Source organism: Peribacillus simplex (assembly GCF_030123325.1).
GTDB lineage: Bacteria > Bacillota > Bacilli > Bacillales > DSM-1321 > Peribacillus > Peribacillus simplex_D.
Window position 1 is genome coordinate 4,927,365 of sequence record NZ_CP126106.1, and the last position, 115,343, is coordinate 5,042,707.

The window sequence follows — 115,343 nt, forward strand, 5'->3', positions numbered from 1 at the left end:
TTTCCGTTGCTGTCATTCTGCTTATACGAAAATGGTTTGGAAGACAATTAACAGCAAAATGGCACTATCATTTGTGGATGTTTCTTTTCATGGCTTTAGCACTTCCATTCATACCCACTGATTTATATAATTTTAGTACTCTCTTTAGCGGTGGGGATGCATATCAGACTAATGCACCCAGCTCTAATATGAAAATAACTGGAACTGATATGATACAAGGCCTGCACCTAATACAAGACTTTTCTGTATCGGTCAATCGGCCGGACCTGTCCTTACTTAATATTGGAGTGATGGGTTTATGGATGTCAGGGATGCTTTTATTTACCTTTACTCTGGTTCGTGGATGGCTCACACTTAGAAGGATAAAGAATTATTCTTCTCCGTTTTCCAATCAAGAAGTTCTCGTGCTTTTCGAGGAATGCAAGAAAAGACTACAGATTAAAAAATCAATAAAGATTGTTATTTCGAAAAGAGTCCAATCTCCAATGATATTCGGACTTTTTCAAACATATATCGTCTTACCTTCCCAGCATGAAAACTGGCTTAGCTTGAAAAATTACGAGTATATCTTTCTTCATGAACTGAGTCACTATAAAAACAAGGATTTGCTGACGAATTACGTGATATTGTTCTATCAAATCATTTATTGGTTTAATCCCCTTGTATGGCTTGCTTTTAGGGAAATGAGATTGGATCGGGAAATCGCATGTGATACATCTGTTTTACAGTTACTAGATGATCATTCATATATTGAATATGGAAATACAATCATTAATTTTTTGGATCTTTCAAATCGGTCAAGTAAGCTACAGATCGTGACACATTTAAACGGTTCGAAGCTTCAAATCAAAAAACGGATTGAACGAATTTCTGCCTATAAACATTCCAGAAAAAAGTCAATAAGAAAAAGCGTCGTTATTTATGTGTTGGCCAGTATCATTTTGACAATCCAATTACCTTTCGTTTCCGCATTTGCGACGGAAAACGACCAATACTATTTTAATAATGATGGAGTCGTTTTTGAGGATTTACATCAATTCTTTAAAGGGTATGAAGGAAGCTTTGTTTTATATGATCATGACGCACAGCAATATCGCATTTATAATGAAGAGAAAAGTACATTGCGGGTATCACCTGATTCCACATATAAAATCTATAGTGCCTTATTTGCACTGGAATCGAATGTGATATCTCCCGAAGAATCCACCCTTTCATGGGATGGGACGGAGCAACCCTATGACGCTTGGAATATGGATCAGGATGTCTCATCTGCTTTACAAAATTCTGTAAACTGGTATTTCCAAGCATTAGATCGCAGAACAGGATTCGAAACAATACAATCCAATCTACAAGAGATAAACTATGGAAATTCCGATGTATCTGGGGGATTGGGTGAATTCTGGCTCGAATCCTCATTGAAAATTTCTCCAGTCGAGCAGGTCCAACTGCTGCAAGCCTTTTATTACAATCAATTGGGATATAAGGAATTGCATATCCAAGCTGTAAAGGACGCCCTACTCTTAGAAAAGAATGAGGAAGCTAGCCTTTCAGGGAAAACAGGTACAGGAACAGTGAATGGAAAAAACATCAATGGTTGGTTTATCGGGTATGTAGAGACGAAGAACAATACTTATTTCTTTGCTACCAATATACAAAATGAAGATGATTCATCTGGAAGCAAGGCGGGAGAAATTACTTTATCAATTTTAAAAGATTTAGGAATCTATAAAGAAAATGGAGGGGAGAAAAATGGAGAAAAACATTCCTAGCATATCAGAATCAGAATGGGAAATCATGAACGTGCTTTGGGATAAAGCCCCTCAAACAGCAAATGACATCATAGTTTCCTTACAGGAGAGTAGCCATTGGAAGCCGAAAACCATACGCACTCTTCTCGATCGATTGGTTCAAAAAGATGTAGTAGGTGTCAATAAAAATCTAAGAGTTTACACCTTTTACCCGCTCTATACACAGGAAGAGTGCCAGCGTGCCGAGACCGAATCATTCATCAACCGTATCTATGGAGGTACCTTGAAATCCATGCTTGTCCAATTCATTCAGGAAGATACCCTATCTGATGATGATATCAATGAACTACGCTTTATTTTAAATAAGAAGCCTAAAAAGTAATAATAAAAAAAAGCGATTTGGAATTTTTCCAAATCGCTTTTTTCGGTCGAAATCGAATAGCTGAGGACATATTTCTCATATCGCTTTATTTTCTGTAAATACTATGCCAGTTTGCCCTAAAAAACAAGTGCAGGCTATATGAAAGGGGCCATTAACTATGAAGGATGAATTTATTCAACTAAACTGCCCTGTTAGCTTAAGTAGAAATTTTCACAATCTCATATTAATTTAATATAAATACCTAATCCGAGTTTTTATATTTTCTATTTTTTAATCAACCTTTATCTTTAACATAACCAAATATAAAAAAGTGTAATACTTGAAGTTAATAATCTAGAAAAATTTTCCTTAAAGGAAAAGAAAAGGATTATCGAATACGATATAATAAGGATATTAGTAAGCTGATAAATCAAGAAGGAGCTCAGATAGACATAGTGTCAATGGGGTCATCTGTTTTCCCATTTACTATAGGAGGTACATTTTGAAAAAATCTAAATCGAATAAAGGATGGTTAAGTTTGGGGGCAATCGGGTTATTTTTCCTAGGAAAAATGAAATGGTTGTTTGCGCTATTGAAAATAGCAAAAGTAGGTTCTCTGATTTCTATTTTCGTTTCATTAGGAGCGTATGCCTTGGTTTACGGTTGGAAATTTGCCGTAGCCCTAGTCTATCTAATTTACATCCATGAAATGGGGCATTTACTAGCTGCTAAAAGAAAAGGCATCAAAACATCCAATGCCATTTTCATCCCTTTTGTCGGAGCGTTAATTGCCCTTAAGGAAGAACCCAAGAATGCTAATCAAGAAGCTTATCTTGCCTTCGGAGGTCCTTTATTAGGTACATTAGCATTTCTACCAGCCATCCCTCTATTTATGATGACGGAAAATCCATTTTGGCTTTTAGTTATTACACTTGGAGCCATGATTAACCTATTTAATCTAATGCCTGTACATCCTCTTGATGGAGGACGTATAGTGGGAGTCATATCCACAAAGCTTTGGATATTAGGGATTATCGGAATGGTTGTATATTTGTTTCTCCATCCAAATCCATTTTTAATTCTTTTCTTATTATTGGGTATTTCTAAGTGGTGGAAAGAATTCCGTAGCGAGACAACCAGAAATCAAAGAGACAACATCATTGAATTGAATCAATTTGGTTTAAGGCAACTAGAACAATATGAAGGTGCAACAGATGAAGAAAAAATTCGCCTGGTTAATATTTGGAATATGGAGTTAAGCCAACTACATGAAAAGTTTAACAACATGAAGAGTTGGCATATCCCGCTATTTGATGATAATAAGCTAAAAGAAAAACAGCTGACCGAGGTAAAATTAAATATTTATAGGTCCTTAATGGATGCTGCTAATTCGAATGAATACCAGTACGGACCGACCGATTTTAAAAATATAGGCACGTATGAACGAATAGTAGCAACCTTCTTTAAAGAAGTTCAAGAACAAACTGAAATTAGGGATAAAGAGAAATCCTATTACTCATCGAGTCTCCAAACAAAAGTCATCTGGTTCTCATTATACATTGGGCTTGCCATTTTCTTAATGATAACAAGCTTATATGCAGGTGATTTAATGGAACAATATAAAACGTTATTACCTTAATACATTATGAAAAAGGGACCTCGATTATGAAGGTCCCCTTTGACTGTCTATTTATTTAGGCTTGTGAAACATTAATGTTGTTTATGTATAAATAAAAGAGACTACTTCTTGTACTCTCTTTTATTACACCCAATTGTACTAAAGTACCCGTTAGCTTAAGCACAATAATTCACAATCTTACTTTTTTAGATAAAAACTATTACTAAAAGTTTTATATTGTATAAATATTTTAAATATGTAAAAAAGCTTACTCAAAGAGTAAGCTTAACCTCTATAAACACTATCACATGTTCCAGGTTTTGGTTCATAAAAACAATGGTCTTTAAATTGACCAGTATGAGGTTGATCATACCATGTTGGAGGACATGGCGCATAGGGATTGAAATACCAAAGGGCATATCTAGCCGGATGCTGTCTCCAGTGCTTCAAATTCTGTTCTGCTAATCTTCTTTCAATACCTCTCGCTCTTTGATAAAATACGTTCCCTTTTTGAACAGCTTCAAAAGAATAATTTCCTCCTTGCACTTGATAAATGACTTGTGGAATTGTTCTTAAACCTTTAAAGTCTAAACAATTAGCTACAAGACGATTCACAATTACATTCCCAACAAATAACATTCCTAGTTGTCCTTCACCTTCGGCTTCTGCTCTCATCATCCTTGCCATTAAGTCAACGTCTGAACTTCGGTAACTTGCTCTTGCCATTTTTCCACCCCAAAAATATTGTATGAAAGATAGCCTACAGTCATGTCATTTTTTATGTAATATAAATGCTTAGTTATAATAACTTACAGCTTTTAAGTAAAATGAAAACTATTACATTCTTTTTTCCCTTTATTCAACTAAACTGCCCAGTTAGCCATCCATGAATCGCAAAAATCGGCGATTCACCACAAAGAATGAAAATGGTTAGGAAGTGTCAATACTGATACTGACCTTAATCCAGTCAACCCTAATCCATAGACTAATTAATTAACGCTCTCCTTTTTTTTAAAACGATTGAGCAGGGTCTTCTTAATTATTGTCATTTTTCATTTTTAAAGAAACTTATTTTCATGGTAGTTGTATAAAGGGGTATCGCCAACATTTCGGAAATTTTGTACGCTAAGCAAATTCAAACATAAAAAAGTCGAATTCCCTGTACGTTAAGGAACCGACTTTTTTATTTGGCTTCTTCAAGTAAAGCAACCCGATAGTGAACATTAATTATAGACTCATTATATTCACAGTAACGATTATTGCTAATGAAGCCCATACAAGAAAAAGGATTGCAGTAAGATGCGGGGATACTTCCTCTTGGATAGCTTTTATTAATGTAAATATAAAACTATATCCAAAAATGAAAAATAAAATTGCATATATTAAAAACAAAATATACATTCCTTTCGTACATTTAAGCTATTGAACTTTGTACTCACTATCCAGAATATAGAAAAAACCTACCTTAAAGACAGCTCAGATCTTCAGCTAACGCATCCGTTAGCATTCCTGTAGATCGTTAAATATCAGGTTTGAAAAAAATAGAGCCCCTCAGTAAGATACGAGTATAGAGACCAATCTAACTCAAAATCTTAAGGAGGAAGCCCTACTATGAATTTTAAAATGCAAAACAAACAAAATCAACTAATTGAGAGAATTACGGATCAACATCTAGTTGTTGGTGTGGATATTGCCCAACACGTACACGTGGCCCGTGCTGTAAACTTTCGGGGCATTGTGGTCGGGAAACCCCTTTCTTTTGAAAATAACGAGGAGGGTTTTACTAGCTTACTAAACTGGATCCAGGAACTAAAACAAATGAAAAATCTAGACACAACGATAGTCGGAATGGAACCTACCGGCCATTATTGGATAAACCTTTCAAAGTGGCTAGTCAAACAAAACATGGATGTCGTCACCGTCAATCCTCACCATGTCAAAAGAAACAAAGAAAATCGTGATAATACGCAATCCAAAAGTGATAAAAAAGATGCCCTTGTCATCGCTGATATGGTGAAGAATGGCTACTATGCCTTCGTTCGTTCCACTTCAGAATCATTTGAAAAACTTCGTGTCCTTATGGCTAACCGAGATGTGATCGTTAAGCGTCTTGTTAGCTCCATCAACCAAATTAATCGCTGGGTGGATGTTGTCTTTCCCGAGCTCCGGCAAGTGTTTAAAGACGTATCATGTAAAGGGGCAATCGCAACCCTACGCCTCTTTCCTACCCCAGCTGAATTATGTTCCTTACAGCCTCAAGATATCGTAACCGGATGGAAATCATGTATGAAGCGACATTCCGGGCATAAAAAAGCCCGTTCCCTGCTTGTATTGGCCAAGCGTTCAATTGGTACGAAACAAGCCCTTGATGCGTATAAACTTCATTTGGGACAGTTATTAGAGGAATATGATCTCGCTTCATCCCAACTCGAAAGAGTGACGCAAGAAGTCACAAACGTCTTGGAACAGATTCCATTCGTTAAGCAAATACTTGCCATTAAAGGAATCAGCGAGATTTCACTAGCGGGAATCTTAGGAGAAGCTGGAGATTTGAGTGGGTTCGCTCACGGGAATGCGCTCCTTCGTCATGCAGGATTGCATCTCGCTGAAGCAAGCTCTGGGAAGTGGAAAGGCCAAATTGTTCTTTCCAAACGTGGAAGATCACGCCTGCGGCGTTACATCTTCCTTGCGACCATGAGTCTGGTGATGAATAACCCTGAGTTTAAAGCCCTACACTCGAATAATGTTAAAGTGAAGAAGATTAAGAAAATGAAATCCATCATGAAACTTTGTGGAAAACTCGCCCGTGTCCTAGTAGGGATAGCTCGTAATGGCTCTGCCTATAAACCGGAAATGATCTTCTCAATTGAACAACTAGCAGCGTAAATTTACATTCACATTGTTATATAACGAAAGTTGGCTTATCCGTAGGATTTCAAAGAAAGCACGAAGTACTGGATGTAATGAACAAAAGGGCAATGACCCGTTCTGTTAGCAAAACCGGCCTTCACCCCTTGGATAGGCATGACGAAGGAATGAAAGGGCATAGGATTATGACCCGTTGAGACATGGGAGGGAAAGCCTCCAGGGGCAGCGTGGAGAATACGTGCAGTATATGTAATAATATGGGATTTTTAACAGATCCCCTATTTCAATCTGCCCTCATCTTATCAAAACGGTCCTATCTCTTTCGTTCATCTAAAGCAACCTATACCATGTGGTTTGAAATCCTGCGAATAAGCGAGTATTCGTGAGCATTATCTATTAAACTGAGGGAGTTCATTAAGAAAAGGTTGCTTCAACAGCCTCCCTTATTGATGTAAAGCACGTATTCCCTGACTTTCTTTGAGTGTGGGGTGTTGAGAAAGTATCTTGCTGAAAAGATCGAGATTTATCTTTTTATTCAGCTATCTAAGCCAAGTGAGTATCCAAATGTTTTAAAAATTTCTGCTGGAGATTACTGGTGTATCCAAAATAACGGCTGTCTATTGATTCTGCTACTGAAATTTTTAGTGAGGAATGGATATCTGATGACGAATTTTTTGCCACCGAATCTGAAATTTATGGGAATATGCTCTATCATCAATTGAAAAAAGAACTTCGAATATGAAAAACATAGGGAGATTTTAGTCTTCCTATGTTTTCATTCATATTATTTATCTGTTTGTTTTTGCTTCTTTTTCAAATACTCCGCACGTATTTTTTCAAGTTGCTGCTTTTTATCAAATTTGGCAGGCTTATGTTTTTCATGAAACTTTGTCACAGCTAACTGACCTTTGGTATCCAATTGATATTTTCCCACTTTGTTCACCTACTTTTCTTGTCTTTAAAGAGAATCTATTCAACAAATATAATATACCTTATTTTACTGAATTAAACCTTATTACTTTATTAGTGTACTGCTAACTTTGCATATATCAGTAAAAACATAAAAAAATTAGTAAAATAATTGGTATTCATTTCATTGCTATAATCAAAATAAAATGCCTTGATACTCTGCATAAGCCTCAATAATTCTATTTCTTGTTTGTTCCAGCTCTCTTCTAAAGGTCCAATTGTTCGGTAAATAAGGTTTAAAATATTAAAACAATCTAAGTCTACTCCATCTTTTAAATGGTTCTTAATGCTAATAACCATTACGTTCTCGTGATTTCAAAAGCCTTGAATTAATAGAGTCCAAGGCTTTTTTGTATATGGGTTCAGTTAATATACCTTCTGGATGAAAAGAATAGAACAGGAATGACATCCAAAGTAAGACAAAGGGTTGCAATTCAAGATATATCCCTTTCGTCTTTTTGAACTTTACATTCAAATGGCAATATGTTAGATAAAACCATCTTGTTGAACTATCCTGCTCCTTTAGTATTAAAATCCGCTTAAATCTTCGGGATATACTGAGTGCCATTTGTGAATAATAAGTGTGTTAAACAATGGATTAAGGAGGACTTGCATGCAACAGGATCACCAAGCTAAAAAGAATTCGGGATCAATTATGAAACCAGGATTTTCCGGAACTGATCCACAAAAAGTAAAACAACAAATCCAAAAAGATGTAAGCGCAGGACAAGGTGCAATGACTTCCCGAGAGGCAGGATCAATGCGCGATTAAAAAACCACTCTGAGTGGTTTTTTATATGCTTGAACACAAGTTTCAAAAAGAATAAAAACAAGGTTAAATTAAGGTTTTTTGTAAATAAATACTTTCATTACTTCATGCATACTATTCTTTGAAACAGCACATTATAAATCATGTCGATTTATTACTTTCAAAAAAGAGCATTCATACATGTATCCATGGTTTGCTTCGATTTTATATATGATTGCCATGATACAAAAAAATATCAATGACCTTTTAATACCCGGAGATTCCGTCGGCCATGGCGCATTGTTGTTATTCGGTTCAATCCCGCTACCCCTGCTTATTATCTCAAGAGTAAAAGAGGAAAGTATGAAACAATCACAAATCAATATACGGCCCCTCTTCCTTTCACTCTCCATTCTCTTATTCTTATCTCTTACAGGATGTTGGAGCACTCGTGAAATTGAAGAGCAAAGTTTAGGTATAGGTTTGGCCTTCGATAAAGGCAAGGAGTCCATCATTGAGAAAGAGTTTAATGAACAAAAGGAAGGATATTATTCAAAAGAAGACCTGATTACTTCAACCTATCAATTTATCACTCCAGAAGTTGCGAGTTCAACAACTAAACAAGCCGGACCACAGCAAAAATCTTATATGAATGTTTCCGAAACTGGAGATTCCGTCCATCAGATGATTCGTGAACTCTCATTAAAAGTTGAAAATCCCATAACAAGTAATCATATGAAAGTGATTGTCATAGGTGAAGATCTTGCAAAATCGTTTAAATTGGAAAATTTACTTAATCAAGTTCTTCGTGATAATGAAATTAGACCAAGCTGTCTTGTGCTCATTAGTAAAGGAAAAGCAAGCAAGACACTGGAAACAAAGACAGCAGGAGAGATTCCATCGTTTCGCCTGGTTGATATTATAGAAAATGCCTATCGAACAACGAGGATTTTACCCCCTATGCCGCAAATTAAAGTACAGAGCATGCTCCATTCAGGATCTAGTTTTCTGTTGCAAAAAGTATTATCAGTGAATGGGCAAGTCAAACTTGCGGGAGCCGCCGTTATCGATGGAAAAACCCACAAAATGACCGGTGTTTTGAATGAGGAAGAACTGGATGGCGTAACGTGGATAACAGGCAAGGGTAAAGGCGGTGTAGTGAAAAGCTATGATAAAGAGACTGGTCAGCAGATTGTGTATGAGATAGAGTCCATGAAAAGCAGAATTAAACCTCAAGTTAACGGAAACAACATCTCTTTTGATGTAAACATTGAATCAGAGGGAAGGCTATCTGAAACCTGGGTGGTTCCGGGAGATACTTTTAAAAATGAATTTCTAAAAAAAGCAGAAAAATCCTCTGAAAAAGAAGTGAAACGCTTGGTGAAGAATGTAGTAGAAAAAATGCAAAAAGAATACCAAGTGGACGTTGCGGGCTTCGGAAATCAATTGAGAATTGAGAACCCCAAAGTATGGAAGAAGGTCAAAAAGGATTGGGACCAAACATTCAGTGAAACCCCGGTCAACTTTAATGTAAAATTAACGATTAACAATTATGGAACATCAGGATCTGCAAAGAAGTGAAAACGTATCTAGAAAATAAAGAAAAGATGAAATCACACGAAAAAGTAACCTTGATTGGACAATTGTACAGCCTCCAATATGAACAAATGGACCTGCTGAAAGGCAATCTAAACTCGGAGATTTTCCCCCTTCAATTTATGAGGGAATTTACGTTAAGTACGATTGAATAAGGCACGTATATAAAGCAATCTAAACATATGAAAAGGGAGCAATGCAAAGTTTTAAGGCATCGCTCCCTTTACTCTATTTGAATTTATTGACATTCACTTTTACTACTAACTTCTCTAGTCTATCACTTATTCTTCATAGATTAACTTCCCTTATAAAACTAACCTGACCCGTTATTTCTATAAGACTTATTGTTGAGTTGACAAGTGAAGGAGGGAGCAGGATGGGGAAGATCATTAGAAAAGATAGAAAAACGCCCCAAAAGAGGCGTTCAACTTAATCATTTTTATTTATTTTACCGTCGTTCCCCTTGTCGATACCAGTGGCATTATTAACTATTTGTGGAAACAAGTTTAACCCCTGATCCAAAGCATTCATTGAATCGGCTTTTTGGCCGAGATTTTTTGATTTTTCTTGCTTTTTCATTTTTACCGCCTCCTAAAATTAGGATTCGTAGTAAATCAAAAAATATTCCAAAGTAATTTTTAAATGATGATGTTGCACAGTTCGAATAAACTATGCTGTTTAAACTAACCTGCCCCGATCGTTCCTTAAAGAAAAAGACAGCTCTTATCTTCAGCTATCGCACCCGTTGGTTCTATAAGAAAGGCATCGTCTCCAATTTTATAAAATGCCCACCGTTAACTAAATAGGAATTCTTATAAACCTTGAGCACTGATCTCTTAAGCTAATTATTTATTTCGAACCCGTTCACAAAGTATCCAATTGTTTCAAGCTCTTCTTCATTTAGCTCTCGTTTTAGCTTGAGTTGATAAGATTTCTTTATATCTTCAAAGCGTCCCTCATATTGTTCTGTCAATGTGGCTACAGTCCTTAATAGTATTGCTTCTTTCTGATATTCATCCTTCGATATTGGCTTCCAGTGGGATAGGACATAGATTTCAGCATCAAATTGATCGATTGTGTCTAATAATTGAATCGTACTTTGAGTCGTATAATTCCTTTTGTTTGAATAGATATCTGCATAAATAGAGTCGCCAAGGAATAGTATTTTTTCTTCTTTGATATAGACAATGATAGAGTCTGGAGAATGATTGCCACCTACATGCTGCAAAAGACAAGATACTCCTCCTAGATCAAGCTCCATTCTCTGTTCAAAGGCTAAATCTGGTAATGAAATGATAATATTTCTTTCACTTCCAAATTCCTTTTTGATTGCATTGGCACAAAATTCAATTTCCAATCCCGATTTCACTCGTTCTTCTAGAGCAGAATCTGTCCATTCGTACGAAACAAGATTCTTAATTTTAGCTTTCGTTTGAATAGAAGCAACAGACAGCATATTCAAAGCAGACAAACCAAAAATATGATCCCAGTGCCAATGTGTAAGTACAACGATGCTTGGAAGTGGAATACCTTGTTCTTTAAGCTCTTTAAGAAAACAATTAGCATGTGCTTCTGAATTTCCTGCATCAATCATTAACGATCTGTTATCTCCAACCACTACTCCTAGAATAGGTCTATCCGTTTCTGAAACAGGTGTTTGATACCAACATCGATCGCTTATTTTTTCCAAAGTTTGCATATACTTTCCCCCTAAAGATACTATCCATCAGTAATTCCATAAGTATCTTAATAAACCCTTTGTCGCATTTTTAAAAGTTACCACGAATCTTTTAGCATTAAAAATCCCCCAAATATTAGATCGTTTGTTATCATACAATTCTTCAATTTATTTGAATTTCCCTTTGTAAAATGAAAAAGTTCTTATGGAACTATCCTGCCCCTAGTTCATTAAGCAAAAAGGTCACCAAATGGTAGCCCCGGAAAACTGCTGTAATAATATACGTGCAAAATAGCACTTAAAATAAGTGAAAATTATCACCCTAAAGTAACACAATTCCGTTAAGTTATGATACCTACTTAGTTAAAATAAAAACACCCCATTTCTGGGGGTGGACATCTCTTGGTCATATGTTCTTTAGTTCTTTAACGAGTTTCTTCTATTTTAATCATTCTCCTATTTTAAGGTAACTACCAGAACGGTCGTTTTACCGGCTACAGATTGTCCACTATAGTGATACTCTAAATGTGTCACAATGTCTCCATTGGTAATGATCATCGGTGTAATAGTACTTGATGCTTTTTCCTTTACCAGTTCAAGGCTGTAGGTGACCAATATGTCTCCTGCTTTAACCTGGTCACCTTCTGCCACACAAACGGAAAACCCTTCTCCTTTCATGTTAACCGTGTCCAATCCAATATGAATCAATATTTCCAGCCCTTCTGCCGTTTCCAATGCAATGGCATGCTTCGTCGGGAAGACATTGATGACTTTTGCATCAGCCGGCGCCACTACCTTCCCTTCGATAGGAAAAAAAGCAATACCATCTCCCATCATTTTCTGTGAAAAAACTGGATCCGGTACATCTTCAAGCTTTAAAATTTCTCCTTCAATTGGCGATACTAATTTTATTTCCGAAATTTTTGTTTTTTTTCCAAATAAGTTTTTTAACAAGGTAATACCTCCAATTATTTTTAATATTCTGGCTGAACAGCAAATTTCTTAAGCAATCACTTTTTTGATTTATTCTTTTAGCTAGTCTGATTTCGGTCCAAAAATTGCCTAGATGTTATTTCCTACCTCCAAAACGCCTGCAGCTCCAAGGCCCTTTAATAGGTCCTTATCAACTTAGCAAGCCAATCGGTCGGTACTTTTCCGTTTAGGGCAGGCGCCATTATTGATCGATTTGCTGAAGTTGATAAATCGCTTCTTTGGCCGGAATGGAAGAGATTGCTCCTTTTCCAGTCGTAGTAAGAGCGCCACTAGCATTTGCAAAGCTTAGGATTTCTTGGTGATGAAGTTCAAGAACTTCTTCCAGATTTCCTTGCCGAACGTCTTTTTCTAATAACTGATACAGCAAGCCTCCGATAAATGCATCCCCAGCCCCTGTTGTATCCTGTACGCCTACGCGATACCCGGTTGATTCGTATTTTTTACCTCTTACATATAATTCAGCACCTTGAGCTCCTTTTGTATAAATTACTGCTTTAACAGCACCAGTAAATAACGAAGAAACTGCTTTTTCTTTGTCAGTAATCCCGGTAATAAACTCAAGCTCTTCATCAGAAATTTTCACAATATGAACCATTGGAACAAACTCTAAAATCGTTTTCCGGCATTCTTCAGGATCAGTCCAAAGCGGAAGGCGGACATTTGGGTCAAAGCTGATGATTCCGCCTTTTGCTTTTACAGAAGTAATGGCTTTCACATGTGCATGCTTCATAGGACTTTCCACTAAATCGACTGAACAGAAGTGGAGGAGGTCGCCGTTTGCAAACCAGCTATCGTTAATTTCAGTCTCATGAAGCAGCAAATCTGCAGAAGGATTGCGGTAGAAAGAGAAATCACGTTCACCATTTTCAAGCAAAGATACAAAAGCAAGGCCTGTGTTGGCTTCATTCGTTCTCGTAATTTTATCTATTTTCACGCCGGCTTGCTGCAATTGTTCTAAAAGAAAGTCCCCAAATGAATCCATTCCGAGCTTAGTAATTATCGATGCATTGCCGCCATTTCTGGCAACTGATACAGCAACATTCGCTGGAGCGCCTCCTGGAGCACGCTCGAATTCCATTACATCTTTTAGTGCGATTCCTTTTTGAAGGGGGATAAAATCAATTAATACTTCACCGATTGCATATAAATTTCTCATACCTTACCTCTCGCTTTCATACATAACTCCATTTTTTTGCTTGAAAAGTGGTGCTTCCAGATAATGCAAAGAAACGAATTTCATTTCTGTTTTCACGAGGGAAGATCCGGCTCGTGAATACTTCTTCACCGTCATTGATGAAAATCTCAACAGAAGAGGTATCTACAAATAAATGAAACTTAATTTTTTTGGTATTCACAAAGCATTTTCGGATTGTTCCATAAGCTTCTCCAACGGTCTCACCTGAAGAAGAGCGGTCAAGAATGACTTTTTTCTCTACAGTATCATATTTAATGACCGTTTTTTCATCATCACCGGCCCTGAATTCAATACCAAATTCAACGGCATCGTTGTTTTCAAATTCACATACCATTTCATAGGATACTCCTTTGAAATCTTCATACATGTTCTTGGTGTTCTTCAAAACACCTTTTACTTCAGTTTCCTGCCTGCGTAGCGCTTGAAGTTCCTGCACTGGCCGCTGAATCAGTTTGCCGTTTCGAACAGATAATTCTCTAGGCAGTGTTAAACAATGCGCCCAGCCATTTTTGTCTGTGGGTAGGTCGATTTCAGGCAAGCCCATCCATCCGACAAGGATACGCCTTCCGTCAGGATTAACCATTGTTTGCGGCGCATAAAAATCAAAGCCTCTGTCAAGCTCCTGAAAAGAGCCATGTGATAGTGAGTGGGTTATTGTATCTAGCTTGCTGCCAATAACATAACCGGATTGATAAATATTGTGGTAAAGGTCTCCCTTGGGCTCCAAACCTTGTGGAGAAAACATCAGTACACCATAGTTTTGCAGTTCAAAATAATCTGGACATTCCCACATATATCCAAAAGTTCCAAGGTCAGTTTGTAACTCTCCTTCAAATGTCCAGTTTACTAGATTGGAGGAACGATAAAGGACGACACATCCTGTTTTGTCTTTCCGCTGTGCACCGATTACTGCATAAAAGGTATCATTTTCTCTCCAAACTTTCGGGTCGCGGAAATGATTAGTATATCCTTCTGGTACGTCCCGAATGAATGGATGGGTCAATTTTTCAATTTGTCCCGTTTTCTCCATGATGGCGATACATTGATAGGGATGTCTTTGCCAATTCTCATCACGGGTGTTGCCGGTATAAAATAAATATAGTTTTCCTTCATATTCAATAGCACTTCCCGAATAGGCTCCATGGCTGTCATAATAATCATCCGGTGCGATCCCGATGCCGGCATTTTCCCAAGAAACAAGATCTTTTGATTTCGTATGATACCAATACTTCAACCCATGTACAGGACCAAGTGGAAACCATTGGTAGAATAAATGGTACTCGCCATGATAAAAAGAGAAGCCATTAGGGTCATTAAGTAGGCCGGATAAAGGCTGTATATGAAAGGTTTGTCGCCATGTGCATTCATTTACTCTTGTTTGCAAATTTTGTAGCTCTACCTGATTAACATCTTCAACGCGGCGATAACGCTGTTCTTTTGTCCATCCCATGTGATCAGACTCCTTTAAAAAATCAGAGGGCTGTTCCTTGTTTCGAACAGCCCTTTTCATATTAATAAATTAGGCTGCTTCTTTTCGAGAAAGGGCAGCAACTTTTTTATCTGTCCGATTTGCTAAACTGAATGTTGCGATAAAGGCTACAGCAAAGGAAATGGCCATACCAATTATATAAAAGATAATTGTATCTGTTTTGATGGAAATAATCCCTGGTAAACCTGCAGCGCCAAGTGCAATCGCCTTTACTTTGAAGAAGGTGACGAAAGCAGAAGCCACTCCTGAACCTATAATTGCTCCAATAAATGGATACTTCAGTTTTAAGTTAACACCGAACATTGCAGGTTCTGAAATCCCTAAAAGAGCCGAAATACCCGCTGCAGATGCCGTACCTTTTGTTTTTTTATCTTTCGTAATGAAAGTAACTGCAAGGGTTGCTGCACCTTGAGCAATATTGGACATTGCTGCAATTGCGAAAATAAAAGAGCCCCCAGTTTTTGAAATATCAGAAAGTAATTGTGTTTCTACAGCAATAAAGCTATGATGCATACCTGTGATAACGATTGGTGCGTAAAGAAGTCCAAATATAGCTCCTCCGATAAAACCAGTTCCATCATATAAGAAGATGAGACCGTCTGTTAATAAGTTCCCTGTAGCACGAGTAATCGGTCCTACTACTGTGAACGTTAAGATACCAGTAATAAAAATTGTCAATAATGGTGTTAGAATATTGTCTAGTGCGGAAGGAATGACTTTTCGCAAATACGTTTCTATTTTTGCTAAAATAAAGGAAGCAACAAGTACCGGCAACACAGTGCCTTGATATCCGATTTTTTCAATTTCAAATCCGAGAATATTCCAGACCTGAATTTCACCGCTTACTAAGGCTCCTCCGTATCCCCAACCATTCAATAAGTCAGGGTGAACCATTAGCATTCCAAGTGTAGCACCCAGATAAGGATTTCCGCCAAACCGCTGTGTGGCAGAGAAACCGATTAAGATTGGAAGGAATACGAATGCTGCGTTGGCAAATGTATTAATTAGAGCTGCTAAATCTGCGAATCCCGGGTTAGCTTCGACAATAGATTGCCCTGCGATAAATAAGTCAGGTGCTGTGAGCAAGTTGTTAATCCCCATCAATAGACCGCCGGCAACAATTGCAGGAATAATAGGAACAAAAATATCAGAAAGCATTTTTACAAAGCGCTGAAGCGGATTCATTTTCTTCGAACCAGCATCTTTTACATCTTTCGTCGACATTTCAGTAAGTCCAGTTAGCTTTGAAAACTCTTTGTATACTTCATTAACAGTTCCCGCACCGATAATAATCTGGTATTGTCCTCCAGTTGAATATGTTCCCTTTACTGCATCCATCTCATCTAGTTTTGCTTGATCGACTTTATCTTCATCATGTAAAGCTAAGCGGAGCCGAGTCGCACAGTGTGCTGCAGCCGCCACATTTTCTTTCCCGCCGATTGCCTCCAATATTTCCTGGGATACTTCTTTATAATTCATAATGATCCTCCTTTTAAACGTTTATAAACGCTGAATTGGAACCGGTTCCGTTTAAATTCAAAAAAATATATGAATATATTAAGCAACGGAACCGGTTCCAGCATAAACCAAAAAAATATAATATCAACAAGTTGATTCACAGAAACCGGTTACATTTTAGAAGGGGAATATTTGGTAACCGATTTCATTTTGATTATAATCGGTGTAGTAAACGATTGTCAACGCTTTCTCTTTCAATAATTTTATATTTTGATAGAGATAATTTTGGTAATTCTTCCCCGTTAACAAGCTTTACGATACTTTTAGCTGCCATTTGTCCTGCTTCTTTGTAGTAAAATTTCGCTGTAGTTATGCCTGGGTGTATCATCTCTGTTACTTCATAACCTCCAAATCCAGTGATCGACAAGTCTTCTGGGATTTTTAAACCTCTTAAATAAGCTGCTTTCAAAGCACCAATCGCTATATTATCAGTTGCACATACGATAATAGAGGGAGTGAATTCCTCAATAATAGAGGGGACATTGATTAATGCATCTGTTATGCTGAAGCTTGTTTTATAATACCTTACTTCACAGTCTGATTTTTCATCTATCGCCCGCTGAAATCCTTTTTTTCGCATGACTCCTACAGCAATATCTTTTCCTGTTACGCCCAAAAAAGCAATCTTACGGTGACCTTTTTCCAGCACATGTTTTCCGAGATCATATGCTGCTTCATAATCATTGTGTATGATGCTGTGAATTGTTTCATGCTGCTGACCAACCAGTAAAACGGGCAAGTGCAGCTCTTTGAAGGCCTCTAAATGGGCGTCTGTAACTTGGGATGGAAGCAAAATCATTCCCGCAACCTTTTGCTTAGCCAGTGTGTAAATATTTTCAATTTCCCGATCTAAATCCTGACCGGTATTTGAGATCAGCATTTGATAATTTAGTTCTCTTAATTGTTCATCAATGCCAATTAACGTATGAGAAGAAGCATACGAATCAAGTCTCGGTACGATGGTACCGATTATATTAGTTTTCTTTGCTTTTAAACTTTGAGCGAAGGCATTAGGAGCATAGCTGGTTTCATTTATCACACGTTCGATTTTATTTTTCGTTGCCTCACTAACAGAACCATTATTTAGATAACGTGAAACTGTACTCTTAGCAACTCCGGCAAGCTTCGCGATATCAGTAATTGTAACCAAAGCATTCATCTCCGTCTTTATATGGATTTATTTATTATACACCAATATGTTTAGTAAATTAAGAGGTGAATATAGTTGATTATTTAAACAGGAAATTTTACAACGTTATCATTGCAAATTTAAATGTAAACGCATTCACCTCCAAATAGGAGGTGTAAAATATGGAAATTAGTAAAGAGGTTACATTTATACAATGATAAATAGAACTAACCATTAAGAGAGAAAAAACCCTTTCTTTTCTATTTAGCTCTCTTCCTAAATGGGTATAGCACTCCATTAACCCAATTACGAAACATTTTGAATACTTTCTGATTGGTTTTAACATTACCAAGAAATACACCCATAAGTTCATTATAATAGTATTCTTTATCACTAAATAACGCTTGAAACTCCTTATCTGCGAAATCATTAAAAAACAAGTCCATTGAACTGTCTTTTCTTACCCAAGCAATTGCTTCTATATATGGAGTGAACTCATATTTCCATTTATCTACATGAAGGTGATTACCAGTATAGTTTTCATCATTAAAATAATCATGATTATTCATTGACTTACCCCCGAAAACTCAACTATTAGCAGAATTATACCATAGGACTTATTGTTCTAATTTGCTCCGATAGTTTAATAAAATCGAGTAGTAGGAGGCGCCTAGCCTCCGACCTCTCACACCACTATACATACCGTTCGGTATACGGCGGTTCAGTTTAAGTCTGGCGTAGTTTTGTATATCGTTCATATAGATTTACTAACCCATGATGGAGCCAATAAACATTATTAAGGGTTTTGTCTAGAATAGGACTATACGCTATGCGCCAATAACCCTTTCTGCTATTTCCCCATTCATATGCTTTTCCAAATGGGACGCCTAATCCTTTGAGTTTCCTCACCCTCGTTCTTGGCAATTTCCATTGCTTCCATAAGCACAGCCTGAGTCTTCTTCGAATCCATGAATCTAAATTCTTCAATACGTTCGGAGTATCAATGAGGGCGAAATCCATAGCTATTCTCCGAAAAGGTTGAGTCATATTTCTTGGTCAATATTTGAGCAATGGCTTGTTGAATGAAACGGTCTAGAACGGTTGGAATACTCAATAGCCGAACTCCGCCGTTTGGTTTCGGGATTTCGATACGACGGACGGGCTGCGGTTGATAGGTACCCTGTAAAAGGGCAGTTTTCATGTTGTACCATTCGGTTACGAGGTGCGGTCTCAGGTTTTGAAGCGGCATTCCATCTACACCATGGCTTCCCTTATTTCTTTCTACACGCTTCAATGCCTGTATTAAGTTTTCCCTCTCTAGTATCTGTTCCATTAACATCGTTGATATCCTTTCTACGTGGATAAATGGTCTATTTGTGCCTTTATCTGCTCCGCCCTTTTGAAGTTCCCCGTGTATTCACCACTTCTTCCCTCAAATAAGTTCCGTTAGGAATTGTTTGCTTCTTCGCAGATAACGAACGCCCAGTATTCATCCTCCTTAATCTGTTCGGTCCTTCCTTATCTTCTCGAGTAGACAAGTACTATGACCTCTGCTGACTTCTGATGATTCAGCTGTCCATCACTGGACAGGTTACCAAGTGTACTTGGCTGTCATCAGACCTCCCCGGGTAAGAGTGCAATCTTTCCCTCCATCTATCTGCTTCATTTACTCTGTACCACCTTCGGCAGTAAGGACTTTGTTTTGTTTCGCAAACTCATCCAATGATACCTATCCTTATATGAAGTTCGTGTTCCTCAGACCGGAGGTTTGCCGCTTGCTTCCTTCAGATTCCACGTCACCGCGGACACCCTTGCATTAAGCTAACCACTACTACTGCCTTCATGGTTCGAGACTTTCACCCTATAGATTGCACCCATGCCGGGCGCACGAAAAAGAGCTGCCAAAGCAACTCTAAAGATAAAACCCTTTTTATAATTAACCAATCGTCTTCAGAACATTTTTTAATTGTACGATATTGTTCTGTTCGCCGTCGTTCATCTTATAAACGAAAACGGTATTAATGACATTGTTAAAGCTTAATTTGTAATAGTGAATGTTTGTATAGTTATATAAATCTATAAGCTTAGTATTCAATACTGCAATGGTATTGCTGATTTGCAAAAAATCTTGGATACTGCTGATTGATTTTATTTCCTTTAATTTATATGGTATTTGATTATTCATAAGCCATTCGGTCACAGCTCTTGTATACATACAACCTATACTCAATACGAGCAATGTAATAGGTGTTTCCCAATCAAAATTGATGATATGGTCCTTACTTGAAATGACCTCGAATGTTTCAGTTGCAACGATGTCATAAGTTAAGTCGGGATATTTCTTAATAGGTTCACTAATGAGTGCACAATCTAATTCGGAATTGTGCACTTTTTGGTTTATGGCATTACTGGAATCTACGGCGAAATCCACATCCATTTGAATGTCGTTCATATTCAAAGTATTCGCGATATGGGCACCATAGATTTTCAAGGTTGTATGTGATGTGCCAAAATCCACTTTAGAGTTAGTTTGAATGGCACCAATGTTTTGTAAAAATTCTTCGTACTCTTGTGAAATAAGTTGAAGATAGTTTTTATATTGTATTCCTACGCTAGTGATTTTCAATCCTTGGGGCGTGCGTTTAAAAACAAGTTTTCCAATTTCCGACTCTATTTTTTTCACTTTAGCCGTAAGGGCGGATTGAGTATAGTTCGTGATTTCTGCAGACTTACTTAAATTTTGACGGTTTAATATTTCAATTTTCAATGCTATTTCTTTGATGTTCATATAGTTGGCACACCCTATAAAAAAAATTTATGAACCCTATCATTTTCCTCCATTTTACGCTTCTGGGCAGTCAGAGTAAACTCTAGTTAGCTTAATAAGTAAGGGAGACTAGATAATGCTAGAAGCTAAAAATAAGAATTTATCCCAACGAATTATTATTGAACGATACATCAAGCATAGGGGGAGAATTTCTTAATGCATACATATTATAAATGGTTAATCGTATTGGTGGCCACGTTATCCCAAACTGCAGCAACCTTTGTGACATATGGCATGGGACCCATCGCTGCATTTTATCAAATTGAATGGAATTTAACACCACTTCAAACAGGCTTCATTGTTTCAGCGGTCAATATTGGTCCGATGTTTTCAATGCTGGCGTTCGGTTACTTGATGGATAAAAAAGGGGAAAAACACATTATCGGGTGGGGGAACATTTTATTGGGCCTCTCAGCTTTAACGCTAGTTTTTGTTAATGATTATATTGTATTGCTGCTTTTATTATTGTTGGTCGGTATATGGTACGGAAGCGCTCAAACCGGTGGAAGCACGGCCATCGTAAAATGGTTTCCAAACGAACATAGAGGTCTGGCTCTAGGGATAAGACAGACGGGAATACCGATTGGAGGATCTCTAGCCTCTATAGTTTTATCCTATACATATTATCATTTCAATTTGTCATCAGTACATGTAGTACAAGGGATCGTAGCAATAATGGGAGGGCTGATCTTCTTATTATTATATAACGAACCAGAAAGAACGAGTGGAACGAGATCAACCTCGGTCGGGTTCAAGGAGAAAATGAATGTCATCAAAAATAATAAGGAGTTATATCCGATTTATATAGTGGGTGTTGTGATGATGTCATTACAGATGATTATCATTGCGCATTTTATGAGTTATTTGCATAACGAAGGGAGCTATTCATTAGCAGAGGCAGGAAAATATTTAAGCGTCGTTTTAATAGGTGGTATGGTTGGACGGGTAGTCATCGCATGGGCGAGTGATCAATTCTTTGAAGGTATAAGGGAAAGATTATTGCTTATTGTGATGGCTGTTACCGTAATTCTTACAGTGATGCTGCCACTCATCATGACTGTTGAAATGGAAATATTGATGCTATTATTTTGTTTTCTTTTGGGTTTTGTAGCCATTGGTTGGTATTCCATTTTTATTGCTTGTATCACAGAACAATCGGATTCACGTTTTATAGGTTTAACGGTGAGTTCAGCATTGACATTAAATCAATTATTCATTGTCATAGCACCCTCTTTATTCGGATTAGTCGTTAATCTATTGAACAGTTATCAACAAGCCCTATATTGGGCCGGAATATCTGTAGCTTTAGGAGCGATTAATTTATACAGAGCAAAAATAAAAAAAAGAATGGATCATAGGATCACCACAAAATTTGATCAAATTAATACAAATAACCTTGATAAATGAGTAAATAGAAAGGGCATGTTTTGAAAAAAGATGAATCAACACACATGCCCTTATACTATTTAATGGATTATTCTTTTATAAAAAAGATCGATCATTTATTGTGTTCCTTAATCAACTAACGCACCAAGTTAGTTGATTAAGAAAAGCGATTCATATTAAAGAATAGCGCCCGATTGCTGAACAAAAAAATCCTGCACATCAACACAGGACCTTTGATAAAACTTTTTTATAAACGATCAGGCTTTATGTAGTAAACAATGTTCCATTTAGTGCTTTAACGTACCTAGTTGCAGATTTTTGAACTTGGTTATGGGCTTCTTCTTTAATTACTCGGTGAAAAGCGTCATATAACCGACCAAACTTAAATTCATTAACCCGATTTGCGATTCTTTCTACTGTTACACTGGGCATTGGGATGAAGTTTGGATAACTATACATAAAACTTACCCATTGGCGATCAGCAACGATCCGAATGATATCCCCAGTCAGTAATATTCCGTTCTGGCTGAATCCGTTTTTCCATTCTAAAACGGTGCCGCCTTTAAAATGTCCACCAATTCTCTGAAGTATGACACCATGCTGTAATTCAAGCGATTCTCCAGACCAGAAAATGATTTTTTCGCTTGGCCTCGTTACCCAGTCTCTTTCATCTTCATGAATATAAATCGGAGCGTCAAAAGCTTCGGCCCACTCCACTTGACTAGAGAAATAGTGAGGATGAGATAACGCTATAGCATCAATTCCACCTAAATCTTCAATTTGCGTAATCGTATCTTGATCAATATATGTAATACAGTCCCATAATAAATTAAAATTCTTATCTTTTATTAGATAAGCAGTTTGTCCGATTCCAAAATTCGGAATAGTATTTATGCTATATAACCCCTCTTCGTCAAGATTAATAGAATTTTTAAATATTCCATCTTTTTTCATCATTTCTAATGTTGTCCATGTTTGCCCTTTAGGACTAACATATTGTCTTTCTTCCCCGCAAATCAAACATTGATTAGGTACTTCTTTAGAACCTTCATATTGGACTCCACATGTCTCACAAATATAATTAACCATAACCTTTTTCCCCCATATCTACAAAAACTTAACATTAATTATTATATATAAATAAGGTAAAATTTTTAAATTTAATGCTCAATTCCACTTCCTTTATGTTTGGGTTATATATAAAAAAATACAAATTCTTTAGTGGTCATTTATCCGACAATCTTGCCCAATTGTTGAACAACTCCATATGCACTCTTGAACTATCCTGCCCCTATAGTTGGCATAAGAAAAGGAGTTGCTAATCAGCTCCTGGTAATGAAGTAAAGCACCCGTGCATAAAGAAAAAGCCAACACTATTAAAGTCTCGTCTCTTTCGCTTTAGCGTAAATAGTGGAACGTGGAACGCCTGTCATTTTAGCTATCTCATTTAAACTTAATCCGTTAGATTCTCTCTCCTGAAACAGCTTCAAAGCCTTTTTAACGTCCTTCTCGTCCTTTCCTTTACGTCCCATATGAGTTCCTTTAGCTTTTGCCCTTTCACGTCCCTCAGTGGTCCTATCTTTGATTAAATCACGTTCAAACTCAGCAATAGCCCCCAGCATAGTAAACATTAGCTTTCCAGATGGTGTACTAAAATCAATCTGTTCTTTGATGAATACTAAAGCTATTCCCCGTTCTCTAGTTCCTTAGCAATCTTTTGTAAATCAAATGTACTCCTAGCTAGTCTGTCTATTTTGTAAACAACCAGCTTGTCTCCTTCCCTTAAAAAGTCTAACGCCTTAATCAGTTCCTCACGATCACTTTTAGCACCACTTTGTTTCTCCATGAATATCTTCTCACAGCCATATTCTTTTAACTTCTCTTCCTGTAAATCTAATGATTGATCAATGGTGCTTACTCGTCCGTATTCATAATCACATCCGATGCGTGAAACAACTACCTTTTGGATTTATCTTTTATAGTTTTTGCTATTGCTAAAAAAATGATGATGTTAATATAGAAGTAGCTATTAGAAAAATAGAAAAAATTATAGGAGTGAAGGACAATGAGTGTACATAAAGCCCTTACGTTACATGCTCAAAAACAAAATCAACTTTTTACTAAATTTTCCCTATTAGACCAACAACGTGAAGATTATATTCAAGGAGCTATAGAATTATGTAAGGCTGAAAAGGATTTTACAACAGACCATATTAATCAAATCACTATGCAAATCAATGTTCTTGCAAACCAAAGGCTAATACCTACTCGTAAATTAGTTACCCCAGAAATGGTTCATTCATATGTGGAGTCATTAAAGTAAAATAATTTACTGATCTCTTAGTCGTAAGAAAAAGCACCGAATATCGGTGTTAACCCTCGACCTCCTGACACTCATTTTATAGATGAGTGTTTTTTTATGCTTAAATCTCCAAAAATACTCGTTAGTTCTACAAAAAGAAAAATATAGAAAGCTAGTTTACCTTTATCCTGCATATATTCAAATATGGACAAGATAAAGGGTGAATAATTGATGACTAAACAAACTCTTTTTAAAGGAACTATGATTTTAACAGTGGGAAGACTGGACAAGTATGCGTTTTCCTGAGAGTGGCAGATATGTTATTAAAGGAGCTTTACAGCCTATTCAAATTGATAGAGAAAACGATTTTGGTATTTATGATGACCCTAATTTATGGATGGAATATCATTTGACGGGTGAACAATAGCACTAATGAAAAGTATATTAAATTAAATGTATATGAGTGCCATTAAACATTTAATATAAAAGTCTTTATGGATAATTACTAAGTAATCATCGATAAAGACTTTTATATTCTTCTGCATCTAGATGAAAAAAGTTTCTTTTTCATAGACATAAAAATAGTAGTTATAAGGGTTTTTGTCATTCATAATCCCTTTTTCAACTGATATTTCTTTCCATTCATCGAAATTAACTTCTGGAAAAAAAGTATCTCCATCAAATTCATGATGAATCTTTGTAATGTACATTTTCTCAACATAAGGCAAAAACAAATTATAAATCTGTTCTCCCCCGAAAATAAAAATCTCTTCTTCATTTTTACATAACTCAAAAACTTCTTCTATTGAATGGACAATATCACAACCGGTAAAGGTAAAACTCTTATCTCTCGTCAAAATAATATTCCTTCGGTCAGATAAAGCCCTTCCGATTGACTCAAGGTTCTTTCTGCCTAATACGATTGGATGTCCCTTTGTAGTATTTTTAACATACTCCCAATCCTTCGGGATTCTCCAAGGGATGTCATTCTCCTTGCCAATGACTCTATTCTTATCCATCGCAGCAATTAAAGATACTTTCATATATAACACAGCCTTCTTTTTACTATTTTACCCCTCATAAATTCTTGAACTACTTCCCCAAGGATGGTAACCGTCACCTATATAAGTGAATCCATATTTTTCATAGTATCCAATATGGTCAGTACAAAGGAAAACTTTATTGAATCCTGCTTTTTCGGCATCTGCTTTAGCACGTAAAAGTAGCTCTTTACCTAAAGACCTACCACGATAGCTATTTTCAATATAAAGAGCACATATCCAAGGCCATAAATCCATACGACTAATAAAATCATTGCTAATTAGACCTGCGCAGCCAATAATTTCACCTGAATCCTCCATTAAATACCAAATAGGAAACGGACTATCCGTTGTTATGCTGTGTGTAATACAGTCCTCATATACCTTCATACTGTTTTCGTTTGCCCATTTGCATTGTAAATATTTAATTGCTTTTTCTTTATACTCTGGATGTTCTCTAACGCTAATAATTTGCATAAATGACTTTCCCTTCGTTACCTTATTTTATATAATTTTTTAGGCGCGATCCTTACTACTAAAGGATCGCGCTACACCCGTTCATTAAATTAAGTATTTAATTAGATGTTTATTATTTTATCTTCATCCCATATACGTTCCAAAATCAATTCATTATTAATACAGTTTATTTGAAAAACGTCAGGATTACTAAGATTTTTCCAACACTCGAAATCAAAGTCACTATTATAATTCTTTAAAAGTAAGGATATTATATTTCCGTGACTGACGATTACTGTGTTTTCAGTCCCACTTTTAAAGACTTCTTCTACAACATTTACGATTCGATTCTTCGCTTCTTGACTTGACTCTCCTCCTTCAAATTTTAATTCCATATCATTAAATGTTGCTTTTAGTTTTTCATACCAATCAGGTAAGTCCGTTGTGCTTAGTGTTCGTTCTGAGAGGCGTTCATCAATCTCTATTTTAATATTTGTTTTCTCACTTAATGGTTCCACTGATTGAATAGCACGCAAAAACGGACTAGATATTATTCGGTCAATTTTTGCATCACTGAAGAAATCAACTAAATATTTCGCTTGTTTCGATCCTTTTTCTGTTAATGTAGATTCCGAAGGTTGCCCCTGTGCTTCGCAATGTCTGACAATGTAAATCTTCTTTAGCATAAGACCCTCCCACCTCTATAGGTCGCTTGGTTTACTTGCTTCTTCTGATATATAAACTTCCCAGGTAACTATGGTAGTGCTATCCTTAACATTGTTTTCTTGAATTTCTTGGAACAATGATTTAATACCTTGGTCTATTTGACAATTAGCAAACACCTTAAATATTTCACTTGGATTTATAAAAGGTGCATTTGAACATTCTATTAAACCATCAGTAGTCAAAAATATATGATTTAACCCTTTTCTTAGCTCTCTTGTCCCACTGGTATAACAAGGCACTTTGTTATCAAATGTGTTGACCTGTCCTACCCATTCATAGAATTGTCTTTGATTGAGTTGATATTGTCCAAGTGCAACTAAATCTTGATGAAATAAATAAAGAATACAGTCTCCTACCGAAAACCACCAAAGATACTTATGTTTTCGTACTACGATTAAACAGGAGGTTTCACCTTTTACTTTACGACAAATAGAAAGAAATTTATCACTTTGAAAAAGCTTTAATACCTTCTCTTCTAGGTTTTTAAACATTTGATGATTTGTAGTAGAAAAGGATAATAGGTTTTCCATATCAGTTTTATTCTGTTTAAAAAGTTCAATCACTATCTCAGCACTCTCGGCAGTATAGTGTGCATCTAATATAATTACGAATTCCCAGTCCTCATTTTTATTTGACCAGACTAAGCAACCATCTTCATTCTTATTTTGACCTGCTTCTGAGTTTCCTCCATATCGTCCAACTATAATTTGGTTAAGCCTTTGAATATCTGGGTTATCAATAAAATCTTCCTGACTTCCAACCCAACTAAATTCTACACCCTTATAAGTCCCTGAAGTTTGCGTATCTTCAGTGTAGTTATTACAAAAACAACCTTCCACAATAACTATCCCCTTTTCCGATATCGATAAAATTATAAAACAAATATAACTAAATTTGTTATTTATCTAACTATTGTTAATGAATATTCCAAATGATTATATTTGTTCAGATAATTACTCTCTTAATGAACTCCCTCAGTTTAATAGATAATGCTCACGAATACTCGCTTATTCGCAGGATTTCAAACCACATGGTATAGGTTGCTTCAGATGAACGAAAGAGATAGGACCGTTTTGATAAGATGAGGGCAGATTGAAATAGGGGATCTGTTAAAAATCCCATATTATTACATATACTGCACGTATTCTCCACGCTGCCCCTGGAGGCTTTCCCTCCCATGTCTCAACGGGTCATAATCCTATGCCCTTTCATTCCTTCGTCATGCCTATCCAAGGGGTGAAGGCCGGTTTTGCTAACAGAACGGGTCATTGCCCTTTTGTTCATTACATCCAGTACTTCGTGCTTTCTTTGAAATCCTACGGATAAGCCAACTTTCGTTATATAACAATGTGAATGTAAATTTACGCTGCTAGTTGTTCAATTGAGAAGATCATTTCCGGTTTATAGGCAGAGCCATTACGAGCTATCCCTACTAGGACACGGGCGAGTTTTCCACAAAGTTTCATGATGGATTTCATTTTCTTAATCTTCTTCACTTTAACATTATTCGAGTGTAGGGCTTTAAACTCAGGGTTATTCATCACCAGACTCATGGTCGCAAGGAAGATGTAACGCCGCAGGCGTGATCTTCCACGTTTGGAAAGAACAATTTGGCCTTTCCACTTCCCAGAGCTTGCTTCAGCGAGATGCAATCCTGCATGACGAAGGAGCGCATTCCCGTGAGCGAACCCACTCAAATCTCCAGCTTCTCCTAAGATTCCCGCTAGTGAAATCTCGCTGATTCCTTTAATGGCAAGTATTTGCTTAACGAATGGAATCTGTTCCAAGACGTTTGTGACTTCTTGCGTCACTCTTTCGAGTTGGGATGAAGCGAGATCATATTCCTCTAATAACTGTCCCAAATGAAGTTTATACGCATCAAGGGCTTGTTTCGTACCAATTGAACGCTTGGCCAATACAAGCAGGGAACGGGCTTTTTTATGCCCGGAATGTCGCTTCATACATGATTTCCATCCGGTTACGATATCTTGAGGCTGTAAGGAACATAATTCAGCTGGGGTAGGAAAGAGGCGTAGGGTTGCGATTGCCCCTTTACATGATACGTCTTTAAACACTTGCCGGAGCTCGGGAAAGACAACATCCACCCAGCGATTAATTTGGTTGATGGAGCTAACAAGACGCTTAACGATCACATCTCGGTTAGCCATAAGGACACGAAGTTTTTCAAATGATTCTGAAGTGGAACGAACGAAGGCATAGTAGCCATTCTTCACCATATCAGCGATGACAAGGGCATCTTTTTTATCACTTTTGGATTGCGTATTATCACGATTTTCTTTGTTTCTTTTGACATGGTGAGGATTGACGGTGACGACATCCATGTTTTGTTTGACTAGCCACTTTGAAAGGTTTATCCAATAATGGCCGGTAGGTTCCATTCCGACTATCGTTGTGTCTAGATTTTTCATTTGTTTTAGTTCCTGGATCCAGTTTAGTAAGCTAGTAAAACCCTCCTCGTTATTTTCAAAAGAAAGGGGTTTCCCGACCACAATGCCCCGAAAGTTTACAGCACGGGCCACGTGTACGTGTTGGGCAATATCCACACCAACAACTAGATGTTGATCCGTAATTCTCTCAATTAGTTGATTTTGTTTGTTTTGCATTTTAAAATTCATAGTAGGGCTTCCTCCTTAAGATTTTGAGTTAGATTGGTCTCTATACTCGTATCTTACTGAGGGGCTCTATTTTTTTCAAACCTGATATTTAACGATCTACAGGAATGCTAACCTGCCCCGTTAGTCCAATAAGGCTTATTGTAGACCTGACACATATTTTGACGTAAAAAGAGTAATTTTACTATCTGGTTTTTTTCTGATTTTTATCCCGAAAATAAGAAATAAGTGCGTCACCTATAGTAACCAAAATATCAAAAAACTCTAGAAATAGATTTAACAATTATCCAGATGTGTTGCCTTTTGAGACACCAAGAGGGTCTTGGTGAAGTGAGGTCTATCAACTCCTTATCCTCCCTTCGGCCCGGTACCGTTGACAGACGCCATACGGGGATCTCTCGCCTTCGTGAGAGGTTGCCCCTAGGTTTTTTTCCCCCTAAAAAAGCAAAAAGGACGCTTAAAAGCGCCCTCAATGCGAAATAGAACTTTCTTGAACTTTGGTTAGATTTGAAAATTAATCGTATATCACATTTTTTCCTTCTTCACTTAATTTTTTTAAAGATGTAAGCATATGATTTATCTCTTCATCGGAGTGTCTTTCCCATGAAGCTAATTCAGCTATTATTTTTAGAGGCGATTTAGATCTATATGAGCGTGTTGGGTTTCCAGGAAATTTTTTATCAGTTAAGTTAGGATCATTTTCAAAATCTCCTAATGGTTCTACAATGTAGATTCTTTCTTTTGAATTAGATTTTGCTAATTCAGCACCCCATTTGGCAGCATTTAATGTTGCAGTAAAGTATATATGGTTAGATTTTTTTTCTTGGTAATTTGATAAGTATTGCGGTTCTAATAAATCACCAATTTCCAGTTCTGCTTTAGTACCATGAAAAAAAGGACCCTTATCTAAGACATCTTTTTTGTCATCCATACTGATACACCTCTTCTTTTTTTAGATTTGTATTTAGCAGTATAGTGTAGGAATTACAAAAAAAACAGTCTATAAAAAATATATAAATAACGGTATAATGTAAGTAGAGAGAATGATATTGAACGGAAATTACCTAGTATTACGTTTTAATTAGTAAGCAGGTACACTTTGGGAGGAAGAGCAGCGAAAGCTGCTCTTCCTTTTTTGTCTTTTCCCCCTTCGGCAGGCACAAAGGTTGATACTTGGGTGTTTAATTATGGCTAATTTTTAATAAATCTTTATAAACTATTTTATGGATTTGAGGTTGTTATTATGAAGATCTGCAGTAGGGAATTTTGGGTTTAATGAACAGCATGAATACACACGCTTGTTCAACTATCCTGCCCCTTTAGTGCCATAAGAAAAAGCTGCCTTAAAGACAACTTCGATTTTTCAGCTAACGCACCTAATAGCTTAATAAGACCTAATTTATTATTTAATTTTCTTTTTAAAAGAAGTTACAGCTAGACGTTCTGTCACATTTGTTTCTCCTGTAATTGAGAAACCATTTTTTTCATAGAAATTGATTGCTGGTGTATTTTTGGAACCAGTTGATACTATTATTGTTTCAATATCTTCCTCATTGTTTTCAATGAATTCTAATAACATTTTGGAAATTCCTTTTCTAAAATGTGTTGGATGAACCATTAGACGATGTATATCAATTACACCTTTTTCAACTTTTATAGAAATGACTCCACTTAACTCTTCATTCAAGTAATACCCATAGAAAGTTTCACCGGATTTTTGTAACGTATCAACTGTATCTTTTAATGGCGGTATTTCATAAAAATGAATTAATTTTGCCTCTGCCATATAGGAAGGTAATTGAATGTTTAATACTTCCTCAGCTAATTTAGGATTAGTTATATCGATTTTTTTTATCAAAGTTGTTCTCCTTTTAATTTCTTCTTAAACGAACCTGACACCGTTAACAAAATGAGTATTGTAATTCATTAGTTATTCTTTAACTTCGGATGTAAATCCTTCTTCAACGAACCTGCCCCGATAGTTCCATATAGAAAAAGCTGCCTTATAGACAGCTCTGATCTTCAGTCAATACACCCGTTGCACTTAAATCCACTCTTTTCCATGTACACGAATGAATTTAATATCGTTATGATAATGTTCAAGATGCCCTTCATCTATCATCATTTGAAAAGCAATGTCACCTTCACTGGCTTTTCTTGTTATGGTTTTACATAACCCCTCCAATCGCAGCACTACCATTTCCAAATAATCTTCTTTTACTCCTTCACCGTAAGATTCAAAAAACAATCTAACTCTTTCTTTTATACGGTTAGCGTGCTGAAATGTATTATAATTAACTTTCTCACCTGTTTCAGAAAGATAAAATCTACTTAAGGGGACGCAAGTGTAAAGAGTGTAAGCTATGTCCCAAAGTTTTGGGCCGGGTCCAGCGACATCGAAATCAATAATACCTATTGGTCTTTCATGTTTAAAAATAATGTTGTATATCGCAAAATCATTATGGCATAGTACCTCAAATTGTTGGGGGGTGTTATCTATCGATTGCCAGCTATCATCAAATGAAAAATCGCTGACAGAATCATGATAAAGACGGAGCATTTTCGCTATTTCCATTAAAACATCATCAGACCGCATGTATTCTTTTAAAGGATGATTACCAGCTTCTCCTTCAATAAATGATAATATCTCTCTTCCCTTTTCATCAATACCTAAAAACTTTGGGGCATAACTGAAACCTTTGCTCTCCAAATGCTCTAATAGCTTATGAACTCTAGGACTATCTGGCTTTAATTCTCGTCGCACAGTATCTCCCGAACGATAAACGTTAGAGACATTCCCTCCTGTTAGCATTTCTTCGTTTTCATGGTTTGACATCTAAATACCCCTCCCTATTTTTATCTTCACTCATTTGAACACCCCATTGAACAATCATTCCATTTGATGTTTCACCACAAATATCCATTAATTTTGTTGAACTATCCTGCCCCTTTAGTGCCATAAGAAAAAGAGCTGCCAAAGCAACTCTCTTATTGAAGTAAAGCACCTGTTATTGAAGAATTGTCATCGTATTATCTAAAACTTAAACACCAAATATCAATGTTCCTAAAATCATATATACAAAAGGAAAAAATATAGGCAATCCTTCTATCTTTTCGAGTGTAACTATATCAAACAGAAAATTCACAATGAAAATTAGAGGAACAAAGAATAACGAATAAGAAACAATAATAAATGTCTTTTGCATAAAAAGCCCCTTTGAAAAAGTATGTTCCTTAAATGCTAACATAAAACAAGTTATATTTGGGTCAATTTCCCATTATTTTATGCAACTAACCTGCCCCGTTAGCCATCCATGAATCGCAATAATCGGCGATTCACCACAAAGAATGAAAATGGTTAGCAAATGTCAATACTGATACTGACCTTAATCCAGTCACCCCTAATCCATACTAATTAATTTAACGCTCTCCTCTTTTTTTTAAACGATTGAGCAGGGTCTTTTTAATTATTGTTATTTTTCATTTTTAAAGAAACTTATTTTCATGGTAGTTGCATAAGAAAAGGAGCTGCTGATCAGCTCCTGGTAATGAAATGAAGGACTGTTAGCTGAAGAACAACAATTATAAATACCTTTCTTGAAGAAAAAGGCGAGCCTCGATACTGACACGACAGTATTAAGGGTAGGTTTTTGGGGGGCACCTCTATATTCTATTCCATCCACTTTTTGTAGAGGGCATCAAATTTCCCCTGCAGCCTCATTTCATCCATCCACATTTCCAAGTAGCTTGCATAAATGAAATCACCCCTCGGGATCATATAACCTTTTTCGCTGTTTGTGAAAGGCTTGTCAGTTCGAGCCGCATACAGCTTGGAATCAGCTTTTGCATACAGCATTGCTTCTACTGTGTCAGTGATCATGACATCATACGTACCTTCTGCAACAAGATGCGGGATATCAAGGTTGTTTTCAACAACCGTTACGTTAGCATGGCTTAGATACTGACGGACAAATTCTTCGTTTGTTCCGCCAGGATTTACACCGATGCGTACAGAAGGCTTGTTGATATCCTCAATGGTAAGATACTTGTCTTTATCTTCCTTCCGAATCAAAGGCACCTTACCGAATGAAAGGTAACCTTGTGATACATAAGCGCTTTTTTGTCTGGCTGTATTTCGGGTCACACCGCCCACAGCGATATCGAATTTGTCCGCTTCCAGGTCTTTCATCATCGCAGGCCATGTGGTGGCGACAAATTCCACCTTCACACCAAGGTCTTTGCCAAGTTCTTTGGCAGCGTCCACGTCAAAGCCTTCATACTCATTTGTTTCCGGATTCAAATAGGTAAAAGGTTTGTAATCCCCGGTCATTCCTACCCGAATGTATCCACGTTCGATTATTTCATCAAGCTGGGAAGCCTCTGCATTTTTCAAATGCCCTGGTGCATGTTCAGATGCGGGTTCAGCCGAGACATTTTGCGAGGAGATCAGGTCGTGACCGACGTACCCTGTACCTATCAAGGATAAGCTGATCACTCCAGCCATTAGTGTTTTTTTCCAATTGTTAAACATGTGATTTTACCTCCATTTTTTACTATATTTTTAATTAATCTACCAATTGTTAAAAATACAACAAAATAAATGAATCACCTTCAAAAAAACAAACACTTTTTATATTTAGGTTGAATTAGCGTAGCCGTTGATATGAAAAGGATTGAATATATTGGACATATCTAACATGTGCAATCCTCATTTAATTTCTTGCTGAACTGAACCACCTGTTAATTCTATAAGCAAAAAAGCAACCAATACGGCAGCCCTGGATCTTGACCCCATTAGTTGCAGTACATTCCTGCCGAAAAGCATATCTTCAACTGAGGAACTTATTACTTTGCACAAACAATGAAACTTTTTAATGAATTCTCATTTCTATTTGAAGTGTTCATCAATTCATAATAACTAGTTATCAACGGTTGTATCATGGAAGGAACTTTAATAAATTCTGCACGGATACTATTTGCATAATTTTTTTCCCATTGACCGTCTTGTAATAAGGTTGCATCGACTGTGAGTTGTTTCACCACTTCAAAATTTGCTTGCTGGAGCAGCTGGTGTATATGAGTTTTATGAAACAAGTTTTGGATATTTCCTTCATTCTTTACGAAGTTTGAATACAATCCCAGAATGGAAACTGCACAAAAGTGGGAACGTTGCGTAATGCAGGTAAAATCGAGGTCCCATTCTGCAAAACATATATGTTTTGCCAACCCACGAATTTTTTTAAAGTATTTCAATAAATCCTCTGGTTGCTTGAAATACCATGAACAATGGGATAATACCGCCACATCAAATGGCAAAGTTGATTCAAAAGAATCAAAATCCATTTCAAAATGGAAGTCAATACGTTCTCCTAATAGAGATTTCTTAATACGTTCAGTTGCTTGACCTAAAGTTAACGGTGCTCCGTAATCGGGACTGGCAATATCCATTGCGAAAACATATCCATTTTCTCCTACCGCGTCGGCTATTGCAACGGTTGTATCCCCCTGCCCGCAACCTATTTCTATTACACGCATTCCTTTTTGAATCCCGAATGCTTTTACTAATTCCAAACGGTGCTGCAACTGAACTTGTTGTATCAAATCATCCTCAAATAATTGATATTTCGATAAAAAGGATTTTGTTTTTTCGTTTAGTTGAAATGACTTCAAGTATCATTCACCCCACATTTATTGTGCATTGGTTCATCAACACTGAAAAAGGATGCCTAGCAATCTCCTAAGTAAAGCACCCGTTAGTTGAACAAAGTAACGAACATCTCAATTTTGGCCAAACCATTTAATCGTGGCTTCGTTACCATTTTCATATTCAACTTGTTGATTTATTGGTTCAAATCCCTCTTCAAGTTCCAATGGTATTACCTTGGATTTATACCAATATTACACTTTAAATAAACGATTTCTAGTTATGAACTAACCTGCCCTATTTGCTCCATAAGAAAAGGAGCTGCCAAAGCAACACCTGTTTAAAGTAATATTTTGTTTCACGATCTGGTGGAGGTAATTATCACCATTACCGGCGAGGTGGCTTGGCAGACAGTCGGTGAAATGGGAGCGGATTCGGAAATGACCTGGAACGTTTTTTTAATAAAATAAAATGCAGGCAAACTCCCTTTTAATTGGGTCATAAACGTTTCCTCCATTTTTTTATGGTTAGTAAAACCAAAAGAAGAGGTAAGTATAAAACAAGGAAGGCCACGCTGTATGGATTGATTACTTTATTTAATATAAATAAGGATTCCACATCGAAAAAAAGTATATTGACAAGCAGTATGATTATGGACATTACCCATAAGGGATACTTTTGCTGGACGTTGAATAAGCGTTTGACACCCCTGCTGGCAGCCCACAAAGGAATGATCATGTTGGGTATGATGACGATGGCCCACCAAGAAACAGTTATGTATTCGAAACGTTGAATAAAGGGGAATTCAATGACACTGGTCAATGAGAGTGTTAGCCATAGGGTAAGGACCAGCTGTTTCTGTGAATAAAAGACTGTCGAAACAAAATAAAGCAATAGGATCAATAACGTAGTGGTCAAGGCTCCTCCATGAGCATACTTTTGTGATGTTTCAGGATTTTTGATGAACGGATAAAACATCAGGATCATTTCAAAACCAAGCATTGATAATGAAGTAGTTCTGGTTCCTTTCATTATATCACTTAACGTATGATCGAATATAGGAAGAAAACCGGTGAAATCCGCGAATTTAAAGCCATATAGAGGTACAAATAAAAGCCAGTATGAAGCGATTACGGTTAAAAAGGCGATACCCGTTATGGTTCGGAACCCTCCCGTACATATATAATAAATCAGGATCAGGAAAACCAAAGCAAATGCCCAAGAAGGTATCTCTTCAAACATCCAAACATGAATGACATTTATATAGCCGATTATGACCGTCATTCCAAGAATAAAGAAATAAAGAATGAATAAGAAACTGAAGAAATTCCCAATCCATTTACCCCATGCCTGATTATTAGCAGAAATGATATCACCGGGAACAATACTGAAAATCTTATATATAAGCCAAATTAATATATGAACAATCAGTCCGGCTACGAGTATGGAGATCCAGCCATCGGTTCCCGTCGCCTTAGCTAAATCCCTTTGAAAATTTAATACGCCTAATCCAGTTTGCATGGAATGCAGTAAAAAAAACACATAGAATGGCGATACCTTATACTTTTCATTCACACCAGCTTGGTTCATAATGTACCCTCATTTATATCACGCGTATTCCTATGTTAATAATCTGGCTTTTACAGGACTAATTTATTCAAAGGAAACAAACGTTAAGTAGGTATGCTTACTCATTTTGAAGGTCTAAAAGTTTTCAATATCTATCTTTATATTAAGGCTGTTTTCGCATAATTTGTTGCTAATTACCAAGTAATGCGGTGTGGTTGATTTCCCCTCCAGATGCTCGCTTTCCGCGGGGCGGGCGGTGAGCCTCCTCGGCGTAAACGCCTGTCGGGTCTCACCTGTCCCGCTGCTCCCGCAGGAGTCTCGCACTTGCGCTCCAATCAACCTTAAATCGTTTCGTTTTAAAAACAACAATCTTTAGAAAAGAGCCTATATTAAAGAATAAAAAATTGGCTTTGGCTTAATTGGGATTAGCGGAATTATCCCCCCAATTGAAATCCGGGAGCCATGTAAGTTAACGTACAATCATTCACGATGCCTGCTCTATTTTCAAAAGTGTAATGCAGCCCTATACGATAATCATCACTTCCTGGGTGCAGGAAATAACGACCACTGTAAAGATGTTTAAAAAATGTGCCCATAGTACAATAATATAAGCAACGTATGTCTGTCTTTATTCCGCTAAAGGAGGAGTATCCATTTGAAGATCTCTTCAATATCATTCAAAGAACCTCCTGTTTATCATGAATTCCCTCCCCTCTATGAAGGTTTAGGGCTGCCTGAGGTATCTTCATTCATTCAGCAGCGATTTGAATTTGCATACACCTTGGGAAAAGTCGAAAAAACGGGGCTTGGCAGCATTCGCCTTTATAAACTTCGGGGGGATCTCGAAGTACATATATCTGATAAATTGCCAGGAGTGGGACCAATAAAGCTTCGGCAATTAAAGGGCTTGTTACTGGAGAAAGCCAAAACAGTTTTCATCGAAAATATTGAATCCGAACCAGAAAAGCGGAAGGTGTACTACGGCGAATTTCGTCGCACTGGAAAAGACGCTGAATAGATGTGCTGTTCACAAACTGGCGGCCTGTTTATGAAAGATCATTGTTTTCTTGGTGAATTTGTTTTAAAAAATGAGTTCAAAACTAACTAGCTACTGTTTTATATGTATTAAAAAAGGCTGCCTCAGCAACCTCCAATCCGTTTTATTTATCATTATCTAAATCATCATCAAGAAAAGACCTTTTATCTTCTATAACTCCATACTTTTTTTCAAGAATTTGACCGATATTTGAATTATTAATTCCTTTTCTTACTGCTTTTTCAATAACTATATAGAGAATGAATAACCCAACAACAAAAAATATAATTTCCTTCACTAAAAATCCCCCAAACAGCATGCCATTATTCCCCTTTATTTTACCATAAAATCCACAGTTCCTTGTTGAAGTAACCGTTTGTTGCATAAAAAAAGGAGCTGCTGAACAACTCCTTGAAATGAATAATAGCCCACCCACAGACAGGCTAACCGGTATAAACACTTTCACACGTACCAGGTTTTGGTTCATAATAACAATGATTTTTAAATTGACCAGCAAAAGGTTGATCGTACCATGTTGGAGGGCATGGAGCATATGGATTAAAATACCAAAGGGCATATTTCCCTGGGTGTTGTCTCCAATATTCCAGATTCTGTTTTGCTAATCTTTTTTCAGCATTTCTCGCTCTTTGGTAAAATACATTACCTTTTTGAACAGCTTCAAAAGAGTAATTTCCTCCTTGTACTTGATAAATGACTTGTGGAATGGTTCGTAAATCTTTAAAGTCCAAACAATTTGCTTTAAGACGATTAACAATTACATTTCCAACATATAACATTCCTTGTAATCCTTCACCTTCGGCTTCAGCTCTCATCATCCTTGCCATTAAGTCAACGTCTGAACTTCGGTAACTTACTCTTGCCATTTTTTCACCCCAAAAATATCGTATGAAAAAGAGCCTGCATTAATGCCATGGTTCATAAAATAAGAATGCTTAGCTTTTATAGCATCCAGTTTTTAAACAAACAAGACGAAAACTTAAGGACAGCTTAATCACAGGAAAATTGACCCTTCGGATAGGAACGAACGGCCAGCGGTACATTTTATAGTAATTTTGGGTGGATTGGCATTGTCATCATGATCGCTGTTCTTTCAACAATATCACTCTTGATTTCAATTAGTTTAGGAGCGATTTCTTCACGAAAAATAAAGTTCTTGAAAGTTCAATAAAGCAAATTTATTGTAATGTCCTAATAGTTGCTCCCAACAATGAGAAGATTTTTGTTTGGAGTTTTTTTGTATACATAAAATTTTTCAATTGACTTTTTGAAAAAAATAAAATAAAATTCAAAGTACTTGATTTGAACCACTCTAATTAGAGTACTCAAAATTAAGTAATATACTTAAATCAAAAGGATGGATTCAACATATGAAATTTACTGCATTCTTAAAAACAAGAGGTGCAACGGCAGCAATCTTTATGGGGATTTTCTATGCAGTTGCCATGCTAGGCATCTTCTTGCCTGGGTATACAGCCATACCAGGAAATGTCGATAAATTACCTATCGCCATCATCAATGATGATGCTGGTGAAAGTGGTGCGATGATTGCCGATCAGTTAGAAGAAAATTTACCCTTTAAAGAAATAGAGACGGATATAACCAATAAACAAGCCTTAAAAGATTTAGAGAAAAATGACTTAGCATTAGTCGTACACATCCCGAAAACGTTCTCTGAAAATATGCAAAAAGGTGAAGCGTCATCAAGCATTGACTTTACAATCAATGAGGCAGGGGCAACAGCCGTTTCTTCTACCATGAATTCTGTCGTAACTGAAATTAACAATCAGTTAAGCACGCAATTCTCACAACAAACGGCCCAGGGCGTATTGATGAACTTTAATGTACCAGAAAAGCAAGCCGCTGAATTAGCGGAAAAGATTGAGAAATCCTATGTAGGAAATGTAGTTACAATCAACGAAATACCAGATGGCATGAATCATAATATGCTGCCCATGTTCTTGACAATGGCTGGTTATGTCGGGGCGATGATCGGGGCGATGCAAATAGTAGGTGCATTTAGGGCCAGCCGGGGAAAAGCAAGTAAAACACGTTTATTCATTTATGTGCAAATGGCTGCGTTATTGATTGCAGTGGTTTCATCACTCATCGCTGTAGGTGTAGCGTATTTAATTGATAAGCCAAGCGGTGACCTATTCTTCGGTATAGTAGGTCAACAAATACTGAACTATATGGTTTGTTTTAACTTCACTGCGATTTTAATCTTCTTATTGGGTGAAGGCGGCATGATTTTAAACTTACCGATTTTATTAATGCAAACAATAGCGAATGGTGCCACCATCTCACGTGATATGATGCATTTACCATATGAATGGATGAGCCACATTTCCCCGATGTATTACTCGGTGCAAGCGTACTTTGCCAACCTGTATGGCAGCATCAGTCCAAGTCCGTATATTTGGTCAATGGCTGCGGTTGGTGCCGCTGCGATGGTAATTAATATGGCTATTGTCGCGTTTATACAAAAACCGATGCCAAAAGAGGTTTCTGAAACAGAAGTTGAAAAGAAAGCGGCTGAAATCACAGCTTAAGTTTTGCTACAATAAGGAGATGATACTTCTTAAAGGAGCGTAGAAAATGTCCATTCAAATTTTTATATTGAGCAAGCTGATGGAAGATAAAAATTATCCTTATAAATTAAAAAAGCAGCTTTCAGAACCCATTCCTTTGGATCGCCTAGGCGGGTTAACGGAAAGTAAACTGTACTACCATTTTGAATCATTGGTAAAACAAGGTTTAGTCGAACCAGTTGAAGTGATAAAAGAAGAACATCGGCCTGATAAACAAGTATTTGCGATTACGGATAAGGGTCGCGAAGAACTACCAAAGAAAATCTATAAATTATTTGAAAGTGCGGATGAAATTAAGGATATGATTGTTGGTTTAGCCAACATCAAGTATGTGGATCGGGATAAAGTAGTGGATATATTAGAAAAAAAAGTAAAGTCCATCAAGGCACTTTGGGAGCATCTTGGGAATTTCGAGCCAGAACCTAAAGGCAACGAGAATATTCGTGAATTTTTGGATGGTTATTTTTCGACCAGAACAGATCACACAATATATTGGTTTGAAGAGTTAATTAAAAGGATTAAGACCAAAGAATTGTAAGTCTACTTTTGGCAGGCGTTTGAAACTTAGATTAAAAACAAGATTTACGTGCAGATGGCGGTACTACGCCGAATGTAGCGAAATTAGCCCAATCGCTTAACCAAAAATAACAGCTATGTGAAAACACATAGCTGTTATTTTTCATATTTCCCAGTTTGTCGGCAAAAGGAGTTCCATCTAAATTTTAAAATAAAGTTGATTACGAGACTCCTGCTTAGAAAAGCTTGTCCAGGGGAGACCCCGCAGGCGCATAGGCGCCGAGGAGGCTCCCGGACCGCCCGCGGAATGCGAGTGCCTGGAGTGGAAATCAACGACAATTATTGTATAAACCCTCACATACTTAATCGGAATAAGTTAACGAATCATCCACTTAGTCCATACCAAAAATTTTCCCATATATTCTGAATTCTAGGTTCCATATTCTCTTTACCATAATAAGAAAATTCCATGAATATCCCATCAATCAAACAGAGATAAGACATGATTAAGTTCTCGATTTTCCCTTGGCGTATTTCTTTTTTGTCAATTCCTTCGACAAAGATGGCATGTAAGATAGCGGAAAATAATTCTTCAGATCTAAGAAATTTATCATTTAAGATGTGCTTCAAATGCTCCGGCGGAAAGATCATTGCCCTCTTTAAAAATGTTGCTTTATCTTCATGGTTTTTATAATAATTACAAGTATCAAGAAGGATGTGCTTTAACTTTTCTTCACAAGAGAGTGTATTTATTTCTTCGACAAATTGTTCGACCTGGTGTATATGCTCTTCCAGAATTTCTTCAAACAGACACAAGAAAAGGTCATCCTTACTCTTGAAATGGTTATAAATTGAAGGTTTTTGTATACCTACCCTCTTGGCAATTTCCGATAAAGCGGTTCCCTCGTATCCGTACTTAGTAAAAAGTGTTAAGGAAATATTTTTAATTTCATTTTTTGTCATAATGAGCCCCCAAACTATCTAACGTTAGTTAATATCATTATAAACTCATTTCCTTTTTTAAACTAAACATTTGCTACCTCTATTCCTCTATTGATAAGAGAATTAGAATATGCCGGATAAAGAAGTTTCTTCGCTTTTATACACAACTTTCCCATCATTTATTGTAAGTTCCACTTTAGTCTTGAGCAATTCATTTGCAGGAATATCAAAAAGATTTCTGTCTAAAACCACAAGATCGGCAAGTTTTCCCGCTTCTATCGTACCTAGCTCGTGCTCTCTAAAACTTCCATAGGCTGAGCCATATGTATATGCTTGCAATGCCTCTGCCAAAGTGAGCTTTTGTTCAGGATGCCATGTGTTTTTTGGATCTCCACTACTATCAACTCTTGTAATGGCCGTATATATTTGTCGCATGGGATTTAATGAGATAGAGACCGGAAAATCCGTTCCTAAAGCTAAAGATGCCCCTGAATTTAAAAGCGACTTCGTCAGAAAAACATTTTTTTCCCTTTCAGGACCTATAATTGAAGAATATACCTCTCTTGATGAAGCAGCCATGTGATCAGGTTGCATGGAGGCAATGACACCCAGTTTCGAAAAACGTTCAATGTCATCCGGATCGATTACTTCAATATGCTCTATTGTATGCCTTGGGTCCCTTTTTCCATTTTTACGTACAGCTTCTTCAAAAGCGTCTAAAGCTAAACGGATTGCCCCATCTCCAATAGCGTGAAACCTGATTCTGAATCCAAGTTCATCTGCTTTAACAACTCGATCAATCAATACTTCTGGATCTAGAGCTGGATAACCACAGATATCCAATTGATCGGAGTAAGGTTTGAGGAAGTAAGCTGTATGACCCGTGACTGTTCCATCAACAAACTGCTTTAATCCTGAGAATTGAAGTTTTTTTGATTCATATTTATTTCTCAGTATTTGAGCTCTCTCCAAATTGCCATCCAATTCAGGAGTGATATGAAATCTAGTCGTTAATTCTCCTCGACTATCCAATTTTTCATAAAGGTCATAGTCTTGAATGAAGTCATCTATCGGCGCATACAAATCGTTTACAGAGGTTATTCCATATTGGGATAACAATTGCAAAAACTTTTTTAAAATCGTTTCTTTTTTATTTTGTGTTAACCGTAATGCCTCTTTTAAAACGATTTGTTGAGCATCTTCATAGAAAATCCCAGTAAGTAAACCATCTTTATCTCTTTCATACCGACCAAAATCCGGATCACGTATATCCTCAGTAACACCTGCTAAATCCATGGCTTTACTGTTCACCCATGTATAATGACCTTCAGCATGAAAAAGAACGACAGGACGATCTGGAATAACAGAGTCGAGTATTTTATAATGGGGTTCTTGTTTATCATGCCAATAACCTGCGTCCCATTGCATACCTATAATCCATTCATCCTCAGAACAACCTTTAGAAAATTCCAGTACTTTTGCAGCTACATCTTGGGCTGACCTGGCATCAAATAAATTAATACTATTTAAACTTAGTGCACTAAACATAATGTGTAGATGAAAATCATGAAATCCAGGCATGATCAATTGATTTCCATAGTTAAAAACTTTTGTCGCACTTCCTATGAAAGGTTCAATCTCAGCCTTTGATCCCACACTCATGATTTTGTCACCCAATATAGCAATTGCACCAGACCTCGGCTCATGTGTAAGCCCCGTGAAAATAGCATCACTAGAAAGAACAATATCTGCTTTTTTAATAGCCATAGGAGTTACCTCTTTTCATTTAAAATAATAGGCTCTTTTCGTAAAGATTGTTGTTTTTAAAACGAAACGATTTAACGTTGATTGGAGCGGAAGTGCGAGACTCCTGCGGGAGCAGCGGGACAGGTGAGACCCCACAGGCGTTCACGCCGAGGAGGCTCACCGCCCGCCCCGCGGAAAGCGATCATCTAGAGGGGAAATCAACCACACCGCTTTACTCAGTAAATAGAAACAAAGTATGCAAAAACAGCCAAATAATAAAACAGTAACGGATCATTGCACTAGCTTTACATCGAACTCTTCTTTCTGCTCTTCAAAATTCAGTTCAGGAGGACGTTCCTTAAACATTTTTGTTAAGTACAATAAGTAAATGAAACCTACTGCCATCCAAGTGATACCTAATACTAAAGAATGGATATCTAACTTTGTCATAAACAATATAGTTATACCGGTGCCTATTAAGGGAAGAAGTAAATATAAAATGATGCTTTTAGGCGATCTCTGCTTCTGTCTCACAAAATAATGGATGAGCACAGAAAGATTAACGAATGTAAAAGCAAACAGGGCTCCAAAGTTAATGAAAGAAGTGGCTGTTTCAATATCCAAAAAAACAGCACTCATGGCAACACACGCAATCATCAAGATATTGAATATGGGCGTTTGAAATTTTGGAGAAACATATCCGAAAATCCTCTTAGGCAGAACCCTATCTCTCCCCATTGCATATAAAATCCTTGCTCCGCTTCCTCCTGAAGCAATAGCAGAAGCAGTAGCAGATGTAACCACTACTGAAATAAACAAACTATTCAGTAAATTACCGCCGGTATAAATCATGATATCCACTATAGCTGTATCAGGATTCTTAAAAGCATTAAAATTCGGGAAAATCGATTGTGCAAAATAGGTAGATGCAACAAATAATAACCCTCCAATTAATGTCGTAACATAAATAGCCTTAGGAAGTGTTTTTTTGGGATTTTTGGTTTCTTCAGCTAATGTAGTAACCGCATCAAACCCAAGAAAACTAAAACATAATAGAGGTACGATCGAGAGTAGATTATTAAAATTCACGTCAGGACTAAAAAAAGGCTCCTTAGAAAATAACTCCCCGGTACCCTTTCCTGCTAAAAGTCCATTTATGCAAAGCAGGCTGAAAATAATAATAAAAAGAAATTGAAATATTACCAAAAAGGTATTCACATTTGCAGCGACCTTAATCCCAAAAATATTAATGGTTGTCACAGCTATAATAAAAGAAATAATAACTGCAATGATAGGAATACCAGGGAAGTAAGCATTCACCATAATCCCAAAAAGTAAAGCACTGATCATAGGACTGAAAAGATAATCCAATAAAATGACCCATCCTACCAGAAAACCAAGGTGTGAATTAATTCCTTTCTGCACAAAGGTATAAGCTGAACCGGTAGTGGGAAATACCTGAACCATTTTTGCGTAACTGTATGAGGTGAATAGCATAACGATTAAAGCAATTATGTATGCCGTAGGCACCATCCCATGGGTACGATCAATAGCGATACCATATGTGCTAAAGACTGTCACAGGCGCCATAAAGGAAAGTCCAAATACAATTGCATATCTTGTATTCAGTGAACGCTTAAGCTCGGGTAATCCTTTCATCGCAAAGAGCTACCTCCTTTATTAAATATAATGGTTGTTTTTAAGTTAAAGTGATTATCAATTATCCTCTTTCTCACTTAATGCTGCAAGGCTGGCAAATTCATGTACAAGTGTTGCCGCTAAAAGTGAAGTGATTTGACTTGGATCATATGAAGGCAGCACTTCAACCACATCGTATCCTATAAAGTTAAATTCAGTTAGGGAACGTATCATTTTTAGTGTTTCAAAGCTGCTAAAACCACCTGCTTCAGGCGTACCTGTTCCCGGAGCAAAAGAAGGATCGACGAAATCTATATCAAATGTTAAGAAACAAGGTGTGTTGCCAATGGTTTTTCTGATTTCTTTCAAAACATCATCAAATCCACGATCGGATAGTTCACCAGTTGTAATCAAACGATAACCTAAATCAAGACTTGCCTGTAAATCTCCAGAGTGGTTTAGCGTGCCTCGAATACCTATTTGAAATACTTTATCCGTCTGCAGCAAACCTTCTTCGTGTGCACGTATGAAAGGAGATCCATGCCAATATTTTTCCTCATAATATGTATCCCAAGTATCTGTATGGGAATCAAAATGAATCATGGCTACAGGGCCATATACCTTTGCCACAGCGCGTAAACTAGCTAAAGTGACAGAATGATCTCCCCCTAATCCAATGGGTATGATTCCTTTAGACATCAATTCATACATGGATTCCTTCATTAAATCATAACTTCGGTGAATATTATGAGGAATGACAGGAATATCACCAATATCAATTGCTTTCATTTGTTCAAAAGGATATACCTCATGGACAGGATGATAAGGAAACAGGGTCATGGATGCTTGGCGAATGGCTTGAGGAGCAAACCTGGCCCCCACCCGAAAAGAAGCTGCTGTATCAAAAGGCATACCTACAATTGCCAGCTTTGCATCATGATTTTGGGAAGGTAAACGCATAAAAGTTCCTGTTGTACAAAACTCTGGCTTTACATCTGGTGTAAGTGGATATTTCATAAATATCATCTCCTGGTTTTAAATAAAAATCATTTCATACAAATTTTACAAACACAGGGTGTAATCGCTTACAACCCATGGTTCATTCGCTTACTTTTTATTTCTAACACCCACTTTTCGCACTTTATTAACTAACGGTAGTTAGTTAAACCAAATATAAACATAGTTGTAAAAAAAGTCAAACTATTTTTTATTATCTATCAAATCACCTTTTAATCAAAATAACCCTACCTTTCAAACCTCCCTCTATTAAAGTAAAGCCACCCATTCTTGTTAAAACTGACCTGCCCCTTTAGCTCTCCATAAGAAAAAGAGCTGCAAAAACAGCTCCCAGACTGTAGACAAACTCTATGAAAACTCCGTTTGGCTAAAGTTTTTCATTTAAAAAGTTCAGTCGATTTCAGAAATCCGCTCCCTTTCCGCCGACTGTCTGCCAAGCCTCCTCAGCGCAAGCGCCTGTGGTGTCTCGGCAAGCCAGTTATTCGGCAGGAGTGTCGCAAATTTCTTCAATCCTGAGGCTTAGAGTAAAGAACCATAAAGACAGGAGCACTATATTCGACGTTCACGAATTTTTTTGACCTTCATCTCACTATCAGGACTCCGAACACCATTTTGTCTCCGAACTGAAATCACGGAGTCCCCCTTCGTGGTTTCAGACTGTAGGCAGGCAAACTCTATGAAGACCAGTTTGCCTGCCGTTTTTATTTAAAAAGTTCAGTTGATTTCAGAAATCCGCTCCCTTTCCTCCCGCGGAAAGCGAGTGCCTGGAGTGGAAATCGACGATCAAGGTTTATAAAACCTTATAAAAACGGAGACAAAAAGTAAAAAATTGTGCCTTTTAATGGAACAACACCTGAGCTTAGAATTTTACACTAGTTACTTAACAAATAAGACCCGACCTTAGTTTGATCCATTAATTTTCTTAACTTTGGCGATTATTAGTAGGATCAATGGAAGCAGAAACCCGAATGTCATAGCATAAAACGGCCAGATGTCTGAAATGAATTTACTATAGTGGACGATGCTGGGCGACATAATCAATGTAAAGGCAATCAAAAGGATACCAATCGGAAAAACCAGAGGACGATAATCCTGCATTTTTAACGTTTGTGCCATACCTAGAATGGTCACATAAAAAAACAAACTAAATCTTATAAAAATTGTGATGAACCATATTATGGCTAGTATTGCTTCCAGACGCGTCATGAAATCAGCGATATTGATTTTCTTAGCCAACATATAGATTGGATAATTTTGTCTTGCTGTTAAATCTGGACCAAGTACAAGAATGGCTAACATGGTTATAATGATCAAAACACTTCCAGCCAACAATTGACCGATAAAAAGGCTTTTTCTTATTTTGTCTTTTTGACTCACGAACGGCAGGATCATTAGAATCGCAACCGGTTCAATAAACGGAAAAACAATAAATGGTATAGATCCCCGTATAACCTGTTTCAATCCTCCCTCCCCGACTGGCTGCAGGTTTTGAAATTTAATCTCAGGAATTAGAAGAATCATCAGTGATAATACAAGGATTACAACAAAAGGGAAAAATATTTCGGCGCTTCGGGCCAAGGGTTCCAAACCGAGACGCGCGGCCATGAGGACGACACTCATAAAAAGAATCATGATCACTTGAATGGGAGTATCAGGCATAATATGATTTATCATAAAATCCCCAATTTCACTCATGTAAGTCGCTGTGGTTATAAAAAAGTAGCTTATAAATAGAAGAGAAATTGCTATTCCCAGCCACTTACCCAGAATTTTTTGGCTGTATTCCACTAATGTTAAATCAGGATAGCTTTTCCTTAAAGCGTCATATAAAAAAACAACCAATAACGGTGCTATTGCCACGCTAATAATACCCGAAATCCAACCATCTTGTTCGGCTTCAGAAGCGACAATGGAGGGTATAACTAAAATAGAATCACCAAGCGTATATAATATCACTAATATCATTAGTTGACGGCTTCCGATTTTACCCTTCTCGAGCATTTTCATAAGTTCCTTTCACAACAAAACGGTAAGTTATATACAAACGAAATACCAAAGAAATGCTGAATTTGTTTCCTTTTTGCTGGCGTACCCAGCTCATTTGTGATTCCATACCATTATTGACAGAAGAAGAATATACAAACCCCTTTTGAGTATAAGTTATTTTTTTGTCATATAAGCCGCACTCGGCAGTTTGGAAAAGCAGAAAATAATGTATTTTATAAATACGAAAGAAGCTAGTCATGTTTTTTACATGACCCCCGCTGATAGGATAACTTAAAATTTCGATTTATTTTCTATATATCCACCTTATTCCACAACATGTTCAGAATAAGAAAAAAGGCGTCCCGGTTCAGCAGGAGCGCCTAATATTATAAATTCCTCTCTAACAAAATCCCCACTTGTTCTGCCAAGACTTGGGGCGGCTCGGGTATTCCGTTCGTGAAATACGATTCTACTATCCCTACAATAGCCACTCCAAAAAATTGAATGATAACATCTTTACTTAATCCTTGATTTTTCCCTTCGTTTACATCTACTTCATTCTTTACTTCTTCGATGACAAGCTCAAGAAAGCTACTGCGAAAAGAAGGTGCCCCTTTGTCTGCCAACATGGTTGAAAAGAAGGAATAATGACTTTCGAAGTATTCAAACCAAATGAGAAGAGCATCAGTAAAACTCAATTCTGTTGAGGATTCACAAAGTTTTCTTAGTTCGTTAATATGTTCTTCAATGAGCTTATCAAGCAGATCATATTTATCCAAGTAATGAGAGTAAATGGTTCTTCGGCCAACATTCGCTTTGTCGGCAATATCCTGTATCGTAATTTGATCAAAATTCTTTTCAGACTTCAGTTCAATAAAAGCTTTTTTTATTGCTTCTTGAGATTTGAGCATTCTTCTATCCACGATAGACATTGTGAGAGTCACCAAACTTTCTTGAAAAACCTTGTGCTATAAGGTTTGCCGTTTCCCTAAAATGACTGGGAAAACGGCTTTATTTTTAATGATACCAAACTTCTTTTTTACACTTCGGATGCTACTTTCTTATTTCTTAAAGATTCTTGCCAAAGAACTCTGTTAACTTAGTTACAGCTTGATCTACATATTCTAGGATATCATACATAGCAATATGCGTTGCACCCTCGACCCAGAACAATTCCTTTGGTCCATTCGACAATTCATTGAATTGTTCGCTGTAACCGCGTGTGTCAGCCTCGGTTCCTACAATCAGTAACATAGGTTGAGTCAGGTAGGTGCTAATTTGGCTTGATGCCGAGAAAGCCATGAGTTTGTCAACGCTTGTAAATAGGAACCGATTTGGAGAATTAGGGTGCTGTGCTCTTGGCGTTCTATAGTAGTCAAAAGCTTCACGCATAAGTACAGGTGTATTTTCATCAATTTCTTCAAGCGTATCAGGTGCATAAGTAAGGAAATTCGCTTCTGTTCCATTCGCTTCTGCAGTACGCTGCTTCGCAACCGCCTCAAGTGTTTGCAATTGTGTTTCAATGCTACCTTCTCCTCGGAACATAGCACCGATGTCCACCGCACTTACAGTCGCTACTGCTTTGATACGACGTTCAGTTGGAGCTGCAGCTGCGGCATAACCGCCACCTGCACAAATACCAAGTGCCCCAATCTTTTCTTGATCAATATACGGAAGAGTTGTCAAATAATCCACCGCACAGCGCACATCTTCTACTCTGGCATCCGGATCTTCAAGCAAACGTGGTTCTCCTTCGCTCTCTCCCTGATGAGATGCGTCAAATGCCAACGCAGCAAAACCATTGTCAGAAAGCTTTTGTGCATATACCCCTGCAGTCTGTTCTTTTACTCCACCACCAGGATGTACAACAACAATCCCAGAATATTTTTTACTTTCGTCAAATCCCTCTGGTAAATAAAGATTCCCTGCCATCTTTAAATGACCATTTTTAAACGTTACTGATTTTTTCATGTTTTTTCCCCTTTTTTGTAAAGAATTCGATGCACCAAGAAGAAGTTGCACTGATGTGCAATAAGGAGCATCTGTGTAACATTATAAATGGGAACAGGATATCTTCAATGACCAATGTAGTACGATTCGTGCGTTAGTGCACAATTCTATTGAAATTGTGCACTATACCTTCTTTTTCTTGATTTTTTTGGTTGTACTTTCTGACTTGCTCATCACCCATTACAAACAAAGTATGTGCATAATTAATCCTCGTTTGGTGTTTTCCCTTACTGCCATTCAAATATAGTCTCCTCTATCCGTAGTATTGTTTTATATACTCGATGGAGCCTTTCCTTAGATTTTTAGCTACATAATCCGGCTCCTGAAGGATTTCAAGTCAAAGAGGGATTCATTACCTTAACTTAATAAACATATACTGAATGATACTTGTGATCAGATAAGAAAGGAGAAATCAGCTTTGACAAAATATCGGATCATGTCATTTGATGGAGGCGGCACCTTAGGTGCTTTAAGTTTGCAACTATTGAACAGACTGGCTCGGCAAAAGCCAAAATTAATTAGTCGAACCAATGTTTTTTCGGGAAATTCAATCGGTTCATTCACTGCCCTTTCGTTAGCAAGCGGAAGATCACCGAAGGAGACACTCCAGTTTTTTAAGGATGAAATCCTGCCGGCATTCAGCGTTTCCCGACCAGGTGGGCCTGTTTTCAACCAACAATTACCGTATTCTGGTTTCATTAAAGCGGTACAAACATTTTTTCCACCAGATCTTCTCCTCAAAGATTTAAAAAGACGAATTGTTGTCCCTGCATTTCATTTATTCTCACCGGAGCTGAATCGATGGAGCCCTGTGTTATTCCACAACTTTCCAGACTCTCCCTATTTAAATGAGAAAGCAAGTGATGTCATACTGCGGAGCAGTGGTGCTCCCGCGACGCAACGAGCCTATCAAAACTACGTGGATGGGTATACAGTAGCAACTAACCCCAGTACAGCCAGTATCGCGTTTGCAGTGGGGAAAGCCAAACAGCCGTTGGATCAAATTGCGGTTTTATCCATTGGAACAGGTGAAGAGCAGACTCGATTAAGAAGAGATACGAAGGGGTGGGGGATGGTGAGTGCAGATAACATACGCCCCGAAAATATGAAGAACCTTCCCCCAAATTGGGGAGTTCTTTTGGACCGATCTCCCAATGAACCCTTACTCCCATTTCTTCAGATTATCGCTAGTGGATCCGGCTACTATGAATCCATGGTCAGTTCTGAGCTTCTAGGAAATCGTTTTTTTCGGTTAAATCCACGCATTCCTAATTTTTCTAAAACCGACCCTTCTGTGGTTCCCGCACTCATTTCAATTGCAAACAAAACAAATTTACAACCTGCAGTTCAATTTATAGAGAAAAACTGGAATTAATAAAATTTCCCATAAATCTAATTGTGTTTTTGTTTTTTATTGCAAACCAGCCAAAACCTGGTTGGTTTTATTTGTTTATCTATTCAGTTCTTCTTCAACTATACCGCCCCGATGGTTGCATAAAGAACAAGCTGCCTTAAAGAGCGTTCCGCTTTTAAGCTAAACCAGCAAATAGGTTGTCAATTCCTTTCTAGGGGGTACAGCGAACATTTCGGAAATTTTTGTACTCTAAGCAAAAATACAAACACAAACAGCCGAATCCCTGTGCATTAAGGAATCGACTATTTGTGTGAAAACCGCAAATTCCTCTCTAACCTGGATTTTTTTCCTTCGTTTGCATCTACTTTATTATTTACTTCTTCGGTCCTAACTTTTGAAAGCCTCTTCATCGCTATAAACCCATTTAGTTGGAATAAAGAAAAAGCCTGCATTATGGATTTTATATATCGTTATTATCATGATCCCTGTTTCTTTTTCCTTCAAAATATATGAATGCAGAAAGAACAATGATTGCAATTAACACAATGTTAGTTAACCAAAATAAATACTTATCCGTGAAATACTCAACCATAGTTGTTATAGAAAGCGCGAATAAGAAAATTAGTAAGAAAACATCTTTTTACTTTGTTTCCGTTTTTCAAAGAACAAACCCAGTATTTTTTCAAAAACTGATCCCAATTATAAAACACCACCTTAATTTTTCCACTCTAAAGTCCGCCGTCTAAACCGTCAATCTTTATCCCCCTGCTCCAATCACGGGTGACTTTTAATTCATTATTAATGATGGTTATCGTGAGTTCTCCTTCTTTCTTATAAATCTTGGATGAATCCTCGTCATAAACCTTAAATACCGTTGTGTAAGTGTAATCCACTGTGCCATCTTCATTTATACTTTGTTCTTCAAGCTTCACACTCTGCACTTCGATGCTTTTCTTGGTTTCTTTGGCTACCAGTGCAGGCATAGAATAAAAACGGTTAAGAATTTGGGCATTATATTCATCTTCTGATAAATATCCTTTAATTATATCTGCAATTTCATCAAAGGTAGGAGGATTGGCCGGGTCTTTTATGGTGTATCGTGCAGTACAATAGCCTTTGAATAACTTTTCTGCCTCTCCCAATTTGACCGCATCGCCCTCTTTAACAGGGCTCCTCCCTATAATTTCACCGTTTTCCTTGACCACTTCCTTGTTACATGCACCTGCACCGAAAAATACTGCGATTAACAACAAAAAGCTAAGAATACTTTTAATGTCAGCTCCCTCATTTCCTTTTACATTTCATTTGTTCAAAAATGAATTTCATTAGTATGAGCAGCCTTTAAATGTTCAAAATAAGGTAAGGGCGGACCACTGATCATCAGGAGAAATAATAAAAAACAAAAAATATATTGAAATATTAATTTAATTTAGATATAATACGATACGGTCTTGAAATTAGTCTGTGTATAATTTTTAGAAAATTTAATAATTTTCTAAAATAGCAAATTTTGGTTTTTTCGGAGGGTTTATTTTGTCTAATAAGGTACCATCATCATTTATAGTTGTGATTGGGTTCATGTTATTTGCCCTTTTCTTCGGGGCAGGGAATTTAATTTTCCCGCCAATGCTTGGTCAATCAGCAGGTACGAATATCTGGTCAGCTAATGCAGGGTTTTTGGTCACAGGAGTGGGATTACCATTACTTGGTGTGCTGGCACTCGGTTTTTCTGGAAAAGATGACTTACAATCATTAGCGAGCCGTGTCCATCCAGTCTTTGGTATTGTATTCACAACCGTTCTTTATTTAGCCATTGGTCCATTATTCGCAATGCCTAGAACAGGAAACGTTTCTTTTGAGATCGGTGTAAAACCTTTTTTACCTGAAGATTCAGGTCCACTGCCTTTACTTATTTTCACCATCATCTTTTTTACGGTTTCGTGCCTTCTTTCGCTCAATCCTGCGAAAATTGTCGAAATTGTGGGGAAAGTTTTGACACCCATCAAGTTGACATTCATAGGAATCCTTGTGGTAGTCGCTTTCGTTAATCCAATTGGAGATTTTCAAGCACCTGCCGAGCACTATATGGTGCAACCATTTTTCAATGGGTTCAGAGAAGGGTATTTAACGATGGACACTCTTGCATCTTTTGTTTTTGGCATCATCATCATTAATGCCATCAAAGAAAAGGGTGCTAAAACAAAAAAACAAATAATGATCGTTTGTGGAAAAGCGACTGCGATTGCGGCCGTTATCCTTGCTACCATTTATACAGCTCTCTCTTATATGGGTGCTTCAAGCGTTGGAGAACTTGGACGCTTGGATAATGGGGGCGTTGTCTTGGCAAAAGTCTCGGATTATTACTTTGGAGCATATGGCGGGCTATTATTAGGATTAATGATCACAGTAGCTTGTATAACGACAAGTGTAGGACTCATTACATCTTGCTCGACGTACTTCCATAAGCTATTTCCAAACCTGCCTTACAAAACAATTGCCATAAGTTTATCCATATTCAGTGCAATAATTGCCAATATTGGACTAACCCAGTTAATTGCCATATCTGTACCGGTAATGACAGCCATTTATCCATTAGCCATTGTTTTGATCTTCTTAACATTTCTTCATCCTTTATTTAAAGGCAGATCTGAAGTTTATCAAGGCAGCTTACTTTTAACATTCATCGTCAGTTTATTCGAAGGATTAAATGGAGCAGGTGTACACATTTCATTCATCAATGATTTCTTCACCACAATACTTCCTATGTATGAGGCAGGACTAGGATGGATCATCCCTGCCATTGTTGGAGGATTTATTGGGTATGCCAGCAGCGTCTTACGGTCCAAATTCGGTCATAATCACCAAATAGACTAAATAATATAAATCAGTCCAGAAATATTTGACTGTAGGCAAATTCGAAGAAAAGCGAGTTTGCCTACAGTTTTTTTCTTTGTAAAACGTTTCAGTTGATTTCCCCATTCCGACGACTGTCTGCCAACCCTTCTCTAAGCAAGCCAGTTATTCGGCAGGAGTCATTCATTCCGTAATTTCTTCAGCAATTGAAAAATCTGGCCCCTATGATGTGCTTCATGTTCAATCAAATGGTAAACGACCCATTCAGGTGTGACGTCATATTGTTCAAGTACCCTCGGTTTACGCCAATCCGTTAGGTCCATTGTGCGAAAGTTTGAAAGAAATACTTCACGCACCTTATTGAGGCGGTAGAAATGTTCTTCTAATGTTTGTCCTTCAATGTGGCTTAGGGAGCCATTTTCAGCACGGCATCCAAATGGAAACAACGCGCGTATTTCCGAATCCCATTCCGTAACAAGGACCTCCTCGTATAACCAATCTGCCTCTATCAACGCTATGTGATATAACAGCGAGCCAATCGTTTGCCTTTCATCGATTTTCGAATCGAGTAAATTTTGGCTGATTCCAGTCAATCCCGCTATAAGCGTACGGCGAACATCTTCTAAACACCATAACCACCGCCCAATTTCCTCTTCATATCCCGGTAATGCAGATACCAGTAATGCTCTTCTCTCCACCAAGATCATCCTCCTCTTCATGAACGTACATTCTATTTAAACGTGTTGTTTCCTTCTTTTAAATGGAAAAATTACCTTTGAGAGCAGGGCAAAAAGAGCAATCTTTTTAGATTGCCCTTTCGCTTGTTCCTGATTGTTTCGTTTATGTCATCGATATCGTAGATCGAAATTAACTCCCCAAAAAGAGATTGGCTCTCATCTCCTCTGTTATACGCCTGCTTTGTAGATAATCCTGTTCCCGTTCTTGTTCAACCATCATGCGTTGCTCCAGTTTTTGAGCATATAGTGCATAGCCGATTCCATGAGCCTGAAACATCGCTTTTTCCATTGCCGACGTGTACGTTAATTCGAGAAAATTAATGAAGAATCAATCCTTCCCATAGTAAATTTCGTACTCATCTTATCATTGTTAGTGATAACTCACAAAGTTGCTATGACTCCATATTCACTGATAATTCAGATTTTTCAACAGCTGTTTCCATCTCCGTGTCCATAAACGCCAAATCCCTCCATCTTCCTCTAATTTCCTTTTTTCATTTACAAAATGAGCAGGTTGAAGAAAAATTAAAAGTCCCATTAACAAACCTGTTGTTAATGGGACTGAGTGTTTATTTATATGAACCAAAAATTTCCTTTGCCAATCTGCGTCCGGTAGGAGTCGCAGCCAGCCCGCCCTCTGCCGTTTCGCGAAGTGCAACTGGCATGGTCAAGCCAATTTTATACATGGCATCGATAACTTCGTCACATGGAATGCGGCTCGTAATGCCTGCAAGCGCCATATCAGCTGCCGTTATCGCGTTGGAAGCACCCATTGCATTACGTTTCACGCAAGGAACTTCAACCAATCCAGCCACTGGATCACAGACCAGTCCAAGCATATTTTTCAATGTGATCGCCATCGCTTCTGCGGCTTGGCTTGGTGTACCGCCGGCCATTTCTACTATCGCAGCTGCGGCCATGCCACTTGCCGAGCCCACTTCTGCTTGGCAGCCACCTGCCGCTCCAGAAATGGAAGCATTATTTGCAACCACGAATCCGAATGCAGCGGAAGTGAAAAGAAATTCAATCATCTCTGCCCGGGTCGGGTTTAATTTTTCTTTCACGGCAAATAATGTACCAGGAACAACGCCTGCCGAACCTGCAGTCGGAGTGGCACAAATCATTCCCATTGCTGCATTCACTTCGTTCGTTGCAACAGCTTTACTGACGGCATCCAATAATAAATCGCCTGCGAGCGCCTTGCCCGACTTGATATAATTTTGTAAAAGGACGGCATCCCCGCCCGTTAGGCCTGTAACGGATTGCACACCTTTCAGGCCTCTTTCCACCGCTTGCTCCATCACTGTCAAATTCCTGTCCATCTTTTCAATGATCTGTTCTCTCGACAGGCTTGAGAACTCCATTTCTTGTAAAATCATGATTTCCGCGATTTTTACATTTTTACTTTCAGCAAGTTCAACCAACTCTGCTACATTTCGGAACATGTTTTTACCTCCATATCTATGCCAACACTTTTAATGATTATCATTCAACCATCCTTATGACTTGCGACACGTTTTCCAATCCTTCAATTTCCTTCATGACATCGCTCTTGATTTTCTGATCGACTTCAATCACCATGAGAGCCATTTGCCCTTTTTCTTTTCGTGAAACTTCCATATGTCCAATGTTAATTTCATGGTTCGCCAATACTGTCGAAACGGAAGATATGATTCCGAATACATCGTTATGCACGACTAAAATGGCTGGGTTTTCGCCCGACAATTTAAGCTTGAACGTATTCAATTCCGTTATTTCTATCGTTCCGCCGCCAATCGAGATCCCAACTAGTTCCAATTCTTTATCTTCGTCGAACAGTCTGATCTTGACTGTATTAGGATGATCCATCACAGTATCCTCGATTGTAAAGGAAACTTCCATGCCGGCTTCTTCCGCTATCGTTAAAGAGGCAGGGATTCGTTCATCATCCGTATCGAAATCCAATATCCCGCCTACGACAGCGACATCCGTACCGTGGCCCCTGTATGTTTTTGCAAAAGAACCATATAAAGAAATAATGGCTTTCTTCGGTTGCTTTCCGAATAATGTCCTTGCTACTCTGCCAATTCTGGCAGCTCCTGCTGTATGTGAGCTTGAAGGTCCAATCATGACGGGACCGATTATATCGAATGCAGATCTGTATTTCATCGTGTAATGCCCCATTTCTGGCAATATATTTTTTAACCGTCTTTTAAAGGAGAATGAAGATCAAAAAGCGGCATAATTACTATATTAAAATATTTTTATCATTCCTGCAATGAAAACCCTTTCATTGCATACCCCATATTAACATATATTACATAACATACCTACCAAAATCTTTATTATTTAACGTAAATTAAATGATTGATTTTTCAGTATATTGAGATAATTAACATTCAATCATTAAATTGGTAGAAAAGCATGAAAAAAGCAGCCATCCGGCTGCTTTCCCTTCTATCTCCGCTTTAACTCGCCTTTTTCTCATCGATGGATTTGGCGGCACCCCAAATTTCGGATGCCCATTCAGGATGGTCGATGAATGGATTGCGGTTATTTTGCCAGTCTTGAATGACATCATTGCGATGGCTCTCGAAATCGTCGACTGGATCGAGTTCATTCCATTTCAAGAGTGTCGATAGCTTTCCATGAAGCGGCTTCGGATACGTATTGACTGTATCGGATAATTCAAGATCCAGCTCGCCGTTTCCTTCATACCGGACCGCCATGTAAAATAACATCCTTGCTATATCGCCTTTAACATGATCTGGCGGCTCCCATGAATCTGAATCAAACTTACATTCACATCCACTATATGTTTGACCGCCCTCGTCGAAATCAAGGTGGCCCCGTTTACCATTCACTGTCACATCAGCGGGACGGAGGTGATGAAGGTCTGTCCCGGGACCTTTGCTTGTCCCAAAGTCACCGTGGGACTTTGCCCAAACATGTTCACGGTTCCATTGTCCGGCATTGCCCCCATTCGCGTTCATCGAGATGGATTTTCCGGAGTAAAGCAAGATGACATTCTGTTTGTTCACCGGGTCTTCATCCGTTTCTTTAAGGGCATTCCACACTTGATCATAAGATAGCATCGTATGACCCTTAATTATCGAGTGCAGAACCGATTTCAATTCCGTTCCCGTTTTTCCTGCCGCCGTTTCGTAATAAGCTTCAAGCGGCTTATCATCCGATACGGTCAACGTGAAACGGGCTACCGTTTCCGCTTGCTGGTCCTCGGCCTTGACTGCGACAAGGTATGTTCCAGCTTCATTCGCAGGAAGAGTTAATATCCGGCCGGTGACTGTACCGATAATGGATGAAAAGGTAAGTTCATCTCCATCTGGGTCTGAGAAGTGCTCACTCAAATCGATGGTGACCTTGGAACCGGCTTTCACTTCAAGATTTTCCAGGTTTTTCGTTAAGACTGGTGCATGATTTTCTTTAGGGGCGAAAGGGGAAGCAATCGCTTCCCCCTTCGAATCGACAAACTTGATATTCGATGTGTCGACACCCTCTGTTACCGACCATTTCTGAACGTTTTCAGCGCCCCTGATTTCTTTTACATTAGCGTTATCGATGATGACTTCCTTCACCGCCATGCCCCCAAAATCAATGATTGCGCCTTCCTTATCCGGTTTTATCGTCACAGCAGCATTCTTCAGCCCAAGGCCTTTGAGTACAGCATATGAACCTTTTAACCAGATACCTTCTTCGATGTTGGATGTTTCGTCAAGATCGATCAAAACACTAGGCGAAGCAATCGTAAGTCTTTTAGTTTTAACGTTTGTTAAATTATACGTTTTTTCTGGAGCAGGAGTTTCGACTCCGCCTGATCCAGATAATGAAGTTGAGATCAGTACAGGGTCATGATCGCTGGCACTTCCATGAGCTTCCATGAAGGATGAGTTAATATGGACAATATCGACTTTTGTCACCGCGGCCATATTATTCGATACAAGGATATGGTCCAGTACTTGTGAATTGCCTTGATATGTGTAAGAATAACGTTTTTCAAAAGGGACTTTCTCGATCATATTGGTTAGATCATTGCCCTTTAATGTTTTAAGCGGTGCCGAAAATTCAAAATCATTAAAGTCTCCAAGCAAGACGACATTCGCTTTGGCATCCTGTGACTTAATATCACTGACAAACCGATTGACGATGGAGGCAATTTGGAGCCTTTGCGTTTCACTTGAAAGGACAGGAGGCTGGTTTTTGCCGAATAAAGGCTGGTCACCGCCCTTTGAATTAAAATGATTGGCCACCACCACTACGCTTTCGCCTTTAAATTCGAATTGAGCGGCTAAAGGCTTCCTGCTTGAAGTGAAGGCGGGATCGGTAGGCTCGATTCGACCAGGGTTCAAGGTAAGTTTTCCATCTTTGAAGGCAACGGACTGTGTTGCCGTTCCTTTCGTTCCTTCAGTCAATTTGACACGGTCGGCATTATATAAAAAGCCTACACGGATATTCCCGCCGGGTGCCCCGCCATCAAGTTTATCTTCTGGAGCGATATCGATATATTGATATTGCGGTCCGCCCAGCTCTTTTATTTTGTCGGTTAACTTCTTGGCACTTTGAGCAGAATCCGTTGTCCCGCTATCCGTTGCCCCATCATTATCTTGCATTTCCGTTACGCCGATGATATCGGGTTGTTTAAGATTGGTAATGATGGATGTTGCGATCGTTTCGACTTTAGAATTAGCTGTTTGAGTGGAAAAATTCTCTATATTATAGGAAGCGATCGATAGCTTATCAGCATCCTTCTCTAAGGATGTCACTTCCCGGGCCGTACCGCCATCCTTTAACGCAGGAAGCTGGGCTTTATCCGTCACTACCCTATAGTTGCTATAACCATAGCTGATCACACCCGTGACCGAGCCTTCAAAGAAATCACCCGTTTTCGCTGCAAATGATTCATCATTTATATCCAGGGTAATTCTTTCAGGATTGAAATCCGTTTCCGTTATTTTGACGCCCCCAACTGCAGTTGTCGTTTCCATATTCCCTGGAATCACGACCAATTCACCATAGTCTTGAGGAGCGACCACTTTCGGGTTATATACTTGCACGAGCATTCCTTCCAGACTCTCGTAGAAATCAATGCCGTCTTCGCTCGGATTAAAATCTGTCAATCTATCATCATCGATGTTCTCGGAAGGAGGAATGACATCTTTTCCAATGACGATCGGTTCTGGCATCGCTGCAGTGCCAAGCTTTTCAATCGTCGTATTGGTCAATTCAGTTGTTGGCAGATCCGTCGTTTTCATTTCAGCGTATCCTTCGATATACCACTCAGCGACTTTACCTGCCACTTTGACATGATCTCCCGCTTTCAGACCATGTGCTTTGTTGTACACAAGTATTCCCTCGGAAGTCGTTAAGTCCTTATCCGGGTTGGGATCTTGCATATAAAAATTATTCGCATCCTTTACATAAGTGACGACACCTTCCACGCCTGAGACGAGTTGATTTTCATATGATGAAAAATGATTCATCCCCTGAATGTCACGAATCTTCACTTCATTGGTTTTGGTAACGGTATAGGCAAAAGTGAAAACTTCCGATGTCTTATCGTTGACAGCGATTGCCTTGATGACAGTATCTTTCGTTAAAATGATAGGCTCCGTGTACAAGGCACTTGAAGACGTCGGTGCGGATCCATCCAGCGTATAATGGATTTTCGCTTCTTCCCAGCCAGATTCAAGTGATACTTTTGTATTTTCACTAACCGTACCAGGGAAAATATCCGTGTAAACGGCTGGTTTGTTCACAAGTTCATAATCTTCAATGCCACGCGGCTTCAACTGATACGTGTCATTGAACCTCGACCCGATCCCGGTTACGGAAATGACATCCCCTGCTTTATAGTTCCTCACGAAATCTTCATAACTCGAACCGGTCCGGTTATCATGGCGAACGATAACAGATTTCCCTTCAGTATCTTCCGCCTTGAATTCGAATGTTCCGTATGTTCCCGATGCCGCTAATTCTGTAATGGTCGCTTTTTCAATGGTGACCAGCTCACCTTGTGTTTCTTCATTGACGCCAGATGCATCAATTTTTTGGATTTCAGGAAGTTCATTCCCGGAAGAAACCACTTCAAGGGAGGTTGGCTGGATTTGCAATTCCTTATTATAAGCGGATACTTTTCCGATTAAAGTAACCTTATCTCCTTGCTTTACATCTGCAGGCCACGAAGAACCATAAACATATAGCCCAGCCGTTTCATCTTGGATATAAAAGCCTTTTCCTCCCCAATAACCAAGCCCGGTGGTGACCACTCCATCGACCTGCACTACATCTTCAGTATTCGTGCGCGCCTCGGCAATGGAGTCAAGAACCTTCACATCAGGCTGTTCAGGAGTTGTTCCCCCATCAGTGATGATCGTGTAATCCGTTGCGGATTTCAGCCCGGGTACTGAAAAGTACCTTTCCAGCTTCCCCGTAATCGTCACCTGCGCTTTAAGTAAATCCGGATGTTCGACCAAATTCAATGCCGTTCTGATATTTCCGGCTGGAAGCTGGACAGGCATGATTTTCTTAACATCCGTTTCATCCGGACTATCCGCAATACCTATGTTCGTACTTTCAGTAAAAGGCGATGTTTGCTGATAGCTTGTACCGCTTTTAGCTGTACCGACGATATATCCCTTCACCGTCGCCGTTCCGCTGTTATTATTAATCGCTTCCATTACCGATATCGTACCTTCCGCTTTTGCAGCGGCCGCATTTGGCAAAACCGTTGACAGCACGATCAGTATGGCAAAGAAAAGCTTGCTTATCCCGTTCTTCTTCAAGATCTCAACCCCTCCAACTTTTTTTCGCAGACTCAGGAATCATTTGAATGCCGCTTAAAAAATGGTTTCGCTATTCACCGTGACACCGCTCATGCTCACGGTCTTACCGTTAAGTCCCGATAAATCCAAATTACCCTCGACTGTAACCTGTGAAAAAGTAAAGTTATCCGGAGGTGTTCCTGTTAATGTAAGATTCCCTTTAACGACTGCATTTTCCAATGAAGCAATATCCGTGATGTCCACAACTACATGACCTTCATGTGTTTTTGGGGCATCAGCCGTTCCGCCAAAGTCTTTGGCCAATACGACAGTCGGGTCTGTATTGCTCCCGGCAACATTTTTGATGCGTCCTTCGATGCTTGGATCGACTGTTTTCAGCCCACTTACGTAATCCCGTAAATTCTCCCAATCAGCTAGTCCGATATCCGTCACCCTTCCTTCTTCATAAGCCTTCTTGAAAACGGTGAATCCATCTCCGCCCTTGGCTGTGAAAGCATTGGTCGCCACGACATATTCCTTCACTGCATCCAATTCGGAATATGTTCCATCTTGTCCAAGGACTTCAACCTTTGTGACACGATTGCCCGCTTCCTTCGAACTGTCGTAGCTGAATTTCATTCCGGAAACATGCAAGAAGCCGCCATTTTCCTTAGGAGCGAGGCTTACACTATGCTCTAATGCTTCATTGATTTCTGCACCCGTAAGCTTCATCGTCGCTAACGTATTCCCAAACGGTAAAACGGTCAGGATTTCCCCTAAAGTGATCTCACCTTGATCGATGCCAGCGCGGATGCCACCCCCATTTTGGAAGGCTATGACCGTATCCTTATTGAATTCTTTCGCTTTGCTTAGCATTCCATCCGTAATTAAATTGCCCAGTTCCGTTTCATTTTTACGAACGCTCGGCTTCGTTTCATCCCCTGCATCACGCGGCGTTTCCAAGGCTTTCACAGCTGTTGCACCAGTCTTCGTTTCCTTCAGCTCCTTAATCTTAGAGGAGTATGTTTCGAGCACTTTTGCCGCTTCTGCATCATCCTGTTTTTCAGAAAGCTTAATCAGCTTACCGGCTTGTCCGACAATCTTGCCATGCTTATCGAATTCCACATCGATCGTTCCTAAATAGTCGCTATACTGATATCCTTGAACGATGACAGTCGGCTCTTTCGTTTTCCCTTTATCATCTTTGTCAACAACAACGGGGGCGTCTAACTGCGTATGGCTATGTCCGCCCACGATCACGTCGATGCCCTTGACCTTGGCAGCCAATGTTAAATCATTGTCATAAGCCGCATTGTCATCGTAACCAATATGGGATACGGCAACTATCTTATTGACTCCCATGCCTTTGAACGCCTTGACCGCTTTTTCGGCTTCTTCAAGATAGTTCTCGAATTCTATACTTCCAGGACTTGAAATATCTTTCGTCTCTTCAGTTGTAAGCCCGAAGAACCCTACCTTTTGGCCATCCACTTGTTTTACGATTCCATTGTATATCTTCCCTTGCTCTGGCTTACTTGAAATCAAATCCGAGAATAGCCCCTTGAACTTATCATCTTTGGAGAAGTCCACATTCGAACTGACAAATGGGAACTGTGCCCCTTTAATGAAGTCAGCCAAAGCTTGATGCCCTTCGGCGCTTGATCCCAAATCAAACTCATGATTCCCGAATGTCATGACGTCATATTTCATTAAATTCATGAAGCGAAGATCGGCTTGCCCTTTGAATTCATTAAAATAGAGAGTTCCCGAGAATACGTCACCAGCATCCACCAAAAGAGCTTGAGGCTTACTCTTACGCACTTCCTTAACAGCCGTCACCCTTTTTGCCACATTGTCCAAGTGGGCATGCGTATCATTCGTATGCATCAAGGAAAGGGTGATAGCCTTCGCTGGATTTTTCAAGGCCTCTTCGGCTGCAGCGACTTTCTTATCCGCCAATGCCATTTTCGAAAGGAACTCCTTTCGGTCCGACTCCTTGATTCCATTTAAATTAATGGCTGCCTTCGCCTTTTTAGCCGCATTTATCTGTTCTTTCGTTTTAAGTTCGCCATTGGCAAGAGCTACATAGGCATTGACCCGTTTTGCCACTTCTTTTTTCTTTTCTGCATATACCGCATCATCATACTTACCTTTCACTTCTTTAACATAGGCGTGTATGGCTTTTCCGAGCTTGGATGTTTTGCTGACCTTTTTCAACTGCGAAGAAACGGTTTGCATCCGCTTGTCCGCAGTCTTTAAATCACCCTTCTTCACCCAGTAAGCAGCTTTTTCATAGTAATACGGAACTTTCAGGTTACCGTTCAAAGCTGTTTTGGTCGATTTGGTGAATTTATCGTATAAAAGCTTTTCGATTTTCGCACCGTAAACGGTATCTTTAATATCTTTATCTGCCTTTTTCACGGCTTTATCCAGTGCCTCGTATTGATTCCTGATATCAACTGATTTCTTGGCAACGATTGCATTCGTAAGGGCGCTAATCGATTTGCCATGTGCAGCTTTTGCTTTCTCAGCCGCTTTATACCCTTTCACATAGCCTTCTGAACGAGTGATGTACTTATCATAAGCTTCGATTTCTTTATATTTGGCATCTTTTTCTTTTTTGCTTAACATTGATTTTTTAATGGTAGAGTTGATGTCCTGTTTTGCTTGTTTTGCAGATTTGATTTGTTTTTCAACAGTGGACACTGAAGCGAGTTTAGAAGTGTAGAAATAGGTATCGAATGGTTTTTTGATGGCGGCCTTGGCCGTTTTGATTTTACTATTCAGGCTAGTGGCAGCATCAGAAGGTGCCGGCGCTACCGCTACGATCGTTGCCGCAGCCATTATGGTAGCTGATGCAATTTTTACGATTTTCTTTTTCCCCATTATAGTTAGTCCCCCCATTAGTTATATACTGACATAACATTCTGCTAACTTATCCATAGAATTGACACGCTTTTCCAAAAATTGAATCCCGACAAATTTACTTACCCATACACAAATCCACCCTACTTTTTTCCTCTAAAGATCCGTGTATCTCCTATATTACAACAAAATAATCCAATTTTAAAACAAATTTACAATACAACATGGAATATTAACAGAATATTATCATTATATTCACCCCAAAATACCCACTATTCGATAGATGATATATCGATAAAATGATTTAATGGTAAATTAGTTCTACTTACCTAGTGATCGCTCATGGTCTTTATACCCATTTGTCGAAAAGCAAAAAAAAGAGAGAGATTTACATCTCTCCCAGACTGTAGGGGCCTCGGCCAGCCAGTAATTCGGCAGGAGTGTCGCAAATTTCTTCCATCCTATGATGATTATAGTAAAAAACATTAATGATATTTTAGTCTTGTTTTAAAATAATGGTCGGGTGAGAGCATTCCGAACCTCCTTTATTATCTATTTGTAGACAAAAGGAGTTCTATCTTTTAAAACAAATTTGATTGGAACGGAAGGCGCGAGACTCCTGCGGGAAAAGCGAGTCCAGGGGAGACCCTACAGGCGCAAAAGCGCCGTGGAGGCTCCCGGACCGCCCGCGGAAAGCGAGGGAAATCAACGTTCCCATTTTGCAAACCTTCATAACAACTGTTGGCAAACAATGATTTTCTAGTTTGTAGACAAAAGGAGTTCTACCTTTTAAAACCAATTTTGATTGGAACGGAAGGCGCGAGACTCCTGCGGGAAAAGCGAGTCCAGGGGAGACCCCACAGGCGTAAAAGCGCCGAGGAGGCTCCCGGACCGCCCGCGGAAAGCGAGTGCCTGGAGTGGAAATCAACGTTCCCATTTTGCAAACCTTCATAAAAACTGTTGGCAAACAATGATTATCTATTTGTAGACAAAAGGAGTTCTATCTTTTAAAACAAATTTGATTGGAACGGAAGGCGCGAGACTCCTGCGGGAAAAGCGAGTCCAGGGGAGACCCCACAGGCGTAAAAGCGCCGAGGAGGCTCCCGGACCGCCCGCGGAAAGCGAGTGCCTGGAGTGGAAATCAACGTTCCCATTTTGCAAACCTTCATAAAAACTGTTGGCAAACAATGATTATCTATTTGTAGACAAAAGGAGTTCTATTTTAAAACAAATTTGATTGGAACGGAAGGCGCGAGACTCCTGCGGGAAAAGCAAGTGCCTGGAGTGGAAGTCAACGTAATTTTGCAAACCCTCAAAAAAAACAAAAAAAGAGCATCAGTTACGATGCCCTTGTTAAAAATCCCGCGTTAATGCTTGAGGAAAGTGCCTTGCCGATACTCAAATTATGCTTGATCGAATAGAGGATCAACCTTAATATACAGGCTTTTAAGTTGGATAATAGAGGATCATGCTTAATCGGGTTATTGTTTCCCCTGAATTATGGTAGGCATGCGGTCTGTCAGCCTTGAATCTGATAGAATCGCCATTCCTTACTGTATATTCTTCGTTATTAACACGTACAGTCAGTTCCCCTTCGAAAACAGTTATGTACTCTTCCGTTCCTTCCCTATGCGAATCGGAACTTAGGAATCCACCTTTTTCTATCTCGACTGAATATACTTCAAATCGCTTCTCATCTTCAAAGGGAAAGTGGGGATAAACTCGATATTTGCCGTTATCTTCAGATAAAGATTGAATTTCACTTTTTAATACGATTTTTGTATCCGGCTGCGGGCTATTTATTAATGTAGAAAATGAAATCTTCAATCCATTGGCTATTTTCCAGATTGTTGTAATCGTTGGGCTCGATCCCCCTCTTTCTATTTGTCCGATCATCGTTTTACTTACTCCAGTTAATTCAGCAACCTTTTCAAGACTTAATTTCTTACTTTCCCTGATGGCTTTTAAATTGTTAGCAATAATAAAATTTATTTCTTCCATAAAAATGCTCCTTATTTACAATATAACGTCGGCATTGTACAATAAAAAGGAAATCGTTATAATGTCACTTTTGGTCATTATAGCATACAAAGGAGAGTCAACCATGCATTTACTATCTTTTTTGCTATTTGTTTTCGTTACAAGTTTCACCCCAGGTCCAAATAACATCATGGCCATGTTATTTGCGAACAAATACGGGTTAAAAAAGACGATTAAATTTTGTTTCGGGGTAGGTGCCGGTTTTTTTGTAATCATGTTATTGTGTAGTTATTTTAATGTTTTGCTTGAAAATTTCATACCGAAGATCGAATTTATCATGACTATCCTAGGTGCAATCTATATGCTATATCTGGCCGTAAAAATCATTTCAAGTTCAAATAAAGCTAAGGACGATAATGATGACAGGAACAACAGTTTTATAGCGGGCATGCTTTTACAATTCATAAACCCAAAAGGTATCCTTTATGGCATCACGGCATTATCGACCTTCATCCTTCCTTATCACTCTTCAAATTTCAGCTTACTATTCTTTTCATTATTTCTGGCTTTTGTCGGTTTTATGAGTACGTTCTGTTGGAGTATGTTCGGTTCGGTTTTTCAAACGTTTTTATCAAAATATAGGAGTCAATTTAATGTAGTCATGGCTTTGTTATTAGTGTATAGTGCCATTTCGATTCTTGTACACTAAAAGGGTAACGGGTTGCGAGACTTCGGCAGGAGTCTCGCATATTTCTTCAATCCATATGGCGGCCTTTTGGATTCTTTTTTTTCATTCAAAGTTTCAATATGGCGTCCTCGATTAAGGCCGTTTATCGACTCAGATTCCAAACGGTTTTTAACGTTGTTATTAAAACCCTGTAAATCTTGAAGTGCATTTCGAAATCACTAAAATGGACAGCTTTATAAAAAAAGCTGCCCATCACTATATCAATTATGTGATCCACCTTGCCGTAACAAAACACCCTACAGTTTCCGTACAATAAATGTATCCCCAAGCAGTTCCCAATTCTGGGGGAAAGGATAACCAAGTACCCAATAACTGAGACCCCTTGACCTGTAAATCTTCACCAGGTCGAATTTGGCTTTAGCACTGCGTGCGTCCTCAAACCAAACTTCATGTGTGCGTCCCTGATTATCTTTGTACCTATAATAAGGTGATTGGGCTGTCTCGTCATATTTTATTTCAGCATTATATTGGACGGCGCGTCTGATGGCTTCCTGCATGTCGAAAGTCTCTGCTTCCTGCCCCTCTTCATGAGGAATAAGCCAGTCCCGTGCATAAATTTGAAATCCTATGAAGATTTTATTTGTTGGTATCACCGTTACGGCATAGTCAAGGACACGCTTTATTTCATTAATGGGGGAGATTGCCTGCGGCGGCCCTTTTCGGTAACCCCATTCATATGTCATCAGCACCACGAAGTCGAGAAGCCGTCCGTGAACTGGATAATCATGTGCCTCAACCAATGCTCCCTTTTGATTGCCGCTAGTTTTTGGGGCAAGGGAGGATGACACAAAGTAGCCCTCAGGATGCAATCGATCCACTGCTCTTTGGAGAAAGCGATTATAGAACTCACGGTCCTCTGGTGCTACACTTTCAAAATCGATATTCAACCCACGATACCCTTTATCTTTCATCGTTTTTATGACGTTGGTTAATAATGTTTCCACTAAATTTAAATCGGAAAGTATCGTATGTGCAAGCTGAGTTCCCGCTTCCGTCGCGGAAAAATTCGTTATGCACATCATGGGTAGGACGCCAGTCGACTGTGCCGCCCGTATCGTCGGGGTGTCATCTATGACCTCTAAGCTGCCATCTTTCCTCATTCTATAACCAAATGGACTTACGTAAGTCAAATGGTGGGCTACTTCACGTACCTGCTCCGCACCGGCTTGCCCGTAAACGTTTGTAAAACCATTTACTTCAATGATCGGTTTTGGTTTCTGGGGAATCCTTATGATCCGTCCGATATGGATATTGGACGGATCTGTAATCCGATTCATCTGCATAATGGCTTGAACTGTCGTTCCATAACGTCTTGCTATATCATAAAGGGTATCCCGTTCCCTTACGGTATGATAAATAACCGGGATGGTTAGTCTCTGCCCTGGATAGATGGCGGAAGGATTTGTGATGCGATTCAATTGCATGATTTCCTGTACCGTAATTCCAAACTGATTTGCGATATTATTTAGAGTATCCCCTTGCTGAACCCTGTACTGAAGATAAGGTTCAGGAATCAAAAGAGCTAGGCCAATCACCAGCTTATCTGGATTTTCAAGTCCATTGATCCGAACAATCCGGTTGATACTGACACCATATTGCTGGGAAATTCCCCACAAAGAATCCCCCCTATTCACCACATGGATTTTCACATGCACTGCCCCGCTTTCCTTCAAAATATTCCCTTCATTTTATTCCCCAGGTAGCACTAATATGTTTTTTGCGTTCAACATTCCAGTATTCTTAGTTTTTTCGCTCTTATTGCGTATCATTTTTGTTCCTCATTGTGGCCCGGATTCTTAAACAAGGGAGTGATTACAGTAGAGGAAAAGAGGTGAACAAATCCCCCAATGACAAGGACATTGCATCAGTCCGACCAAGAGATGTTACATGCAAAGCTGGTGATCATTGACTAAGGATAATCTAGTCTTGTTTTTAAAGAGCTCTCTTTATCTCATTAAAATGAAAAAGACCACCATATGTGAACTGCACCCCAATTGTTAGACACCATCTAACAATTGGAGGTGCTTTTTTTATGACAAAATATTCATTAGAGTTGAAATTAAAAGCTGTCCTTGCTTATTTAGAAGGAATGGACTCATTCAGAACTGTAGCCAATCAATTTAATATCAGTTTGACTCCTTTAAAGCAATGGGTGGCGCATTATAAAGAACATGGGATAGAAGGGCTAATGTCCACCTATACAAATTATGATATTAGCTTTAAGATGGATGTACTAAACTATATGAACGATTTTGGAGTGTCTAGTACCCAAGCAGCTGCTGTGTATAACATTGCTTCTCCTTCTACTATTACTAATTGGCTAAAGCAATTGGAGGAGTACGGAGTTTACGCTCTTGAAACGAAGAAAAAGGGGCGTCCATCCTTGAAAAAAGAAACGAAGAAAAAACCAGTAGAAGGGTCATTAGAGGCATTACAGGCTGAAAATGAAAGATTACGTGCAGAGAATGCATATTTAAAAAAGTTGAGAGCCTTAGTTCAAGAAAGCGAAGCGTCCGAACGCAAAAAGCAAAAGTAGTACATGAACTAAGGGGAGATTTTAATTTAAAGCTACTTCTGTCAGTCGCAAATCTCTCAAGGAGTACCTATTATTATTGGATAAACGCCTTCGGGCGTCAGGATAAATACGAAGAAATAAAGCCAGTTATCCAGGAGATATTTCATACGAATAAAGGGAGATACGGGTATCGTCGCATTACATTGGAATTACGTAATAGAGGGATTTCATTGAACCATAAAACGGTCCTTCGATTGATGAAGGAGTTGGGACTAAAGTGTCTGGTCCGTATGAAGAAATACCGTTCATACAAAGGCAAGATTGGAAAGGTTGCGCCTAATATCCTCAATCGTAATTTTAAGGCAACAAAGCCAAATCAAAAATGGGTTACGGACGTAACTGAATTTCATTTACACGGTGAGAAGTTGTATTTATCGCCCATTCTAGATTTATTTAATGGAGAGATCATTGCTTACAATATCGAATCACGTCCTGTTTATCCCTTAGTCTCCAAGATGCTAGACCAAGCCTTTATGCGATTGGAATCGAAAGATTCCCCCGTTCTCCATTCAGATCAGGGCTGGCATTACCAGATGAAACAATACTCACATGATTTGAAAAGACATAATATTATACAAAGCATGTCCCGCAAGGGAAATTGTCTTGATAATGCGGTCATTGAAAACTTCTTTGGCTTATTAAAATCCGAATTACTCTATCTTCATGAATTTGAAAGCATGGAGCATTTCAAACAAGAACTAGAAGAATATATCCATTACTACAATCATCAACGAATCAAGGTAAAATTAAAAGGCATGAGCCCAGTAGATTACCGGGTTCATGCCCTCAAGGCTGCCTAAGTAAATAAAGTGTCTAACTTTTTGGGTTCACTTCATATGGCAGTCTTTCGTATTTCAGTGTTTTACCATTCACCCAAAGTTCCATACTAACTCCTCGATCAAGACCAAAAATTCCTTGTCCATATTTATTTCTTTATGAACTCTGATTCCAAACGATTGTTTACGTTTTTATAAAAGTCCGGCAATTCTTGTAGTGCATTCCGAAAAGTTAATAGGATCTTATCAATTCCGATCGCTTGAAGTTCCTGGATTTTGATCGCAACCGATTCGTAACTGCCGATTAGCCCTGTCCTGAATCCCTCATTATTGGCTACAAAATCACTAATTGAAGAGGCATTTTTCCACATTCCTTTTGTATCTTTACGGTTTTTGAACTGTGCTATTGCCGTATCGTCTGCGCGTTCGATAATATACTGATATTCGCTTTTTGCCTCCTCTTCCGTTTTTCTGGCAATGACAAAGGCATTAACGGCAAACTTCACTTCACGACCATGCTTTCGTGCTACAGCCTTCACATATTCCATTTGCTCTTGCAACTCCACTATGGAAGCCCCATTCATAAAGTAATAGTCGGATAATTCCCCTGCCATCTCTTGGGAATCCTTTGAATTCCCGCCTTGATAGATTGGTGGATATGGTTTTTGAATAGGTTTCGGTGCCAATATAGCATTACTGATTTGATAATAGTCTCCTTGATAAGAAAAATGATCGGTCGTCCACAATCCCTTTAAAACCTCCAGGTATTCCCTTGAACGTTTATATCGCTCTTCGTGCTTAATCCATTCTATCCCAAACATTTCTTGTTCTTCTTTAAACCAGCCGCTGACCAAATTAATGTGAAATCTCCCTTTTGAGATAATATCGATGCTCGAACCTACTTTAGCGAGGGTTGCAGGATGAATGAAACCCGGTAAAACCGCAGCAATGAAATGAACGTTTTCGGTATCCCCTGCCAAAGCAGTAATAACCGATAAAGGATCAAGTTGCCCCTTATCCGCCGAGCTACCTCCAATACTGCCAACATAGCGAATGGCATAAAGGATGGAGTCAACTTGTAGCTGGTCTGCCATTTTTGCAAGTTTACGATTGTATTCCATACTTCCATCCGTATTTTGTTCTACGTTTGCCCGTAAGAAACCACCGGATAAATTAGCTCCCCAGATTGAAAATTTCATATCCTTCCCTCCTTAGTTTTCAGGATCATCCTGCTCATAAAACCTTTTCTCCAAATAATGGCCGCACCGTCCTCCCAAATCTTTCTGCCTCTTCCAAGTGTGGAAAGCCCGATAGGATAAAATGCTTGACGCCAATATCGATATATTCCTGCAGGCCTTCCCTCACTTGTTCAGGGGTGCCTACAATGGCTGTACCTGCTCCTTTTCTGATTTTCCCGATTCCCGACCATCCATATCTTCCAAAACGTTCCTTGTTCTTCGTTAATTCATTCATCCGCTTTTGAGCCACCGAATCCGTCGTTTCATAGTAATGATTCATATTTTCCAAAGATCCCCTGCCTGCTCTGCTTATTATTTTCCTCGCTGCTTCCCATGCCTCATTTTCCTCGTCCCGAACGATCACATGAATCCTGACACCATATTCCAATTGCCTTCCATACTTCCTGGCTCTCTGTTTGACATCATTGATTTGTTGTTCAATTTGCTCCGCTGGTTCTCCCCATTGCAAATAAACATCGGCAGATTTAGCGGCAATTTCCTTTGCTGCATCGGATGAACCGCCAAAATAAATCGGAATATTCGGACTTTGGTGGATACTTGGATTCAGCACTCCGTCGCTGACCGTGAAATAGTCTCCTATATGATTCACTTTTTCTTCCGTCCATGATTTTTGTACCACATCAAGGAATTCACCTGTTCTGGCATATCGCTCATTATGCTCAACGAAGTCACCATCCTGCCCCAATTCTTTTGCCGAACCTCCAGTAACTACATTGACAAGCATTCGCCCTTCCGAGAATTGGTCAAGGGTCGCGGCCATTTTTGCGGCAACCGTAGGAGCAATGAATCCTGGGCGAAAGGCGATCAATGGCTTGATCGTTCTTGTATGATGAATGATGGCAGAGCCCACTACCCATGAATCTAGGTAAGGAATGCCTGTTGGAATCAAAATCCCTTCAAAACCTGCCTCTTCTGCCGCTTTAGCAACATTTACTATATAATCCAAAGTGGGTTTCCTCTGTGGCTCGTCTAGTCCTAAGTATTCTCCATCGCCATTTGTAGGCACATACCAGTAAAAATGCACAGACATTATAAAACCTCCTTATTTTAAAATCCCATAAGCATAATCCACGAGATTCTGCTTTTTTTTATAATTTGTGTACTGTGCAGCGTATGTTCTGACAGGATCACCGGAATAAAATCGTTCATATAACTCATGACGTGATGCAAGCGGACTCCCTAATAAATCCCACGACAGTTTAATTAATCGGGTCCTATCCACGGCAGATGTTTCTGTACCCTGGTAATACTCTTTTAACAAAGGACCTATGGGACCTTCCAATTCTTTCAAGCTGGATGGGACCTGTAACAATCCTCCTGCACCAATTTGCTGGATGATTTCCAATGCCCTTGGGTAGAATCTCGTTCCCAGATTTCTGGCTGTCGTTAAAAAATCTTGATCAGGAAGCATTATGCCATTATGCATTTTCGCTTTATATTCCGAAGCGAGCAGTAATGCCTTAATGGTTTCAAGCTGGATGATCAATTCTGCAAGCTTCTCTTTCACATGTAAAAATTGTGTAGCACCAGCCGTTTCCGCCAATTCATTTCCGATTGCTGCGACACTTTCCAGTTTGCTGACAAGCCTCACTACAGTTTGATGCTGGCTAAGCAGTGATGAAGGGGCATCACAACGAAGCTTCCAGGCAAATTCAGGATCCTCTTGAACAAGCACCCGCTCCCAAGGGATGAATACGTCATCAAAAATCAAGACGGCATCCATTTCGTCAAAACGTGCACTTAGCGGATGATCCTCCTCTCGTTCATCAGCAAACGACTCCCTGCAAACGATATGCAATCCTTTGGCATTGACAGGAACAAAGAAAACATTTGCGAATTCACGTTCATTTTCCCCTCTCCTGTGATAGGAAAAGATTAAAATTTCATCAACATACGGAGCAGCTGTCGCAATCATTTTCGCACCGCGAACATAGATTCCTTCACGATTTTTACGGCTGATATGTAAAATTCCCGGTTTCTTTTCCACTAATGTCTTTGAACGATCCTTTTGTGGATCATGCCCTGCAACTGTTGACAATAAATCAAGATTACGGGATTGATAGTAATAGCTTTCTATTTTTTCTGAAAAACCTGGATGTGCATCTTCATACTCTGAACGGTTCGCGAACCAACCAGTAATTATGGAACGGGAGTATTCAGATAGACGGCTCATGACTCCAAAAGTCTGATCGGCCCAATGCTGATACGCCAAACGTTTTTTTTCCAGATCCTTATGTGTCCTTGGAACGAAGAATGACAGGTTCGCATCAAACCCTTCCTCCGTCTTGTATGTCAGCAAGGATTTACTGCCTGTTTTTGTTTGTAAGTCCAGCAATGACTGAATCGTATGGACCGTTCCTTTAAAGGCAGGATGTTCCGCTACGTTCTTGATGATATCCCCATCTAACCAGATATTTCTCCCATCATTAAGTCGTTGAAGATACCGATTGTTTTCGATCATCACGATTCCCCTTTCCATTTACCTCCTCCAAAAAATGGTGGAGTCTTCGTTTTAATGGCTCCTTATCATAGGTTTCATACTGCATGGCGAAGGTTCGAATGGGATCCCCGGTATACAACCTTTCATACAGATCATGCCTCGATCCCAATGTGCTTCCTATCAGTTCCCATCCTATTTGAAATAAAGACGTTTTAGTGACGGCATCGACATTCGCTCCTCTAAAATACTTTTCTAATAATGGAATGAGTTCGTTGCTTTCCTCTATCGTTGTAGAAGGGAGCTGAATAAAACCGCCTGCCCCGATTTGTTTTAAAATCTCGATCGCTCTTGGATAATGGCGGGTTCCAAGATTTCGTGCCGTTTGCAAGGGTACGAGAGCAGGTAGATAAACACCCTTTTCGTTTAGTGATCCTTGGATCTCCGAGGCAATGAGCAACGCCTCTATACTATCGATTTGGGTATAAAGTTCACCAAGCTTCTCCTTCACTTGCAAGAATTGATCGACACCGATCGATTGAGCGATGGCCGTAGCCACCCCTGCAACGAATTGAAGTTTCGTCAGCAGCCGGACAACCGTTTGATGATGGGCGAGACAGTTTAATTGCTGGTGCCGCTGCGCTTCAAACACCCCTTCTGCGGATCCCCTTATAAGTACACGTTCCCAAGGAATCAACACATCATCAAATAATAAAACAGCGTCCATTTCATCAAATTGTGCACTTATTGGATGTTTCTTTTGATCTCTTGAGGCGAATGATTCACGACAGACAATTTGCAGGCCAGGAAGATTCAAAGGGATAATGCACATATTTGCTTGCTTCTTTTTATCAGGAGTCAGTTTCTGATGCGGCATGATGATGACATCGTGTGCATACGGGGAAGCGGTAGCAATCATTTTCGCACCTCTAACGACGATTCCTTCCTCCGTTTCCTTTATCACTTTCAATAAAGCATCTTCCTGTTCATCACCTGGCTTTGACCTATCGATCTGAGGATCAAGTATGGCCTGGATCACAATACGTCGTTCATCCCTGGCCTGTTCATAGTATTCCGTGATTTTCTTGGAAAATCCTGAATCATATTGGTTAAAGAAATCCCTATCAATGTAGTAGCCTGTAACCATCGAATTCGCATAGTCAGATAATCGGCTCATCACTCCATAAGTTTTCCGCGACCATAATTCAAAAGCCTTTCTTCTTGAAATCAGCTCTTCCATGTCTTTGGGGATAAGAAAAGATTTGTGAACAAATTCCTTTGTTTTTGGACTTTCATACCCGACAATCTTTTGTTCCTCAGGTGAATCCAGCATATCTAACAAATGTGTTAATGTGTCCAAGGTGCCTCTGAAAGCATGATGGGCATATAAATCGTCTATTTTCTTTCCATCAAGCCAAACATTTCTTCCATCTTTCAAACTTTCGGCAAGCCGGCTTCTTTTATTGATCTTCATTAAGCAATAACCCCTCCTTGGATAAAACAAAAGCCCTTGAAGGAGTAGGGAACTGACTCCTAACAAGGGCTCTCGGTTGTCCGATAAGCTATTTTTTTATGTTTACTATCATAATCCGATAAAATTAATTGGTCAAGTATGATTTAACTAATTACCCAAAAATAACCAGGAAAAATAATACTTGATAAATAATCAACAATCTTGTTATAGTTTAATTATTCCAATTGGAAAACTATACTATGAAAGCCTACCGGATAACCGGCGGCATGAACAAACCTTGTTCATGCTTTTTTTTATTCCCAAAAAAAGCATGGACCCATAAAAAAGAAAAGAGGAATTCCAGATGAGAAATTCATTTTTGTTTATCATCATGTCCCTATCATTCGTCATGCTGCTTTCAGCTTGCAGCGGCAGCGGCAGTGAAAAAACCGCGAGTGAAGATAAGAAAGAAATTATTTTCGGCTTCACTCCAGGCCCTTATAGTGACCAAGTGAAAAAAGGAATAGAACCCTACCTGAAAAATAAAGGATATACCGTTAAGTATGTGGAAATCAGCGACCCGAACCAACCAAATTTCGCCTTAGCGGAAGGCTCGATCGATGTTAATGTATTTCAGCATACAGCATTTTTCAAGAATTTCATCAATGAAAACAAACTGAATCTTACCGAAACCATTAAAGTCCCTACAGCACCTATGGGGTTATATACAGACATACATGGAAGCAAGGATGAACTGAGGGAGGGGCAAAAAGTGGCAATCCCCAACGATCCCGCTAACGTGGCACGAGCATTAAGAATGCTTGAACAAATTGGCTGGCTTCAATTAAAAAAGGGATACGATCCCCTGACTGTATCCAAAAAAGATATTGTGGATCAAAAGGTGAAATTTTCATTTGTTGAGGTGGAACAGGCTCAAGTTCCGCGAATCTTGCCTGATGTAGATTATGCGGTAGCCAATGGGTATACCATCTTGGTATCCGACCGGAAATTATCTTCTGCCATCTATTTAGAAGACCCCCCATTTGAATACCAAAATTTTGTGGCGGTAAGATCCGAAGATAAAGACAAGCGATTCGTGAAGGAAATCATTGACGCCTACCAATCCCCTGACTTTCAAAAAGCGATTGAAAGCAATAAAGAGTTTGAAGGCTTTCACCGGCCTGATTATTTTAAATGAAAGATATATAACGCATGCAGATCGGAGGTTCAGGATGATAAAGTTTAATAATGTTTGTAAAACCTTTTCTGTCAAAAACAAATTATTCACTGCGGTTTCCCATGTAAATCTTGATATTAAGGAAAATGAAATATATGGGATCATCGGTTTTAGCGGGGCAGGTAAATCTACTTTACTGCGCATGGGCAACCTGCTGGAAAAGCCTACGGAAGGTACGATTGCGATAAATGATTTGATCCTTAGTGATTTATCCGGCAAACAACTTCGGGAAGCACGCAACAAAATCGGGATGGTTTTCCAGCATTTCAACCTCTTGGCAAACCGAACGGTGCAAGGAAATGTCAGCCTCGCATTGGAACTTGCCAATGTACCAAAACATGAGCGCGCCAAAATCATTGCCGAGTCCCTGCAAATCGTAGATCTATCTGATAAGGCAAATCATTATCCAGCCCAGCTCTCTGGCGGACAAAAGCAAAGAGTCGCGATTGCCCGTGCCATAAGCACAAGACCAAATGTATTGCTTTGTGATGAGCCCACCTCTTCACTTGATCCACAAACCACTCAATCCATCCTGGCCTATCTAAAAAAAATAAACGAAACCTATGGTGTGACCATCCTGATCGTGACTCATGAAATGGATGTAATTCGAAGATTAGCAAATAGGGTGGCGGTCATGGAAAATGGGAAAATCATCGAGGAATTGAACTTAGCGGATAATAGAACCATACCCACAACAAAAATCGGTAAAATTCTATTAAAACATGAATCTGAAGAGGTGAAGGTAAGTGTTTGATAATATCATCTCCTTACTCCCTGAAATTTACTTAGGTGTGGGCCAAACATTTTTAATGGTGGGAATAGCGATATTGGCAGCTATCTTATTAGGCCTCCCGCTTGGTTTCCTTACATTTTTGACTTCAAAGGAACAATTACTCGAACAGACTATCTTAAATAACGTTTTAAATGCCATGATCAACACGGTCCGTTCATTCCCATTCATCATTTTACTGATTGCTCTCATCCCATTTACACGAACATTATTGGGAACATCCGTAGGTCCGCTGGCCGCCTCCATCCCACTATCGATAGCTGCCATTCCGTTTTTAGCCCGGCTTGTTGAACAATCTTTGCGTGAGGTGCCAAAAGGAACAATTGAGGCAGCCGTTGCGATGGGCGGATCCCCCTTCCAGATCATTAGCAAAGTCTTATTATTAGAAGCGCGTTCCGGTCTCCTGTTAGGCCTCACTGTTACTGCCGTTTCTTTCATATCCTATTCAGCCATTGCCGGGGTCGTAGGAGGCGGGGGAATTGGCGACTTGGCCATTCGTTATGGATACTACCGTTTTCAAACCGACATCATGATAACAACCGTATTCCTTCTTATCATCATTGTTCAATCCGTCCAATTCGCCGGAAATTATCTATCTGCTAAACTTGATAAAAGGTGAACGCGATCATAGCCTTTCTTGGTTCGAATCCAATGAAAGGCTATGACTTTTTCTTTAAATTAAAAAGGCTTCCCTAAAAAGTATTGCCAGTTAACAAACAATCCTTCGTTACCTCTATTAATCTGTTAGAAAACCCTCACATCAAAATAAATCAACACTTCAAAATACACCCCCGCTTTTTCAGCCTCATTCCTGACTCCTAAGCAACGAAAACAAGTGGTGTGTACCTCTCCATTAAAATACATATCAAACGCGCCAGAAAGAGGTATAAAAGCCCGAAATAACCCGTTTCAAATCAAAGTTCCAACAAACCGAAACGCGATTGGTATGGTATAATTACAGAAGATGAATTTTTGCTTCAGGAGGTTAAATAATGACGATCAGCAGCATCATATTGGTGGTAGGTGCAGTCTTCATCGGCGCCTTGATGCGGACGATGTTCGGGTTCGGTGAAGCGATAGTCAGCATGCCCCTGCTTGCCTTACTTCACATTCCGCTTAATACTTCGGTTTCCCTGATTGGGTTGGCAGGTCTTACCGTTGCCTCACTAACCGTCGTTAGCGGATGGCGTCATATCGAACGTTCGGTATTAATCAAGCTCGCGCTTACGACGGTCATCGGCATACCAGCCGGCCTCGCTTTGCTCCATTACGCACCTTCGATGATCATTACTTCTGCACTCGGTGTTTTTTTGATGGCATATGGAGGATACTCCCTTCTTAAGCAAAAACTTTTCCAGGCAGTGGATAAACCGTTACTCACCTCGAAGGGCTGGGTATGGCCGTTCGGTTTTGCGTCAGGAGTCCTTGGCAGCGCCTATAACTTTAATGGAGTCCCGGTCGTCGTCTATGGAACTTTAAGAAGATGGAATCCCGATCGATTCCGCGGAACATTGCAAGCCCATTTTCTTATATCCGGAATCCTTGTCGTGATGGGGCATGCGCTAGGCGGACTGTGGACAGCCGATTCATTAATTCTCTACGTCTATTCCATCCCAGCCATATTACTGGCCACAAGTCTCGGAATCTTCATGAATAAGCGGATTCCTGCGAAGAAATTCGAAAGCTATTTATTCTTTATCATCATTGCGCTAGGTGTACTATTATTGCTACCCCATGGCTGAAAACCAACAAAAGCCTGATTTCTCATTGAAACATCGAGAAATCAGGCTTTTTGCAGGATTAATAGAATCATGGTTGAATCGTCAACCCCGGATATCCCGCTTGTTATATCCGATAAAGCCAACAGTCAGCAATACGATGGCCATGATGATAAGTATGGATACTTTCATGAAGTCCATATCTTCAATAGGAAGTTTCGGAATATGGCCAAATGGTGTTAGTTTACCCATCCATTCCGGAAATTGAAGCATTCCCCCTAAATAAACGACTAAGATTGAGTATGTCAAGTAAAGCCAAGTCAAGCCAGATAATTTCGGTGCAAAGCCAACAAACAGCACAGCGAGACCAATCATGATCCACATTGCAGGCAGGTAGACCATTGCTGCGCTATATAAAGTGCCGAAAGCAATCCCTTCATCCATCACCGAATTCCCGACTGCCCAAAGACCGATTGCAGCAAGCGTAATCATGAGAAAACCGGCCATGACGGAGATGATAAGATAGCTGCCCATAAGCCTTGTACGTGATACAGCGCGGCTCAGTAAATGTTCAGTGTGATTCTTTTTTTCTTCCCCTTTAAGCTTTAACATCGCCATTAAAGGCGGAATGGTGCAAATCATGGAGATGACTGACATCAACATCGTCAAAAATTGTTCTGTCAGCGAATAGCCATCAACAGGGGTCAATAGTTCGGCCATCATTTCATTTTTTGCAAAAAAGGATTCCAAATCACCTAAAACGGAACCGTAAGATGCTCCCAAAACGAACATCCCGGCTGCCCACGCAATCAATCCTATACGCTGAAGCCTTAGCGCAAGGCCAAGCGGACTTTTTAAAAACGATGAAGCATATTTCCTGCCTGGCTTAGCCGGTATGAATCCAGCTTCCAAATCCCTGATGGCATTCAAATATAGAGATAGGACAACCAAAGTGATTGCCGCACCGATCGTAAGGATGATGGGCCACCAATAATTTTTCACATATACTTCTGAACCTAAAACCCAACCCAATGGAGAAAACCAGGAAAGGGTTTCATTGCTAACGTCCCCAATCGCCCGAATAAGATAAGATAGAAGCAATACAGTGATGGAATAACCAATCGTACCTCGCGCACTCTCCGTAAGCTGGGCAAATAATGCCGTTATCGCCGAGAAGAAAATACCTGTTGCCCCTAAAGCTGCTCCATACATAAGGGAACCTTCCAAATCCATGCTTTCAATTCCCAGAGCATACAATCCGAAACCCGTTATTATCGCGATCAATGCATTCGTTCCAAACGATACGGAAATGGTTGCAAATAAATTAGCCAACCGGCCAGCCGGCAAAGAACGGATCATTTCGATGCGGCCGTCCTCTTCATCTGCGCGTGTATGGCGCGTAACAAGTAAAATGCTCATTATCCCCACGGCCATAGCGGTTAAGAGTAACATTTGATGCGCCATCATCGCTCCGTTTGTATAGTCATCCAGACCGTAACCTTTCCCCACCATCGCTGTCATTGCAGGGTTCCTCATCGTTTCTGCAATGGTTTGCCTTTCTAGCCCAGTCGGATACAGATCGGTGAATGCCATTGCAACCATAAATGAAAGGACCGATAGGGAAATTATCCAAACAGGGATCCTAATCCGATCTTGCCGTACGATGAATCGGGAGAGCCTTCCTGTATTATGGTAGGACTGGTTCGCCATTATAACGCACCTCCCGCCCCAGTATCTGAAGTCTTCCTTTCGCCTTCATAATGGCTCATGAATAAATCTTCCAATGTAGGCGGCGCACTTTCCAATTTCACGATTCCAAACTGGCTTATATACTTCATGACATTATCCAATTCATTTGTATCCACTTGGAATGAAAGTGCTTGATCTTTCTTCACGATATCACGAACACCGTTTACTTTCGCTAAAGCAGGGATAGGTTGCTTCGTTTCCACAAGCAAGCTTGTTCTCGTTAAATGACGTAACTCATCCAATGTTCCCGTTTCAATTATTTGTCCTTGCCGAATGATACCCACTTTATCGCATAATCTTTCCACTTCAGAAAGAATGTGACTGGAAAGTAATATGCTTTTCCCTTCCTTTTTCGCATCCATCACACATTCCTGGAAAACTCTTTCCATCAATGGATCTAAACCTGATGTTGGTTCATCCAATATATAAAGGTCGGCATCAGATGAGAAAGCAGCAATCAAAGCAACCTTTTGCCGGTTCCCTTTTGAATATGTCCCGCATTTCTTGGAAGGATCCAAATCGAATTTTTTTATAAGTTCTTCACGTCTGCTTTTATTGTTTGCCCCGCGTAATTCAACAAATAGGTCAATAACTTCCCCGCCTGTTAAGTTGGGCCACAGGTTCACATCTCCTGGAACATACGCGATCCGCTTGTGAATTTCAACGGCCTCTTTCCATGCATCCATGCCAAAAATCTTCACTTCCCCATCCGTCGCTTTTAAAATCCCGAGCAACACACGGATCGTTGTTGATTTTCCAGCACCATTAGGACCGATGAATCCAAACACCTCACCTTTATTCACCTCAATGTTCACCCCATTTAAAGCGGTAAACTTTCCAAACTTTTTCGTTAAATCCGTTGTTTTCAATACTGACATTCCTCATCCACCTCTTCCTCATTGTATTAAATACGAAAGAAATTATGAAATATTTTAATTGATTTAGTTCATAATATATAAAATAATAATTCCTGACAATAGTTTATGAACTTATTTTATTGTTCTATTACATATTTTTAATTAAACTAAAGTTGAGGTGAAATAAATGGACGGATTTCAACGCCGCAGGGAACAAAAAAAACTGAATATACTAGAGGCTGCCTTAGCTTTATTCATGGAGTATGGTGTCCAAAAGATTTCTATTGGAGAAATAGCTAAAAAGGCAAATGTATCTCAAGTAACGATATATAATTACTTCGAAAGTAAGCATAACTTGATTCATGAGGTTTTTATTCATTATACAAATAAGGCCTTGGATGAATTTGAACAAATACTTACCAGCAACATTGCTTTCCCTGAAAAAATAAAGCAGCTGATGTTCACGAAGAATGAAACCGCGAAGCACATTCATGAAGATTTTTATCAATATTTAATGAGGGAATACACTTCCGGAGTCAATTATATGGAAAAAATATATACAGAAAAGGCTCTGCCACGCTTTATTGATCTGTTTAACCAAGGGAAGGAACAAGGATATGTTGATCCAAATTTATCCAATGAAGCGATTTTATTTTATATAAAAGCGATGAATGAATACATCCAACGGGAAGAGGTTTATCAAAGCATCCTGCCTTTGACTGAAGATATCATGAAGATTTTGTTTTATGGGATAGTTGGGAAAAATGAGAAATGAACCGTAACCCCGGAATTAAAAAAACGGTGTGAATCGATAACTCCAATTCACACCGTAACAATCTTATTTAAGCTCATTCAATTCCTTTGCCAAAATGGATTTCCTTAAACCTCTTTGGCGAAGGAATTCTCTCATTTCCTCCGGACTTTGATAGGAAAGCCTGAAGTGGTAATAATTAATATGCTCGATGATGGCGTAAACATAAAGAAACGAATACCAATAAATTCCTGATGTAAATACAGAAAAGGCCTCCCACTAGTTCAGTGAACTGATGAAAGACCCTCTCTTATAAGTTACTATTCACCCTTAATGAGCAAAAGTATGAGTATTTAGTTTTCACTACCATATAAACCCCTGTATATCAAGGTTTTATTGAGTTTATTGCATCATTCCGCCCATAAGGTTTCAAACTGTAATATGTTTAGCCAAGCCATAGTAGAAACAAAAAGCTAAAAATCAACGTTTTGCTATTATTAAGTGTAACAACTTTAACCTTGATTTAAGGTATTTATTATATTTCGTGAGCAAACTGTTAGTTACAATTATATTAAATTCTAATTGGAATAGGTTCCCTATTGGATTCGGCAACCTTAATGATTGCCGAGAAGTTACTCTATGTAAATTCTTACATATTAACACTTTTCTCATTTTAGTATCAACGCTAATCATAATGTAACATTACAAGATAATGCTTCTTTTATTATCAACTCAATCTCTTTTTTGATTCTACTCTTTTAAACTCTGCTCTTTTTTAAGTTTGAAATGCTTACACTTATAAATTAAGATAAAATTATACAAGTTTTTCAAGAAACGAAACATGATATTACTTAAGGTATTCATAATAATAAGATGTAAACCAAAAAAACGTATAAAGTTAGGATACATAAGGAATAAGGAAAAGCTACATATTGCTTTCTTAGATGTTAAAAGAAAAATGAGCTTTCTAACTCCTAATAAAGCAAAAACTGAAAAAATCTAGTTTTGTAAATAAAGGGAGAAATTCAAAATGGAAATTTACGCAGTTAACATTGAGGGGTTTAATGAATTTAATTTTGAATACACAACATACAATCACATTTTATCAAAACAAACCCTAGGGAAAGCAAAAAATTATAAACACTATAAAGATAGTATTAGAACTATAGTCGGTGAATTATTAGTTCACTATATCTATCTCCAGAACCAGAAAGAGGTTTCCACCCCCCTAGTGATACTACGAAATGAATATGGCAAACCATATTGTAATGAAACAGCTTTCCATTTTAACGTCTCACATTCTGGTAGTTGGGTTGTTTGCATTGTCGATACTAAACGAGTGGGTATAGATATTGAACTAATGACAGATATAGACTACGAAGCTTTAATTTCACTTTTTCACTCTTTTGAAATCCAAGAAATGAAGGAAACAACTAGTGAAAAGGATTATTTTTACAAACTCTGGACGATAAAAGAAAGTATCATAAAAAATATTGGAAAAGGTTTAAGTATTCCATTAAACAGCTTTTACGCCAGTCTAAACCAACAAGTAACGACTATCCATTTTGAAGAAAGCACATTGAATGACACTAAATTTCATGTGAAAATGTTTTATTTTCAAGAAAATTATAAGCTAGCAGCTTGTGCCCTTCATGATAAATTTCCTGAATCTATTAGTTTCTTAGATGCATCTAAAATTTTATCTTTTCTCATGAACGACAGTAGACTTCCAAAATAATTAAATATCTTATAATGTGAGCCGACTAAATAACGAGCCTGCATTGTTTGTCCATTCAAAATTAACAATAAAAAACACATGACTGATGAGTTAGTCAGCTCAGTCATGTGTTCACGTGAAAATTTTTGATTTTTAAACTCCTGTACTTACTTCCACTTTACTATGTTTTTCGAGATTTTTTGTTATTACCATAAATGGAATGTGGACAGCTAATTTCAATAAGAAGCCGATCGCTAAAAATATTACAGGGTAAATCAACGAGTCCATGGCGAACAACATCCCCACAACTTTAAATCCTGCAACTTTCCCAATACCATTCATAACAATTACACTAGCAATAAATCTACCATAAGATTCACGAGGTACTTTAGACTGATAATATGAAGCAAAATAAACCACATAGAAGCTAAAGGAAAGAAATAATATGAAATTGATAATACTAAAATAACCAACAATATAAAATGAATTGCCTGCTAATAACTCAATAAAGTTACGATTACCAAGGAAAATTAAAAATCCGACCGGTACAAGCATTCCTAATAATCCCAAACCAATATTATTGGCAACTCCTAGATGTTTCGTTAGTGGAACCACAAAAATAGCCATAATTGAACCAACGGTAGTAACCGATTCAACAATACCATAATCTGTATTTTTTCCACCCATAATATTTACTATGATATAAGGTATACCAACAAATAAAAATGGGTATAGGAATGTATGCGTCAAAAAGGCATTGGATACTACTGACATCAAGCGTTTATCTGCATATATAACTCTAAAACCCTCCGAAATATCCTTTATAAAGGTAAGTTTCTTTCCAGTTGATGGAGCTTTTTTTGGAAGTTTCATTATATATATTGTTATAGCGGAGATAAAAAAACTAAGTCCATTTACTAAAAATACGGTACCTAAACCAACCATCGTATAAACTAGAGTTCCTAGTAGTGGAGCTAGTATCTTCATAGTCTCATTAAGCGTTCGACTAATTGAATTTGCATCAACTAATTTTTCTTCAGGGACTATCGTTGGTAAAATAGACATAAACATAGGCGCGAACAAAATATCGCAGCTTGCTATGAAAAGCACCGTAAAGTAAATTAGTGGCATACTTATTGTTCCATTTAAGCTATATAAGAATAAACCTAGGCATAGAACCCCTCTGAGAATATCAAATGTAATTACCCAGACCTTTTTATTAAACTTATCAGCAAAAATTCCAGAGACAGATCCCAATATGATGTGTGGAAAAATCCCTAATGCCAAGACAGAGGCAAATTTTTCAGGAGATCCTGTCATCTTTAAAACATACAAAGATAATGCAACATTAAGGAACAGCGTTCCAAACAAAGAAGTAGATTCAGATGTAATTAAAAGCGAAAAGTTTTTATTTTTGAGAATTCCAAAACTTGATAGCATATTATCACTCCCATCTTATATGAAATTTACTTTCTCACAATGATCCAACATACTATGAATTTGATCTTTAGAAGGTTTTTTCCACTCTAACCCTAGCTCATTCAATAACAGCTCTGTTTTATCAGATACAATAGAATAATGAGTTGTATCTTGGCGTCCAAAATAATCAAAGATACCAAAATGTAATAAGAGATGATTAATGTATGAAGAATATGAGCTGTCGTTATAATGATCTTTGATAAATTTAATAAATAGGTTATAATCAGTGACTTCCAACTCTCCTACCCTCTGCTTAACTACTTGTGAAATTTCAAATAAGCTACTCCTACGTGGGTTGAATATATGATGTATTTCATTACTTAATTCTGTACGGTTAAACAATAAAACTATACTTTTACTAACATAATCAATAAAAGAAAAATCCAGCTCTTCTCTTTTTACATTCGGGAAGATGTTCATCTTTATCATTGCACGAATAATCGTGTAAAGACCATTCGATTCAATATTTGACTGAAATTGCCCGGTTTTAGAATCAAACATGATATTGCCTACTCTAAAAAGGTTTGCTTTAATACCTTCTTTACGAGATTCAAGTACAATCTTTTCAGCTTCAAATTTACTTACGCCGTAAGGATTATTAATATTTTGTCCGATGTTTGTATCAAATTCACTAAATAAAACATATTCTTTGTCTTTCACTTTTCCTCTGGCAACAGCGGTAGAGGAGACAAGGTTGAAATCTTTTTTCATACCAACCTTCGCAAAATCAACCAAGCGCTTCGTACCATTAACATTGACGTTCTCAAATGAAGAATATTCACCAAAGTGTTTTACTAAACCAGCTGAGTGAATGATACAATCAACTTTTTTAGCTAAATCTGTATACTGATTTTCATTTAAACCAAAATCATTCGTACTCAAATCTCCCAATACTACATGTAACCTTTTATTGAATAGGTTAGTAATATCCTTTGCAGGGAAATAGTTTCTCCAATTAATAAGTAATTTTTCTTCTGCATGTTGTTGATTATCTGCTCTAATTAGAAGATGGATATTGGCATTCGTATGATCTAATAAATCTCCTAATAAATAGATACCAAGATATCCAGTTGATCCAGTCAAAAGAATGTTTTGATAATTATTTTTTTGGTGTAGATTCTTGCCTTTATAACCTTCTAATTGTTCCATATATTTAAACTTCTCAGTGTCTAAGTAATCCTTATGAGCATCTTCCAAGTCGTCTACTTCATTCGAGACCTGCACTAACTTGTCTAGTTTTTCATAGACATTATCATTATTCTTTTCAGTAATTTTATTAGCTAACTGCTTTATTGTACGTTGAGTAAAAATATCATTTAATGCTACTTGGTATTTGTTATTTAGTTCAGAAATCAACTGTACTGCAATGAAAGAATCTCCTCCTAGTTCGAAGAAATCTTCATTTATATCTACTACTTTTACTCCTAAGGCTGAATACCATGCTTCCGCAATTTCAACCTCCGCACTTGAATATTCCTCGATTGAGTCTCTACCTTTTAATGTATATTTCTTTGCCTTTTGTTGATCTTTCATTTCGTGAAGGCTTTCATTCGTTAAGACTTTTTTCCACTTTTTAAATTGATCACTGTCATTTTGAGTGTCTAAAAATGCTATGATTTCTTGGTGTACTTCCTCAACCTCTGGAGATAGAGATTTACCTATTTGAAGAGTAGACTCAGGAATATCAACCCAACACTTTTCTTTGTCGAATTGATATGTTGGTAAGCTAACCTTGTAAACACTCTTTTTACAATAAAGTTTACTAAAATCAACATTTGCTCCATTTACGTATTCTTCTGCTAGATCTTTAAGCATATCAGACGATAAATCCATTGATACATCATACTCTTTGTTTTGACCTTTTTTATCTATATAAGAGTAAGAAATTCCATTCCCTTGATTTTTAATTTCAGATATATGATCTACAGAATTTATATTCTCCAACTTCTCTTTTAAATCATCCACTGAATCTGTTAGTATAGCTAGACGATAGTGATAATGACCTCTTCCTACACTTGCTGTGTAGCAAATATCTTGTATAGTGCTTTCTACATTCCCCTTCAAGTAGGAATCGTATTCACTAATTAAGTGTTTTAAGCTGCTTTCACTTTTGGCAGATAAGGTAAAGATATATTTTCCTGCATTGTCTTCCTTGTTCTTTTTGTTTCTTAATGGTCCTTCTTCCAGTACTAAATGACAAATTGTTCCACTCATACCAAATGAACTCACACCACACAACCGAGCATTTCGGCCAGCTTCCCAGTGATTTAAGCGATCGTTCACGAAAACTGGTGAATTTTCAAAATCAATTTTTTGATTCGGCTTGTCAAAGTAAAGGGAAGAAGGTAATTGTTTATTTTTTAGACTCATAACACATTTTAACAACCCTGTCATTCCCGCAAGATTATCTGTATGAGCATAATTACTTTTTACAGAACCAATTCCACAAAATTGTTTTTTAGTAGTAAACTGTTGAAATGCATTGGATATACCATCGACTTCAATGGGATCTCCTAGGTTGGTACCCGTACCGTGTGTTTCAATATAAGATATGTCTTCTGGGTTAATGCCCGCTTCTTTCCAAGCACTCACTAAAAGCTGCTCCTGAGCTCGAGCGTTAGGCGCCGTTACTCCTATTGCTCGCCCATCATGCTTCATTGAACTTCCTTTAATAACAGCGTGAATATTATCATTATCTCTTAGAGCTTTAGATAGAGGTTTAAGTATAAATGCTACTACCCCTTCACCAATAGTTGTTCCTGTGGAATGATCCGAAAATGCTTGAGTTCTTCCATCTGAAGACTCGATACCTACTCGAAGACCCCCATCAAGCGGTAAGAAATTAAGCTTCACGCCACCTGCAATCGCTAGGTCAATTTCACCCTTTCTTAACATGTTTGCAGCAAGGTGGATGGCTGCAAGTCCAGATGAACAAGCACTGTCTACTACCATAGCTGGACCATGCAAATCTAGTAAATAAGAAATTCGTCCAGGCATCATAGATACTGAATTTCCTGGAAGTGAAGATGCTACAGACTCTGGATCCACATCTTGAATTAACTGCTGATAACTTAACCCTTTCCTACTTTCTGCTGTCACAAATACACCTGTATTCGACCCGTAAATCTTATTTCCTCCATAACCGGAATCTTCTAAAGCTTTCCAAACCGATTGAAGAAGGAGCCTCTGATTGGGATCCATAAGGTTTGCTTCCTTCGGGGTAAGTTGAAAGTATTTATAATCAAATTTATCTACTTCATCAAGATAGGAGCCGAAGAAATAATCAGTGTTTTTTTTGTACTGATCTTTATATTTTAAATACTTTTCTGTATCACTTCTTCTTGAATATGGAAAAACACCTGAACTATCCTTATTATTTGCAAGAGCATTCCAAAATTCATTGTAAGAAGATGCATTAGGGTAGTAAGCATCCATTCCAATAATAGCTATATCTTTATTGTCTACTTCCTTTATAAGGGATGAATCTTTTTTAACGTTTCCTAAATCAAGTAAAGACATGATATCTACTCCTCCTAGTTAGTCTAATTTTCAGCTAATATACGCTTTCAAGAGATGCTCAGTTTTGGTGACCTTCAATAATTCATCAATTCGCTCAGTTTGCTCTTTATCTTGGACTTTTTTGGTTCGAAAAACTGATTGAAGCATTTCGATTGCCAAGAACATTTCTTCAACTGTAGGATTCCTGTCTTCTTTTTCGATTGTTTGAGCTAGCTTTTTCACCTTTTGATAAGGTAGCACAACTCCTGAATGGTACTCATCTTCATCCCAGTTTTGATTTTTTGTAGCTACTGCAATAGCCAAACTTTTATCTAAAAATGCAGGTGGTAGATATCTAGTAATCACACCTTTAACCTTTAATAAATCATCTGGTTTTTCAAAAGATATACAACTAATATCTTTTGTGATGCTTGCCATTAAGTTAGTTAAAACAGTCTTAGATCCAAGCTCAATAGCATTGTTTACTCCTTTTTGATGAAGGAATTTAATTGATTTCTCCCACATTACAGGTTCAACCATTTGTCTTTTTAACAGCTTAATATATTCATTTGGCTCATCAATATGAGGTTGACCCGTAACGTTTGAAATAATAGGTCCCTCTGAACGGGAAAAGTTAAAATTTAAAAGAAATTCCTCTAACTTGTCTGATGCATCTTTCATTAAAGGACTATGAAAAGAAGCGCTAACTTTTAGAGGGGTAAGAATGGCACCTTCTTGAGATAACATTTCTTCTACTTGCTTAACAGAATGTTGATGACCAGAAATCACCACCTGATTAGGTCCATTAAAGCAGCCAATTGATACAGGATGATCTAAAGTAGATACTTCCTTACATACTTCCTCTACTCTCGAGCTTGCGATATTCGCAACAGCAGTCATAATACCTAATCCGTTCTTTACTGCGTCCTGCATTAAAAGGCCTCGTTTTCTTACGATTAATAGAGCATCTTCAAATTTTAAAACCCCACCAGAACATAGAGCCGAATACTCTCCAAGACTGTGCCCTAACAAATAATCCGGAACTACATTAAACTCTTTTTGAAGAACTCTAGAAATAGACATACTAAGCGTCAATAATGCTGGCTGAGCATTTTCAGTCTGTGTTAATTGTGACATTTCACCTTCTAACATTAGAGAGCTAAGATCAAAACCTAAGACCTCGTTTGCTTGATCAAATGTTTCTTTAGCAATGCTGTATTTATCGATGAGAGAACTACCCATGCCCACATATTGTGAACCTTGACCTGGAAAAATATATGCGATCATTTTTAAATTGCCTCCTATATACAATATTTAAGTAACTAGCTTCATTTAAAGTCGTATTTTTCTGTCTTTTCATTCAACGCTTTTAAAGTGAAGCAGTAGGTATGGAGTGGAAATGAAGACTAGCTTTTGTGTATTAATAAGATTCATTTCCACGAGTTCTTTGTCCACCCTAGCTCGCCTATATAAGAATCGAACGATTATTATTCGTTAAATATATATGATCTTATTAGACTCTAACTGCCTGTTCACAAAATGCTTGGATAACACGATTATAATTTTGTAAAACTTCTAGCATCATATTTTTATCCAACTTAGAATTGAGATCAAACAAGATGTTGATTTGGTTCTCTTGTTTTTGAATATTGACTTGAATATCAAAATTGGGCATTCTCGGTTTATCCTTCGTAAATAAGCAGCTAATCTGTTCATCTAAACCTTTATTATAAAAAATGAGGCTTTCCACAAGAATATCATTTGAATTTTCAAAGCTTTCTTTAGCAAGAGAAATGAGTTGATGAATAGAGCTACATTTATCAACTTCAATGGAAATTGTTCTTAACAATTCGTCCGTTCCTAAACACACTAATCCCTCAATAGTTTGATCAGGAGCAATTTCAGATAGCAGGTAATACCAAAGAATGCTTAACAAAGTTCCCTCTGCAAGGTCGTACTCTAGGCAAGTTTGACTAAATTTTTCAAGGTAGTCTTCTGAAAGGTTAAATTCAAAAGAATAGATATCTGTATTGGAATTGCCTTTCATAAAATAGTTACTTGGTAAGGTTATTTTGTTTACTTTCCTAGCCATAGACATTTGCTTCATGGTTATATAATGACCAAGTGTCTTTATTGTTGGATATGAGAACAGGTCTGCCACCTTTATGACATCCGGATATAAAGGGTCTATCTTACTGAATACCTCCAAGAGACTTAAGGAATCGCCACCTGATTCAAAGAAATTTAGATCCATACTTAAACTTTCCACTTTTAAGACATCTTTCCAAACAGACATGATTTGATGCTCAATTTCATTCATCTCATAATCTGAGGAGTGTTCTTCTAACAAAATTTTAACTTCTGGCAGCGCATGGCGATCCACTTTCCCATTAGAATTCATAGGGATTTTGTCCATAACGTGATAGTAAGCAGGAATCATATAATCTGGTAACACTAAAGCAACCTTATTCTTTATCTCATCAAGAATAGACTGTTCACGAGTTGCTATTTCTACATATGCTATAATTTGTTGCCCTTGGATTTTGACTGCAACACTATGGATAAGATTATGTTGGGCTATTACTCTCTCAATTTCTTCTAACTCTACTCGATAGCCTCTGATTTTGATTTGGTTATCTTTTCTACCTAAAAATTCAATTCTACCGTCGTCCATTAATCTTCCCATATCACCAGTTTTGTATAAAAGCTCATCTTCTTGATATGGATTATTAATAAAACTTACTTTTGTTAGGTCATGATTAAGGTAATATCCCCTTGCAAGCCCTCTGCCTGAAACAAAGATTTGACCTGGTATTCCACCAGGAACCATCTGTAAAGAATCATCAAGAATATATATATAATTATTTGTAATTGGATTTCCCAGTGGAACAGATGATCTCCTTAAATCGCCCTTTTCAATGTAGCCTGCTATCGTTCCAATACATGTTTCTGTTGGACCGTAGTGGTTCATTAGTTGAATGCTGGGGTAATCTCTAAAAAGATCTTTGATTTGGTTTGTTTTTAGTTGTTCTCCTCCAATGATAATTAGCCTCAAAAAAGTAAGTGTGCTGTCCCAATATTTCTTATCAGCGTAGCTTAATACTTTTAACAAAGAAGGAGTCACTTTTAAATACGTGATTTTATGATTTGAGATGTATGACATGACTTGGTTAGGGTCTTGATATAAATTTTTTGGTACAAAATGAACTTCCCCACCATTTAATAAAGCTGAGAATAACCCAGTATAACCTAAGTCAAAAGAATATGATGAGAGTAAAAGAAAACGATCATTATGACTAAGATTTGCATAAGGAGAGAACCAACTAAAATAGTTTGAAAGACTTCTGTGCTCAATCATAACTCCCTTAGGATTACCTGTACTTCCTGATGTAAAAATGATATATGCCAGATCTTCCATTTGAACCCTTACCTGGGGCCTACTGCTTCTTTCACTATCAAACAAGGAACTGTCTAACTGTATCGTATTGAAATCCTCATCTTTTTTCCAAAGCTCATTATCCGTAATCACCATACATGGTGAACACTCATTTAGTATGTGGTTAATTCTTTTTTCAGGAAAACTTGGGTCGATTGGAATAAATGTAAAACCAGCTTTCAGAGTCCCAAGGATTGAAACAGCAATTTCTATGGTATTTTCAAATATGATAGCTACGTTCTTATTCCCATTAGTTTGTGTTCTCAGTAAGTAATTGGCTAATTTATTAGCTTGTTCATCTAATTCTTGATACGTCAGACTCTTAGACAAGTCCGTTACTGCTATTTTATTAGGGTGTAATAATACTTGTTTTTCGAAAAGCTGATGTATAGGCTCTTGATTTTCTATATCTAAGGAGCTTTTAGAAAGATGATTCTCTAAGATACCCTCTATTTCTGCCTCCTTGAATAAAGATACTTTACCTATATTCATATCCTTACTTCCTAAGCAGTTCTCTATTAAGGATATGAAATGATCTGCCATCCTTTTAATCGTTTCTTTTTTAAATAACTGTGTAGAATACTCAAAAGAGAACGCAATGTTATCTTCGGATTCATGGGCAAACAACGTTAAATCAAATTTTGAAAATTGATACGGAAATTCAATCGTATTCAACGTAAGAGAATCACTCTCGTAACTAGGGATTCCCATGTTTTGCATAGAAAACATGACATTGAACAGTGGATTTCGCCCCGTATCTCGACTTAGGTTGAGTTTATTGACCAATTCTTCGAATGGATAGTCTTGATTATCTAATGCTTCTACTAATGTGTCTTTTACTTCGCCTACATAATCGAATAGAGATTTAGTTGGCTTAGGCTTAGTACGAATAGCTAATGTATTCACAAACATACCTAACATTTCTTGAGCTTGTGGAATTGTTCTAGCCGAGACTGGAATGCCTATAACTACGTCTTTCTCTGTAGAATATTTTGAAATGAGCATACTGAAAAAGGCGTGTAGTATCATATTTAAGGTTGCTTTTGAATCCTTAGCATATTCATTCATGCGCTTTTTAAGCGTACTCTCTATTTTGAAATGGTAAAGGTCTCCTCTATAATTCTTTTCCTTAGGTCTTTGATAATCAGTTGGAAGTTCTAATGTTGGAACACTATCATTAAAAACGTTCAACCAATAGTTTTCTTGTTTTTTCATATTCTCTGTAGATAAACTTTTCTGTTGCCAATCAGCGAATTCTTTATAATGTACCTCAAGAGGTTGAAGTTCTCCTCCATGGTAAATCTCTAAAAATTCCTTCATGATAACAGATAGAGAAACGCCATCTAGGATAATATGATGAATATTTAACAAAAGCACATGAAGAGTTTCATTTATACAAAGGATGTGCACATTTAACAAGGGAGCTTCGCTTAAATCGAATGGAATAAAGAGTTTGCTCATAGTACTATTTAGCACTTCTTGTTTTATGTACAAAACATCCAACTTAAAATTCTCGACCGTTTGATGGACTCGTTGTACTGGTTTACCATCAACCATTTCATAAGTGGTTCGCAGTATTTCATGTCTTTCTATGACTTTTTTAAAGGAGTCTTCAACTCTCTTTAAATCAATTTCACCAATTATCTCCATAGGTACAGGAATGTTATAGCTGCCCTTATTCGAACTTATACGCTCTAACATATAAATCCTTTTTTGAGCAGAGGACAAGTTATAGTATGGTTGAGAAGGAAGAGGTAATAGTTCTTTTATTACGTTCACTTTTTCTTTTTCCATAATAAATTTTGCCTGTTCACGAATAGTCGTTAGACGGAATAAGTCCTTCATAGAAATTTTCGTACTAAATTCCTTCCTTAAATACGTGGCTAAATTTGCCAGTAGCAGAGAGTTACCACCTAAATCAAAGAATGATAAGTTGACACCAACAAGATCAATCTTGAGTACTTTTTTCCATATAGATGAAACCTTTTCTTCCCAAATATTTTCTGGGTGTTCGACATTTTCAGTAAGTGAATGCTTGTCAGGCTCTGGTAATTTCCTTCTGTCAACCTTTCCATTTATTGAAAGAGGAAACTGTTCTAACTCCATGATCACTGAAGGAATCATATACTCTGGTAATTTTGTCTTAAGATCATTTCTGATCTCTTGCTCTATATTCTTTTGCTCTCCAATGATGTAGGCACAAAGGAATTTTTGCTGATAATCATCTAATTTTGTCATGACCACTGCATCTTTAATAATGGGTGACGATAATATAGCTTTTTCAATTTCTTGAATTTCGATTCTGTATCCTCTTACTTTCACTTGATTATCTTTTCTGCCTAAATAATCAATGTTTCCATCTGGTAGCCATACGCCAATATCACCTGTTTTGTAAAGACGCTCTCCAGATTTAAATGGTGACTCTACAAATTTTTCACTAGTTAGCGCGTCTTTGTTAATATATCCTGCTGCAACCCCTAGCCCTCCCACATATATTTCACCTGGCATTCCAACAGGTTGTAGATTTCCATATAAATCGACAATATATGCTGTGGAGTTATGAAGTGGCTTACCAATAGGTATCCTTCCTGAAAATTCCTTTTCAACAAGATAACTCGTTGAAAAAGTAGTATTTTCCGTAGGACCATATCCATTTATGATGTTTATAGTTGGGTTATGCTTTCTAACAATGTTAACCGCCTTATAAGGCAATATGTCTCCACCAACCACTAAGTTTCTAACCCCTGAAAACAATTTCTCATTTTGACTTACTAGTTGTGAAAATAAAGCGGGCGTTAAAAATAAACTCGTTATCTGTCTATTCGTTAGTACTTCTTCAAATGAGTTTGCCTCTAACAACTCGTCTTCTTCAACAAAGTGTAATGTCCCACCAAGTAACAATGCTCCCCATAACTCAAACGTAAACGCATCGAAAGTAATAGAACCCGTTTGAAGGATATTTTCCTCGTCACTTAGTGAAATAAAGTTTGTATTCATAATTAACCTACAAACATTGATATGACTAATGATGGCACCTTTTGGGTTCCCAGTAGTACCGGATGTATACATGATATACAGAGGGGCCTCAGGTGTTGTATTTGTCGTTAGCTCTTTTTGTTCATATTGATAGATTGAGTCGTCTTTTAAATTTACATGCTTTCTACCCAAGCCTACATTACTCACATCAGTTGTAAGAAGAATACCTATTTGACAGTCATCTAGGATATACTCGATTCTCTCTACTCCCATACTAGTGTTTAATGGTACATAGACAGCTCCAGCTTTAATAATTCCTAGTATCCCAATAATTGTCTCGATTGAACGTGTTGCTATTAGACCAACTGATTCTCCAGGCTGTACACCACTATCAATTAAATAAGAAGCAAGTTGTTGAGATTTTTGACTAAGATCACTATAAGTAATAGCATTGCTATTTGATACAACAACGTTTTTATAGGGATTCTTTCTTACTTGCTCTTCAAACAACTGAACAAGCGTCTTGTCTCTGGGAATCTCAAACTCTGTGTCATTATATTGATTTAACAAAAGATCTTTTTCTGAATCTGTGATAAAGTTCAGTTCGGATACAGGAACTGAAGGGTTGTTAGTAAGTAGTTTTAAGGCGCGTTCAAAATGTTCAAATATAACGTCTACTTTTTCTTCACTATATTCCAATGTTGAATAGCTTATTTTGCATGATAGACGTCTTTCATCATCTATCGAGAAACCAAAGCTTGTTCCTTCATTCGTTAATTCTATATGGTTTGCATGCAGGCAATCCATTGATGTTGTTGTTCTAAAATAGTCATTTTCAGGATCTATATGAAGCTGCTCCGCTAAAACTTCAAACGGGATATTACAATATGTTTCGATACTTGTTAAATCTGTTTTTATATTATTTAAAAGACTTTTAAATGTCGTTTCTTGAACAATATTCGTTCTAATGGGGAAAATATTGTATTTTGTTTTATTTTCCTTAGATAAATTTGGAGTCCCGATAATAATATCTTCTTCCAATGTGTACTTTTGAAGTAACCAAGTTAACGCCGAGACAAGTATCATATAGCATCCATATTCGGAGTTTCCTACGATCTTCATCATATTCTCGCTAGTTGTCTTATCAATTAAGAACGTTTTGTCTCTTCTTACATTACTTCCCTCTCTCTGTTCTTCCACGCTTGTGGGGAAGCCCGATAGAGATAATTCCCCTTTCAATTTGTTTAACCAATAGTTTCTTTCCTCTTCTAATTTATGACTGGTAAGATAAATATTCTTTTTCCTTTTATCTATCATCGTAAGAACCACCTTAATTAAAAATTAAAATCGGGTACAAGTTGAGCAAGCGTTTCAGTTGGATTAGAACCTAAGTTTATATCCTCTGCTAAAATGATATCTTTAATTCTGCCATCTTCGCTTTGAACAAAAGATGTTAAGATGGATACATAATCCTTTTCAAATGCTTGAATCGTTTCCTCTTTAAAAAGCTCCGTACTATACTGAAAACAGAATTCTAGCTTTTCCTCTAACTCATCCATTCCACCGAACAAGTTAAGGTCAAATTTTGAAGAATTCCATTTGAGATCATAGAAAGGAATAGCTTTAATTTTGACTTCATTTACGTCCATAACTTTAAAATCAAAATTTTGATATGAAAATGCCACATCGTATAAAGGATTACGGTTCGTTTTATACGGAATATTAAACTTTTGAATCAATCGTTCAATTTGGTAGTCTTGGTTTTCAAAAGCATTTAAAGAATCTTGCATCGTTTTATTTAAGAAATTTTTAATGGGCTCCTCATTATTTATCAATTGTCGTAACGGCAACATATTTACAAACATTCCAACTGTCCCTTGAATATCTTCCCTTTGTCTTCCTGCTACAGGGCAGCCAATTACAATGTCATTTTGATTTGAGTATCTGTACAGTAGTATCTGATATGCCCCTAATAAGATTGTGAACATATTAGCTTTATATCGCTTAGCTATTCGTTTCAATTCGGCTGTTAACTCTTCGGTTACAGCGAAACTATAATGATCCCCCTCCAAACTTCTATATATCGGTCGTTCGAAGTCTGTCGGCAAATTTAATTCTTCTATAGGCAAGCTATATTGGTTATACCAAAACTGTTCTTGATTTTTATATACATCCTTTTCATATTGCTGATTTTGCCAATTTGCAAAATCTTTATATTGAATAATTTCAGTCTGCAAGTCCTTATCCTGATACAAATCTAATAGCTCTTTAGTAAGAATACTAATTGAAACACCGTCTGAAATAATATGATGAATATCAAAAAACAAGATGTACTCATTCGGAGCTGTTTGTAGTAATTTCAACTTAACTAACGGCAGCTTGCTGATATCAAATGACGTAATTAACTCGCTCATTTTTTCATATAAGTTTTCTTCTTCAACTTGAATAACTTCTATCTGATACTTATATGATTGATGAATTTTCTGTTTTCCATCTCCATCTACTTCTATAAAGGTCGTTCTTAGCGATTCATGTCTCTCAATTAGAGCATTCCAACAGTTATTCAACTTTTCTAAATTTAAGTTTCCTGATAAGCTCAATGCAAAAGGCATGTTATAGGACAAATCATCTGAATCTGAAATTTGGTCCACTCTATATAAACGACTCTGAGCTGGTGATAAATCATAATAATCACGCTTATGTAACTTAACAATTTTACTTTCATGATAGCTACTTGATTGATGTACCAGTTCAACCATTTTTTCGATAGTTGAATTTGTGAAGATATTACTAACTGAAACATTAACTTGTAATTTACTTCGAATCTTTGAAGCTAAGATATTTGCATGAAGAGAATTTCCACCGAGTTCAAAAAAGTCATCGGAATAAACGTTAAATTGATTTATTCCTAGAGTTTGCGACCATACTTCACCGATTGCGACCTCTGTATCACTATAATCGCCCTGTGCTTTTCCTAACAATTTAACTTCATTAGAGGTTGTATTGACCCAACAACGACTTTTCTCGAAAGGATAGGCTGGTAAACTAATCTTTTTAATTTTTTTAGAGTAAACCTCCTCCCACTGGATCTCCAGTCCTTGAATAAAGGCTTGGGCAGTCTTAATAAGAGGGTCAGAACTGTTTAACTGATTATTTTCCTGGTCATGACTATAAAAATTTCCGTTATGGATAGAAGTAGTTAGGCCTTCTTTTCCTAGATGATCGAGTTTGTTAACGAGATCTTGTATATTCGTAACAATTAGTGCAATACGATGGTTACAATGCTCTTTTCCGACACTCGCTGTATAACAAATCCGCTCTAGTGAGAGTTCCTCTGTGTGAATTTTGTTTAAAAATTTTGTATATTCATCAATATATTCTTTCAGGGCATCTTCGCTCTTTGCAGAAATGACAAATATGTTTTTAGTAGAATGAGATTCTACCTTATATTCATCTGTAGCCTCTTCTAATACGATATGACAGTTTGATCCACTCATTCCAAAGGCACTCACTCCACACCTTCTTGGTGAAAAATGACTTTCCCACTTTTTCAATGTGTCATTTACGTATACAGGCGAAGAAATGAAATCTATTTCCCTGTTAGGAGAATTAAAGTGAATCGATGCCGGCATTTGCTTATTCTTCAACGCGAGGGCACACTTAATCAGACCAGCAAGACCCGCCAAGCTGTCTGTATGTCCTAAATTTGTTTTTATAGATCCAACTCCACAAAATTGTTTTTTGGACGTAAAACGAGAAAATGCCCTATTAATTCCTTCTATTTCAATTGGATCACCTAGCTTAGTTCCCGTGCCATGCGCTTCAATATAACTGATTGTTTCTGGATCAACACCGGAATTTTTCCAAGCTTTCACAATGACGTCCTCTTGAGCTCTTACACTAGGAGCCGTTAACCCTATTGATTTGCCATCTTGGTTAATAGCAGAACCTTTTATTACTGCATATATTTGATCTTTATCTTTTTTGGCCTTAGAATATGGTTTTAGTACAATTGCAACCACACCTTCTCCAATTCCTGTACCATTTGTTGAATTATCAAATGTTCTTGTTATCCCATCTAAGGATTCGATCCCAATCTTTTCTTTAGGCTCAACTGGACATAAGTGAGTTTTTACTCCACCTACTATCACTTGATCTGCTTCGTCGTTTCTAATCATGTTACATGCTACATGAACAGCAGTAAGAGCAGATGAACAAGCTGTGTCTATAGTTAGGTTTGGGCCTTTTAAATCCAATAAATATGAAACTCTCCCTGAAAGAATGGGTGGTAAATTCCCTTCGACTGACATTGATAATGAATCTGGCTCTAACTTTTCAACCAGCCCTTTATACAGATGATCATGAGGACTTAAACCTACACAAACTCCTGTCTTGGTTCCTTTTAATTGCTTACCGCCATAGCCAGCATCCTCAATTGCATGAATAACAGCTTCTAGAAACAAACGATGATTCGGATCCATAAGACTTGCTTCTTTCGGATTTAACCCGAAGTATTTATAGTCAAACTTATCTATTTCATCAAAATATGTTCCTTTTAAAAAAGAACTTTTACTATCAGAAAGCAGATGTGAAACATCTGCTTTCCTGTTTTCTGGAAACGAGGAGATAGTATCTTTTTCAGTTAAAAGTAAATCCCAAAGCTCTTCTGTATTCGCAGCTTGTGGAAATTTCGCATGGATTCCTATAATTGCTATATCATCTTGCATGATCATATCTTTTTTTATCAATTTAGCTAAATTCGAACCTATTTTTCTATCTATTCTTCCCTCAACAGTTTCCCTTATTAAATATTCAAGGACGTCTCTCACTTCTTACCTCCTGGTATGTTTTTATTCAAGTAACTCTTCAAGAGCTTGGTCTAAACCTATGCTCCCACTTTCCAGCTTCTCAAAAACATCATCAATATCAAGAGGAGTATCACCGTTATTCGTATTTGACTCTACATCGACTAATATAGAGGCAATCTCCGACACTGTAGGATAAGTAAATAAATCAACTACATTTACTTTCCCAGGGAAAATACTCTCTATCCGTTGGTGCATCTGAACGAGTAAAAGAGAGTTACCACCGATTTCAAAGAATTTATCGTCTACTCCTATATCATCCAATTTCAACAGTTCTTTCCAAATATCTAAAATTAAATGTTCCGTGTTTGTCTTAGGTGCTCGATAGTTATCTAGAGATAGTATTCTCTTTGGTTCAGGTAAGGCACCACGATCTAACTTTCCATTACTTGTAACAGGAATTTCATCAAGTAAATAGAGGATAGACGGGACCATATACTCTGGAATTTTTGAACTTAAATATTTTTTCAAATCACTTTCAGAGACGTTTTTACTGGATGTGTAATACGTACAAAGATAAGCATTTTTTAAATCATCTTGCTTTATCACTGTTATTGCTTCATTAATATCCGGATGGTTTAATAAGTGATATTCTATTTCTCCCAGTTCAATTCGGTATCCTCTAATTTTCACCTGATGGTCAATCCTACCTAAAAACTCCATGTTTCCATCCCTTAGCCATCTTGCTAAGTCTCCCGTTTTATACATCACATTATAGTCTCCTTCTACAAAAGGATTTGTAATGAACCGTGATGAAGTTAATTCTGGAGCATTAGCGTAACCAGAAGCTAAACATTCACCACCAATGTATAATTCACCAGGAACTCCTATAGGACAAGGAGATAACTCACTATCAAGAATATAGTACTTGGCATTTTTTATTGGCTTTCCGTAAGGTATGCTTTTCCAATCTTTCTTTACTTCTTTAATAGGATAATAATTGGACCATATCGTAGCTTCAGTAGCACCACCCAAGCTAATGACCTCAATACCTTTAAAAACCTCTTTGAGCTTTGTAGGTAATGTAATAGGAATCCAATCTCCACTTAAGAACACCAGTCTAAGACTCGTTTTAATCTTATGATCTGGAAAATAGGATGTTAATTGCTGTAAAGCAGCAGGTGCTGAATCCCAGAATGTGATATTTTCTTCAAACACAATCTTCACTAATTGCTGTGGATCTCTAACTTCACTATCACCTGCAATTCGAATAGATCCTCCTGCAGCTAAAATACCTAAAATGTCATACACAGATAAATCGAAACACAGGGAGGTGACAAACAGTAATTTATCACTCGTTCCAACTGAGAAAGTCGAGTTCACCCATTCGATTAGATTAACAACTGGCTTGTGTTTTACTGTTACTCCCTTAGGTTGACCAGTAGATCCAGAAGTAAATATGACATAAGCGATTGAATTTGAATTGTTTAACGGCATGAGATTTGTCGTAGGAAGCTGTTCTATTTCATTAAGATATGCAACCCCTTCAACCACGCTAGCAGAATCTGAAACAGACAACACAATGGTTGTGTTTAATCCCAGTTCTTGTATGGAATCTACGTAATGGGACTCCGTTATCATTTCTTTAACACCTAAAGAACGAACGATGTGTTTAATTCGCTCCATTGGCCAGCTCGGATCAATTGGCACATAGGCAAGCCCCGCCTTTAATATGGCTAATACGCTCGTAACCATATTTGGGCTTCTATCCAGCATGATTGCGACATACTCATTGGAGCTAGTAGTTCCATTTCCTCTAAGAAAATGAGCAAGTTGATTTGCTCGCTTATTTAACTCTTGATACGTTACTACATAAGATGGTCCTTCAAGAGACACCGCATCTGGTAGTTCTTTTACTTTTTCCTCAAAAAGTTGATGAATCAATTTTTCTCTTGAATAGTCTCTTTCCGTATTATTAAACTCTACAAGTAACTTCTCTTCTTCAGCTGGCGTAGTTATTTTAAGATCCTTAAGTTGAAAGGAATCTAACTGCATAATACTTTCTACAATGTGAATGTAGTGACTGCCTAACTGCCTAATTGTTTCTTCATTAAAGAGAGAAGTGGAATACTCGATTGAGAAAGAAAGATTATCATCACTTTCATTCATAAACATCGTTAAATCAATTTTAGAAAACGGATAAGAAGACTTAAGTGGTTCCAAAGATAAACCATCAACTTTATATTTCTTCGAAGCAATATTGTTCATCGAGAACATGACATTATATAAAGGATTACGATCTAAGTTACGGTTAATTTCTAATTTTTCAATTAGCTCTTCAAATGGGTAATCCTGATTTACATAGCTTTTCATTAAAAGGTCATGTGTTTCTTTAAGGAATTGATCAAAGGTCTTCTCCTTTTTAGGAAAACTTCTGATAGCTAACGTGTTAACAAACATTCCTAACATGTTATCAACGTCAGGATGATTTCTTCCTGAAACTGTAGTGCCTACTATAATATCTTCTTGTCTAGTATATTTTGATAGTAAGATATTAAAGGCAGCAAACATCACTGTGAAAAGCGTAGTTTTAGAACCGTTTGCAAGCTCACGTAATCTTTTCTCTATCGAACGATGAATATCAAAAGTGATTGTATTCCCCTCAAATATTGGGACAACAGGTCTTTGTTTGTCCGTGGACAAGTCTAATAGTGTTGGCTCATCTTCAAATTGTTTCAACCAGTATTCAGATTGTTTGTTTATGGACTCTTTTACATGTTCCGTTGATAACCATGAAGAATAGTCTTTGTATTGAATACTAAGAGTTGGTACATCCTTACCAACATACATGTTAAGTAACTCATTAAGGTAATAGTCAATTGAAATTCCATCAATAATAATATGGTGGAAGTCAATTAAGAGATAATACTCGCTCTCATCAACCTCTATATACTCAACTCGGAATAAAGGTAATTTTGTTATATCGAATTCTTGAATGAAATTTGCGAAGTAATCATCCTTTTGTTTACTGCTTAATAATTTACTTTCTACAGTAATCTTTGCATCTTTATGGACCATCTGCACAGGCTCATTATTCTCCAATGCAAAGGTCGTTCGTAGCACTTCATTACGTTTCATCAGCTCGTTCACACAATGTTCCAACAATTCTACATTTAGGGGCTGATTCAACTTATAATAAACCGGTATATTATATACTTTTTTATTTGGGTATATCTCATTTAGTATGAACAACCTTTTTTGAGCTGGACTAACAGGATAATATGCTCGTTCTGCACTCGGCATGATCGTATGATATTTTTCGTTTTCACTAATTCTTTCTATTCCACAAGAGAAGTCTTCAACAGTTTGCATTCTAAAAATCTCTTTCATTGAAAAATTGACATTGAACTCTTTATTTATCTTTGCTAACAAAGTAATAGCTTTTAAAGAGTGACCACCTATTTCAAAGAAAGAGTCCTTAATCCCAAACTCGACAGTATCGGATAGAACCGATTTCCAAATTCCCACCAACTTTGTTTGAGTCTCCGTTAATTCTTGAAGTTGATTGGGCTTAACCTTTTTCATAAATGGACTAGGTAATCTACCCTTATCAATTTTTCCATTCTTATTTAATGGCATCACATCGATACGGACTACGTATTTCGGCACCATATAATTTGGTAAACGTTTAGCTAGATACTCCCTAATTCGTTCTTCTTCAAGTTTCATGTCACTAACGTAATAAGCGCAAAGTGCATATTCGTTATCATCACTAATGCGATTTAAAACCACTTCGTTCACCTGATCATGCTTTCGAATAGTTGACTCAATTTCACCTAACTCTATACGATAGCCCCGAATCTTAACCTGATTATCTATCCTGCCATAGAATTCTAACGTGCCATCATCATTCCAACGCGCTAAATCTCCTGTTTTATATACCTTACCTTCTGCTGAAAAAGGATTGTCTATAAATTTCTCGTTAGTGAGACCATCTTGGTTAAGATAACCACGCGCAACCCCAGTCCCACCAACCCAAAGTTCACCAATTTGCCCAATTGGTAATAGTTCATTTGTGTGGAGATCCACTACATAGGCAGTAGAGTTACTAATTGGTTTTCCAATAGAAATGTTCGATGAAATCTCTTCTTTAATTGTATAAGTAGTTGAAAATGTAGTATTTTCTGTAGGTCCATAACCATTAATTATTTGCAGGTTAGGACTGTTTTTCATAGCAATACAAATGTGCTGAGAACTTAGCACATCTCCCCCTACAATTAGCGTCTTAACATGACTAAATAAAGATGTATTTTCATTTATCAATTGATTGAAGAGAGGTGAAGTAAGCCACATAATATCAATTTGATAATCCTCTATCACTCTTGCAAATTCTTTCGCATCAAGCAGTTTTTCTTTATCTAGTAGGGTTAGTGTTAAACCATTTAACAAGCTCCCCCATATTTCAAAAGTTGAAGCATCAAATGAGAAACTACCTGTCATCAAAAGATTTTGATGATTAGAAAAATCAATATATTCGACGCCTTTAACTAGCCTAATAATATTTTGATCCTCTATTAATACTCCTTTTGGTTGACCAGTGGATCCAGAAGTATAAATAATGTACGCTAAAGAGTTCGTTTTTCGAATAGGCAAGTCATATTTCTTTATATCGGCAAGCCTAATTTCATCATACCTAATAAGTTCAGATACGATATCTGTGTTAACACCTGAAATATTCGTGAGAATATACGCTAACTTGCAATCCTGAACGATAAAGTTTATACGTTGTAAAGGAGCGTCCTGATCAATTGGCACATACGCTGCTCCTGCTTTTAGAATTCCTAAAGCAGTCACTATCATTTCGAATGATTTTTCCATCATGATTCCAACAGGCTGTTCTTCTTTAACGCCTCTTGAGAGTAAGTATTGGGCTACAGAATCAGAATGCTCATCCAGCTCTTTTGCTGTCATTCCGATGCCATCTTTCATTAAGATGGTTTTATTTGGCTTTTCTTTCCATAGCTCAGCAAATAACTCAACGATATTTGAATGTGCAGGATAATCTGTTTCTGTATTATTAAAATGGTTTAAAATTATCTCTTTATCTTCAGAAGTTAGAAAGCTTAAAGTAGAGATGTTCTCATTTACATGGCTACTTATATTCGTCAGTAGTTGTGTAAATTGAGTTATATATCTCTTGATTGTGCTCTCTTTAAATAAATCGGTTGAGTATTCCCATTCGAATCGCACATCATTCTCTTCTTCGTACGCATATAAAAGCATGTCAAAATGCGAACAATCTGTGTATAGAGGCTGTTTGATTCCCTCTAATGAATTATTTTTAAAGCTTCTTACTTCAAAGTTCTGCATAGCAAACATCGTGGTAAAAATAGGGTTGTAGCCAGCATTTCGATCAATCTCTAAGTCTTGTACCATCTGTTCAAACTGATAGTCTGAATGCTCTATGCTAGAAAAGATGAACGATTTTATTTCCAATAAATAGTCCTTGAACAGTTTATGACCACTTGGCTGGGATCTTACAGGTAATGTATTTACAAACATACCTGCTATATCGTTACTGTCAGGGTTTTCCCTCCCAGTAAATGGAGTACCTACCACTAAATCGTCCTCATTTGCATGTCTAGCTAAGAACACATTAAACGCAGCAAGTAAAACCATAAACATGGTTGTTCCAGTTTCAGTTGCAATTGCTTTTATTTCCCCTGCCAACTTTGAAGAAATTGTAAATGGAATTGTATCCCCCGTAAATGTCGGGTACATCGGTCTAGTGAAATCCGTTTTTAAATTTAATTTTGGAATGCCATCCCTAAAAAGTTCCGAATAGTACTCTTTATGTAATTTTAATTGATTGGCATTTAACCTTGTATTTTGCCACTCTGAATAATCTCGATATTGCAGTAACTTCGTTTCTAAATGCTTTCCTTCTAACAAAGCAAATAAGTCTTCCATCAAAATATTTACTGTTACACCGTCACAGATAATATGATGGAGATCTAAAAACAGATATTGTTTTTGATTTTCATCGTCGTATATTAGTCTTCCCCTGAAAAGAGGACCATCTTTTAATGAAAATACCTTAATGTTCTCTTTTGCAACTTCAAATACAGGTCTACGTATATTCAATGTTTCAAAGTCAAGATTAACGGTTTCATGAATTACTTGCCTTACACTCTCACCCTTTAACTCAAACGTTGTTCTAAGAGCTTCATGTCTCCCAACTAGTTTCTCGAAAGCATTATAAAGCCGGTCTTCATTGACGATACCCTTCAATTCGTAAAGTAAAGGGATATTGTAATGCGTTCCCTCCACTATATTGCACAGAGTATACATATTTTGCTGTGATGGAGATGCCTCATAGAAACCTTTGTCTGCAGCTTTTTTTATAGAATGGCTACCGAGTTCATTCATTTTCTTGGTCGTTAGTAAGTTTGCTAAATCTTTAATGGTTGGATTGGCTAAAATATCTTTAATGGAAATAGCTATATTTAAGCTTTTCTTTAATATTCCGGATAGCCTTGCTGCTCTTAATGAATCTCCACCAAAGTTATAGAAGTTATCATTAACTCCTATCGTTTGAGAGTTAAAAAGTTGCTCGAATGCTTCTACCAATTTAACTTCTAAACTAGTAGAAGGTTTCTCGTACGGAGTCTCATTTTTATATTGCTCCAAAGGGTTGGGCAGCCTTTTAGAATCAATTTTCCCATTAGAGGTTAATGGGATTTTATCGACTTTTACGATAAAGTGGGGAACCATGTAACTAGGAAAGAACTTAACTAGTTCACTTCTTAGTTCCTCCGTGTCAAGATCTCCTTCTACATAGGCACACAAGTATGTCACATTCATATCATCTTCTTTTGGAACGACTGTAACATTTATCACTTCTTCTCTTTGTGTAAACCAATATTCGATTTCTTTAAGTTCTACTCGGTGTCCTCGTATTTTAACTTGAAAGTCTTTCCTTCCAATATATTCAAACTCTCCACTATCTAATAAACGAACTAAATCACCTGATTTATATAATCGTTCATTTTCGTGTTGTGGGCTTTCAATAAACCTTTCACGAGTAAGTTCATTTCTATGTATATAGCCTCTAGCAACGCCGACTCCAGCAATATATAGCTCACCTATCTCCCCTTGTGTTACTTCCTCAAGTTGTTCATTCAGTACATACATAGATAGAGTGGGGATAGGAGCACCTATGTTACTGATACTGCTTTCCATATCGCTTGATGTGATTTCTTTGTAGGTTCCATGTACAGTAATTTCTGTAATACCGTACATATTGATAAGCTTCGTATCGGGATATCTATTATTCCATTGTGTTAACATAGAAGGTTTTAAGGCTTCGCCTCCAAATACTATATACCTAAGAGCTAAATCTGAAGAATTTCTTTCCATTGCTTCATTCATTACATTATAGAAAGCACCTGGAGTTTGATTTAACACCGTAATTTTTTCTTTTTCTAATAAATTCAGGAATTGATGAGGATCTTGTGTTGTTTGCTTCGAAACGATTACTACTGTTCCTCCGTATAGTAGAGCTCCGTACATTTCCCAGACTGAGAAGTCAAAGCAATAAGAATGAAACATTGTCCATTTGTCTTGGTGAGAGAAATGAAATGGATTTTTACTATTTATTAAAAGTCTGACTACACTTTCATGCTCAATCATTACACCCTTAGGCTTGCCTGTGGATCCGGAGGTATAAATGACGTATGCTAAATCTCTAGGTTGATTAATAGGAGGTAAATTAGATTTGCTTTTACTCCAAATATCTTCTTTCTCCATGTCAAAAACATAAACAGAATATCTAGATTCAAAATTCAAATTACTTCCATTCTCATTCTGTGTGAGAACAAAGGCAGCTTTACTATCAATAATAGTATTTTGGATTCTGTCTAAAGGATAGTCAGGATCAATTGGCAAATATGCTCCCCCAGCTTTTAGAACACCCAAAATAGCAACTATCATATCAATGGATCTGTCGAAAAGTAAACAAACGATTGATTCACGACCAACACCCTTTGATTGTAGGAAGTGGGCAACCTGATTCGCCTTTTCATTCAATGTCTTATAATTCATGGTTACTTGATTTAATTTAAGCGCTACTGAGTCTGAAAACTTCTCTGCTGTTTCTTCAAAAATGCTTACCAATGTCTTTTCGGGATATATCACATCTTCTTTTTCTTGCTGAATTGAGAACGACCTAGTTGACATTGTCTAAACCTCCTTCAGTATAAAATTATTAAAATGTTAGCAATTAACTAAATATTTAGTGCATACGTCGTTAACATAATCAATTACGTCTTTTGAATTGGAATCAATAAAGAAATGATCCCCTTCAATTTCCTTGTAAAAACAACTCGAGGATGTATGATTATCCCACTCCATAAGGCTAGATCCACTCGTAATCATATCCTTCGATCCATACATGATATAAATATCATTAGCAAAAGGAGTACCAGGAACATGTTCATATGTTTCTACTAATTTAAAATCTGATCTTATGATTGGTAGAAATAAGGATAAAAGTTCTTGGTACTTTGAAAACTCTGGCTTAATTCCACCTAGCTTCTGAAGCTCTTGCAACATTTCATCATTTGGTAGCGTATGAATATTGGTGCCCAATTTCGCATGAGGGGGATTTTTTCCTGAAAAGATTAGGAACTCTGGCACCTTATTATCTTCTTCAATTAGTTTCTTTGCTAGTTCGTATGCTAGTATACTGCCCATGCTATGGCCCACAATCGCAAATGGGGATTCCGCTACAGATTCGTAACTCTTTAAATAAATATCTTCCAGAGCTTCATTGAGGTTATTATATAAGGGATCCTGCATCCGTTTACCTCTCCCTGAAAGCTCAATAGGTACAATATTCACTCCACCTATCACTTCATTCTTCCACTTCGTATAGATATTTTCTGATCCACCCGCATAAGGAAGACATAAAAGGTTTAATGATTTGTTATTCAATTGATATACCTCCTTTTATTTCTTTTGTTCTCTATGAATCCATACCTTCTAAAGATTCGACTGGCTAGAACTAGTTCTTTTTATAAAATCCAACTTCTACTTCTCTAGTGTCATATTAAATCTCACCGTTTTTGCAAAAAAAAAGAATCGAGGTTTGTGAAAACTTTGATTCTTTTTTTAAAAAACAACTTTCGTTTCTTCAAAACCCTAGAAAATTAGAATTACTTAAGGTGTATGTATGTTTATCTACACGCTTCTAATTCCTTAATATGTTTTAACCTTATGTTTGACTTTCCCTTTTATCGGGAAGTGTTTAATGCCACCTATAAAATTCGAGCTAAGATGTTCTACCTCTCCACACAGTTCAAAACCAGAAAATGTTTCAAATAGTTCATTAAATAAGATCTCCAGTGTTTGTCTTGCTGCTAAATGTCCCATGCAATAATGAACACCGCTTCCAAAAGAGATATGGGGGTTATGCTTTCTTCTATAATCAAATTTATAAGGATTCTCAAATATCTCTTCGTCTCTATTAGCAGATGCAATCCATGATACTACTGCTTCACCTTTTTTAATTTTTTGTTCTCGAATTTCAGTATCTTCAACCGCATATCTCATAATATGGCTAGCAGGTGATGACCACCTTAAACTCTCCTCAATACCAGTCTTTAAGAACTCTGGATGTCTAGACCATTCTTCAAAGCCACCTTGCTCCATCATCGTATAAATTGTCGCACTAGGAACGTGAGGAGTTGTTACAGTTGCTCCAAGCAAAAGCGTATAACAGTTGGCTAAAATGGCACCGAAATCTAAAGGGTCATCATCAATCATTTGATTTAACAGTATGCCTAATACTTCATCCTCTTCCCAATCATCCTTTTCCATGATTAGATCTCCAAAATAGCTAAATATCTCCTGATGGGCATATTGTAACGTAGCTTGAGGTCCTTCTTCTAATTGATACTTTGGATCATCTGGAGCTATTGACATTGCCGTTAGTTGCGTGATTAAAGACCAATCTTTGGCTGGCAACCCAAGAATGGCACCTGCCACAGCAGTAGACAGCGCAAACATTCCCTGGGCGAAGTCAATTACCTCACCCTCTACAGCAGGCAATAACAATTTACGTACCTCTCCTTTGATAACATCGACATGCTTTGTTAAAGACTTGTGAGTAAATCCTTTTTGCATAGGACGTCGCAACTTTGAGTGGCGCGGCGGGTCCGTCACAGTGACTTGCTTCCCACCTGCTGGATCGTCTGTTCCCAACAGATTTAAGAGCGTGCCTCTTTCTGACGTGAAATCTTTGTGATTACTTAAAACACTTTTAACGTCACTATATTTAGTAACAGACCAAAAACCTAAGCCACTTTCAGTTTCTGTCCAGTGTATAGGTGCTCTTTCTCTCATTGCATGCCAAATAAGATGGACATCCTCATTACTATGTAATTTCGGGTCTGCTAAGTTGTACTCCCCAATATTAATATGGGATGAGTCTTTTGGATAAGTTAACTTCATACCGCTCCTCCATTTATTCATTTTGAAAATACATTCCTGCTGCTTGCACTAAATATGAATACTTTTCACTTCAATTGGGAATAGCAAAATTTTTATTCCATGATTGAAAGAATGAATGATAAACATCAAGAAATTAGTTGAATTTAGAATTGAAAAAGTTTATTTCTAGGAACGAAACTATTTATTCTTAAGTTGTTGGCTCCTTACTCTGGTCATCATCCGTTTCGACTAGTACAGTAACACTTGTTTTTCGTGATCACCATTGTTTTTATTTTTCGGAAAATAATAGTACTACTCTTCAGAGACTCCAATTCTGTAAGATGTAATCACCCTTCTGAAAATCCCATCTCATACCCTTATATATTGATATTTTTAAATATCAATATATTTAAATAAAATACAACTAATTGTCTATTCTTTATTGGATAAGAGTTTTTTAAATTATTACTTTAGAAAAGCACTTGCACCATTATTATCGTTAAACTTATCTTTCCATCTTCCAGAAACGTATATTTTGAATATTTATATATTAAATAAATGAATGCGATTAAATTAATTAACATAAAAAATGTAAAATATTTGCTCTTTTAGATTATAACACCATTTTTCTTTATTTGAATAAAAAATACAAAAAAATATAAAAATGTTTTTATTTAACAGTTTTTATATCACTATAATTATTTAGTTAAATTATGAACAAATCTATTTTTATTCACATTTTTTCATAAATAAATATTATAAAAAGTAAATATGTTTTTAAAAAAATAAATCATCGTATCTTTTTCTCATCTAGATCATCAATATGTTTAATTTATCCTTCATCCTCAACCGCTGATTTCGTTCATTACTTTCCTTTATTTAAATTGACAATTCATAAAAGTAAAAGTTTTAAAGTTAGAATTCACAATTATGTAGAAAGTAATAGTCTATATATAATGAAAAAACACATGACCGAGGTATTTTAAATCCTCAGTCATGTGTTCATGCATTAACCTTCTCATGATAATGACGTGTCTACTTACATAATTATTTAGGAAGAAAAGAATAAACATATGTATCATATACTTCACCATTTTGGTACATATAGTTTTTTAGGACTCCTTCTTGTTGAAATCCCATTTTTTTAAGTAAATTGTTTGACGATACATTTTCAATAAAAACTACAGCACCAATTCTCGTTAAACCTAGAGTTTCCGATCCGTATAAAAGAATTTTCGAGACTGCTTCAGTCATATATCCCTTTCTCCAATGGTCAGGGTGAATTTCGTAACCTATTTCAGCACGTTTATGTTTAGGAGACCAAGCATTAAATCCAATTGTTCCTATCAACCCTTTTTCTCCTTTTCTTTCAATCCCCCACCTTATTCCTCTTTTTTCCTTTAAACTTTTAGAAAAAAATTCTACAAATCCGTTGGCTTGTTCGATGCTCTCTAATTTGTCTTGACCATAAAAACGTAAGACGTTAGCGTTAGAAAAACAAGAGAAAAGGGCATCTGCATCCTTATGAGTTATTTCTCTCAAAATGAGTCTGTCTGTTTCTAAATTAGGAAACATTTAATATTCCTCCTATGAATTTATATATGGCAAATCAATAGATAATTATTTTAATTTGGTTCTTAATTTTTACTTTATCTGCGATAAGTGTAACCGTTTTTTTATATAAAAGTTAGGGGGGCTATCTTCTTATCTATGTTACTCCATCATTATTTATTGCCTCTCTCACTCTTACCCTAAGTTTTATGGTAGGAGCCTATAAAATAAAATTAAAGACTACCTATTGGATATAAATGGAACAATCCATACTGTCACAATATCAAGTTTTCAAAAATTTTACAAGGATTTTATCGTCAGAGAAACTGTTATTTTTATCTGTCACTTTGCCATTTAATAATTTTACCCCCAAGTAACGGATGGAATTTATAAATATCACAAATTGAATGACACCCGCCACCATTGTTCCATGACCATCTTCATCAAAAGCAGAGTTCGGCCCACCAAATAATTCTGAGGCAATAATCGATCATTTTAGAAGAGAATTAGTAGGAATGATGCCACTATCAATTCCCCCCTATAACAGGTGAATCGACCTCAGGTTGGATTGTCAACACTAAATCAAACCAACTTTTTAAGGGATAACTGCTAACGCAGCCTAAAGGTCCAACGATTTCGATTTCACAGCTTATTAAACCAGTTCACAAAGTCTCCGAATTCAAGTGGATGCTGAGCTGAGCTTGCGAATGTTGTTTGATTAGCGAACTCAGCCTTAATGATTTTAAATGTCGCCTCCTCGAAAGCTTTATCACAAGGGAAACCTTTCATACTTAGTGAACGACCATTCTCAATTATGGTTAACGTTTCGACAATCAGCTTGTTTTTAAACTCATTCCATCTATCATTGTGGAAGAGCTGATATAACGGAATTTCCCTTTAATAGATGCAAATGCTCTTGCCACAAGCTTGGCGTCCTTGTTAGGTTCTCTGCTAAATCCAATAATTTTCACGATTAAAGAGATGACAAAGATACATATGTAATGCCATTTATTTTTGACTTTGACATATGTTAAATCACTAACCACTACTTTTTAATCTTCATGACCGATTTAATTCGTTAGCCTGGACTGATTCGTTACATGAGGTCTTTTGCGGTTTGTACTAAGCGACTGTACAAGAAGAAACAAGCCCATGTTCTTTCATAATCCGCCAATTCACCTTTTGAAGATCGTAAGGCCTCTTTTCGAAATAAAGAGCGACTGCTAACTAAATGACAGTCACTCTTTATTTTGTATGTTTCTGTTATCGTATTGTCAGTCTGAATAATAAATAAAACCTCCCTAATTCTTCCATGAAATCACCCACCATTTAGATAGAATTTCCTGCCCTCTTTAAGTCAATGTTAACAGTTTGGCCGAAGTATAATTATACTTCTCGATTGATAAATCAAAAACGGTTCCCGCTTTTAAAAAGACCGTACTTTCAACGATTAAAGTCGGATCTCCTGGCTGCAAGTCCAAAAGCTTGGCATCATCGTCATTTAGTTTTTCACACGAAATGATTTTATCTGCAAACCCGATATTCAACTTCAAATCCTCGACTATATATTCATAAATGGAACCATTTGCAATTTCTTTATTTAAGATGGGGATGATGTCTTTATTGAAATAGGACTCTTCTATTACAATGGGTTCACCATTTAAGTATCTAACCCGTTTGAGGTTATAGATTTTGGTTTTCACCTGGCATTTCATTTGTTTGGCCAATTTTTCATCAGCTTCTATTAATTCTAATTTCAACACTTTACTTTTCATTTCATCATTCGGAAAAACTTTGGTTAAGCCACTCATATCCCTCATCGAAATGCATCCCGGTCTGGAAAACTCCCTTAGGAATATGCCGCTTCCTTGCACTTGATAGATATAACCCTGCTCAACCATTATATTGATTGCTTTTCTAATGGTATTCCTGCTGACATCGAACCTCTTCATCAACTCTTCTTCAGTAGGTAACTTAGTATTTAATGTATATTTTCCTTCTACTATTTCTTTCTCCATTTGTTCTACGACCATTCTATACTTTACATCCATATTTCCATATACCTTCCTCTATGCATAATGATTAGAACAATACTTTAGACTGAATGATAGGTTTTCTTTACAATAGTTTATTTTATAACGATTGTAAAGAAACCTCTGTTTCTTTCAAATCCGAAGAAAAGCGAGTTTGCCTACAGTTTTTTCAAGAAAACATTCCCGCTGATTTTCAGAAATCCGCTCCCTTTCCGCCGACTGTCTGCCAAGCCTCCTCGACGCGAGCGCCTGTGGGGTCTCGGCTAGCCAGTTATTCGGCAGGAGTGTCGCAAATTTCTTCCATCCAATAAGGATTACAGTAAAAAAACATGAAGGATATACTAGTCTTAAACATAATTCGGGATGAGACCAGCCTACAGTTTTTTCAAGAAAACATTCCCGCTGATTTTCAGAAATCCGCTCCCTTTCCGCCGACTGTCTGCCAAGCCTCCTCGGCGCGAGCGCCT

At 37.6% G+C, this 115,343-nt stretch carries 82 protein-coding genes and 2 pseudogenes (2 of these 84 cut by a window edge); 21 read left to right on the top strand and 63 right to left on the bottom strand.

The window, feature by feature from the left end; all coding sequences use genetic code 11:
• The 3 genes from QNH43_RS23510 to QNH43_RS23520 form a co-directional block, all read left to right on the top strand.
• Positions 1 to 1,769, top strand: partial view of a BlaR1 family beta-lactam sensor/signal transducer gene (locus tag QNH43_RS23510; RefSeq protein ID WP_283915923.1) — the 3' portion only. The gene continues 43 nt to the left of window position 1, outside the view; only the last 1,769 of its 1,812 coding nucleotides appear in the window; its start codon lies beyond the left edge, outside the window; its stop codon occupies positions 1,767 to 1,769.
• Positions 1,750 to 2,130, top strand: coding sequence for a penicillinase repressor BlaI (gene blaI / locus QNH43_RS23515; RefSeq protein WP_076370322.1), 381 nt, complete (start codon positions 1,750 to 1,752; stop codon positions 2,128 to 2,130). The genes QNH43_RS23510 and blaI overlap by 20 nt, the downstream gene beginning before the upstream one ends.
• Positions 2,131 to 2,611: 481 nt before the next feature.
• Entirely contained in the window at positions 2,612 to 3,748 is a 1,137-nt protein-coding gene (locus tag QNH43_RS23520) for a site-2 protease family protein (protein ID WP_283915924.1), read from the top strand.
• Positions 3,749 to 4,012: 264 nt separating this feature from the next.
• On the opposite strand, the gene QNH43_RS23525 is transcribed toward QNH43_RS23520, so the two are convergent.
• On the bottom strand, positions 4,013 to 4,453 hold the full coding sequence (locus QNH43_RS23525) for a cell wall hydrolase (protein ID WP_283915925.1): 441 nt from the start codon (positions 4,451 to 4,453) through the stop codon (positions 4,013 to 4,015).
• 885 nt (positions 4,454 to 5,338) lie between these two features.
• Between QNH43_RS23525 and QNH43_RS23530 the strand changes: the two genes are divergently transcribed.
• A complete protein-coding gene (locus tag QNH43_RS23530; protein WP_283915879.1) occupies positions 5,339 to 6,613 on the top strand; it encodes an IS110 family RNA-guided transposase in 1,275 nt (424 codons plus the stop codon).
• A 766-nt stretch (positions 6,614 to 7,379) separates the two neighbouring features.
• On the opposite strand, the gene QNH43_RS23535 is transcribed toward QNH43_RS23530, so the two are convergent.
• On the bottom strand, positions 7,380 to 7,529 hold the full coding sequence (locus QNH43_RS23535; protein WP_283915926.1) for a hypothetical protein: 150 nt from the start codon (positions 7,527 to 7,529) through the stop codon (positions 7,380 to 7,382).
• A gap of 648 nt (positions 7,530 to 8,177) precedes the next feature.
• Here QNH43_RS23535 and QNH43_RS23540 point away from each other — a divergent pair.
• Positions 8,178 to 8,336, top strand: coding sequence for a hypothetical protein (locus QNH43_RS23540; RefSeq protein WP_283915927.1), 159 nt, complete (start codon positions 8,178 to 8,180; stop codon positions 8,334 to 8,336).
• A 339-nt stretch (positions 8,337 to 8,675) separates the two neighbouring features.
• Positions 8,676 to 9,893, top strand: a complete 1,218-nt coding sequence (locus QNH43_RS23545; protein WP_283918438.1) for a Ger(x)C family spore germination protein — start codon at positions 8,676 to 8,678, stop codon at positions 9,891 to 9,893.
• Positions 9,894 to 10,337: 444 nt separating this feature from the next.
• On the opposite strand, the gene QNH43_RS23550 is transcribed toward QNH43_RS23545, so the two are convergent.
• The 10 genes and pseudogenes from QNH43_RS23550 to QNH43_RS23595 form a co-directional block, all read right to left on the bottom strand.
• Complete coding sequence (locus tag QNH43_RS23550) at positions 10,338 to 10,487, bottom strand: hypothetical protein (RefSeq protein ID WP_167555960.1); 150 nt, start codon at positions 10,485 to 10,487, stop codon at positions 10,338 to 10,340.
• Positions 10,488 to 10,749: 262 nt separating this feature from the next.
• The gene (locus tag QNH43_RS23555) at positions 10,750 to 11,607 is read right to left on the bottom strand and encodes an MBL fold metallo-hydrolase (protein WP_283915928.1); all 858 of its coding nucleotides are present in this window, start codon (positions 11,605 to 11,607) and stop codon (positions 10,750 to 10,752) included.
• A 435-nt stretch (positions 11,608 to 12,042) separates the two neighbouring features.
• Positions 12,043 to 12,540, bottom strand: a complete 498-nt coding sequence (locus tag QNH43_RS23560; protein WP_054397421.1) for a PTS sugar transporter subunit IIA — start codon at positions 12,538 to 12,540, stop codon at positions 12,043 to 12,045.
• Positions 12,541 to 12,760: 220 nt separating this feature from the next.
• Complete coding sequence (locus tag QNH43_RS23565) at positions 12,761 to 13,735, bottom strand: carbohydrate kinase family protein (protein ID WP_057277268.1); 975 nt, start codon at positions 13,733 to 13,735, stop codon at positions 12,761 to 12,763.
• Positions 13,736 to 13,751: 16 nt separating this feature from the next.
• Positions 13,752 to 15,224 (bottom strand): sucrose-6-phosphate hydrolase, encoded by a 1,473-nt coding sequence (locus tag QNH43_RS23570; protein ID WP_283915929.1) that lies wholly within the window; start codon positions 15,222 to 15,224, stop codon positions 13,752 to 13,754.
• 69 nt (positions 15,225 to 15,293) lie between these two features.
• The gene (locus QNH43_RS23575) at positions 15,294 to 16,742 is read right to left on the bottom strand and encodes a sucrose-specific PTS transporter subunit IIBC (protein ID WP_230162691.1); all 1,449 of its coding nucleotides are present in this window, start codon (positions 16,740 to 16,742) and stop codon (positions 15,294 to 15,296) included.
• A 193-nt stretch (positions 16,743 to 16,935) separates the two neighbouring features.
• A complete protein-coding gene (locus tag QNH43_RS23580; protein ID WP_278089712.1) occupies positions 16,936 to 17,931 on the bottom strand; it encodes a LacI family DNA-binding transcriptional regulator in 996 nt (331 codons plus the stop codon).
• Positions 17,932 to 18,170: 239 nt separating this feature from the next.
• Positions 18,171 to 18,479: a hypothetical protein gene (locus QNH43_RS23585; protein ID WP_283915930.1), complete on the bottom strand. Its 309-nt coding sequence runs from the start codon at positions 18,477 to 18,479 to the stop codon at positions 18,171 to 18,173.
• A 157-nt stretch (positions 18,480 to 18,636) separates the two neighbouring features.
• Positions 18,637 to 19,249 (bottom strand): annotated as a pseudogene (locus QNH43_RS23590) (group II intron maturase-specific domain-containing protein).
• A 597-nt stretch (positions 19,250 to 19,846) separates the two neighbouring features.
• A complete protein-coding gene (locus tag QNH43_RS23595) occupies positions 19,847 to 20,698 on the bottom strand; it encodes a LysR family transcriptional regulator (protein ID WP_096340395.1) in 852 nt (283 codons plus the stop codon).
• A 195-nt stretch (positions 20,699 to 20,893) separates the two neighbouring features.
• Here QNH43_RS23595 and QNH43_RS23600 point away from each other — a divergent pair, with 195 nt between their 5' ends.
• Entirely contained in the window at positions 20,894 to 22,144 is a 1,251-nt protein-coding gene (locus QNH43_RS23600; protein WP_283915931.1) for an MFS transporter, read from the top strand.
• A 243-nt stretch (positions 22,145 to 22,387) separates the two neighbouring features.
• On the opposite strand, the gene QNH43_RS23605 is transcribed toward QNH43_RS23600, so the two are convergent.
• The gene (locus QNH43_RS23605; protein WP_283915932.1) at positions 22,388 to 23,212 is read right to left on the bottom strand and encodes an MBL fold metallo-hydrolase; all 825 of its coding nucleotides are present in this window, start codon (positions 23,210 to 23,212) and stop codon (positions 22,388 to 22,390) included.
• Between the two features lie 287 nt (positions 23,213 to 23,499).
• A pseudogene (locus tag QNH43_RS23610) lies at positions 23,500 to 24,068 on the bottom strand (recombinase family protein).
• Positions 24,069 to 24,188: 120 nt separating this feature from the next.
• On the opposite strand from QNH43_RS23610, the gene QNH43_RS23615 reads away from it, so the two are divergent.
• Positions 24,189 to 24,446 carry a DUF2533 family protein gene (locus QNH43_RS23615; protein WP_057277283.1) on the top strand — a complete coding sequence of 86 codons (258 nt, stop codon included), beginning with the start codon at positions 24,189 to 24,191 and terminating at the stop codon, positions 24,444 to 24,446.
• A gap of 524 nt (positions 24,447 to 24,970) precedes the next feature.
• On the opposite strand, the gene dfr is transcribed toward QNH43_RS23615, so the two are convergent.
• The 13 genes from dfr to QNH43_RS23680 all read right to left on the bottom strand — a co-directional run bounded on the left by dfr (position 24,971) and on the right by QNH43_RS23680 (position 36,514).
• Positions 24,971 to 25,468, bottom strand: coding sequence for a DfrD/DfrG/DfrK family trimethoprim-resistant dihydrofolate reductase (dfr, locus tag QNH43_RS23620; RefSeq protein WP_283915933.1), 498 nt, complete (start codon positions 25,466 to 25,468; stop codon positions 24,971 to 24,973).
• 27 nt (positions 25,469 to 25,495) lie between these two features.
• Positions 25,496 to 25,942: a GNAT family N-acetyltransferase gene (locus QNH43_RS23625; protein WP_283915934.1), complete on the bottom strand. Its 447-nt coding sequence runs from the start codon at positions 25,940 to 25,942 to the stop codon at positions 25,496 to 25,498.
• Between the two features lie 101 nt (positions 25,943 to 26,043).
• On the bottom strand, positions 26,044 to 26,607 hold the full coding sequence (locus tag QNH43_RS23630; RefSeq protein WP_283915935.1) for a histidine phosphatase family protein: 564 nt from the start codon (positions 26,605 to 26,607) through the stop codon (positions 26,044 to 26,046).
• A gap of 15 nt (positions 26,608 to 26,622) precedes the next feature.
• On the bottom strand, positions 26,623 to 27,486 hold the full coding sequence (locus QNH43_RS23635; RefSeq protein ID WP_283915936.1) for a PP2C family serine/threonine-protein phosphatase: 864 nt from the start codon (positions 27,484 to 27,486) through the stop codon (positions 26,623 to 26,625).
• A 522-nt stretch (positions 27,487 to 28,008) separates the two neighbouring features.
• Positions 28,009 to 29,283: an IS110 family RNA-guided transposase gene (locus QNH43_RS23640; protein ID WP_283915879.1), complete on the bottom strand. Its 1,275-nt coding sequence runs from the start codon at positions 29,281 to 29,283 to the stop codon at positions 28,009 to 28,011.
• Between the two features lie 511 nt (positions 29,284 to 29,794).
• Positions 29,795 to 30,211 carry an NAD(+)--rifampin ADP-ribosyltransferase gene (arr, locus tag QNH43_RS23645; RefSeq protein ID WP_214796395.1) on the bottom strand — a complete coding sequence of 139 codons (417 nt, stop codon included), beginning with the start codon at positions 30,209 to 30,211 and terminating at the stop codon, positions 29,795 to 29,797.
• 471 nt (positions 30,212 to 30,682) lie between these two features.
• A complete protein-coding gene (locus QNH43_RS23650) occupies positions 30,683 to 31,138 on the bottom strand; it encodes a GNAT family N-acetyltransferase (protein WP_283915937.1) in 456 nt (151 codons plus the stop codon).
• A gap of 186 nt (positions 31,139 to 31,324) precedes the next feature.
• Complete coding sequence (locus QNH43_RS23655; protein WP_283915938.1) at positions 31,325 to 32,116, bottom strand: phosphotransferase; 792 nt, start codon at positions 32,114 to 32,116, stop codon at positions 31,325 to 31,327.
• Positions 32,103 to 32,258 (bottom strand): hypothetical protein, encoded by a 156-nt coding sequence (locus QNH43_RS23660; protein WP_283915939.1) that lies wholly within the window; start codon positions 32,256 to 32,258, stop codon positions 32,103 to 32,105. The genes QNH43_RS23655 and QNH43_RS23660 overlap by 14 nt, the downstream gene beginning before the upstream one ends.
• 692 nt (positions 32,259 to 32,950) lie before the next feature.
• Positions 32,951 to 33,811 (bottom strand): transporter substrate-binding domain-containing protein, encoded by an 861-nt coding sequence (locus QNH43_RS23665; RefSeq protein WP_283915940.1) that lies wholly within the window; start codon positions 33,809 to 33,811, stop codon positions 32,951 to 32,953.
• A 314-nt stretch (positions 33,812 to 34,125) separates the two neighbouring features.
• On the bottom strand, positions 34,126 to 34,950 hold the full coding sequence (locus QNH43_RS23670) for an SAM-dependent methyltransferase (RefSeq protein ID WP_283915941.1): 825 nt from the start codon (positions 34,948 to 34,950) through the stop codon (positions 34,126 to 34,128).
• Between the two features lie 332 nt (positions 34,951 to 35,282).
• A complete protein-coding gene (locus QNH43_RS23675) occupies positions 35,283 to 35,426 on the bottom strand; it encodes a hypothetical protein (RefSeq protein ID WP_283915942.1) in 144 nt (47 codons plus the stop codon).
• Positions 35,423 to 36,514, bottom strand: a complete 1,092-nt coding sequence (locus QNH43_RS23680) for a GerAB/ArcD/ProY family transporter (protein WP_283915943.1) — start codon at positions 36,512 to 36,514, stop codon at positions 35,423 to 35,425. The genes QNH43_RS23675 and QNH43_RS23680 overlap by 4 nt, the downstream gene beginning before the upstream one ends.
• A 634-nt stretch (positions 36,515 to 37,148) precedes the next feature.
• Between QNH43_RS23680 and QNH43_RS23685 the strand changes: the two genes are divergently transcribed.
• Positions 37,149 to 37,511: a hypothetical protein gene (locus QNH43_RS23685; protein WP_283915944.1), complete on the top strand. Its 363-nt coding sequence runs from the start codon at positions 37,149 to 37,151 to the stop codon at positions 37,509 to 37,511.
• A gap of 142 nt (positions 37,512 to 37,653) precedes the next feature.
• On the opposite strand, the gene QNH43_RS23690 is transcribed toward QNH43_RS23685, so the two are convergent.
• Together QNH43_RS23690 and QNH43_RS23695 are read right to left on the bottom strand one after the other, a co-directional pair.
• Positions 37,654 to 37,914 (bottom strand): hypothetical protein, encoded by a 261-nt coding sequence (locus tag QNH43_RS23690; RefSeq protein WP_349654787.1) that lies wholly within the window; start codon positions 37,912 to 37,914, stop codon positions 37,654 to 37,656.
• A gap of 58 nt (positions 37,915 to 37,972) precedes the next feature.
• Positions 37,973 to 38,413 carry a cell wall hydrolase gene (locus tag QNH43_RS23695; protein WP_283915945.1) on the bottom strand — a complete coding sequence of 147 codons (441 nt, stop codon included), beginning with the start codon at positions 38,411 to 38,413 and terminating at the stop codon, positions 37,973 to 37,975.
• Positions 38,414 to 38,917: 504 nt separating this feature from the next.
• On the opposite strand from QNH43_RS23695, the gene QNH43_RS23700 reads away from it, so the two are divergent.
• Both QNH43_RS23700 and QNH43_RS23705 read left to right on the top strand, forming a co-directional pair.
• Positions 38,918 to 40,099 carry a YhgE/Pip domain-containing protein gene (locus QNH43_RS23700; RefSeq protein ID WP_283915946.1) on the top strand — a complete coding sequence of 394 codons (1,182 nt, stop codon included), beginning with the start codon at positions 38,918 to 38,920 and terminating at the stop codon, positions 40,097 to 40,099.
• 46 nt (positions 40,100 to 40,145) lie between these two features.
• Positions 40,146 to 40,676 (top strand): PadR family transcriptional regulator, encoded by a 531-nt coding sequence (locus QNH43_RS23705; RefSeq protein WP_076370270.1) that lies wholly within the window; start codon positions 40,146 to 40,148, stop codon positions 40,674 to 40,676.
• A gap of 362 nt (positions 40,677 to 41,038) precedes the next feature.
• Here the strand turns inward: QNH43_RS23705 and QNH43_RS23710 are convergent, their stop codons facing one another.
• The 8 genes from QNH43_RS23710 to QNH43_RS23745 all read right to left on the bottom strand — a co-directional run bounded on the left by QNH43_RS23710 (position 41,039) and on the right by QNH43_RS23745 (position 49,954).
• Entirely contained in the window at positions 41,039 to 41,617 is a 579-nt protein-coding gene (locus tag QNH43_RS23710; protein ID WP_283915947.1) for a TetR/AcrR family transcriptional regulator, read from the bottom strand.
• 102 nt (positions 41,618 to 41,719) lie between these two features.
• Complete coding sequence (locus tag QNH43_RS23715; RefSeq protein ID WP_283915948.1) at positions 41,720 to 43,363, bottom strand: amidohydrolase; 1,644 nt, start codon at positions 43,361 to 43,363, stop codon at positions 41,720 to 41,722.
• 270 nt (positions 43,364 to 43,633) lie between these two features.
• Positions 43,634 to 45,001, bottom strand: coding sequence for an APC family permease (locus QNH43_RS23720; protein ID WP_283915949.1), 1,368 nt, complete (start codon positions 44,999 to 45,001; stop codon positions 43,634 to 43,636).
• A 57-nt stretch (positions 45,002 to 45,058) separates the two neighbouring features.
• Entirely contained in the window at positions 45,059 to 45,997 is a 939-nt protein-coding gene (speB, locus tag QNH43_RS23725; protein WP_283915950.1) for an agmatinase, read from the bottom strand.
• Positions 45,998 to 46,897: 900 nt separating this feature from the next.
• Positions 46,898 to 47,998: a GerAB/ArcD/ProY family transporter gene (locus tag QNH43_RS23730; protein ID WP_283915951.1), complete on the bottom strand. Its 1,101-nt coding sequence runs from the start codon at positions 47,996 to 47,998 to the stop codon at positions 46,898 to 46,900.
• Positions 47,982 to 48,242, bottom strand: a complete 261-nt coding sequence (locus tag QNH43_RS23735; protein ID WP_283915952.1) for a hypothetical protein — start codon at positions 48,240 to 48,242, stop codon at positions 47,982 to 47,984. Before QNH43_RS23735 ends, QNH43_RS23730 begins: the two co-directional genes overlap by 17 nt.
• Before the next feature lie 127 nt (positions 48,243 to 48,369).
• Entirely contained in the window at positions 48,370 to 48,915 is a 546-nt protein-coding gene (locus QNH43_RS23740) for a TetR/AcrR family transcriptional regulator (protein ID WP_283915953.1), read from the bottom strand.
• Positions 48,916 to 49,051: 136 nt separating this feature from the next.
• Positions 49,052 to 49,954: an alpha/beta hydrolase gene (locus tag QNH43_RS23745; RefSeq protein ID WP_283915954.1), complete on the bottom strand. Its 903-nt coding sequence runs from the start codon at positions 49,952 to 49,954 to the stop codon at positions 49,052 to 49,054.
• A gap of 457 nt (positions 49,955 to 50,411) precedes the next feature.
• On the opposite strand from QNH43_RS23745, the gene QNH43_RS23750 reads away from it, so the two are divergent.
• Positions 50,412 to 51,368: a sporulation hydrolase CotR gene (locus tag QNH43_RS23750; RefSeq protein WP_283915955.1), complete on the top strand. Its 957-nt coding sequence runs from the start codon at positions 50,412 to 50,414 to the stop codon at positions 51,366 to 51,368.
• Between the two features lie 707 nt (positions 51,369 to 52,075).
• Here QNH43_RS23750 and QNH43_RS23755 read toward each other — a convergent pair.
• Positions 52,076 to 52,600 (bottom strand): hypothetical protein, encoded by a 525-nt coding sequence (locus QNH43_RS23755; RefSeq protein WP_283915956.1) that lies wholly within the window; start codon positions 52,598 to 52,600, stop codon positions 52,076 to 52,078.
• Positions 52,601 to 52,880: 280 nt separating this feature from the next.
• Here QNH43_RS23755 and brnQ point away from each other — a divergent pair, with 280 nt between their 5' ends.
• Positions 52,881 to 54,221, top strand: coding sequence for a branched-chain amino acid transport system II carrier protein (gene brnQ, locus QNH43_RS23760; RefSeq protein ID WP_283915957.1), 1,341 nt, complete (start codon positions 52,881 to 52,883; stop codon positions 54,219 to 54,221).
• 158 nt (positions 54,222 to 54,379) lie between these two features.
• Here brnQ and QNH43_RS23765 read toward each other — a convergent pair whose 3' ends face one another.
• From QNH43_RS23765 to QNH43_RS23790, 6 genes are all read right to left on the bottom strand, one after another.
• On the bottom strand, positions 54,380 to 54,898 hold the full coding sequence (locus QNH43_RS23765) for a DinB family protein (RefSeq protein WP_283918440.1): 519 nt from the start codon (positions 54,896 to 54,898) through the stop codon (positions 54,380 to 54,382).
• 608 nt (positions 54,899 to 55,506) lie between these two features.
• The gene (sdaAA, locus tag QNH43_RS23770) at positions 55,507 to 56,382 is read right to left on the bottom strand and encodes an L-serine ammonia-lyase, iron-sulfur-dependent, subunit alpha (RefSeq protein ID WP_076370250.1); all 876 of its coding nucleotides are present in this window, start codon (positions 56,380 to 56,382) and stop codon (positions 55,507 to 55,509) included.
• Positions 56,383 to 56,422: 40 nt separating this feature from the next.
• A complete protein-coding gene (gene sdaAB, locus QNH43_RS23775; RefSeq protein WP_076370248.1) occupies positions 56,423 to 57,085 on the bottom strand; it encodes an L-serine ammonia-lyase, iron-sulfur-dependent subunit beta in 663 nt (220 codons plus the stop codon).
• A 299-nt stretch (positions 57,086 to 57,384) separates the two neighbouring features.
• On the bottom strand, positions 57,385 to 61,716 hold the full coding sequence (locus QNH43_RS23780; protein ID WP_283915958.1) for an endonuclease: 4,332 nt from the start codon (positions 61,714 to 61,716) through the stop codon (positions 57,385 to 57,387).
• 54 nt (positions 61,717 to 61,770) lie between these two features.
• Positions 61,771 to 64,581, bottom strand: a complete 2,811-nt coding sequence (locus QNH43_RS23785; RefSeq protein ID WP_283915959.1) for a bifunctional metallophosphatase/5'-nucleotidase — start codon at positions 64,579 to 64,581, stop codon at positions 61,771 to 61,773.
• A 1,425-nt stretch (positions 64,582 to 66,006) separates the two neighbouring features.
• Complete coding sequence (locus tag QNH43_RS23790) at positions 66,007 to 66,561, bottom strand: helix-turn-helix domain-containing protein (RefSeq protein ID WP_283915960.1); 555 nt, start codon at positions 66,559 to 66,561, stop codon at positions 66,007 to 66,009.
• 103 nt (positions 66,562 to 66,664) lie between these two features.
• On the opposite strand from QNH43_RS23790, the gene QNH43_RS23795 reads away from it, so the two are divergent.
• Complete coding sequence (locus QNH43_RS23795) at positions 66,665 to 67,249, top strand: LysE family transporter (protein WP_283915961.1); 585 nt, start codon at positions 66,665 to 66,667, stop codon at positions 67,247 to 67,249.
• Between the two features lie 275 nt (positions 67,250 to 67,524).
• Here QNH43_RS23795 and QNH43_RS23800 read toward each other — a convergent pair whose 3' ends face one another.
• On the bottom strand, positions 67,525 to 68,937 hold the full coding sequence (locus tag QNH43_RS23800) for a glycoside hydrolase family 18 protein (RefSeq protein ID WP_283918441.1): 1,413 nt from the start codon (positions 68,935 to 68,937) through the stop codon (positions 67,525 to 67,527).
• 383 nt (positions 68,938 to 69,320) lie between these two features.
• Between QNH43_RS23800 and QNH43_RS23805 the strand changes: the two genes are divergently transcribed.
• Positions 69,321 to 70,663 (top strand): IS3 family transposase gene (locus QNH43_RS23805; protein ID WP_283915962.1). Its coding sequence is split into 2 segments (ribosomal slippage): positions 69,321 to 69,762 and positions 69,762 to 70,663, totalling 1,344 coding nucleotides; the frame shifts between segments, so codons are not numbered across the junction.
• A gap of 125 nt (positions 70,664 to 70,788) precedes the next feature.
• Here QNH43_RS23805 and QNH43_RS23810 read toward each other — a convergent pair.
• Genes QNH43_RS23810 through QNH43_RS23825 form a run of 4 tightly spaced genes read right to left on the bottom strand, consistent with a single transcriptional unit; the run spans position 70,789 to position 75,809 of the window.
• The gene (locus QNH43_RS23810; RefSeq protein ID WP_283915963.1) at positions 70,789 to 71,838 is read right to left on the bottom strand and encodes an LLM class flavin-dependent oxidoreductase; all 1,050 of its coding nucleotides are present in this window, start codon (positions 71,836 to 71,838) and stop codon (positions 70,789 to 70,791) included.
• Positions 71,839 to 71,872: 34 nt separating this feature from the next.
• Positions 71,873 to 72,928, bottom strand: a complete 1,056-nt coding sequence (locus tag QNH43_RS23815; protein ID WP_283915964.1) for an LLM class flavin-dependent oxidoreductase — start codon at positions 72,926 to 72,928, stop codon at positions 71,873 to 71,875.
• Positions 72,929 to 72,940: 12 nt separating this feature from the next.
• The gene (locus QNH43_RS23820; protein ID WP_283915965.1) at positions 72,941 to 74,377 is read right to left on the bottom strand and encodes a 4-hydroxyphenylacetate 3-hydroxylase family protein; all 1,437 of its coding nucleotides are present in this window, start codon (positions 74,375 to 74,377) and stop codon (positions 72,941 to 72,943) included.
• Positions 74,325 to 75,809, bottom strand: a complete 1,485-nt coding sequence (locus QNH43_RS23825; protein ID WP_283915966.1) for a 4-hydroxyphenylacetate 3-hydroxylase family protein — start codon at positions 75,807 to 75,809, stop codon at positions 74,325 to 74,327. The genes QNH43_RS23820 and QNH43_RS23825 overlap by 53 nt, the downstream gene beginning before the upstream one ends.
• Positions 75,810 to 76,152: 343 nt before the next feature.
• Between QNH43_RS23825 and QNH43_RS23830 the strand changes: the two genes are divergently transcribed.
• From QNH43_RS23830 to QNH43_RS23845, 4 genes are all read left to right on the top strand, one after another.
• A complete protein-coding gene (locus QNH43_RS23830; protein WP_283915967.1) occupies positions 76,153 to 76,986 on the top strand; it encodes a MetQ/NlpA family ABC transporter substrate-binding protein in 834 nt (277 codons plus the stop codon).
• 34 nt (positions 76,987 to 77,020) lie between these two features.
• Positions 77,021 to 77,779 carry a methionine ABC transporter ATP-binding protein gene (locus QNH43_RS23835; protein WP_283915968.1) on the top strand — a complete coding sequence of 253 codons (759 nt, stop codon included), beginning with the start codon at positions 77,021 to 77,023 and terminating at the stop codon, positions 77,777 to 77,779.
• Positions 77,772 to 78,434: a methionine ABC transporter permease gene (locus tag QNH43_RS23840; RefSeq protein ID WP_144529066.1), complete on the top strand. Its 663-nt coding sequence runs from the start codon at positions 77,772 to 77,774 to the stop codon at positions 78,432 to 78,434. The genes QNH43_RS23835 and QNH43_RS23840 overlap by 8 nt, the downstream gene beginning before the upstream one ends.
• A 373-nt stretch (positions 78,435 to 78,807) precedes the next feature.
• Positions 78,808 to 79,557, top strand: a complete 750-nt coding sequence (locus tag QNH43_RS23845) for a sulfite exporter TauE/SafE family protein (RefSeq protein ID WP_283915969.1) — start codon at positions 78,808 to 78,810, stop codon at positions 79,555 to 79,557.
• A gap of 81 nt (positions 79,558 to 79,638) precedes the next feature.
• Here QNH43_RS23845 and QNH43_RS23850 read toward each other — a convergent pair whose 3' ends face one another.
• Together QNH43_RS23850 and QNH43_RS23855 are read right to left on the bottom strand one after the other, a co-directional pair.
• Positions 79,639 to 81,243 (bottom strand): ABC transporter permease, encoded by a 1,605-nt coding sequence (locus tag QNH43_RS23850; protein WP_283915970.1) that lies wholly within the window; start codon positions 81,241 to 81,243, stop codon positions 79,639 to 79,641.
• Positions 81,243 to 82,160, bottom strand: a complete 918-nt coding sequence (locus QNH43_RS23855) for an ABC transporter ATP-binding protein (protein WP_283915971.1) — start codon at positions 82,158 to 82,160, stop codon at positions 81,243 to 81,245. The genes QNH43_RS23850 and QNH43_RS23855 overlap by 1 nt, the downstream gene beginning before the upstream one ends.
• Before the next feature lie 166 nt (positions 82,161 to 82,326).
• Between QNH43_RS23855 and QNH43_RS23860 the strand changes: the two genes are divergently transcribed.
• Positions 82,327 to 82,914: a TetR/AcrR family transcriptional regulator gene (locus QNH43_RS23860; protein ID WP_283915972.1), complete on the top strand. Its 588-nt coding sequence runs from the start codon at positions 82,327 to 82,329 to the stop codon at positions 82,912 to 82,914.
• 1,006 nt (positions 82,915 to 83,920) lie between these two features.
• A complete protein-coding gene (locus QNH43_RS23865; RefSeq protein WP_283915973.1) occupies positions 83,921 to 84,628 on the top strand; it encodes a 4'-phosphopantetheinyl transferase family protein in 708 nt (235 codons plus the stop codon).
• A 132-nt stretch (positions 84,629 to 84,760) separates the two neighbouring features.
• Here the strand turns inward: QNH43_RS23865 and QNH43_RS23870 are convergent, their stop codons facing one another.
• The 12 genes from QNH43_RS23870 to QNH43_RS23920 form a co-directional block, all read right to left on the bottom strand.
• Complete coding sequence (locus QNH43_RS23870) at positions 84,761 to 86,047, bottom strand: MFS transporter (protein ID WP_283915974.1); 1,287 nt, start codon at positions 86,045 to 86,047, stop codon at positions 84,761 to 84,763.
• Positions 86,048 to 86,062: 15 nt separating this feature from the next.
• Complete coding sequence (locus QNH43_RS23875; protein ID WP_283915975.1) at positions 86,063 to 89,605, bottom strand: beta-ketoacyl synthase N-terminal-like domain-containing protein; 3,543 nt, start codon at positions 89,603 to 89,605, stop codon at positions 86,063 to 86,065.
• Between the two features lie 30 nt (positions 89,606 to 89,635).
• On the bottom strand, positions 89,636 to 90,871 hold the full coding sequence (gene fabD, locus QNH43_RS23880; RefSeq protein WP_283915976.1) for an ACP S-malonyltransferase: 1,236 nt from the start codon (positions 90,869 to 90,871) through the stop codon (positions 89,636 to 89,638).
• 226 nt (positions 90,872 to 91,097) lie between these two features.
• The gene (locus tag QNH43_RS23885; RefSeq protein WP_283915977.1) at positions 91,098 to 97,313 is read right to left on the bottom strand and encodes a non-ribosomal peptide synthetase; all 6,216 of its coding nucleotides are present in this window, start codon (positions 97,311 to 97,313) and stop codon (positions 91,098 to 91,100) included.
• 17 nt (positions 97,314 to 97,330) lie between these two features.
• Positions 97,331 to 100,825, bottom strand: a complete 3,495-nt coding sequence (locus QNH43_RS23890) for a condensation domain-containing protein (RefSeq protein ID WP_283915978.1) — start codon at positions 100,823 to 100,825, stop codon at positions 97,331 to 97,333.
• Positions 100,826 to 100,846: 21 nt separating this feature from the next.
• On the bottom strand, positions 100,847 to 109,039 hold the full coding sequence (locus QNH43_RS23895; protein WP_283915979.1) for a non-ribosomal peptide synthetase: 8,193 nt from the start codon (positions 109,037 to 109,039) through the stop codon (positions 100,847 to 100,849).
• Positions 109,040 to 109,075: 36 nt separating this feature from the next.
• Complete coding sequence (locus QNH43_RS23900; RefSeq protein ID WP_283915980.1) at positions 109,076 to 109,795, bottom strand: thioesterase II family protein; 720 nt, start codon at positions 109,793 to 109,795, stop codon at positions 109,076 to 109,078.
• Between the two features lie 264 nt (positions 109,796 to 110,059).
• Positions 110,060 to 111,313, bottom strand: a complete 1,254-nt coding sequence (locus QNH43_RS23905; RefSeq protein ID WP_283915981.1) for a cytochrome P450 — start codon at positions 111,311 to 111,313, stop codon at positions 110,060 to 110,062.
• A 1,026-nt stretch (positions 111,314 to 112,339) separates the two neighbouring features.
• The gene (locus tag QNH43_RS23910) at positions 112,340 to 112,867 is read right to left on the bottom strand and encodes a GNAT family N-acetyltransferase (protein ID WP_283915982.1); all 528 of its coding nucleotides are present in this window, start codon (positions 112,865 to 112,867) and stop codon (positions 112,340 to 112,342) included.
• A 618-nt stretch (positions 112,868 to 113,485) separates the two neighbouring features.
• Positions 113,486 to 113,632: an IS3 family transposase gene (locus QNH43_RS27890; RefSeq protein ID WP_434060141.1), complete on the bottom strand. Its 147-nt coding sequence runs from the start codon at positions 113,630 to 113,632 to the stop codon at positions 113,486 to 113,488.
• Positions 113,633 to 114,195: 563 nt separating this feature from the next.
• Complete coding sequence (locus QNH43_RS23915) at positions 114,196 to 114,894, bottom strand: GntR family transcriptional regulator (RefSeq protein WP_283915983.1); 699 nt, start codon at positions 114,892 to 114,894, stop codon at positions 114,196 to 114,198.
• A 114-nt stretch (positions 114,895 to 115,008) separates the two neighbouring features.
• Positions 115,009 to 115,343 carry the 3' end of a hypothetical protein gene (locus QNH43_RS23920; RefSeq protein WP_283915984.1) on the bottom strand. The gene runs 430 nt beyond the window's last position, so only the last 335 of its 765 coding nucleotides appear in the window; the start codon falls outside the window, past its right edge; it ends in the stop codon at positions 115,009 to 115,011.

Excerpts from the sequence above, each read along its gene's own strand:
- blaI (WP_076370322.1), top strand. The coding sequence starts at position 1,750 with ATGGAGAAAAACATTCCTAGCATATCAGAATCAGAATGGGAAATCATG.
- QNH43_RS23525 (WP_283915925.1), bottom strand. The coding sequence starts at position 4,453 with ATGGCAAGAGCAAGTTACCGAAGTTCAGACGTTGACTTAATGGCAAGG.
- QNH43_RS23530 (WP_283915879.1), top strand. The coding sequence starts at position 5,339 with ATGAATTTTAAAATGCAAAACAAACAAAATCAACTAATTGAGAGAATT.
- QNH43_RS23540 (WP_283915927.1), top strand. The coding sequence starts at position 8,178 with ATGCAACAGGATCACCAAGCTAAAAAGAATTCGGGATCAATTATGAAA.
- QNH43_RS23545 (WP_283918438.1), top strand. The coding sequence starts at position 8,676 with ATGAAACAATCACAAATCAATATACGGCCCCTCTTCCTTTCACTCTCC.
- QNH43_RS23550 (WP_167555960.1), bottom strand. The coding sequence starts at position 10,487 with ATGAAAAAGCAAGAAAAATCAAAAAATCTCGGCCAAAAAGCCGATTCA.
- QNH43_RS23555 (WP_283915928.1), bottom strand. The coding sequence starts at position 11,607 with ATGCAAACTTTGGAAAAAATAAGCGATCGATGTTGGTATCAAACACCT.
- QNH43_RS23565 (WP_057277268.1), bottom strand. The coding sequence starts at position 13,735 with ATGAGAAATTTATATGCAATCGGTGAAGTATTAATTGATTTTATCCCC.
- QNH43_RS23570 (WP_283915929.1), bottom strand. The coding sequence starts at position 15,224 with ATGGGATGGACAAAAGAACAGCGTTATCGCCGCGTTGAAGATGTTAAT.
- QNH43_RS23575 (WP_230162691.1), bottom strand. The coding sequence starts at position 16,742 with ATGAATTATAAAGAAGTATCCCAGGAAATATTGGAGGCAATCGGCGGG.
- QNH43_RS23585 (WP_283915930.1), bottom strand. The coding sequence starts at position 18,479 with ATGAATAATCATGATTATTTTAATGATGAAAACTATACTGGTAATCAC.
- QNH43_RS23595 (WP_096340395.1), bottom strand. The coding sequence starts at position 20,698 with ATGAACATCAAAGAAATAGCATTGAAAATTGAAATATTAAACCGTCAA.
- QNH43_RS23600 (WP_283915931.1), top strand. The coding sequence starts at position 20,894 with ATGCATACATATTATAAATGGTTAATCGTATTGGTGGCCACGTTATCC.
- QNH43_RS23605 (WP_283915932.1), bottom strand. The coding sequence starts at position 23,212 with ATGGTTAATTATATTTGTGAGACATGTGGAGTCCAATATGAAGGTTCT.
- QNH43_RS23615 (WP_057277283.1), top strand. The coding sequence starts at position 24,189 with ATGAGTGTACATAAAGCCCTTACGTTACATGCTCAAAAACAAAATCAA.
- dfr (WP_283915933.1), bottom strand. The coding sequence starts at position 25,468 with ATGAAAGTATCTTTAATTGCTGCGATGGATAAGAATAGAGTCATTGGC.
- QNH43_RS23625 (WP_283915934.1), bottom strand. The coding sequence starts at position 25,942 with ATGCAAATTATTAGCGTTAGAGAACATCCAGAGTATAAAGAAAAAGCA.
- QNH43_RS23630 (WP_283915935.1), bottom strand. The coding sequence starts at position 26,607 with ATGCTAAAGAAGATTTACATTGTCAGACATTGCGAAGCACAGGGGCAA.
- QNH43_RS23640 (WP_283915879.1), bottom strand. The coding sequence starts at position 29,283 with ATGAATTTTAAAATGCAAAACAAACAAAATCAACTAATTGAGAGAATT.
- arr (WP_214796395.1), bottom strand. The coding sequence starts at position 30,211 with ATGGATGACAAAAAAGATGTCTTAGATAAGGGTCCTTTTTTTCATGGT.
- QNH43_RS23655 (WP_283915938.1), bottom strand. The coding sequence starts at position 32,116 with ATGTCAAACCATGAAAACGAAGAAATGCTAACAGGAGGGAATGTCTCT.
- QNH43_RS23665 (WP_283915940.1), bottom strand. The coding sequence starts at position 33,811 with ATGTTTAACAATTGGAAAAAAACACTAATGGCTGGAGTGATCAGCTTA.
- QNH43_RS23675 (WP_283915942.1), bottom strand. The coding sequence starts at position 35,426 with ATGACCCAATTAAAAGGGAGTTTGCCTGCATTTTATTTTATTAAAAAA.
- QNH43_RS23680 (WP_283915943.1), bottom strand. The coding sequence starts at position 36,514 with ATGAACCAAGCTGGTGTGAATGAAAAGTATAAGGTATCGCCATTCTAT.
- QNH43_RS23690 (WP_349654787.1), bottom strand. The coding sequence starts at position 37,914 with ATGCAACAAACGGTTACTTCAACAAGGAACTGTGGATTTTATGGTAAA.
- QNH43_RS23695 (WP_283915945.1), bottom strand. The coding sequence starts at position 38,413 with ATGGCAAGAGTAAGTTACCGAAGTTCAGACGTTGACTTAATGGCAAGG.
- QNH43_RS23700 (WP_283915946.1), top strand. The coding sequence starts at position 38,918 with ATGAAATTTACTGCATTCTTAAAAACAAGAGGTGCAACGGCAGCAATC.
- QNH43_RS23705 (WP_076370270.1), top strand. The coding sequence starts at position 40,146 with ATGTCCATTCAAATTTTTATATTGAGCAAGCTGATGGAAGATAAAAAT.
- QNH43_RS23710 (WP_283915947.1), bottom strand. The coding sequence starts at position 41,617 with ATGACAAAAAATGAAATTAAAAATATTTCCTTAACACTTTTTACTAAG.
- QNH43_RS23715 (WP_283915948.1), bottom strand. The coding sequence starts at position 43,363 with ATGGCTATTAAAAAAGCAGATATTGTTCTTTCTAGTGATGCTATTTTC.
- QNH43_RS23720 (WP_283915949.1), bottom strand. The coding sequence starts at position 45,001 with ATGAAAGGATTACCCGAGCTTAAGCGTTCACTGAATACAAGATATGCA.
- speB (WP_283915950.1), bottom strand. The coding sequence starts at position 45,997 with ATGAAATATCCACTTACACCAGATGTAAAGCCAGAGTTTTGTACAACA.
- QNH43_RS23730 (WP_283915951.1), bottom strand. The coding sequence starts at position 47,998 with ATGCTCGAGAAGGGTAAAATCGGAAGCCGTCAACTAATGATATTAGTG.
- QNH43_RS23735 (WP_283915952.1), bottom strand. The coding sequence starts at position 48,242 with ATGACTAGCTTCTTTCGTATTTATAAAATACATTATTTTCTGCTTTTC.
- QNH43_RS23740 (WP_283915953.1), bottom strand. The coding sequence starts at position 48,915 with ATGTCTATCGTGGATAGAAGAATGCTCAAATCTCAAGAAGCAATAAAA.
- QNH43_RS23745 (WP_283915954.1), bottom strand. The coding sequence starts at position 49,954 with ATGAAAAAATCAGTAACGTTTAAAAATGGTCATTTAAAGATGGCAGGG.
- sdaAA (WP_076370250.1), bottom strand. The coding sequence starts at position 56,382 with ATGTTCCGAAATGTAGCAGAGTTGGTTGAACTTGCTGAAAGTAAAAAT.
- sdaAB (WP_076370248.1), bottom strand. The coding sequence starts at position 57,085 with ATGAAATACAGATCTGCATTCGATATAATCGGTCCCGTCATGATTGGA.
- QNH43_RS23785 (WP_283915959.1), bottom strand. The coding sequence starts at position 64,581 with ATGGGGAAAAAGAAAATCGTAAAAATTGCATCAGCTACCATAATGGCT.
- QNH43_RS23790 (WP_283915960.1), bottom strand. The coding sequence starts at position 66,561 with ATGGAAGAAATAAATTTTATTATTGCTAACAATTTAAAAGCCATCAGG.
- QNH43_RS23795 (WP_283915961.1), top strand. The coding sequence starts at position 66,665 with ATGCATTTACTATCTTTTTTGCTATTTGTTTTCGTTACAAGTTTCACC.
- QNH43_RS23810 (WP_283915963.1), bottom strand. The coding sequence starts at position 71,838 with ATGAAATTTTCAATCTGGGGAGCTAATTTATCCGGTGGTTTCTTACGG.
- QNH43_RS23815 (WP_283915964.1), bottom strand. The coding sequence starts at position 72,928 with ATGTCTGTGCATTTTTACTGGTATGTGCCTACAAATGGCGATGGAGAA.
- QNH43_RS23820 (WP_283915965.1), bottom strand. The coding sequence starts at position 74,377 with ATGGAAAGGGGAATCGTGATGATCGAAAACAATCGGTATCTTCAACGA.
- QNH43_RS23825 (WP_283915966.1), bottom strand. The coding sequence starts at position 75,809 with ATGAAGATCAATAAAAGAAGCCGGCTTGCCGAAAGTTTGAAAGATGGA.
- QNH43_RS23830 (WP_283915967.1), top strand. The coding sequence starts at position 76,153 with ATGAGAAATTCATTTTTGTTTATCATCATGTCCCTATCATTCGTCATG.
- QNH43_RS23835 (WP_283915968.1), top strand. The coding sequence starts at position 77,021 with ATGATAAAGTTTAATAATGTTTGTAAAACCTTTTCTGTCAAAAACAAA.
- QNH43_RS23845 (WP_283915969.1), top strand. The coding sequence starts at position 78,808 with ATGACGATCAGCAGCATCATATTGGTGGTAGGTGCAGTCTTCATCGGC.
- QNH43_RS23850 (WP_283915970.1), bottom strand. The coding sequence starts at position 81,243 with ATGGCGAACCAGTCCTACCATAATACAGGAAGGCTCTCCCGATTCATC.
- QNH43_RS23855 (WP_283915971.1), bottom strand. The coding sequence starts at position 82,160 with ATGTCAGTATTGAAAACAACGGATTTAACGAAAAAGTTTGGAAAGTTT.
- QNH43_RS23860 (WP_283915972.1), top strand. The coding sequence starts at position 82,327 with ATGGACGGATTTCAACGCCGCAGGGAACAAAAAAAACTGAATATACTA.
- QNH43_RS23865 (WP_283915973.1), top strand. The coding sequence starts at position 83,921 with ATGGAAATTTACGCAGTTAACATTGAGGGGTTTAATGAATTTAATTTT.
- QNH43_RS23870 (WP_283915974.1), bottom strand. The coding sequence starts at position 86,047 with ATGCTATCAAGTTTTGGAATTCTCAAAAATAAAAACTTTTCGCTTTTA.
- QNH43_RS23875 (WP_283915975.1), bottom strand. The coding sequence starts at position 89,605 with ATGTCTTTACTTGATTTAGGAAACGTTAAAAAAGATTCATCCCTTATA.
- fabD (WP_283915976.1), bottom strand. The coding sequence starts at position 90,871 with ATGATCGCATATATTTTTCCAGGTCAAGGTTCACAATATGTGGGCATG.
- QNH43_RS23885 (WP_283915977.1), bottom strand. The coding sequence starts at position 97,313 with ATGATAGATAAAAGGAAAAAGAATATTTATCTTACCAGTCATAAATTA.
- QNH43_RS23895 (WP_283915979.1), bottom strand. The coding sequence starts at position 109,039 with ATGTCAACTAGGTCGTTCTCAATTCAGCAAGAAAAAGAAGATGTGATA.
- QNH43_RS23905 (WP_283915981.1), bottom strand. The coding sequence starts at position 111,313 with ATGAAGTTAACTTATCCAAAAGACTCATCCCATATTAATATTGGGGAG.
- QNH43_RS23910 (WP_283915982.1), bottom strand. The coding sequence starts at position 112,867 with ATGTTTCCTAATTTAGAAACAGACAGACTCATTTTGAGAGAAATAACT.
- QNH43_RS27890 (WP_434060141.1), bottom strand. The coding sequence starts at position 113,632 with ATGAAAGGTTTCCCTTGTGATAAAGCTTTCGAGGAGGCGACATTTAAA.
- QNH43_RS23915 (WP_283915983.1), bottom strand. The coding sequence starts at position 114,894 with ATGGATGTAAAGTATAGAATGGTCGTAGAACAAATGGAGAAAGAAATA.